We start from the raw sequence: 107,215 nt of genomic DNA on the forward strand, positions 1-107,215 counted from the left end.
TCAAAAAAGATTCAACATTATAGCTTTTTAATGCCACAGATTAAATGATTAAAACGATTCAATAAATCCTAAACAATTCGGTAAAATCTGCATAATCAGCAGCAAAAATCTTAAATCTTAAATCTTAAATCTACAATCTTAACTACTTTTCTTATTCGTCAAAACCGACAACGCTATATAAAAAAGAATCAATAACGGAATTCCCAAAGCTTTAAAAAACACTAAAAGCAATACAGATACCGTCAAAAATATAATCTGAAGTTTGTTTTTGGCAAAACTTGCACTTTTTACTTTTAATGAAAAAAGAGGAATTTCGACATTGAGCATAAAAGCGCTGAAAAGGGAAATGACAAGCAATATCCACGGATTGCTCAAAGCTTGCGAAATAAACCCATATTGGTTATCAAGCAAAATAAGCGGAAGGCTTAAGATAAATAGAGCATTTGCCGGAGTTGGCAAACCTATAAAAGAATCGGTCTGACGGGTATCAATATTAAAATTAGCCAGACGATAACAGGAACCTAACGTAATGATAAAACCCAGATAAGGAAAAAACAGCTGCCATCCTGAAGAAGGAAATCCTAAAGCCTGATTCATCAAATAGTACATAGCAACACCCGGAACTACGCCACTGGTTACCATATCAGCCAAAGAATCGAGTTGCAATCCAAGCGGACTGGAAACTTTAAAAAGCCTTGCAAAAAAGCCATCAAAAAAGTCAAGAAAAATACCAAGACACACAAACAGAAAGGCCAGCTTAAAATCCTGATGGAAAGCAAAGATTAATGCAATGCATCCTGAAAAGAGGTTAAGCAATGTAATAGTATTCGGAACTTGAGCCTTGATTCCCATATCGTGTTATTTTTTTAATTGGCGTGACCGCAAATTTAGCACAATAAGTTTATAGTGCAGCGCGTTTCTTATAACAGATTTTTAACTTGATATTCCTCAGTATTATTTATTGTTATAAGGCAAAGAAGGAAGCTCGATAAAAATTTATATTTTTGGACGATAATTAACAATCAGATTTCGGCTTGTAAAAACAATTTGCTTTGAAAAAACCCCTTATAGCTTCTTTTCTTCTGGTATGCTCTTTTGCTTACAGCCAAGCGGTCAGGAAATATTCCAATGAATTTATGAATATTGGTGTCGATGCGGCCGCATTGGGTATGTCAAATGCCGTGACGGCCAGCACTAACGACGTCAATTCCGGATATTGGAATCCGGCGGGGCTTATTTACCTTGAAGACAAACAGGCGGCTTTAATGCATGCCAGCTATTTTGCCAATATTGCGCAATATGATTATGCGGGTTTTGCCATGCCAATTGATAACGAAAGTGCGTGGGGATTATCTGTAATCCGTTTTGGGGTTGATGACATCTTAAATACAACCGAATTAATTGACAGCGAAGGAAATATCGATTACAACCGAATCAGCCTGTTTTCTACAGCCGATTATGGCGTGACTTTTTCCTATGCCCGAAAATTAAAGATTCCGGGGTTCCAGTACGGAGTCAATGCCAAAGTAATTCGACGTGTTATTGGAGACTTTGCCAATTCCTGGGGATTTGGTTTTGATATTGGAGTACAATTCGAAAGAAATGATTGGAAATTCGGATTGATGGTACGTGATGTCACTACCACCTACAATATCTGGAACATTGACGAAGAGGCTTATAATAAAATCAAAGATGCCATTCCGGGCGAAAACCAGGAACTGCCGGAAGATTCTGAAATCACGCTTCCAAAAGCACAATTAGGAATTGCCAAAAAATTCATCATCCGTTACGACTACAGCATTCTGGCAGCAGCCAACCTGAATATGAGCTTTGCCCGTACCAATGATATTATTTCTACAGATGTAGTGAGCATTGACCCGGCTGTTGGTTTTGAATTCGGATATACTGATTTGGTCTTTTTAAGGGCCGGTGTCGGAAATTTCCAAAACGTAAAACAGCTGGACGGAAGCGAAAAAGTAGGTTTCCAGCCTAACATCGGACTTGGATTCAAATACAAAGGCATTCAGGTAGATTATGCGTTAACAGACATTGGCGACCAGAGTGTGGCTTTGTATTCTAATATCTTTTCGGTAAAAGTTGACCTGGGTATCTTCAGGAGATAATTTTAGCATAGTTCCGGCATGAAAATATTTAGTAGTTTTACGGATATTTGTGCTTTAATTTCATCCTATGTCAAGATTCAGACTCTTACTTCTTTTGTTATTGCTGGCGTTTCCGCTATCTAAAAGCTTTTCACAAAGTGCCATCTTATCCGATTCTTCAAAAGTAAGCATCCTGACCATAGGCACTGCCAACGAATCACACACTCTTTACGGACATACCGGCTTACGTGTTTTAGACGAACAGCGCGGATTGGATGTGGTTTATAATTTTGGCTATTTTGATTTCAATACGCCTTATTTTTTGGCGAAATTTGTAAAAGGCGACTTGCAATATTTTGTTGCTACCAACCAATATCGTGACTTTGAATATAATTACAGAGAAGAAAACCGTTCTATTTATGAGCAGGAACTCAATCTGAGCAAAATCCAGAAACAGAAATTGCTTGATGAGCTGAATAAGAATCTTTATTCTGACGAACGTTTTTATACCTATAAATTCATCGATAAGAACTGTACCACTATGGTTATTGACAAGGTAAATGATGTGCTTGGCGGCAAAATCATTACTACAAAAAAACCGGTGACTGTAACTTACAGGGAAATACTCAATCCTTATTTGAGCAGCAACTTTTTCCAGAAACTAGGTGTTAATATCATTTTTGGACCAAAAACCGATAAAAAAGCCGAAGTTTTGTTTCTTCCACTGGAATTAATGGATGTTTTGAAAACTACTGTTTATAATGGCAAGCCTTTGGTTACAGAAACCAAGACCATTTTTGAAGCCAAGCCTGTAAAGACAGTTTCCTACTGGAATAATATCTACGTTTTTTCAGCTTTGGTACTTTTGGTAATCGTATTAAAAAATAATACCGTTTATCTTACTTATTTTACTATTTTGGGATTATTAGGTTTATTCCTTTCATCAGTAGGTTTTTATTCGCTACACGAAGAAGTCCGTTGGAATTATAATGTGCTTTTGTTTAATCCGTCGTTGCTGTTTTTGGTTTACTTTTTCAAAAAGAAAAACCGCAAGTGGATATCCAATCTTGCCCTGTTCAATTTAGCCTGTATTGCTATTTATCTGATTGTTATTTTCAACAAGGCACAACTGCTGTTATTTATGCCTATATTGATTACTTCTACAGTAATTCTTGCGAAACTTGCCAGAAAAAACAAAAAGACAAAAATTGCTAAAGCTTAGCTATTGCCCACGATAGAACAGAATCGTGCTGATGGTTTTGATGGTAATGTTGATGTCCAGAAAAATACTTCTGTGTTTGATATAATACAGGTCATATTGCAGCTTAATGAGACTGTCCTTGATGGAATCGCCATAGGAATAATTAACCTGCGCCCAACCCGTTAGTCCGGGTTTGATGACGTGGCGGGTTTGATAAAACGGCATTTGGTTGGCTATCTGTTCTACAAAAAACGGACGTTCCGGTCTTGGCCCGATAACTGCCATGTCGCCTTTGAGCACATTGATAAACTGCGGAAATTCATCTATTCTTGACTTCCTTAAAAATTTGCCGAAAAAGGTAATCCTGTTATCATTTTGTGTAGCAAAAACAGCCTTATCTGTCTCTGCATTTTTTACCATTGTCCTGAATTTATAAATCCGGAATATCTTTCCGTTCTTCCCTACTCTTTCCTGAACATAAAACAGCGGACCTTTGTTTCCGATAAAATTAGCGACGTAAATAAACGGCAACAGATACAATCCAATAGCTATTCCAACTAATGAAATCAGGATTTCAATAAGTCGGGCCAGCAATAGGTAAAGTTTGTTATGATTGCTTCGGCTAAACGGAAAATACCTGTAAAAATCCCTGTCTACATATTGAACCGGAATACGCTGTGTAATATTTTCATAAACCTGCGTATATTCACGAATTACAAATCCCTGCTCCAAAAGAGCCAAAAGACGGTTATATAAATCAACCGTTATACCGTCTGTTTTTTGCGAGGCAATAACGATTTCCGACACGCCATTTTTTCTTATAAAACCATTCAGGTCGGCAATTTCTATATTGGCCACGCCAGCGTGGTTCGACACAGTATCACCTTTGGAATCTGTATTGATAAAACCCAGTATTTTATAGTGCGGGTCTACTTTTTCTAACGAGGCTACCAATTCTTCCAACTGGTTTTTGTCGCACACCATAACGACCCGCTTCAAAAAACGATGAGAAGCCAGAAATGCCTGATAAAAAATACGCCATGCAAATAAGGCCAATGTAATTGCCAGGAAAAAATAAATGATTTGTAATCTGTTGGATGGAAGTACCGGCGTAAAAATAGGTGTCAGAAGAAAGAATAATACTGTCGTGGAAGAAGTGAGCAGTATACTTTTGATAATCTGATACTGATTACTGGCTGTCTGCAGATTATACATTTCAAAGACGGTTCCCAGAATATTCAGGTAAATTCCTAAAACAATCGTCCAGTAAAAATTAGCTTTGGAAATACTGAAATAATCAAATTTGAAAAGCAGTCCTACTATGTATAATGCCAAAATAACCGTCAATACATCAAATAACCGCAAAAGCAATTTGCGCTCCGAGATTTCAAAATGTATTTTCTTAAATGAGAACATCTATGGTAGATTTGGGCATTGCAATTTAACATTATTTTAGTAATATCAAATCTATCGCTAACACAAAATTTTATTCCATAGTGACTTCACCTGCTGCCAGTCAAAACTTTCGGCTTTTGCTCTGGCGTTTTGCGCCAAATCTTCTGCAAGGTTCTTATTTTCAGTTATCTTTTTTACTGCTTTAATCATGGCTTCCGTATTTCCGTCATCTACTAAAAGAGCTGTTTTTTTGTCATCCAGCAGAAAAGGAATTCCTCCAACGTTTGTACTCACCACAGGCAAACCTAAAGCCATAGCTTCCATTACACTCACCGGTGTATTGTCAAAATGGGTGGTATTGATAAAAATATTGTAATTCTCAGATAAACGAATCCAGTCGGTTTTGGAAAGTTTCCCTGTGAAATTCACGTCCAGGTTGTATTTCAACGCCAATTCTTTGGTTTTTGCCAGCATTCCATCCTTTTCAGGCCCAACCATGCAGAGCGATGCTTCAGGAAATTGTTTTTTAATTTCAAGGAATACCTCAACAGCCATAAACGGATTATAAATGGCTGCAAATGACCTTACCCATAAAAGTTTGGGCTGTGTTATTTCCCGTTTCAGAAAATTATACTTGCTCATATCGAGCGTATTGGGAATATAGCTCATGTTTTGGATGCCTTTTTTCTGGAAATGTTCCAAAAGATAGCCCGAAGGAGCACTATTTTTATAGGCATGATTAAAAATCATAGCACATAATGCCGGATTTTTGGATAGCCTGCCAGGCAAGTCACCACCCCGCAACATCGGAATATACTTTATCTTTAATAATCGAGCCAACTGACTGACCAAAAAGGCATACCAAAAATTGGAGGTACTGTAGGTATCAATGAGCAGATAGTCAATTTTATTCCTTAACCGTAGTGTGCTCCATACCATATCGAACAGCCGTAATGCCTTATTCTTTTTGGAAGAAGCATAAAAAAGCGTATAGCCCTCACCTTCCAAAAGCGGTCCCAAAGTTTCGATTGAAGTCACCGAAAAACCATGTTGTGATAATTTATTCCCTATGTACAGCAGGTTTTTCAATAGAATATACTTTGAGTAAGGTTAGCGAATAAATAAAAGCAGGAGCCACGAGTCGCATGGCAGCATGGTTAATGGTCAGGAACCAAAACACAAAAAACGACAGCAGGTAGAAATGATGCCTGTTGTCTACATACAAAACCAGTGGCGTAAAAAATAAAATCAGTATTGAAAAAATACCCAATGTGCCATGTTCCGCCAACATACGGGTCAGTTCGTTATGCGATGCTGCACGAATACCTGTAATTTCTTCCCGGTATTCCTTGTTTTTCCCAACCCCGATTCCCAATATCGGATTTTCAAGAAACATCTGCAGTTCGGTTGATGCAATTTGTTCCCTTCCTCCCAATCGGTCTTCCTTTTCACGTCCGGCTGCATCCTGATTGGCATAGCGTTTCTCAATCAATCCGCTCGTCTGTAAGGAACTATAGCCCCAAACCCCGATTCCTGCCAGAACAGTCAGGATAACCACTACATTCAATTTCATTTTGGTCTGCAAATTGGCCATCGTATACAATGCTCCAAAAAGCACAACAATCATGACCAGCCCCGTAATTACTCCTCCTCTGGAAAAAGTAACTATAGCCCTAAAAGTGAGCACAAGTGCAAAAAACAAATTTATTAACAGGTATCTCTTGTTGGAAGAATTGAGGAGCATCCTCGAAAAAAAGATAAAAAATCCAAGTCCGAGAATAGTAGAAACCTGATTAGGTCCAAAACCTCCGGAAGTTTCAAAGTTGGAGGATGTACCGGTCACTACATCCTTAACATCCGGAGAATAAATAAACAGGTAACAGGCCGTAGACAAGATGGGCAAAACCGCAGCCAGCAAAACATTGGAGAGTTCGGCAAACGAAATTTTCCGCCTGTAGGCATAAATTGAACACAAGCCCAGACAAACCGGCCCTACAATATTAAAAGTTATCGCCTTTCTTACATCGGTACTGATATCCAGGGTTACGGTAGAAATTACCACACCGGGAACCAAAAGCAAAAGGTATATCCAATACGGAATAGAATTTTTGGAAAAACTACTGTAAAAAATTCCCATAAGCATAAACAGCATTACGCCATATTTGGAAAATTCATTCAGGAAATTTCCTCCTGTCATTCGCAGTAAAACCTCGCTTCCGGCTATATAAGCCGAAATATATAATACTTCATTGTGCTTATTTGAAGTCTTCATCACAATGCCAACACCAATCAGCAACGTAAGCAAACCGTATACCTTGGATAGTAACGGAAACAAGTATATTGCAAAGCCAATCGCAATATGCAATAAGACAAGCCCGATATAGGTAATCTGTCTACTTTTGTTTTGCATTTAAAATGTTTTGATATTGCAATATTAAGGCATTCGTCACAATTTCTTCAGAATAGCTTTCTCTTATTGTTGTTTTTAAGGCTTCCGACACGGATTTTCTCAACTGTTCGTCTGTCATTCGTTGCAGTTGTGCAGTCAGCATTTCCACATCTGATGGAGTAAAAGAAAGTCCTGTTTTTTCGTTTTGTATGATTTCGCCACAATAACCAACATTGGTAGAAACTACTGCCAAACCTGCCATTCCATATTCCAGTAATGTCACAGGAAAACCTTCAAAGACAGAGGCCAGGACACCTATAGTTCCCTGTTCCAATACATTGCTGATATCCGAACAGCTGCCGTAAATAAAAATACTATCGTCGAGAAGATTGTCGCTTATAAAACGTTTCAAATGTGAGGAATAATCATCATGTGCGTCTTTTCCAATAAGATGCAGGGACCATTCTTTTTTATGGAGTCCGGAATCCCGAAAAGCTTCCAAAAGCAAAGCATGGTTTTTTGGATACCTCAGATTTGACAGGCAGACGATTCTTTTACCGTCAGTTCCTTTTAATGTGGTTTGCTTTTCCTCAACCTTGTCACGCACAGCAAAATTTGGAAGATATATTACTTTAGCCACTGCCAGATTACGATCGGCCCAGGCTTTTAATTCCTGATTCACGACCATTACAGTATCAAAAAAGCGGGAAGCCATTTTCAAAACAGCATTCTTATATCCTTTTTGAGTACTTCTTCCGCCGTGGTGGTCGTGCCATACAATTTTTATTTTCGGATAGGCTATCTTGAGCATTACCGCTATAAAATAGGAAGTGCCATGAGCATGTATGATGTCTATACTATTATCTTTTACAAAGCGTTTTAATCTGGAAACAGCCTTGAAATCAATAGTCCGTTTCCTTTCCAAAAAAGTATACAAAACAGCTTTATCTAACTGTTCTTTCAAAATGCCTTGCTTGCGTGTAACGGCAAGTGCCGAAAATGCTATCCTGTTGGCGAGACCATTGGCATAGTTAACCGCCATGCGTTCGGCTCCACCGGCTTCTAACGAATCGATTAGTTGCAGGACTCTCATTTATTTTTTAAAAAACTTTTAATTTCACTTTCAAAATAATCCAACGTATACCTTCTGGACCAAAGCATCGCTTTTTCGGCTTTGTTTTTATATTCTTCCGGCGCTTTTAGTAAAGCAGCTATATTTTCACTATCCTGTTCCAAATTCATTTCTAACAATACTCCTCTTGTGCCATACTCAAGCATATCCGGAACGCAGGAAACCCGGCTAGAAACCGGAACGCAACCCCAGAACATAGCTTCTGCCACTACTTTTGGCCAGCCTTCACTTTTGGAAGGTAACACTAAAAAATGACTTTCTTCATAGGCCTGTTGTAAACTTTCTTTGGTTTGGTTGCCTTTCAGCAAAACCGGGTTTTGAAGATTATTTTTAATGATATATTCCTGTAATTTATCTCTTTCCGGACCATCTCCAAAAAGTTCCAGTTGTATATCAAATCCTTTATTGATTAAATTTTCTGCCAGTTGTATGGCATAAAGGGGCCTTTTGCCTTGGGCTAATGTTCCGGCAAAAAGTAATTTTATTTTTCCATCTAAAGTCCGTAATGACACGTCTTTTTTATCCTGTTCACTATAAGTAGCCGTAAAAAAAGGTCGGATATTTTTTGTCTGATTGGGCCAGTTTCCATACACCAACACCTGCATGTTTCTGGTCAGAAATGTATTGCTTAAAATCCATCGTTGGAATTTATAGCTAAACGGCTGTTTTGATTCAGGATCCCAATTGCCGGCGTATTTTGCAGTTTTGGGTTTCTTTGGAAAAAGAATCTGTACAAAACAACCCAACAAGCCTACATTGCCCGGACATCTAAGATGGATATGGTCGGCTTCACGCATCACTTTATAAATAACGGCTATCAGTTTGGGCATTTTAAGCAATGCTGAAATTTTTGCCTTCAATCCAATGGCATTAAAACCCGGAATTTCCATAAGCCGGACTTCACGATCGTAGGGCAAGTGAATAGCATTTGGCTGTAAATCTACTATTGGTGCTACCAAAAGCACTTCATCTACATTGTCTATCCACAGATTCATTTCCCGCACATAGGGCGCATAGGCATAAAGCTTGCTATTTTTTTTTATGTGCGGTACGTGGGTGATGATGGCAAACTTCATGACAGTTTCTGTTTAGGTTTGCTAAAAAACAGGCTCCACCAGCCTACCGTTCTTCCCAATGCTTCTGTAAAGGCTTGCTTTTTTTGCGAGGAAGTAAATACGTTGCCATATCGGATCAGGGTTAGCAACAGTGTAATGCTATGCCATTTTAATTTGGCTTTACCAGACGGTTTCGGGTATTTAGACCGCCATACATACCAGCCGTTACGCACTACCATTTTCCCATAAGCATATTTATTTGGCCGTCCTGACGCATCGTGATAATGCGCTAATCTGGCGTTCGTGTTGACATATAGCTTTCCTAAATTGGAAAGCCGCAACGTAAAATCGGCATCTTCGTATAAACCATAACCTTCAAAATAAGTAGAAAACCGAAGCCTGTCAAAAACCTTTTTTCTGAACGATGAAACACCGCCCATTAGTTGCTGTACTTCATAAATCTTTCCTGATGGTGGCAAAAAGCCTATGCTTCTGCCATGAGAATATTCCGGGGCAAAACCGGGCGCTACATTACTGTCAAGCCCTAATTTCTTCCGGGCTACAAAACGGGAGCCGTCTTTGCGCTTCCAGCCATCATACACAAATTCATTAGTGTTCGCTTTATATCCAGCCGGAATTTGTTGCCATGTTGTTTCGTTAGTGATGTAGCCACCCACGCCCAAAGCTTGAGGATGTAGTTTATAAACCGATAGAATTTCTGCGAAATAGGTAGGCTCCAAAACGGTATCATCGTCTAAAAAACAAACGATTTCAGTTTCCTGCATTAGCCTATTAATTCCGAAATTTCGTTGTCGGGTAAGTCCGCGGTCTTCTTCACTGACTTTAAAATAAGAAAGTCCTTTCAAATGTTTTTCTTCTAAAACTGCTTTCGTAAAATCATCCGGACTGCCGTCCACAACCAAAATCTCATCAGGGTACACCGTTTGTAGCTGCACGGATTCCAAAAGAGTCCGCAAAGGAGTGGCTCTTTTATAAGTACAGATAATCAGCGAGAATTTCATAAGATGTGGTTGAGACAGAACAAATATAGAAATTTAGGAGTCATTTATTTCCATTCAAATAATAAACTGATGTAGTCATCTTAAAAACAATCCTAAATTCAGTTGGTTTAAAAATTTTAACAATTTTTACAGATTTCTGTAAAGAAAGATTTTAGAAAACGCCTAGGTTTGTAACAAACATAGTATGTACTGTAATCTGGTATGGAAAAATGGAAAAAATAAAATTTATCTCAATAAGCATAGTAACATTTCTTATTATGCTAACTATCTGGTTTGTTATCTGTTTTATGCTCGGATATGCAAGTAGCTCCAATTATCAAAAAGAAATATGGATTTTTTACCTTGCAACTCTCTTTTTACATTTCTTTATTATGCTGATGATTTTGAATAGGTTATTTGGTTCAAAGCTTAATTTTTTTTATTTACTTTTTAATCTAATAATGTATAGTGGTACTGCTTGGTATTTTTATAATTATTCCTAATGAAATACCATTTTGAGCACAATCACGATAAACATTAAAATCAGATATTTAACAATCAAACTCATGAATAAACTATTTGAAATAATCTATTGGGTAAAAATTTTTCTTTCACCCTTTATCATTTTTCTTTTTATTGCCTTAGCCATTTATTTTTCTAATGAAGAATTACTTTGGATTTCTGTCTTAATCTCTATTATTGGAATTATTCTGGGAATAGTTTATGCAGAAAGAATCAGAAGAAAACACGGAGCAACGCATTATATGGGAAAAATATATAATACGGATGATATATACGATTATGATGAAATTATTGATGAAAAGTAAAATGACAAAAATACTATACATCCTCTTATTATCAATGTCTTTTATTGGGTGTAGCACACCTAAATTCTATACTGAAATTGCTAGGATGCAAAAGGAAATACGAGATGATATAGATAAAGCTGAAGGTAATACGCCGAATGAAGTCCGAATAAAAGGATATGATATAAATAAGCTGGTTTTCAAAAAAATGAGGAATGAACTTAAAAACACTAATCACATCCTATATTATTATTCGCCTGATTCTTCCTTTTCATCAAACAAATTCTGGTTTACAATTTATGATGTTGATAATAAGGTTTATTACTCCTTAGAAAACAATGATTCTTATAAGAAAAAAATTGACCTGATTGAAAAAAAAGATAATCTGAGTGATAAATTTGCGCTTTTTATTTTTAACAATTATATGAACAATAATTGTGAACTATTAAAAAATAAAGGTAATGTCAATATATCTGGAGTACGAACCTATGAAGCAATTTATGAAATCAATTTAACTAACAAAGAAAATAAACATTGTTATTTTAAAAACTTCATTTCAATTAATTAAAAAAACATCTATGTAGGATAATGTCTATTTCAATAAAAAAGTCATGAAAAACCAAATCTCTCCAGACATCCTCAAAAAATGGCTTACTGCCTGGTCGTTATCAAGAGAATTGCCATTGCCAATTGCATTCAAATCTGGTTTTAAAGTTGAAGTCGGCGATACGAAACAAAAAGAAAGGTATGTATTTCCAGAACTGAATGAAGATTTCATCCAACTTTCTAATACAATCAACGAACCCTGGATTTTTCTAAAAACGTTTGCCTCTTCTGAAGAAATAAAGAGTCGTGTTTCTGAAAAGTGGACCTTCCAACCGCAAGGCTATTTTATGGTGTGTTCAGAGCTAATGGTTTTTCCGAATCATCATCTTGATACTGAGTACAAATTCGAATTTGACCACTATAAATCGACCTTTGTAGTAAGAATCCTGACACAAAATAATGAAGAGGTTGCTATTGGACGTGTTGTATTGGTTGATGATATAGCCGTATATGACCGAATCATAACGGAGAGCAACCACAGAAGAAAAGGTCTTGCCACTATAATCATAAAAGAGCTCGAAAAAATAGCACATTCTAAAGGCATTACCAAAAGCATACTGGTAGCTACAGAAGACGGCAAGCAATTATATGAATCGTTAGGCTGGGAAGTACATAGCCTTTATACATCGATTGTTATCGTTGCATAGGAAACAATGCTATTTAATGCCGCATATTAAACAATCGAATACATAACGGTATCATTCCCAACGAAACCGCTACAAAAATAAAAACCCGTATATAATTGAGCGTCTGCCAAAATTTGACCCTGCTGAGCAAACCTTTTGCTCCATTAGATGCAATTGCCATTTTTTGGAAATCGATAATAGCAGGTGCAAAATAAGAAAGCGTCCAAATCCTGACAGCGATGTGGATGGCAAGCAAAACTAAAAGCCAATTCCGTATCGGGTCGATTTTCCAACAGAAATACAACGCCAGCAAAAAAGTAATTTCATGCAGGGAATGGAACACTATCCAGAAAATTTTCAGACTGCTCCCCTGTCCGTCTAATAAGAGTTTAAAATTATCCGGTGGCGAAAATGTCCATTTTGGAACAAAAAGTAATGTTTCAAAAATTTGTGCCCCGTTCATCATAAAATAAACAAGGGTTGTAATACAGAGCCATAGCTCTGCTCTTGACAGGTAGCTTGTCGTAATATTTTCCATTTTAATCGTCTGATTTAGGATTCATCGAATCGGTTACTTCTTTCATTATGATAGTGGCTTCTGAAAAATACCGTTTTATGGCTTCCATCTCTGATGATGAAAAGGAAGCAATCAGTATCGCTGTTTTTTGCTGCAGTTCCACAAAAAGTGGCTGTAATAATTTCATGGCATTTTCTTCATCAGGTACGATGATTACTTTTCTCCTATCGTCTCTGCTAAATTTTCTTTTTAGGAGCTTTTTTTTCTCCAATCGGTCAATTAATCCGGTAACAGCACCGGTAGTCAATCCTGTCAATTTAGAAAGTTCACCTGCCGTCAATTCTTTATGTTGTAGAATAAGTCCCAGGTATTTATGATCAGAGCCAGCCAAGCCTGCTTTTCGGGCAATTGCTTCATGCATAAAAATCGAAGCGTCAGAATATTGTCGGCTCGCCAGTCTGAATTGTTGGAGTAAATCGTTCATATTACTTTATCTTAGAAACTAAATATCTTAGTCGCAAAGATATTATTTTTTTATATAACAAAGACCTATTCTACTCTAAATTATTTCTCTATAACTCTTAGAGATATGTTTAAGGGTCGATTTTCCAGAATAAATCAGGTAAACAACTTAACTGTTTTTAATTTTATTAGCCCAAAAAAGGCTTACTGCCCACTTTGCTTTGAAGTTTTTATAATAGCGAAATGGATTCCGGATAGGCTGATGTTTGTAAAATTTAAAAAAAGAAACCGTTTTATAACCTTGCAGTTGTGTTTTTGATTGATGCAATAATCTGTAAAGCATCACTGTAGGCGATGGTTTTGGCTGTAATTTCTCATGTTTCCAAGCCAATTCAGGTTTGGTACGAAAACCGCCTATCGGAGCTTTTAAGTGTAATATTTGGGGAAAAGGAAAGTACAATACATCATATCCTTTATTTCGAAGTTGCATTCCGAAATCGGCATCTTCACCAAAACCAAATTCAAAACTGAGGTCAAATTGGAGTCCCTTTAGCATTTCGGCTTTTACGATACTGCAACCGGAACCAAATGTTTTCCATTGAAACACAGTATCGAATACGGTTTTCTCATTTAGCTGCAAACAGCTAAGCGTATTGGCTTCATTTCCGTATTTGGTAATCTGACTGAAAGCCGTTTCCAAAAAGTCTTCACCAATACGGATGTCATCATCCGCAAAGAAAACCCATTTACTTTCAATTTGCGTCAGGGCCATATTACGGGCATTGCAGGCTCCTGCCTGATGGGTGAACGTATGCGAAATGGCAAAAGGCCAGGAAGTATTTTTCAAAAAATCCAGATTGCTTTGGCTTCCTTCAGCAGGGTTCTGCTCTACAATAATAACTTTTTGGGGCAATTGGGTTTGAACTGCCAAATCAGATAGAAACGTATGCAGATATTGTTCCCTTCCAATAGTTGGTATCACAACATCAACCGTTGCTTTGTTTATAATTTTTCTGGAAGATTGAACCACAAGAGTATCCAAAGCCTTGCCGTCTGTTTTTCTTTTACTATAAAATAAGCTTTGATAAAATGCTTTTGAATGACCCGCTTTTTGGTACAAGACGTAATTAAGCCGTAAAAGAAACAACCATCGGAACTTGTAATGCTGGCGTACAAATTTGAAAACAGTTTTTGTAGTCGCTTTTGAAGTTTTATAGTCTGTGTTGGAATGCAAAAGCAATCGGGGTTCCGAGTAACACAAAAGCCCGTGTGGCATCCATAGCTTCGCTAAAGAATGCAGGAAATAATCGAAATCCTTATCATGCACAATTTCTTTTTCCAAACGCAAAAGCACTTCACCAGCTATTCCGCCAATGGCAGCACTGGCAAACCAGGTTGCGAACTTTTCATTCTTGTTTGGATTGGCAAAAAGGCTTTCGTCTACATATCCGATAGTATCCGGAAAATAGTTTTCTTTTGCCGGATTGTAAAAAGCCATTATTTTTTTATGATGGAAAACAGCAGCAATACTATCATTATCCTTATTAAAATAATTGCGTTGTGATTCATGACACCAAAACAACAGCGATTCAGGAAACGCATGCGCTACTTCAAACAGTGTATCTGCAATGGAAGCCAGACGAACCGGAACGTCTTCCTTTAAAGTATCGTTCCAGACCTGTGTTACTGCATTATTTTGGTGGTAGAGAATAATCATAACTGCTGCTTATAGAATTCAATATTTTGCAGGACTGTTTTTCGTATGTCAAAAACATGCTCCACACGTGTCCTGGCATTTTTGCCAAGTTGCAACACCTGATTTTTATCGGTAATCAGTTCGTTTATTTTTTCAGCATATACTGTATGGTCTTTTGGATGTACCAAAAAACCGCTTTCTCCATCAATAATCAGTTCTTTTGCCCAGCCGATATTACTATTCACAACAGCCTTTTGCATGGCCATACATTCTATCGTTACCATGCCCAAAGTTTCGGCAAAAGTCGGGAATACGCATACATTGGCCTTTTGGATATGTTCCTGAATCTCATTATAAGGCACTCTTCCCAAATAACTGACTTTTTCTTTTAGCGTTTCATTTAACATGGAATGCAACAATTGCCAGGTTGATGATGATTGCGTTTGCAAATCATACGAATCAGAACCGATTAATAAAAGATGTGCTTCCGGATTTTTTACAACAACTTTTTCCAGAATGGCAGGAAGTTCCAACACGCCTTTTTTCCTGATAATAGTCCCGATATATAAAATCAGACCGGGTTCAAAATCCGCAGGCGTTTCATTTGAAAAGTCTGAAAGCTGGATTCCGTAATGCAAAGTTTGAATAAGTTTGCCCTTAATTTTAAAAATCTCTTTTGTAAGATTGCCCGCAAATTGTGTCGGTGCTATATAAGCTTTTGCCTTTTCCAATCCGAGTTTTTCAAACCAAAAGTTCTTACGTTTCTGCTTTCGGTTTTCCAAATGGCAGAAATAGGCATCGCTGCCATGAAAACGGATGACCAAAGGCGCATTCAGATTCATAAAGGCTGTAATTCCTGTCCAGTCCGGAGCTTCTACCAAATCAATCTTATCTTTTGTAATGTGACGATTAAGATAATTCTGGAGGTGTTTTCTATAAAAATACCAACCAAAAGCTTTATATTTTTTATGTTGTATCAGATGAATTTTTATGCCGTCTTCTTCCAGAATTTCATCTGTTTTTTGGGAATACACAAAAACCGAAACCTTAATTCCCTCCTTATGCAAAGCCAAAACAAGATTTTTGATGCTGGTTCCGATTCCGGCAGCATGTCGAACCTTCTCATGAGGATATTCGGGTGTTAGAAAAGCAATGTGCATTATTGAAAAAATTTATCCAAAAGAAACTGCGTAAAGATAGTAGCTCCTTTTTCATTCATATGTCCGCAGGAAGAAAAATAATCATCGCTGGTTATTACAGCTTCAAAATTATGAACTTCCGGATATAATTTGACAACATCTTCAAAATATGCAGCATTTTTTACATTTTCGCACATGGGTGTTGTAACCGCAATCAATCGTATGTTATTTTCCCTGCAGATTTTTTTAATCTTTTCATACGCCGTATTTCGCTTCGGACTGTATTTTGAAAGGTCATACTTCATGTTTTTTCCTTCGCCTTTTAATGGATAAAAACCATGACGTTGCAAGGATTTTGATGGTCTTTCCGCTATCGTAAAAAACAATTCCCTGCTTCCTATTTTAGCATCATATTTTAGATAGCGGTAAAATGGCAGGTAATACAATTGGTCAAAATCTTCTATATTTTTATAATAGTCTCTAATCTGAACCGACTCTTTCAAATAAGGATAAAAATAAGCCCGGGTACCTTCAGAAAACCCGTTGGAATTGATATTCAGGTCTACCTCAACGACAAGATTTTTAATTTTTGTTCCTTTTGCCAATAAAAGTTCCAGTAACAAAGCACTCTCTTCCAATCGGGAGCCACTCATTCCAAAATTATAAGCCGAATAGCCTTTATCGATAAACAATTGCGGAACAAAATGGTTGTTGGCTCTGGATGAACCTAAGAAAATCACATCGTAGTCCTGAGATTTTCCGGTATAGGCCAATGCTATTTTATTTCTGGGTTTGCTATTTACATATCCAGCCGTGAAAGCATAATCCAACAGATAGATTACGGCTATAAAACCGACAAAAACCTTAAGCAGATAGAGCAGAAATCTTTTCATCAGAATTGGAAATAAATAAAACTTTTATACTCGCTGTAAACTCCAAACAACAATAAAACCGCAATGGCTAAAGCAATTTTCAGATAGCCGTATCGTCCGGAAATTGGTTCGACTTTATAGCGGTTGAACCATTCAAAACCAACAAACAACAAAATCATGAGCAGCAGTTCATAATTATAGCGCTCTATGCTAAAATACTGGCTTTTGAATTTCAAGTTGGTAAACATTCTCTGTATATATCCGAATGCTTCGGTGATTGTTGGTGCTCTAAAAAATATCCATGCAAAACACGTTAATAGAAACGTCAGTCCGATTTGAGGAATCAGTTTGAGTGTTTGAACCGCATTTACATTTTCAATATTTCCGGTATGTATTCTGTTTTTCTTACTTAGGAGCAACGGAAGGAAATACAATGCATTTAAGAATCCCCAAACCAGATAAGTCCAGTTGGCACCATGCCAAAAGCCGCTTACCAAAAAGATGATAAATGTATTCCTGATTTTCATTCCTATTCCGCCTTTACTACCTCCTAATGGAATATAAAGATAATCCCGGAACCAGGATGAAAGCGAAATATGCCACCGCCGCCAGAATTCTGCAATATCCCGTGAAAAATACGGATAGTCGAAATTTTTAAGCAAGTTGATACCAAAAAGTTTAGAGGTTCCCAAAGCAATATCAGAATAGCCCGAAAAGTCACCATAAATCTGAAAGGCAAAATAAACTGCTCCCAGCATAAGCGACAGGCTGTTCATGCTTTCATAATTGTCAAAAACAGCGTTGGCATATTGGGCACAACTATCTGCAATGACTATTTTTTTGACCAATCCCCATAAAATCTGATGCAGTCCTTCCTTCGCCTGCTGATAGTCAAAATTTCGTTTGACTTTTACCTGGGGCAAAAGATGCGTTGCCCTTTCAATTGGTCCGGCTACCAGTAATGGAAAATAGCTTACAAAAAGCGCATAGTCAATAAAATTCCGTTCGGCCCGAATGCGTTCTTTATAGATATCGATGATATACGAAAGCCCGTGAAAAGTATAAAATGAAATTCCAACCGGTAAAACCAATTTGAGAAGTAACGGATTGGCGTTCAAACCAAATCCTTTCAACAATTCTGAAAAGGAAACTGCAAAAAAATCATAGTATTTGAATACGCCAAGAAATCCGAGGTTTACGCCAACGCTAATCCAAAACCAGGTTTTTCTACTCGCTTTAGATTGGCTGTTTTCTATTTTTAATGCCGTAAAATAATCCAGTCCTGTCGAAAAAATTAATAGGAATAAAAATCTCCAGTCCCAACACGAATAAAAATAGTAGCTCGCTATAATCAGCAATGCATTTTGTGCCTTTTTGGATGTTTTGAATACAAACCAATAAAGACAAAAAACTACAGGAAGAAAGACAGCAAACGACAGGGAATTGAAGAACATATTCTAGCGGATTATGTTACGTATGGCTTCCCAAATGCGTACCGAAGCATCCTGAATGGGTTGTTCGTTAATTACTTGAAACCATTCTTTTGCCGCAGCGACATTCGATTCCGGATTTAGTAAGCCAGTTTCAATACGGTCAGCTATTTCCTCAGGAGAATCGAGCCAGATTACGGCATTTTTATGTGGCATGGAACGAAAATGGACGTAGTTATAAATCTTTTTGACTGATGAGTTGCTGTCTGCTGTACATTCTGTATCATAGTTGACAAAACAGCAAGGTTTGTCATAAGATACATAATCAAAAACCATAGAAGAACCCAGATTGACCACCATTTCCGTATGGAAGATGGTATTCTGCTGTAAGGCCACATCTTCTTTGGTAGGTAAAATAGTATTCCAGCCTTCACCAATTTTTTTCCATAAAGGCGGCAAACTGACAATCAAATCTTTATTGGCTCCCAAAACGGCATCATAACGCGAAGAGAAATCGACTGGGCAACGACGGAACAGGATTCCTAAGTTATACCCTTTGGCATTTAATGCACGGACCGCTTTTGCCGTGTCTGCCAGATATTGCTGGTCATCAGGAGAAGTCGTAATATCATCTCCCGAAAAGCAAATGTATTTTTTGGCACTATCCAAGCCATTTGCTTCAAAAAAAGCCTGTTTTGACTGAATAGTCGCTTTGTTGGCATGGGATTCAAATTGCGGTGTGCCCGTTACAAAAACCTGTTCCGGATGTATGTAGTCATAATAATAAAGCAGTTCCTTTTTCATATGGTCACTCCATACAAAATAGTAATCGGTTTCAACAACCATAGTCGCTTTTGGAAGATTGTCCCATGAAAAAATAAAAGAAGCCGTTGGGATTCCTAAATCACGGGCTGCCAGAAGTGGGGCAATAGCCAGAACCGGACGCTGATTCGTACAGAAAACCATGGCCGGTTTTTCCTTTTGTAATGTGGCTAAAGAATCCCGATAAAAATCAGTCTTTCGTTCCTGCTGTTGAATCTTTTCCCGAACTTTTTCCAATCCTTTTCCTGATGATTTGGACGCAATAATTACGCGAGTGGCTATGCTCTTTAGAGAGCTTTTCAGGTTTTTATACGAAAATGGAAAACGATAGGCATCGTAAACCGAATCACCACTTTTTTGGATGTTCAGGTTTAGTTCAATGTGTTTTCGGGCATTTTTATAAATATCAGTCAGCGGATGTGTTTTAGCCCTGTGAATTTTCACTTCTTCATAGCCCAATGTTTTCAAATCAAAAGGTGTATTGTTCCAGAAAACCGGTTCAAATCCTTCTTTTTGTCCTAATTCATGGAAATGAGAATACGCAAAATTGCGTAGGCCAATGCCGTCCGGCAGTAATATGAAGATTTTTTTATTGTACATCAATATCCCTAAATTGCTTCTGATGATTCAGCTGCCAAATATCCTGATTTTTTAATGAATTGAGGAATAATCCGGCACTGTTTCCGGCACCAAAATCTTCCTTTTCCGCATTGACAGTATGGCTGTCGATAGTTTTAAGTGCATCATTTATAGCTTCAACACTATAATCTGCATTGATAATTTCAGAATGTACAGCCCTGTTTTGCTGACGCGTTCCAATATTAATAATCGGAATGCCATAATACGGAGCTTCCCGGATTCCCGCACTACTGTTGCCTATAATGAATTGCGCATTTTTCAGCAAGGTCAGGAAATATTCAAATCGAAGCGAAGGAAATATCCTGAACCTCGGATTGTCTTTTAATTGCTGATAGGAATCTCGTATTGCTTTGCTTCCCAGGTCATTATTTGGATAGATAACCACATAATTATGATTGTCATTGAGCAAGGCCTGTGTGAAATTAGCCGCATATTCCATCATGTATTTTGCTTCCGTTGTTACGGGATGGAACATGGCAATAGCAAAATTGTCAAATTCAATACCATAATATTTTTTTGCCGTTTCCAAATCAGGAAGGTTTTCAGAAAACATAATATCTACATCCGGAGAACCGATGGTAAAGATGGAAGAAGACAACTCTCCCATTTGAATCAGCCTTTTGGCAGCCTGTTCGTTAGACACAAAATGGATATGGCACAGCTTGCTGACGCTATGACGAATCAGCTCATCGACAGTTCCTGAAATTTCTCCGCCTTCAATATGTGCTACCAGAATATTATTGAGCGAACCTACAATGGCTCCAGCCAAAGTCTCTACCCTATCGCCATGAACAATAATCAGGTCTGGTTGGCATTCTTTGACGTAAGCAGACAAACCTTCTATTGTTTTTGCCAGCGTCAAATCCATCGTTGTTTCATGGGTATGATTCGAAAACGTATGGATATTTTTAAAGCCGCAGCGTTCTATTTCAATAAGCGTATAACCGTATTCTTTTTGCAGGTGCATTCCGGTTACGGCAATATAGGGCACAAAATCCTGGTCTTTTTCCAATATCTGGATTAACGATTTTATCTTCCCGAAATCAGCCCGGGTTCCTGTAAGAAAAAGTATTTTTTTCACGGCTTACTGAATATCATTCCAAACTAGCTGTTCATCGTTCCCGATAGCTCTTGTTGCTTTTTTACCCAAAATATCATTAAAGTGTTCTGCGAGTATTTTTCCGGTTCCCGGACGTTTTACCCAGATATTTTCTTTGGTAAAAACTTCTCCTGCTGCAATTGATTTGATAGAACATACTGTCGCAAAAGCAAAATCAATCGTAACCTGTTCCTCTTTTGCGGGTTCTTTGCTTCCACCCCGCATTTGCCAGATTTCATTGCTACCTGTAATCAATTCTTTGCAGGCTGTTTCATCCATACTGCAAACAATATCCGGCCCTGTACGATTCATGTGGTCTGTAAAATGCCGCTCTAAAATAGAAGCTCCCAAAGCCACAGCACCCAGGCAGGCGTTATTATTTAGTGTATGGTCACTCAACCCGAAAACCTTATCCAGAAAAGCCTGATGCAGTTCTGTCATCGCTCCAAAACGCACCAAATGGATGGGTGTTGGATATAGATTAGTGGTATGCAAAAGCGCAACGGGAATGTTGTACCTGTCAAAAATAGCAACGGCTTTTCTGACACTTTCAATCGTGTTCATTCCGGTACTCAATATGACCGGCTTTCCAAAACCGGCAATATGTTCCAGCAATGGATAATTATTACATTCTCCCGAACCTATCTTATAGGCCGGAATATCAAATTTCTTTAAGCGTTCTGCCGCAGCCCGCGAAAAAGGCGTTGAGATAAAAATCATGCCTTTGCTTTCTACATATTCTTTTAACTCCAGTTCTTCGGCTTCATTCAGCGCACAGCGTTCCATGATTTCATAAATAGAAACCGTTGCATTTCCCGGAACAACCTTTTTGGCTGCTCCGCTCATTTCGTCCTCAACAATATGCGTCTGGTGTTTTACAACTTCGGCTCCTGCCCTGTGTGCCGCATCAACCATTTCTTTGGCAACGGCAAGCGAGCCTTCGTGATTGATTCCTATTTCGGCTATCACCAACGGCGGATAATCCAATCCTATTTTTCTTCCTGCGATTTCTATGTAGGGGTTCATTATATCGTATTCTGTTTTATTTATTTTTTTGGTAGATGTATTCGGCATAATCAAAATCATCAGCCGTATCAATATCGACTTGGGCAAAGACATGTTCTACCTGTAGCGGATAGGCGTTTTCGCTGATAATTGTATCTTCTAAAATCAAATCGGATTTGCAGATATAGAGCAGTCCGTTTTCAAAGTAGAGCGGTTCTAAATCCTGGCTTCGTTGTCCCGGTTTATAATTAAACGGTACAAATTTATTGTTATTTATTTTTCCAAGTTTATGGTGACTGCGTGTTACCGTAAAAAGGCTTTCGCATTTCTCATTTTTATAGATTTCAATAGCCTGCTTTAGCAATTTTTCCGGACGTAACGGATTGGTTGGCTGTAGCAGGATTACTGTTTCGGGTCTTTTTTCTAAAGATTCAAGAACATGTTTTAATGCTGTTACTGTAGGTTCATGGTCACCCGCCAAATGTGCCGGTCTGTCAATTACCTCTGCACCGTACTCAAGAGCTGTTTTTTTTATTTGAGGGTCGTCAGTACTTACAAAAACGGCATCAATACTATCCGAATTTGCTTTTGCATATAAAATGCTGTGTGCTATCAACGGAAGCCTGTCGAGTAACATCAGGTTCTTCCCGGGTAGTCTTTTTGAACCGCCTCTGGCTGGAATTATAGCTATCGTTTTCATCTTCCCAAACTTTTTTTAGCTTCTGCAATTCTTTCGTTCATGCCTTTATTCCACGCTGTTTTTGAATAGAGTTCTTCAGGAAGTGAAGGATATTCTTTCTTCTCCAACAAAAATTCGTCTATCGCATCTACCCATTCGGCAACAAAATGGGGGTTTTCAATCAGTCTTCCTAAATCACCATGCTGTAAAACTTCCGGAACACCGCCCAAAGCAGAGGCAATACTATAGCAGCCACAATGGAGTGCTTCAATCAGGCTTAGTCCGAAGCCTTCATGCCATAAGGTTGGAAAAAGATAGGCATCTGCTGCCTGATAATATTGGGGTAATTCATCATTCGGGATTTTCCCTAAAAAAGAAACTCCGGCAAAGGTTTTATTTCGTTTTGCACCTATTACCAACAAAGTACAGTCTGTATGTTTCTCATAAATTCGGTTCCAGACATCTAATATCAGGTCTAATCCTTTTTTAGGTCGGTCTTGTGAACACCAGATAAAAACAGTTTTTGATGTCAGTCCTAATTTTTCACGTAACTTTTGTTTCTGTTCCGTTGAAACCTTGAAAAATTTGTTCTCGTCAATCCCGTTATGCAATACGGAAAAGCGGCAAGGCAATATGGTGTAATAATTTTTGTGTGCTTTATAGCTGTCATGAGTTAAAAGAACCATTTCGTCTATAAACTCATAAAAACTTCTGCTTTCGAAATTGCCATAAAAAGGAGCAAAACCATGATAGAAAAATTGAATATAGCATTGGGTTCTTTTCCCTTTGGATTCCAAAAATTCCTGTAATGGTTTGATTATTCCGAAATTATCGACAATCTGGATGATATACTTTTCTCCTGATACTACTATTTTCTCAAGAGCCTCGATATAACCGATGTAATTATTCTTCTGATATTTTTTCTTGAGCTTGAGCGTAAGCGTCTGACTGACGATACCGTATTCCACATTCTGAAATTGTTCGTCGGGCTGTTCGCAAATGATATAATCAATAGCATGGTCGCCATTCAGGTAATTCTGATACAGAGTAGTCCAGCTTCCTATTTTAGGATAAGGCAATGGGAGTTGTGATATCAAGATTACTTTGGACATACTTATTATTTAAAAGGACATACGTCCATCAACTTATTTTGTAATTCTTTGATTTTTTCGGCTTTCGGAAGTGAATCTGTTTGGCTAAAAAGTAATTCTGTCTGGTTATTGTCCTGAGCTTGCGCCAGAAATTCCGGTGTATAATTTTCAATTCCAACCGATTCGAAATAGTCCTGATATTTGATTCCGTCTCCAAAAACATTTTCGGAAAACTTTACCCAAACTGCCGGAATCTGATAGGCATGGGCTACTATGACTCCGTGTAGCGATGAAGACAATATTTTTCTGCATTTCAAAATTTGGTTGGTCACACTTTCCACATCATTGGTCATCAGGTCTATAATCAGAACATTCTTTTGGTCTTTATATAGTTCTGTAACGATTTGGTAATCGGCATAATGCGGAATTATTCCCAAATCATATCTTATTTCTCTTTCCGGATTATAAAATCGTGGTATTAAAAGTGCCGGATCTCCATAAATTTCCGGAACATCATATCCCTGTGCTATCAGATGCTTGCGTGTTTGCGGTCCTCGAACGGCTAAAAATACGGCTTTTTTTATTTTATATTCTTTTGAAATAATGCCACTTCCCCAAACCACGCATTTTCCACTCACTTGTGTCAGAATACTTCCCGCTGTAAAATACACGGTTTTAAATCGGTCTAAAAATGGACGTTTTTTTGGATGTGTCCAAACAGCTTTCCTACCGGAAATTTTTTCGACTAAATAATGGCCTACTAAATCTCCGTAGTTTTCCTTTTTCTTACCGGCGAGCTGGATTTCGCTCCACCAAAAAAGCCTGATATTTCCGTTTTGGGACATGAACCGGTTTAGGTTTTTATTTTAAAAATGATAGTTTTCAAATCTTCTTTGACCTGATAAATGTAGGGTTTTGTATGGTAAAATGAAACGATATGCAACAGGATTTGGTCATTGATTTCTTTTAGGCTGTAAAATTGCGGAACTTTTTTGCCCATTTTTTTCTTAAGCCTGTATTTGAAATTGTTTTGAACAGGGTTTTCTTTTATCTCTACTGCCAGAATCCCATTCATAGAATTAGGTAATTGCTGATAAAGAAAATAATCAATCCGCTGCTTTTCATTCGACAACAAAGTGACAGGAAATGCCTGCAATTCTTCCCATTGTCCCTTGTCCATTATATGCCCCCAATCTTTTGGATTGACCTGGACTATGTTTCCTTTTTGGTTATGGAACAGATGCTGCTGGTTTATTTCTACAATTCCGGAAAGTTGTAATTCCTTATTGAGCGTTTTGGTTTCCCTTTGACGGTAATTTGGGTGCCATTGGTGCAGCATCAATAGCTTTTTATTATAAAAATTTACTTTGCATCCTGCATTTTTCAGTCGATTGTGAACATCCGTATCTTCGGCTCCCCAAAAATGGAAAAACTCATCAAATCCGTTTATTTTTTTAAGACAGGAAACCGGAAAGAGCGTCATTCCTGTAGCTTCTTCATTGGTTTTGAAGTTAACCTGGTAGGATTCAAAAGCCACATTCTTTTTTGTTTCGCTTTCTGAAAGAAACCCTACCTGAAAATAAGTGGCTGAGGCTGTATCTGAACATTGTTCTAAAACTGAAGTAAATTCAGGATGGAAAATCATATCGACATCGGCAACAAAACAATAGCCTTCCTCCAGTTTTTTTATGGCATAGTTTAAGGCTTTGCATTTATTCCAGGGTTGGTTTTTGGCGTACAGATAAACATAGGAAGCAAAATCATATTTTTCAACCAGAGCTTTTGCTTCTGCTGCAATTACATCTTCAGAACCATAATCTATAAACACTACATTGAAGTTATGTACTTTTTGTTGTGCCAACGAATCCATAGAACGCTGTATGCGCTGTATTTCTCGGTTTCGATATGGATAGAGTAGGGTTATCATGTTGTTATTTTAAAAGCTTCTCGCCTTTTCCAATAATTTTCAGTGAAAAATAAGCTAAAAATATTTTAATCCAACGTTTAAAAATTCCAAAATCAAAAAAAGACAGTTTCCGCAGCAGTTTCATCAAAGCTTTCAGATCCTGTTTGCTTGAAATTACATAGGGCAAATATTTCATCATTGCCTTAAAAAAATGCAGCTTCAGGTCTTTTGACAGCTTTCCTTTTTTTTCCAACAAGGCTACCAATCGGATAACGCTATACAGGTGCGAGATTTTTAGTCTTGCGTTTTTTCGGTTATCAATATGTGATGTTATATTTTGCGGATGTTTCCTATAATAAGTAAGATACTCATCAATAACTTCAAGTTTGGGCTGTTCAATGAGCATACGAGCATAGAAATCGCTGTCCTGTCCGGCAAGAAGCTCTTCATCAAAAAGTTGCTTTCCTTTCAGGAAATTCCTGTTCCACATAATATCCGGCAAATACCAGGAAATCTTTAGTTTTAAAAAATCTTCGAGTGTGGTTTCGGTCAGAAATGTCCTGTTTTCCCTTCCTGTGATATTTTCTATGCTATTTTCAAACATCATTGTTTTAGAAATGATACCATCGAGCCCGCTATTGGTATTTAGGGCAATGCCTTTTTTATGGATAAATTCGGGATGCATAATATCATCGCTGTCAAACCAGTTTATGAATTCTCCTTGCGCCATTTCAAACCCATAATTACGACAGGCATTGGCTCCTTTTAACCTATCTGAAGGTCTTTTATATAATTTAAATCTTGGGTCCTGGCTAATAAATGCTGATACAACCTCAAAGGAATTGTCTGTTGAATGGTCGTCCACCAGAATACATTCCCAATCTGAAAAACTCTGTAAACGGATGCTTTCAAGGGTTTCTGCAATGAGATGTTCCCGATTGTAAACCGGAATCAGTATGGAGACTTGCGGCTTCACGAATTGGATGCTTTTAGAATCAGACCATTCAGTACATCAATATGCCTTTTCATTGAAAAGTTGGAACGTATATTCAATCTCCCTTTTGCTCCCATTTCTTTTGCCAACTGTTTGTCTTTTAAAAGTGATTTCATGTGTTTTGCCATCGTTTCAACATCATGCTCTTCAAACAGTAGTCCGGTTTCACCATCAATAATCACTTCGGGTATTCCGGCATGTTTGGATGCTATAACCGGTAATCCGGCCGCACTCGATTCCAGAACAGCCAATGGAGTTCCTTCCATATCACCATTTTTTGCCGTGATGGAATGCTGTACAAAAGCCAAAGATTCTTTCAGGTAATTTTTAATTTGTTCGGGAGTTACAGCTCCGGCAAACTTTACGGATTTTTCTATCTGATAATAGCGGCAAATGTTTTCGCAGGTTTCTAATAGATTGCCGTCTCCGCATAATACCAAAGTGGCTTCCGGAAATTCTTTGAGCACTTCATTAAAAGCCAGCAAGGTATAATAGGGTGCTTTTTTACCGGTAAATCTGCCAACAGAGAGAAATTGTGATTTTGAAAAAGCAGGTTCCAAATCAAAAAATATGTCGTTTGGACCGTATATGTTTTTTACGATTTTTTCTTTTGGACAGCCTATTTCTAAAAGCTTTTTATGCATGACTTCTGACACCACTATTACATAGGCGGCATAACTGAACATGGCTGCATATTGCTTTTCAAATTCTTTTAGGGTAGCATGGGCAGAAGCATCATAACCGTGAAAATGGATTATCAGGGGCAATCCGGATTCTTTTATGACATCAATAAATTGGGCTGCCGTTGTTCCGTATTCAAAAAATAATACGTCAATCCTGTTTTTTTTCCAGGAATTGAGCAGGGCTTTTTTTTGTGACTGCAGTTTTTTAGAAGAAACGGCATCTATTGCCTTTCCAATTAGTTTTTTGGCACCGCCTAACACCTCACCTTTTCCTTCTAATTTAATATTTGAAGCCGTTCCATAATAATAACTAACGTTTCCGTCAAGCAAATTTTTATGAGCCTGAATGAATGTTTCAGAATAGGCATTCTGTGAAGGCGTTACTATGGCAATATTTGGACTGCTGCTTTTCAATGGTTATTTAATTTTAAAAATACTAAGTACTTTTTTCTTATATGTCTTTATAATTTCTTTGCGATGATGGGCTATAATCTCATTCAAATGGGTCTGATAAACACCAAAATGGGCCTTAAAAAAACGCATTAGCCGTATCCGGTTTTTATGATAGTCTATAATTTTCTGACCAGATGTTACTCCTCTTTCATTTTTTCTGTAAACTGCCATTATCCCATCAATAAGCCTTAGCTTTCCTTTTGCCGAAATAATGGAGAACAGGGCCATATCTCCGCTTTTTACTTTTTCAAACCACGTTGGAAATTCTAAAAAACGCTGTCTGAAAACAAAAGAACAGGTATGGAACAGCGCCAGTCTTGAGAATGTGTCTGGCTGTGTAAAATCATGTTTGTCATATTCCCGCCAGGGTTTTGGCTTAAAGTCCGAAACCATTTCGTTAATGACAAGAACATTGTGGAAACAGCCGGCATATTTTTTATTATTATCTAAAAAAGCAATCTGCTTTTGAAGCTTGTTTTCATCTGTCCAATAATCATCTCCTTCACACAATGCTACATATTCGCCTGAACATTGTTTTAATGCAAATATAAAATTAGGCATCATTCCCAGATTTTGCTCATGAAAAAAATATTTAATGAGCGAGCCTTTTGGATGTGATTGTATAATTTCTTTTATGACAGCATCAGTAGTATCAGTAGAACAGTCATTGGAAATTATAAGTTCCATATCACAATCTATATTTTGCATCAAAACACCTTCTATCGCTTCACGAATATAGTTTTCGTGATTGTATGTTATCATGCAAACGCTAATTTTCATAGTGCTGAATTAGTGATTTGATAGTTACTGCATTTCAAACTGCAATCTTTCTATTTCTTTCCGATATAAAGCACACTCCCTGAAGTGATGCCGTATTTTTTAAATACCGATTCGCCAAAGTAATCCTTATTCAATTCTTCCAGATTGAATCCGACAGATTTAATTCTTTGGATAAAATCGTTTTTACTGTATAGTCTTTCGTGGTCATCCTGTCCGAAGTATTTCCAACGTTCAGAAACGGTATAGTGTTTATCCTTTTCTGCTTCAAAACTTTTTTCGAGTCCCAGGTTTATTGGTGCCATTAGTATTGCAACTCCGCCTTTTTTAAGCACTCTGTAGATTTCGCTCAAAGCCTTGATGTCGTCAGGAACATGTTCCAGAACGTGCGAACATATAACCAAATCCCATGAATCATCCGGATAAATATCCATTGCCTGTATGTCTACATTGTCATCAACATCTTTCATAAATAAATCTGCCGACCTGTAATTTTGTGCCAATACCTTACTGTTAAGGTAATTTTTCAAATGTTCTGTAGGGGCAATATCCAAAACTTTGACCTCTTTAGATTTTGAAAAGAAATCATTCAGATATAAGGCATACAGTCTCGAACGGTCTGAAGCAGCACAATTGGCGCACGAATATTCAAAAAGGTTTAGGGTTTCAAATAAAAAAATGGAATGGATAAATCCTTCTTTGGCAAATGTCCTTAAATATTTCTCGGGTAATGGATTCAGTCTGACGTTATCCTTACCGCAAACGGAACATGAAAAATTGCCTTTGGGAGCTGTTAGTTTTTTTTTAATTTTTCTAAGAATGTTCATCTTATATTTTTTTGAAATCCCAATCAATCAGGTTTTGAGGCCTAATGGCTCCAATCCATTTTCCATACCAGGCAACATCTCTTTTTTCTTCAAGGTAAGAAATGTTCAGTACGTTATATTCGTTGCATAGCGGTTTAGAAGAATCTTCCACAAGCAGAACTCTAACCGAATAGGTATCTGTATTCATCAGGTTTTTTGGAATTATGGTACTGATGACATACTTGCCTTTTTCACAATTATAGGAATCTGAAACCACATTAAAAACAGGAACTTCGGCACTGGAATATACGACCATGCTTATGTTCAGTTTTTTGGGCACTTCACCAAGATTTTCAATTACAAACTCTATTTCCAGGTCGTTACTAATAAATATTGACTTTTCTTCTGTTTTGGCTTTGACGCTGATGAGTTTGCAAACATTATTTCCGGGGGCTTTTTCCAAAGGCCATACTTTTTCTAAAACATTGGAGCTTTTTTCGGCTTTTAAATATTCGTCAATGGTGCTTTCCGGTGAGCCTGAAAAAACAAATCTTCCATTATCTATCAGGACAGCCCTGGTGCATAAACTCTTTACTGCCGCCATATTGTGGCTCACAAAAAGTACTGTTCTGCCCTCACCTCTGGAAATATCCTGCATTTTACCAATTGCCTTTTTCTGAAATTCTGCATCACCAACTGCAAGTACTTCGTCTACGACCAAAATTTCCGGTTCTAAGAATGCTGCTACAGCAAACGCCAAACGCACGGTCATTCCTGAACTGTATCTTTTTACCGGAGTATCGATATAGCGTTGACATCCGCTGAATTCTATAATTTCATCTATTTTCGACCTGATTTCCTTTTTGGTCATTCCCAGAATGGCTCCATTAAGATAAATATTTTCACGACCGGTCATTTCGCTATGAAAGCCCGTTCCTACTTCAAGCAAAGAGGCAATACGTCCTTTTGTTTTTATGACACCTGTGGTAGGAGCAGTAACCCTTGAAAGAATTTTAAGCAGTGTTGATTTTCCGGCTCCGTTTTTGCCTATTATGCCCAAAACTTCGCCTTTCTGAACTTCAAAGCTTATGTCCTGCAAAGCCCATACATACTCTGATGTGCCTTTTGAAGTACGGTCGTTGGTATCACCCACTTTAAGATATGGGTCTTCTTTTCCACGAACATTTGCCCACCAACGGTTAAGATCATGGCTGAGTGTTCCTGTCCCAACTTTACCCAAACGGTATTGTTTTGAGATTCCTTCAGCTTTTAATATTATTTCTTTGTCCATTTTGTGGTAGAGACTTAAAATATTGCGATGTTGATATGCTTGCCAAATATAGGAATAAGTAATTTAATTTGCAGACTACAAGAGTTCCAAAAGCATTTTTACAAAATGATTTTTTCCTGTTATATTCCGTTTTAAAAACAACTAATTATTAAATATATGTTATAAATTTGCAAGCGAATTTTTAAACACACGACTTTGCTTTTCTTTTCTAAAAACAAACCGATTCTTAGGGATCTGATTGAAAATTATACAGATATCCATTCCCATCTGCTACCGGGAATTGATGATGGTTCCAAAAATTTCGAAACCACGCTTTCTCTTATACAGTCATTACAGAAAGTAGGATTTGAACAGTTTGTAACTACTCCACATATTATCAAAAACATTTGGGACAATTCACGAAGCGGTATAGAAACACTGTGTGCTTCTACTACAGAAAAGCTTTCTAAAGAAAATATAAATCTTCCTTTTAAGGCCGCAGCTGAATATATGATGGATGATTCCTTTTCAAAATTGATGGAATCGGAAAAACTGCTTACGCTTAAAGACAATTATTTGTTAGTTGAAATGTCCTATATCAATCCGCCAATGCAATTGTATGATATTATTTTTGACATCAGGATTGCCGGTTATCAGCCTGTTTTGGCGCATCCGGAACGCTATATTTTTTATCACACCAATTTTGAGGAATACAATAAGCTAAAAAAAGCGGGCTGTATGTTTCAAATGAACCTGTTGTCGACAGTAGGATATTATGGTTCAGCGGTAGCTAAAGTAGCTCAAAAGCTTCTTGAGAAAGGAATGATTGATTTTACGGGATCTGACCTGCATCATGAAAATCACTTGAAAAGCTTTGACAAAAAACTTGCCTTTTCTGACACTGCCGCTTTAAAAGAAGCGATAAGACGCAACGATTTTTTCCGGGTATAATTTAAATTCGTTTATGCATAGCGATTCTGTGTCTTTGTATGAAATAGTTGCTCGCAAAGACGCAGAGCCAAGTTTTGAAATGCTGTGTATTTTATGAGCACACTGTTTAATATCACTAATTTTAAAAAGAAAGCCCTTTTTTTAAAAAAGGGCTTCTTTATTTTCATTTCTTAAACAGGGTTTTATACCACGGTTTTACTTCTACATCAGCTCCATAGCCATAACCGTAACCATAGCCATAACCTTTATTCATTACTTCTGTTGCATTTAACACCAAAGACATATTAGGCAGCTTTTTTTGGTTGTAGAACATTTCCGGTATATGCAGGAGTCGTTTGTCAAGATAATTTGCCCTTACTACATAGATAAACGCATCGGCATTCTTAGCAATAAGTAACGTATCCGTAACCACGCTTACCGGAGCCGTATCGACGATTATGTAGTCGTAAGTCTCTTTAAGTTCGGCAAACATCTTGTTTATCTTGTCGTTCATCAAAAGTTCCACAGGGTTTGGAGGTATGACTCCTGAAGACAATACATGGAAATCTTCAAAATTATCCAACCTGGTTATATAGCTGGACAGATCTTTATCCTGTTTTGAAAGATAGTTGGTAACTCCTTCGGATCGGATTGGAATATATTCTGCCAGTTTTGGGTTTCTGATATCCATTCCTACCAGTAATACTTTTTTACCGGACAAAGCAATTGTTCCTGCAAGATTTACGGAAATAAAAGTTTTTCCTTCTCCCGGAATTGTCGAGGTAACAAAAATAACCTTCCCTCTTTCAGTGCTTGTTCCAGTTAGCATAAATTCCAAGTTAGTCCTGACAATACGTATGGCTTCCGCAGAACCAGAGCGGCTGTTGGTATTGATCATTTCTTCGTGCGAATCTGATTTTGGAACATCTCCCAGGAATGGAATTGCCAAACGTTTTTCGATATCCAGTCTGCTTTTGATTTTGGTGTTGAGCAATTCTTGCAAATAGATAATAGCTGCAGGTATAGCCAATCCTATTACCAAAGCAATAAGATAAATCATGCTTTTTTTTGGAGAAACAGGAATTCCTGAAAAATAACTTGAATCTATAACTTTAGCACTTTGCTCGGTTGCCGCTAAAGTTAAAGCTGTTTCTTCTCTTTTCTGAAGTAGGTATAGATATAAAGCCTCTTTTACTTTTTGCTGCCTGTCTATAATCCTGAATTCTCTTTCTAAGCGAGGCACTCTTGCTTTTTTGTTTCCTAAAACCGATCCTTGCTGATCCAAATTCTTTTTGGTAATAGTTAAAGAAGATTGCATTCTGGCCAGGCTTTGACTTATGTTTGACTTCATAGCCTGGATTTTCTTGGCAGCATTAACCACTACCGGGTTTTCAGCTGTGGCACCGGCAGCAATTCGATTATACTCGATTACAAGCCTATTGTACTCCATTATCAGTTCTGATGCTTCAGACTGTGTCGAAAGGAGATTACTAGGAATAAGATCTCCAGGTCCGCTTGAATTTAAAAACTGACGCATTGATGCCACTACATTCAATTGGATTTCTGTTTCTATCTGTTTCTTTTCATACTCAGAAGCATTTTCAAGAAACATGGTAGCTTCCGTAGGAATATCAGTAAGATTGTTTTGTTTTTTAAAACCCTCTACATCCTTTTCTACATCTGTAAGTTCTTCGGTTATAAGTCCGAGACGTGTAGAAATAAATTGCGAAGTCTTTTCTGCAACTAAGTTTTTATCTTCAATAGCATCATCATTATAGATTTCTACTAAAGTATTTAAGAAATCTGCTGCTCTTTGTGAGTTTTGATCTACTACAGACAGTTCGATGACACTTGTGTTTTTTCCAACAGGAGATATCCCTAAAGCTCCTCTGTAATAAGTCGTCATCGTTTCAACAGGATAAATATTACAATCTATTGAAAATGAACTTTTATCTGCAATATCGACTTTGGTAACTGAAAGAGTACCTTCTGGGATTTTGATAAGACTTCCATAACTAAAAGTTCCCAACTCTTTATCTTCCGTTTTAAAAAGCTTAAACTTATTGGCATTTACTGATTCAATCGTAAAGGTATGTACTTCTTTTTTGTACTGCTCATTTGCAGGAGAATAGACAACTACAATAGGCGATGCTTTATACAATTCGGATGATTTAACGCGGCCATGACTCAAATAATGAATATTCAGATGCAGCTTGCTTACGGTTTTTTCCGTTAGCGTTCGTGATTTTAGAATCTCAACTTCGTTATCGACATTACTTTTGGATGTACCTACTCCAAGATCAGACAAAACTGAAAGTTCAGAAGCCAGGCCACCTTTCTTATCATCTTTTACCAAAATAGTAGCTGTAGCTTTATATAAAGGGGTACTATATCTTAAGTACAAAAAAGCCAGACCTAATACTACGATAACTGAAAGCGCAAACCATTTCCAATGAACAAGGTATTTTTCTACCTGTTCTCTTATATTAAAATCTGATTCGTGGTTTTCCTGTGATATTTCTTGTTTATTATTCATCGTTACTATCGTATTGTTAAGGCTATTATCGTTACAAGAATGGAAATTGAGGAAAGAACAATTGCAGTGTTCGGGCCTACTGCAGAAGAATTTACTTTAGTTTTGTTTGGTTCTACATATACTACGTCATTCTGCTTCAGGTAATAAAAAGGAGAATTCAAAAAATCTGCTTTTGTAATATCTACTCTGGTGGCTTGTTTTTTTCCGTCCACTTCACGGATAACTAAAATATTATCTCTTTTACCATAAACAGTCAGATCTCCTGACATGCTCAATGCTTCAGTCAGTGTAATTCGTTCACTTGTAATGTTGTGAATTCCAGGTTGTGTAACTTCACCCTGAACAGTAACCTTATAATTTAATATTCTAAGATTTATAGAAGGTTTTTTGATGTATTTTTCAAGCTCATTGGTTATTTTGGCTATCGCTTGTGTTCTGGTAAGACCACCTATTTGGATAGATCCCAATACCGGGAATTGGATAAATCCTTTAGAATCTATCAAATAACTATTCATCCGCATTTGCTGATTTTCAAGCTCCGTAGTTGATTGCATGATGACAGATGGTAAATTAAAAGGTGCAGCTACTTCGGGATTTTCAGCCATGACAACGATCATTAACAAATCGTCAGGTTGTAGTATCGTTTCGTATGAGGAGGAGCTTTCAAGATTAGGAAGCTGGTCAATATTCTGATAATAAGCTACATTCTTTCTCGAAGCGCATGAGAATATGAAAAGGGATAAAAAGAGTAAGATTACAGGCCTAAAATAATTCAACTTTTTCATATGGTTTTTAATGCAAAGATACTATTTAACAATTAACAGGCTAAAGAAAACTAAATTTGACTTACATGATTATTGTCTAAAGTTTCAAAAATAGAGTTCATACTTTTAAATTCTGGAACAATCAGCTTCATTTTTGCCACAATTTCCTCATTTGAAGTAATTTCTGAAATTTCGATAAGGTCATGAATGGCCATAGTAACCGCTTCATAATCATCAAATATTTCTTCTGCAATCATTATTTTTTCATGATGTGTTGGCAATGTCTTGGCGGTATCGTTTAGCAATTCTTCATAGAGTTTTTCACCCGGACGAAGGCCAACTATTTTTATCTTTATCTGTTTGTCTGGCGCAAATCCTGCCAACTTGATCATTTTTCTTGCTAAATCGATAATCTTAACCGGATCACCCATATCAAAAATATAAATCTCACCTCCATTACCCATTGCTCCTGCCTCAAGAACCAATTGGCATGCTTCTGGAATTGTCATAAAATAACGGATAATATCCGGATGTGTAATTGTAACCGGACCACCTTCTTCTATTTGCTTTTTAAAGAGCGGCACTACCGAACCATTAGACCCCAGAACGTTCCCAAATCGGGTTGTTATAAATTTTGTGCTATTATATTCAGCATCATTCTTATATTTATAATTCAGAGACTGAACATACTTTTCAGCTATCCTTTTACTAGCTCCCATTACGCTACTTGGATTTACGGCTTTATCTGTAGAAACCATAACAAATCGCTCTACTTTATGTTTATGAGACAAATCAGCCAGAATTTTTGTTCCCAAAATATTAGTAAATATGGCTTGGGAAGGATTTTCTTCCATTAACGGCACATGTTTGTATGCTGCAGCATGATATACAACCTGTGGCTGATAAAGCTTAAATACCTGTTTCAATACCTGTTTGTTCCTTACATCCGCCAATATATTATGTATCCTGATATTGGGATTGCAATTGGCAATTTCAAGCGAAAGGTTATGCAAAGGTGTTTCTGCCTGATCGAGAATCACAATAGTTTTTGGTTCAAATCCAATTACCTGCCTTACTATCTCACTTCCTATTGAGCCGGCAGCACCAGTTACCATAATTGTCTTGTCCCGCAATTGCGAAGAAATAGAATGCATATCAAGAACAATAGGCTTTCTTTCCAGCAAATCCTGGATTTCGAAACTCTTGATATTCTTGGAAATTTCTTCCTGATTTTCCCAATCGGTAATCAGAGATATTGTATATACCTTATAGTTATATTCCAGGCACTCATCAACGATAGCCAGTCTTTCTTCTTTTGTCAACGATTTGTCAGCAATAATAAGTGCTTCGGCACCCACAGAGCGCATCACAACCGGCACACGTCTCTTAAGCTGTAAGATTGGCAGATCCAGAATTCTTTTTGAGCTATTCTGGTTGAATTTATCAATAAAACCGAGCAGTTTGAATCGGCTTGGATTTTCTGACCTCAAGGCATTTGCCACTGCTATTGCATTATTATCAAAACCATAAATCAATGCGCGCATCTGCCCTTCTTTTCTTGAAATACTAAGATATTTTTCAAAAGTCTGCTTTACGACTATTCTATAAAAGAACAGAAAACAGAAAGAAAGAACACCATTGATAAAAATTCCTGTATTTAAAAATATTTTGTAATCATGGTCCAACAGGAATACAAAATTGACAAATACGAGCGTGATTAAGGCACAAAACTGCGCAAAGAAGATTTTAACCGCATCTATGTAGGAAGAGTGCCGTATAATTCCGGAATAGGTACGAAAAACCCAAAAGAAAAAAATGTTTACCGAAAAATACAGCATAGCCCCATAAAAGAGGTAACCATCAGGAATATAAGTCAACTTAATTCCTTTTAAGAGAAGATAAGTTATTAGCCCAGCAGCAAAAACAATCCCCAAATCTAACAGCAAAACTACCCATCTGGGAAGGTATCCCAAATTCTTAAAACTAAAATTCAATTTTAGTCCTGACATTGCTGTTAACAAATCAGTTCTAAAAGATTTCTTGTCCAAATTCTTTTCTATTTATTGGTTAAACCTTTTGGGGGGTTTTAATAGTCTGGTCTATTTATTTGGCAAAGTTATGTAAAAAAGAAGTATGTTAAGCAAATACTAAATTTTTAAGTCTTTATTAACTGTTTTTGTTAAACAATTGTTTCATTATAGCCTTATCAGCATAACACAACAATTCTTTTTAAAAATAATGATAATTTTCTATTTATGTTTTTTTATCAAAAAACTGATTTAGAGCGATTGTAATTCTACTTTTTTCCTCTTCCGTCATATTTGACCCTGAAGGCATGCAAAGACCGTCATCAAATAGCTTTTCAGAAACATTTTTACCATAGTATGGATACTTTTCAAAAACAGGTTGCAGGTGCATCGGTTTCCACAATGGGCGGCTTTCTATATTTGCCTGTTCCAGTGCCAGTCTCAAATCTTCACGAGTCTTTCCTTCTGTTTTTGAAGGGTCAATTACGATGGCAGAAAGCCAATGGTTTGAAAAATAGTTATTATCAGGCTCACAAAGCACCGATACTCCATCAATATCCTTGAAATAATCCTTGTAAAACTCGTGCATTTTTCTTCTTAGACCCACATGCTCTTCCAGGACTTCCATTTGCCCTCTTCCTATTCCAGCGCAAATATTGCTCATTCTGTAATTATAACCTACTTCGCTATGCTGGTAATGTGGAGCATTGTCTCTGGCTTGAGTGGAGAGAAATACAACTTTATCTTTTAATTCTTTGCTTTTCGTTACTATAGCACCTCCACCAGAAGTAGTAATAATTTTATTTCCGTTAAATGAAAGAACGCCAATTTCTCCAAAAGTACCGCATTTCTGTTTTTTGTAATGGCTACCTAATGCCTCAGCACTGTCTTCCAAAACGGGGATTTCGTATTTTTTAGCAATCGCATGAATTTCATCTACTTTATAAGGCATCCCATAAAGGTGTACAGCTATAATAGCTTTGGGTTTCTTTCCTTTGGCAATTCTGTCGGTTATTGCTTCTTCTAAAGCAATCGGACAAAGGTTCCATGTTTCTTTTTCGCTATCAATAAAAATTGGAGTTGCTCCCTGATACATTATCGGATTGGCCGAAGCTGAAAATGTCATACTCTGGCAAATAACTTCGTCACCTGCTTTGACGCCTAAAATTACCAGCCCTAAGTGTAAGGCGGCAGTTCCGGAACTCAAAACCCCGACATTAGAATTCTGTCCGATAAATTTTTCTAAATCTTGCTCAAATCCGGTTACATTTGGCCCGAGTGGCGCTACCCAGTTTGATTCAAAAGCTTCATTGACATAATTCTGTTCGGTACCTCCCATATGCGGAGAAGAAAGCCATATTTTTTGATTACTCATTTTATATTTTTTATTTTTCTGTATATTTTATAATTCTGCCCGGGTTTCCCACAACAACAGCATAGTCTTCAACATCTTTTAACACTACTGCTCCGGCTCCGACAATTGCCCATTTGCCAATCGTAACACCCTGTATTACGGATGCTCCAATACCAATATGTGTTCCTTGTCCTACTTTCACATCTCCAGCCAGTGAGGCATTTGGCGAAATATGGGCATAATCGCCAATATTGCAGTCATGGTCTATTACAGCGCCTGTATTAATAATACAATGTTTTCCAATAACTGAGTCCGGGTTTACAATAGCACCAGCCATTACAACCGTCCCTTCTCCAACAGACGAATGTTTGGAAAGTATTGCCGTTGGATGTATTACTTTATGAAATTTGGCACTGATTTTTTCAGATATCATTTTGCGGACCTTATTATCCCCAATGGAAATGGTTAAAAGAGTATTCTTAGTGATTTTAAAATTCTCCGCTTTAACCACAGGAATTTCAAAGACATGCTCTTTCTTGGGATTATCATCCAAAACAGCCTCTACGGTATCTCCCTGCAGGTAAACGGAATCCATAATTACTTTGCAGTGCCCGCTTGCCCCATATAATACAATACTATTCTCCATTAAAAGGTTCTATTGTGGCAGCATCTGCTGCATTTATACCTTCACTTATTATCACTTTTTTTACTGTCAAAAAAAGTATTTTCATATCTAATTTAAAAGAGATATTATCAACATACCAAACATCGAGTTCGAATTTTTTATCCCAGCTGATGGCATTTCTGCCATTTACTTGTGCCCAACCTGTGATTCCTGGTTTTACTTCGTGCCTTCTGTTCTGAAAATCCGAATACAAATGTAAGTAGTGCACAAGTAACGGCCTGGGCCCTATGAGGCTCATATCTCCTTTTATAACGTTTATAAGCTGCGGAATCTCATCAAGTGAAGTCTTACGGACAAAGGCTCCAATTTTGGTCAAACGATCAGCATCAGGAAGCAATTTCCCTTGCTTATCCTTCTTATCGTTCATAGTCTTAAACTTGACTATTTTAAAAATCTCGCCGTTTTTGCCTGGACGCTTCTGTACAAAAAAAGGCTTTCCCTGATTCGCAAAAAACAAAAAAACCGTTATTACCAGAAAAATAGGCAACAGACATATAAATCCTAATAAGGACAAGGCAAAATCGATTACTCTTTTGAAAAGCCTTTTATACATTTTGTTCAAGAAATTTATATTCAGACAAAAGTGATTCCCAAACAAAGTTCTTATCATATCTTTTAACAATTAACTGCCTGCATTTTTTAGATAATTGAGCTCTTAAAATATGATTTGTAAAGATGTCCTCCATAGCAGTTTTAATTACTTCAGAATTTTTGACAGGAATAATTATTCCGTTTTCATTTTCAATGATGATCTCATTACTGCCACTAATATCTGTTACTATTGAAGGTATCCCCATTGCTCCAGCTTGAATAACAACATTTGGAAAACCTTCCCTGTAGCTCGGAAAAACATGAACATCTGCTATTGAAAAAAATTTGCGAACATCCTCTTGAAAACCAACAGAAATAATATTTTCATTTTGGCGAATCTCAGTAATAGTTTCCTCAAATAAAGGATCTAATTGATTTTCAAAATTCCCAACTAAAATTAACTTTATATTCAGCGCAGAAGCATTAAGTTCTTTAAAAGCTTTAATTAACTCATTAATTCCTTTATCCTTTACCAGCCTTCCTACAAAGATATATACAAAATCCTGCGTGTTTATTCCAAGACTGTTTTTTAATTGCTTTTTGTCTTCATCAGCTATTTTATCGGGATCGAAATAATCTATATCAATACCGTTAACATTCCCATTCCCTATAATCTTCAATGGTTTATTTGTTATTTTATAGCTGATAAGATCCTCTTTTACACCATTCCCTTCCGGATAAATATTCGTAGCAAACCGACAAAGCAATCGATCCATGAGTATAAGTATTCGTTGCATTATACCTTTCTTTGAAGGAAAAATCAGCCCTGTAAAAGTATGCATACGAATTGGCACACCTGCGAAATAAGATGCAATCATAGAAAGAAGCCCTGCTTTTGGAGTAATGGAATGTACAATTAGTGGTTTTTCTTTTTTAAACAAAACATATAATTTCCATAGCGAGATTAAATCTTTAACAATGCTAATATTTCTTTGCATTTCAATACCAACAGTTCTGACTTTTTCTCTTTCACAAACATTTTCCAAGTGGTTATCATTCCCTGATACGGCAATAATTTCATAAAAATTTTGCAAATAAGCCAATTGTCCTTGTAACAATAGATCAAGTGACATTGCGACTGTTGAAGTACGAATAATTTTTCTCATACAATTGCATTCTTTGTCATTACCATTTCCATATCACTTTCAAATTTCTTAAGCACCTCATTTTTATTATGTTTTTCTTTCCCAAAATTCCATGCTTTTAAACCATTTTCATTTAAGCTTTCTGTATGGTCAATCAAATCTCTCAATCTATCTAAGACTTCTTCACTAGTGTTTGCAGTAATTCCAATTCCATTATCATGAAGGTATTTAATGGAGGCTGCTTCTTTCCAACCCATTGCAAAGATAGGTTTTCCGGCTTCTAAATAATCTACTATTTTGGTTGAGAATGACAGAGAAGTAGCTAACATCTGCTGTTTTTCAAAAGATTCTACATGTACGAGTATATCGCCATCATTTAAAATTTCTGGAATTTGGGAATAAGGAACTTTACCCATTATCTCAACAGATTCCGAGCTTTTCAATCTCTGTCTTACCTCAGGAGTAATTTCATTTGCAGTATACAAATATAGTTTTGCCTTTATTTCTTCGGAATTAATCACTTTTAAAGCATCTGCAATGGAAAACAGACTATGAATTCTTCCATAAATTATATTCCCCGTATAGATTAGCTTTAAAGGAATATTTGGAGAATGTGTTTGTGGGAAATTTGTAAAATCTCCTGTTTTATATAAGATATCAAAGTCCAGATTATAGATTTTTTTATAAACCCTGGATTGCTCATCAATAATACAATAGTTTTTAGCTGCCAGCCGTATGCTTTTGTCCATGTGTTTCCGAAGGACATATCTGTTGATCCAATACAAAGGCGACCAGGAATATTGTCTGTAAGTAACCAAATCATCACAATGGAAAAATACAACTGGCACATCAGATTCTTTTTGAACAAATTTTAAAATGTCATGCATGTAAAAGGAATCATATGATGGCGAATAGATAACGTCAGGATTAAAATCTTTAATAAAATCCTTTAATTCTTTGCTCTTCCAATTTACCATTTTCCAAAGCAGTTCCCTACCCCATAGAAACACGTGAAACCTGTTTTTCCTGAAGAAATCATAGAGTTTCTTTTCGTTCCGCTCGTCTCTGATTTCAGAAGTAACCGAAGTGGCGTCTTGTTTTTGAACCTTCATGCCTGCAACCGTCACTTTCCTAAGCAGTTTTTTTACAAGCAGGCTTTCGGAAATCTTGAAATAATTTGAACAAATTTTATTGTTTGGAATTTCGTCTCGGCAATATAGATTAGCAATCCTATCTGTTTCCCAATTTTGAAAGAGATTGGACAAAGTGTTACCGCTATTATTCGTGTCATTCCAGGAATCACGACTTATTACCAAAATTTTGGGCTTCATTTACCTAATTATTTTTTTCAACTGACAATTCAGAATATGTCTTTCCACTTGCCAACTGATCTTCATTATTTCCTTTTTAGTCTGTTAGCTAGTTTTAGCAACATTGATTTAAACAATTCTTTTTCATCCGCATGCAATCCAATTAACCATACCGAAATTATGTAAAAAAGAGACAACAGAGCTACTTTGCATGAAAAGTAAAGCAAATCTTTATCAGGCTGCAAGTAATTTAATACAAAACCAAATAAGAGTGTCAATACAAAAGGAATAATCAGACTACTATAACATTCTTTAAAAAATCGAGGAATTTCTAATTTTATCTTTTTCCAGTAAATAAAATTCATACCTATTACATGGCACATCATTGTTGCAGAGAATATACCTATCGCACAACCTAAAGCGCCCAAATGAGGAGCCAAAAGAAAAGAAATGATTACGCTTAAAACAGAAGCTCCAACAAATATAATCGCCCTATATTTTAATTCGTTTATAACAAACAAGTAAGTATAGGCTATTTCCTGGCTTAAAGTTATCAATCCAGGTAAGATTAAAAATAAAATTACATTATAAGACTCGCTAAATCCTAATCCCATCCAAAGGATTATAAATTCCTGTCCAAATACTATAAGTCCGATAAATAACAGCCCCATCAACATAAGTTGAATCCTGCCCACACGAATCATCAAATTAGTGACTTCATGAAGGTTATTCTTTTGCATATCAAGTTGGGCTACTCTTTGCAGAAAGAGACCATTTAATGCGTGTGCCAGAGTCCAGGTATATCCCTCAATGATTATACCTATAGAAAAAATAGCTATTTGTTCTGTTCCTGAAACTATTCCAAGAATAAATGGTGCAATATTTATCAAAAGTCTTTGGGCTATTCCAATAACAGACACCCAAAAAGAAAATTTAATCAGATCTTTTAATAATTCTTTGCTTTTAAATTTAAAATCTATTTTTATATCTGTCCGCTTTGAAAGATATATAAACTTTATGCAGATAATTACTATCCCAATAACTGCATTTATAGCTACTAAAGCATACAATTTATATCCTAATAACAAGGCAACAATCATTAAAATTACTATTCCTACCTTACTGATGATATCACACAATTTCAGAAGAACAAATCTTTCATAGGCAATCAAAACGCCATCCAAAGGCAAAAAAGGGAAAGAAATCAGACTGAAACCGCCAGCAATCAGGTAGACTATTTTAAATTTTTCAATTTCAACCGCGCTAAGCTCTATGAATATGTTCTCAATAAAAAAATAGACAACGATTAACGCAATCAGTATCAAACCATTAATCAGCAGATAAAACTTTGAGGTAAGCCCCAGCATCTGATTTATCTTTTCAGGTTCATTATTTGCCTTGTATTTGGATAAAAAACGAGCAATGGTTTGCCCCAAACCAAAATCCATGACAAAATAAGAAATGAAAGCAGTCACTAATATATACAACCCATAATCTGATTTACCTATTTGTTTAATCATCCATGGGGTATATAAGAAACCCACAATAATGTTGAAGGCTATGGCGCCATAAGACATTAAAGCTCCTAATTTAATTTGTTGCGAACTATTCATTTAAATTAAGATTTATCTAAGTCCTATCAGTGTATTATACATCTTGGTTAATCCTACTTTCTTAGCAATAAATTTTCCTGTAATTATCAACAGAATGCAAATCAGCATATATATTATTGGGTTAATAAATTGTGACCAATAATTTTGAATCAAAAATATGCGAAAGGGAAATACTAAAAAATGAATCAGATAAATTGAAAAAGTAAATTCTGATATTTTAATAAAATTCTCTTTTCTAAAAATTTTTAAACTCGAAATCGAGAAAATAACAGTCATCCCCAATATTTCATTTGGTATTGCCAGCTTTGAAAAATACCCATAATGACCTTCCGCTTTTATTGAAATCCAAATAAAAATAAAATAAAAAAATAAGATATAAGGCGCATTCTTATTTAAAAATGGAATTAGACCTATAACCCTATTTTTCATGATATGACCCAAACTAAAAAAGCCTATCCAATTAAATGGGTTTAAATAATTATTTATTTTATACGGGTCTAAATAACCAAAGAAATCAAAACTGGTAAGAAATAAAGAAATGATTGTTGAAATAATAAAAAAATACGAAGCGCCTTTTTTATTAAAGAAAGAAAACAATAGATAACAGAATATCAGAATAGTCAAATAATATAGATATGTGCCATTTCCTATTATCCAGTTAAGCCATGAATTCAAACTCTTGGGATAGTCACTAAAAACAAATACCAATGTACCCAAAAATAGCCACGGAATAAAGATACTGGTTATCTTTTTTTTAAAAAAACCTAATACCCCATACTTAGAGATATTAAAAAAATAACCTGAAATAAAGAAAAATGTTATGACACCTAAACAACCTAATCTCTCAGCTATAGCACTATAAAAAGAAGAATCGTTAACTCTAGAATGTGCTAAAATTACTGACAAAATAAAAAAAACTTTAGCTACATTAAAAATTTCGCTGGTAGGGTTGTCTAGACTTTTTCCCATTATTTCTTGACTCTTCTCTTAAATCCCCGCACTACACTTTTATGATCTCCAGCTAACAACCTATAGGTTATAGATTCAAAAAAACGGTATATTTTAACTAGCGGATACCCATTTGCCATAACCCTATCGATTCCCTTAGTATAATTTACATCTTCAATAACATATTTAGGATGTTTTAATGGAAATTCAATTTCGTGAGGTTTCATGTAAAATATTTTCTTTATTCCCTTTGGTAAAATATCCATTGATGTTGCCCCATGAGTTGCATTGGAGTCAATCCCAATATTTGAAATAAGATTATATTTAGGAACTATATTTAACCTACTATTTAAAATAGCAGCAGCTCCAAAAATAGACTCATAATGGGCTCTGCCACTATTTTTATGGTTTGTAGCATTTTGCAGAAAATGTTTATATGCTTTTCTGCCTAATACTCCTCTAACATTTTCTAAAGCATATTCATCTTTTAAAAAGTCATAGTGTTCTTCCCATTTTTCAAAAACTCTTCTCCAAGAAGCCCATCCTGTAATAGAACCTGATTTTGAAAATGTATAACTGTAAGGCGTATTTTCATAAACTTCCATCTGATTCATTCCACAAATCATATTGATACGCTCATCATCTTTGTAATATTCCAAAAGTTCTTTACAGTATCTAAAAAAGCTTTGAGAAGGCACATCATCATCTTCGAGAACAATACCATGTTCTTCATTTGTAAAAAGCCATTTTTGAGAAATAAACTCAGACGGATCACATCCGAAGTTTTTTTCCTGATACATATATTTTACCTCACAATCCCAATCTATATCTGCAACAATTTCGCGGCATTGTTTTATATTTTCTATATCATCTTCCCTGTTTGCCCTTGGCCCATCCTGATATAAATATAATTTTGAAGGTCTGGCAATTTTTATCTGTTCAAAAACTTTTTCCAAAGGTCTTGGACGCGCGAAAAAAAGAATCAAAACAGGTATATCAATTAAATATGGTTTTTTATGCATTATCTTAAAATGTTTGTTCTTAATCCTTCTATAAATTCCTTATCTAACATTGTGATGGCTTCCCTGCCATTATATGGCAAATTAACATCAATTTTTTGTATTGCTCTTGCTATTTCTTCCGGAAAATCTTCTTTATAAAAGAAAATCTCATTATGTATTTTTGATTTTTCAACGCAATCTATTTGTCCCGAAACTACCCGTAACCCCATGCCCATATAGGAAAGTATTTTACTTGGGAATGAAGTTTCCAGATATTTGCCTTCCATTTTTTGGGTACTTAGTCCAATATGGCATTTCTGGCAGTACTGAATATAATCATTTCCTGATAACGAACCGTCAAATACTATTTTACATTTAGACGTAGCATTTATTTCCTCAATTCTTCTTTTCAAAATATCAACCTCTCCAAATCCAATGACATGTAAGACATAATTTTCGTTCAAAAATGCAGCGCTTTCTATTGCATTAAAAGCTCCGGCTTTGATTTGATCAATTATACCCGCATAGAGTAGATGAATTTTATTAGTCTTTTCTGGTTCAGCAAGTATTTCACTGACCGAATAACTTCCATATATTACATAATTAGGTTTTGAGTTGCCTATTTTATCCACTAATAAATCTGTAGAAAACAAAAAGGAATCTGCAGCCTTAAATATCTTAATTTCAAGTTTATCAAAATAAGGATGCAAAGAAGAAACATCTGAATAAATCTCTTCAACTTCAAGAACCAAATTAAACTTTTTTATCCTCTTCGCCCACAAAATCGGCAAACACAGCCAAGGTGAGTGATATACAATTATTTTCTCATTTTTTTTAGCATTTCTTAAAAGGAAAAAAAACAACCATAATAAAGAATAAAATATCTTTAAAAATCGTGTCCATTTTCCAGAAAATGAAAAGCCCGAGGAAAATGTTATTTTTTTATTGTGCCCTAAATCAAATGTACTTCTCTTAAAAAAAAACTTGTTTTTTACCTCATCATACAACCAGGAAGGGGAAATTAAATGGAGTTTGAACCCCGCTTTTACAATTGAGTCTCCTATATAGTCTATCTTGCTGATTGCAGCAGGAGAAGATACCCTAAGGTTTCTTCCCTGAATATCGTACAATGCAATATATTTAATTTCTTTATCCATAAACTACAAATACACTTCCTCAAGTCGCATTTCTTCCCAAAAAAACTTATATTCCATATCAAAATTTGATTTCAAGAAAAAGAATAACAATATCGTAATCGTACAGAAATATACTAAAAGCTCTATCTTTCTTCCGGCTGAATTAAAAGACCTTAAAATCAACGGGATAAGCAACATAATAAATATAGAGAAATATTGTACTATACGCATGTATCCATGTATAGCGAAAACCAGCGAAAGAAATACTATCCCAATCATCAAGGCAAAATAATAAAATACAGCCGTAGGATTGAGTTTAATAATCTTTTTATACCTAACCAATGCTGTTACTGATATGAGTAACATCAAACAAACAAAAGTCACAGGCTTCAATTCATCCATATGCTGATATTCTTCATAAGAATTAGTAAGGCTAAATATATATAAGGCAACAGCATTACTGATTAATAGCAGTACAGGAAACAATACAATAACTATCCAAAAATAATAATTGGGTTTCTTAAGATACGTGATAAAATAGAGAGGTATAAATACTAAACTCGTTTTATGTATTGTGGATGCAATCAAAATAATCAGAAGGAAATAGAATAGTTTTCTTTTCTTTAAAAATTCAAAAGCAAAAAGAGTCCCTGCCGTTGCTATAGTCTGCCGATGTCCTGTTATTGAAAAAAAACTATAAAATAACACCGAATAAATCACAAAGGCTACCATGGCATCTCGTAGTCTATCGGTATTTTTATAAATAAACTGTCCTAAAGCAGTAAAAAACAATATCGCTATTGCGAAAAGAAAAAGCTGATATTCTCCTGTAAATAATGAAACTAATTTTTCGAAAACCGTATATCCCGGATCTTTCCCTTGATTGTATTTATAATAATCTATAACGATTTGCCATACTTTGTCCCAAGACATATTTTTTGTATCCTCATAAGACAAAAAATAGGTATAGGTATCCGTTCCAACGGCAACATTTCGCAATCCGGATTGAAGTATCAAAATAAAACATATCGTTTTTATATATCTTTTTCTATTAAGGTCACTATCCTTATTCCTTTTTCTGGAATAATGAAATCCTATTAATAGAATAAGCGCTATAACGATCAGATTAACTATCATAGCCTAAAATATTTTTATATAGAGCAATTGTCTGATTTATATTGGTATAATAATCAAAATTTTCAATTACCCTTTTCCTACAGCTATCTGAAAAATAGCTCCTGCCTTTTTCTTTAACCTTATCAATAGCTCCAGATAATTCTTCAACATTCCTTTTTTCTACAACATAACCGCAATTTTCTCCTAGTACTTCCGGACAGGCGGTCGAATCATAAACTATCGCCGGAGTTCCACAACTTAGAGCTTCCGCTATTACTTTCCCAAATGTATCTTCAGTTGAAAGATGGACATATACATCTGAAAAAGAATAGGCTTTGGCCAATTCTTTTTTTCCATGCACATAAGGAATATGTTTTATGTTTTGTGGCAACAACTTCTTATCCTCTATATTTCCAATCATTACGATTTGCATATCATCAGAAATAATTTTTGACAATTTTAAGGCATCCTGAAATTTTGGATCCTCTGAATGCCAGCTGGCACTAACCAATAAAATTGTAAACTTTCCGGAATCTATATTATATACGGTTGAAAAATTCTGCTCCCCAAAATCCTTAAATGTAGCATGGTCAATCCAGTTGTATATCGGGCTAATGGTATACTTATTCAAAAAAGATTTTTTTACTTCACCAGCCAGCCAATTTGAAACCGGAATAACAGTCATTTGCGATACGTTCGTAAACCATTTCTTTTTGTCATCATACATTTCGCTTGATCTGTCAAAAAATAAGCTCGGCGGGTATTTTTTTATTTGTGGACATGCATAACAATGAGTCTGCCACTTATAACATTGGACATCTGTATAATGGGCACATTTCCCGGTAAAAGCCCAACAATCATGAAGCGTCCACGCCAATGGAGTTCCAGATTCAATCAAATATTCAAACAAAATCTGAAGATTCAGATAATTGCCATGAAGATTATGAAGATGGATAACATCCGGTTTAATTTCCTGAATATAGGAAACCAGCTTGTGGGTGCCATTTTTTGTAAAATAGCCCTGTTTTCCCAAAAGTCTTGAACCCACATTATGCAGATGATTTTCGATAACTGTACCTATTTTATAACTTTTGGCATAATTTGTTGTTAACTGCCCATAAGCAATAAAGCATTCATGTCCTTGATGCTCCAAGACACTTGCTATATCTTCACAGATAGAACCAGTACTTCCGTAACCGGAAACGGTATTAATCATCAGGACTTTCATGCCATTCTTAGTTTTTTTTCCAAACGGTACGATTCACATAATCGGTATAGCTCAGTATAATACGAACCATTTTCTCTGACACATTGGGCATTGAATAGTCTGCAACAGGCCTAAAATTGCGTACATCGCCTGTTTTTTGATACTGAAGCTGTACTAATCCCTGCATTATTCTTTCAGGACTTAGCCCTACCATCATTACTGATGCTTCTTCCATTGCCTCTGGCCTTTCGTGGGCTTCACGGATATTCAGAGCCCTGAAGTTCAAAACAGACGATTCCTCTGAAATGGTTCCGCTATCAGAAAGCACTGCAAACGATTTCATTTGCAAAGCATTATAGTCATTGAATCCTAATGGTTTTAGAAACTGAACATTAGGATGCATTTGTATATTTTTTTTCTCAATCATATTTCGTGTACGTGGATGCGTACTTACAATAATCGGATAGTTGTATTTTTCTGCAATAAGATTCAAACTCTGCATCAAGCCATTGAAGTTCTTTTCGCTGTTGATGTTTTCTTCACGGTGTGAAGACACCACAAAAAACTTTCCTTCCTGCAATCCTAATCTTTCCAAGACATCAGAAGATTTGACTGACGGAAGATAATGGTTTAGGACTTCAAACATTGGTGAACCCGTTTTTATAATCCTGTCTGCTGGCAATCCTTCTCGTAGAAGATATTCACGTGCAATGTCGCTATAAGTCAGATTGATATCTGAAATATGATCTACTATTTTTCTGTTGGTTTCTTCAGGAACTCTCTGGTCAAAGCAACGGTTTCCTGCTTCCATATGAAAGATAGGAATTTGTCTTTTCTTAGCCGGAATAGCACAAAGACAGCTATTTGTATCTCCTAATACCAAAAAAGCATCTGGATTTTCACTTTCTAACAGTGGGTCTATCTTTATCAAAATCTGACCAACTGTTTCAGTAGCCGTAGCTCCAGCTGCATTTAAGAAAAAATCAGGTTTGCGAATGCCCAAATCATCAAAAAAAATCTGATTTAATTCATAATCATAATTTTGTCCTGTATGAACAATAATATGCTCAATTGCTTCTGATTTATCCAAAGCGGCCATAACACGAGAAAGACGGATAATTTCCGGCCTTGTCCCAACCACTGTCATTACTTTTAGTCTTGATTTCATTATAATCTTTCTCTGGTCCAGTTAATTTTTTCTTTTAGTATTTTTGCCGGCGTTCCTGCTATCAATAAATTTTCATCAAAAGTTTTGGCTACTAGTGAACGAATTCCTATTACGCAATTATCCCCAATTGTTGTATTTTTTAGTACAATAACCTCTTGCCCTATCCAGACGTGATTTCCTATATAGATATTTCCTGCCGGGTTTATTCTTATATTTTTCTCAGAATCAATTATGCTATGGGAATCTCCTGTTTTGAATTTAATACCTGAAGAAAGCATACAATCCTTTCCTATATAAACTTTACTGTTATTTTCTGAAACTCCAAAATCAACAGATTCTATTGTTGTTTTGCTATCTATAAATATCTCACAGTTATTATCTTCTATCCAAAAAACTCCGGATTTAATGACACAGTTATCTGCTATCGTAATCTTATTATCATTACCATAAATAAAAATGCTAATATCTCCTAAAAAACTATTTGACTCGAATTTTATTTGATTATTATTCCCTCTTATTTCAACTTTTAAGTTTCTTGGAAAAGATCTTTTAGTAAAGCTATTATTGACTCCGTTTATTTTTTTTCTGAAAACATTATAAACAGGAATTATTAATCTCTTTACATTCGATATTAATCTACTTTGTCTCATACATTTTCAAAATAAGTATCAGGGTCGTTTGGATCATAAAATTCATTAATCCAAAAAATAGTATATAACTCCTCCTCGCCTACATTTTTTATATTATGCGTATACCAGATAGGCATGTCTACATAAGCAGGTTCATTTCCATCTAAATAAAAATCAAGTACTTCATCCGTACCTATTTGCCTTAATTGGATTAATGCTTTTCCTTTAATGACAGCGAAACGTTCAATTTTTCGCGTGTGGAAATGATTTCCCCTTGTTATGCCCGGAACGGTCGTAGAAAACGAAACCTGACCGCCAACATTCAAGCGTATTACTTCAACAAAGGCACCTCTTGGGTCTGTATGTTGTGTGAATTTAACCGGAAAATAATTTGGAATATCAATATAGCAACGAAACGTATTGAAAAGGTTAGTTTCAAACTTGCTGTTTAATTGGGGAATAATTCCCTTGTCCTGATATTCTGATTTATACCTTTCCAACAAAGCCAGCAAATTGGAAACTTTGGATTCTGCTGTATGAGACACGATAAGTGATTCATTACTCTCGCCTTTTTTTATGGTTTTTAAAATTTCATCCACTAACTCGCCTACATAAATCAGTTTTAAATCTCCGTCAACCTCAATAGTTGGAGTTTCATTTCGAGCTATTTTATGAGAAAAAGTAGCGACTACAGAATTGTAATTTGGATGTCCAAAAGGACCAAAAACATTGGGAATAATTATGCCTGTGAATTTTCCACCTGAAGTTTTAGCCCATTGAGCCATTAATTCCCTGCCTTCTTTTTTGGATTTCCCATACAAATTGTCTCTTTCCTCTTGAGTCGAAGAAGAAAAAATAACATGGGCTTTACTGTTTGTTTTGTTTAAAGCATTGACCAGCTTTTGAACCAACCCTAAATTAGTATCATAGATTACCTGAGGGTCATTATGCCTGTTCATAGCAGCCAAATGCACAATCACATCACATTGCGAAACAAAATCATATAGTTTTCCTTCATCTTCAAAGAAATCTTTTTCAAATTCAATTCTTTGAAATTCCTCCTGAAAAAGTCCGATTGTATTATACAAATGTTTCCCTACAAATCCGGCCTGGCCAGTAATTCCTACTCTTAACATCTTTATTTTATATATTTTTTTAATTCCAGTCAAACCAGAGTTTGCTGTCAAATCTAAAATTATCTTTTGAGGATTCCTCTAATGAAAAATCAGAGAAAACAATCATTCTTGAGTTTTTTTTTAAGGCTTTGAATCCATTTGCAAAATTACCCGGAATATGCAAAATCTGATTTTCATCAGCATTCAGAACAAATTCCCTGACTTCAAGTTTTTCAGAAGGATTTTCCCAATCATCCGGCTGGACAACCGCTACTAAAAAGCTTCCTGAAATGACCTGAAACCATTTCTGCTCTCTTTTATGTGCCTGCCACGCTCTGATTACTAAAGTATCGGGGTGTTCTATGATATAATAGCGTTTGACTTCTGAAAGGTCAAATTCATTGGCATAAAACAGTTTCCCTCTTTCATCCTCATGAATATTACCCTGAATTATTTGAGGCTGATTCTTCATCTTAACTTGGCAATTGGGCTACATCTTCGCCAAAAACTTCTTTTCTTACCAAAGGCAATTTGACTAATAATTTCTTCATCCCTTCCACACCAAGCTGTTCTGTATTGTGAGAATGATAATCTTCGATAATTGAAATGTCTTTTTCACCTTCGGAAAAATATTGGGCATAATTCAAATCTCTATTGTCTGCCGGAATTCTATAAAATTCTCCCATATCTTCCGCTTTTGCCATTTCTTCACGGGTACATAATGTCTCGTATAGTTTTTCCCCATGACGTGTTCCTATAACTTTGATTTCATTATCTGCCTTACACAGATCTTTCAAAGCTAGAGCCAGGTCATTAATGGTTCCTGCAGGAGCTTTATTTACAAAAAGATCGCCCTGATTTCCGTGTTCAAAAGCAAAAAGGACTAATTCTACCGCTTCATCAAGAGACATTAAAAAACGTGTCATTTTTGGATCTGTTATTGTAATTTGCTTTCCTGATTTGATCTGATTCAAAAACAATGGAATTACTGATCCTCTTGACGCCATCACATTTCCATATCTTGTCAAACAGACAACTGTTTTATTTTCATGTATGTTTCTGGATGCTGCAATGGCTACTTTTTCCATCAATGCTTTTGAAATTCCCATTGCATTGATAGGATAAGCCGCCTTATCTGTACTCAGGCAAATTATTTTCTGCACACCATTGGCTACAGCGGCGTCAATTGTATTTTGTGTTCCAAAAACATTGGTTTTAGTAGCTTCTATCGGGAAAAATTCGCAGGATGGAACTTGTTTTAAAGCTGCAGCATGAAAAACATAGTCCACACCGTGCATGGCTTTTTCAATACTGCTATAATCACGGACATCTCCAATATAAAATTTCAGCTTATCATTTTTAAGCTGATTTCTCATATCATCCTGTTTTTTCTCATCTCTGGAAAAAATTCTGATTTCTTTAAAATGATCCGTATGCAGAAAACGATGTAATACTGCATTTCCAAATGAACCTGTTCCTCCCGTTATTAAAAGCGTTTTATTTTTCAACATATCTATTTTGACTTTTTTGCTTCTTCTCGTGTTTTTATTTATAATCTTCCGTCTGCGTTATCCAAAACTCCTTTTACATCATAAACTAATCCATTGTCTTTACATAAGGATGCCATATCCAGATTTAAAAATTCTTTATGTGCTACTCCTAAAACTACTGAATCAAACTGCTTATTTGGCAATAATTTTGTAGTGCTCAGGTCGTATTCATGTCTGACTTCTTCTGGATTTGCCCATGGGTCGTATATGGTAATTTTCATAGAGTATTCTTCCAAAGCCTTAATGACGTCAATAATCTTTGTATTGCGTACATCCGGACAGTTTTCTTTAAAAGTAATTCCCAACATTAGCAGTTCCGCACCGTTGACTTTGATTCCTTTTTTAATCATCAGTTTTACGATCTGCGACGCTACATATTCTCCCATACTATCATTAAGTCTTCTACCTGCCAGGATAATCTCCGGGTGATAGCCTACTTCCTGTGCTTTTTGCGCCAAGTAATAGGGGTCGACACCTATGCAGTGACCTCCAACCAATCCTGGTTTAAATGCCAGAAAGTTCCATTTTGTGCCTGCAGCTTTAAGTACATCATGGGTATCAATACCTAACAGATTAAAAATTTTTGCCAGTTCGTTGACAAAAGCAATATTGATATCTCTTTGAGAATTCTCTATTACTTTTGCCGCTTCAGCAACTTTAATTGTAGGTGCCAAATGTGTTCCGGCTGTAATTACGGATTTATATAATTCATTTACTTTTTGTCCAATCTCAGGTGTAGATCCAGCGGTTACTTTAAGTATTTGTTCTACAGTATGCTCCTTATCGCCAGGATTGATTCTTTCAGGAGAATAGCCTGCGTAAAAATCTACATTAAATTTTAATCCCGATATTTTTTCTAAAACCGGCACACATTCTTCTTCAGTAACTCCGGGATAAACAGTCGATTCATAAATAACAATATCTCCTTTTTTCAATACTTTTCCTACTGTCTCGCTTGCTTTATAAAGCGGAGTAAGATCTGGGCGGTTATTTTTGTCAACAGGAGTAGGAACAGTGACTATATAATAATTGCAGTTGGCTATATCCTCTATGTTTGATGAACAAAACAATCCATTTTCGAGTCCATCAAGACTAACTGTCAGGACTTCTTGCAGTTCAATATCAGAAACTTCAAGAGTAGTATCTATACCTGAACGCAGTTCTTTTATCCTATTTTGGTTAATATCAAATCCTACTACCGGATATTTTGTAGAAAATAGCCTTGCAAGTGGCAATCCTACATAACCCAGACCTATTACAGCAATTTTTTTTAAACTCATTGAAGTTTATTTAGTTATTCTGTACATTATTAAATACCTACAGATATTATTTCAAATTTTCCCAATACCAACTAACAGCTTCTTTTAATCCTTCTTTTATCTTATGTGTCGGTTCATATCCTAATAACTTTTGGGCTTTTTCAATACTTGCCAGGGAATGTGGTATATCTCCTTTTCTGTTAGGCCCATGTTTTATTTCTACAGCCTCAATTTTCGGATCTAAAACGGTCAAAAATTGTTTTAAATAATTTACCAATTCATTCAATGTCGTTCGGTCACCAACAGCCGTATTATAAACGGTGTTTAGTGCTTCCTGATTTTCCGTTAACATTGCCTTTTCATTCATCTGAATGACATTGTCAATATACGTAAAATCTCGTGAAAAATCCCCGGTTCCATTAATTACCGGGCTTTCATAATTCATAAATTGCTTTACAAACAAAGGAATTACAGCTGCATAGGCTCCATTAGGATCTTGTCGCCTGCCAAAAACATTAAAATATCTCAGGCCAATTGTTTGTAATCCGTAAGTTCTGCTGAAAACATCAGCATACAACTCGTTAACATATTTAGTAATAGCATAAGGAGATAGTGGTTTCCCTATTTTATCTTCTACTTTTGGTAAGGCTTCTGAATCGCCATAGGTGGATGAACTTGCTGCATATATAAAACGTTTTACATTAGCATCACGAGAAGCAACCAGCATATTTAAAAAGCCGGAAACATTGACTTCATTACTTGTTATCGGATCGTTTATAGAACGTGGAACCGACCCTAAGGCTGCCTGATGCAATACATAATCGATTCCTTGGACTGCTTTCATGCAGGTTTCAAGGTTTCGAATGTCGCCTTCAATCAGCATAAAGTCCGGATTATCGAAAAAAGGCTCAATATTATGCCTATGCCCTGTAGCAAAATTATCCAGACAAACAATCTGGTTCCCTTTTTCCAGGAAATATTCACACAAATTGGACCCTATAAATCCTGCTCCTCCTGTAATAAGTATCTTCGACATTTTTTCTACCACGCTTAGGTTATAGCAATTAGCAATACTAAAGTACTTATTTTCTATTCGCCAATCGCAACAAATACTGTCCGTATTCGTTTTTTTGCAACGGGGTAGCCAACTCAATTAGTTTTTCTTTTGTAATATATCCCATTTCAAAAGCGATTTCTTCGAGGCAGGCTACTTTAAGTCCCTGTCTTTTTTCGATGGTCTGGATAAAGTTTGAAGCTTCCAATAATGATTCGTGAGTTCCGGTATCCAACCATGCATAACCGCGTCCCATCAATTCTACTTTCAAATTTTTCGAATGCAGGTACTCCTGATTCACTGTGGTGATTTCCAATTCTCCCCTATCGCTTGGTTTTATGCTTTTTGCTATTTCAACAACAGAGTTTGGAAAGAAATACAAGCCAACAACGGCATAATTGCTTTTTGGTTCTTTTGGTTTTTCTTCAATTGAAATTACGTTCCCTGTTTTGTCAAATTCGGCAACACCATAACGTTCCGGATCCTGAACATAGTATCCAAAAACCGTAGCCTTTTTATCAACTACTACATTATTTACGGCTGTTTTAAGCAGGTCTGTAAGTCCGTGCCCGTAAAAAATATTGTCACCTAAAATAAGGCAAACGTCGTCCGAGCCAATAAATTTCTCCCCAATTATAAAAGCCTGGGCCAATCCATCCGGACTTGGCTGTTCTGCATATTCAATCTTGATTCCGAAATCATCTCCATTCCCTAAAAGGTTTCTGAAATTGGGCAAATCATGCGGTGTAGATATTACCAAAACCTCATCGATTCCGGCCAACATTAAAACCGATAATGGATAATAGATCATTGGCTTGTCATAAATCGCCATTAATTGTTTCGATATCGAACGGGTTAGCGGATATAATCTTGTTCCCGAACCTCCGGCTAGTATTATCCCTTTCATATGTTTTTGCCTATATTATTTAAACATTTTTCCAGACTTGATTTGTAATCTGAAATCTTGATTTTATAAACTTCTTTAATCTTGGTCTTATCTAATAATGAGTATGCCGGTCTTTTGGCAGGCGTAGGATAGGCTTCAGATGGAATACCTTTTACATCACAACTGCTTCCTGAAATTTCCTTTATGGCCAGGGCAAATTCAAACCAGCTTATTTTTCCTTCATTTGAAAAATTATAGATTCCGGGATACCAATTTTCTGTTTCAATGATTTTTAAAATGGCTTCTGCCAAATCTTTTGCATAGGTCGGGCTTCCAATCTGGTCATTGACTACACTTATCGAATCCCTTTCATTCATCAAACGCAACATGGTCTTGACAAAATTACTTCCAAATTCAGAATATACCCACGCAGTTCTGATAATAATACTGTCGGGATTGTTTTTCTGACAGGCAATCTCGCCCAGCAACTTTGTCCTGCCGTATTCGTTTTGAGGATTAGTCTGATCGTTTTCCTTTAAGGGAATTTCAGAAGTTCCGTCAAAAACATAATCTGTAGAGATATGGATGAGTTTACAATTATTTTCAAAACTCCATTTTGCTAACAGGGCTACAGCTTTATGATTGACCAAATCTGCCAATTCGACTTCTGTTTCAGCCTTGTCAACTGCCGTGTAGGCCGCACAATTAACCAGATAGTCAGGTTTCGTTTTTTCTAAAAAAGACCACGTTTCCGACTCGCTTTCAAGTGAAAATTCAGCTCTGTCAGCAAAAACGAAATCAAAATCGGAAAAAAGCGGGGACAGCACTCTTATTTCACTCCCTAATTGTCCGTTGGCACCGGTTATCAGTATTTTTTTCATAGATTGCGACTACTCTAAATCTTTCAATTCTCCCAGAATCTGGTCTTTTGCAGAAACGATACTTTCCTTATGATTAAGTTTCCAGTCGATGTTTAGTGACGGGTCATCAAAACGGATTCCTCTTTCGCTATCTTTATCATACAGTTGGTCTACTTTATACGAAACCATGGCTGTTGGGCTCAAAACTGAAAATCCATGTGCAAATCCTTGGGGAATCAGCAACTGTTTCTTATTTTCTGCCGACAACAAAATGCTAAAATGTTGCCCATAGGTTTTAGAATTTTTACGGATGTCTACAGCAACATCAAGAATTTCTCCTTGCAAAACACGAACTAATTTTGTCTGAGCAAATGGTGGCACCTGCAAATGTAGTCCGCGAATAACTCCATATTTTGAAAAGGACTGGTTGTCCTGAATAAATTTTATATCAATGCCATTTTCACGAAATAATGCTTCATTATAAGATTCAAAAAAGTAGCCTCTTTCATCTTCAAATACTCTTGGAGTGATGACAAGCAAATCTTCTATCGGCGTGTTTTCAATTTTCATTTCAGTTTTATTTTAACTGGTTTGTTTTTAGACGGCAAATAGTTAATTATATTGTTTTTCATAGTATTTGCTATATTCTCCGCTGGTAACATTTTTAAGCCAAGCTTCATTGGCCAAATACCAGTCAATTGTCCTTTCCAGACCTTGTTCAAAAGTAACGGATGGCTTCCAGCCCAATTCCTTATTAATTTTTGAAGCATCGATAGCATAGCGCAAATCATGACCCGGGCGGTCCTTTACATAAGTAATCAGCTTTTCAGATGTACCTTCTTCCCTTCCCAATTTACTGTCCATGATTTTGCAAAGCAATCGCACCAAATCGATATTCTTCCATTCATTAAAACCACCAATATTATAGGTTTCATGGTTTTTCCCTTCATGGAAAACCAAATCAATTGCTACAGCATGGTCTTCTACAAAAAGCCAGTCGCGGGTATAATTTCCATCACCATAAACCGGCAATGATTTATTATTGATAATATTATTGATGAAAAGTGGAATCAGTTTTTCCGGAAAATGATTCGGCCCATAATTATTGGAACAGTTTGTCAGGACATAAGGCAACCCATAAGTTTCCCCATAAGCCCGCACAAAATGATCTGAACTTGCTTTTGATGCCGAATAGGGCGAATTAGGGTCGTAAGGTGTGGTTTCTGTAAAAAGTCCTTCGGCACCAAGACTACCGTAAACCTCATCCGTACTGATATGATAGAAACGTTTTCCTTCAAAATTTCCTTTCCATTTTTCTTTAAAGGCATTTAACAGGTTCATGGTTCCGATAACGTTAGTTTTAACGAATGCCAACGGATCTGTTATAGAGCGATCTACATGAGATTCTGCTGCCAGATGCAACACACCCTCAAACTGATGTTTTGCAAACAAATCATTTATAAAATCAGCATCAACAATATCGCCTTTTATGAAAGTATAATTAGGTTCATTTTCTATATCGGCAATATTTTCAAGATTTCCGGCATAAGTCAATGCGTCTAAATTGAAAATATGGCAGTCAGGATATTTTTTTACAAATCTCCTTACAACGTGCGACCCTATAAAGCCTGCTCCTCCTGTAATCAATATCTGTTTCATCTTTTTGATTTTATGATCCGATTCCTTTATATACAAATCCGATTTCTGTCAGTTTTTTAGCGTCAAGAATATTCCTTCCGTCAAATACAAAGGCGGGCTTCATCATATTGTCATAGATTTTTTTCCAATCGTAGTCCCTAAATTCATCCCATTCTGTCAAGACTGCAATTGCATGGGCATCTTTACAGGCTTCATACGGATTTTCTGCCACGGTTACCTGCTGTCTGTTTTCTTCCGGAGTTCTCGAATCCAAATAATTCAAATCTGAAAGAATCTGTCCTTCTGCTACTTTCGGGTCAAAGACATGTAATTCTGCCTGTTCATTAATCAGGTCATCAGCTACATAAATGGCGGCCGACTCACGCGTATCGTTTGTATCTTTCTTGAAAGCCCAACCCAGGAACGCTATTTTCTTTCCTGATACGGTATTATAAAGAGTTGTAACAATCTTATGCGAAAACCTTCTTTTTTGATGGTCGTTCATGATAATTACCTGTTCCCAATAATCTGCCACCTCGTTGAGTCCGTAGGCTTTAGCAATATAAACCAGGTTGAGGATGTCTTTCTGGAAGCATGAACCTCCAAAACCAACAGATGCTTTTAGGAATTTTGGTCCTATACGACTATCCATTCCAATAGCCTTCGCCACTTCACTTACATCTGCCCCGGTCTTTTCACAAAGTTCTGAAAGCGCGTTTATCGAAGAAACACGTTGTGCCAAAAATGCATTGGCTGTTAACTTTGACAATTCAGAAGACCAAAGATTTGTGGTCAATATTCGTGCTCTGTCAACCCAATTGGCATAAACATCGACAAGCGCATTTATAGCACGTTGTCCTTCTTCTGTAGTATCGCCTCCAATCAGAATTCTATCCGGATTCAGTAAGTCCTGAACGGCGGTTCCTTCTGCCAGGAATTCCGGATTGGATAGAATCTGGAAACGTACGCCATTTCCTGTGTTATCTAAAATATTTTTGATTGCTTCTGCTGTTCGTACCGGAAGTGTGGATTTTTCAACAACAATCTTATTGGATTTGGAAACGCGTGCAATCTGTCTTGCGCATAATTCTATATATTTCAAATCGGCCGCCATACCTTTTCCTGAACCATAGGTTTTTGTAGGAGTATTAACCGAAATGAAAATCATTTCTGCCTCATCGATTGCTTTTTCAACCTCGGTAGAAAAAAACAGGTTTCTTCCTCTTGCCTCTGCAACTACATCAGACAGTCCGGGTTCATATATCGGAATATTGTCTGTATCCTCATCATTCCAGGCTGCAATTCTAGCCTCATTCAGGTCGACAACGGTAACTTTAATATCCGGACATTTTTGTGCGATAACAGCCATTGTCGGACCTCCGACATATCCTGCACCGATACAACATATTTTGGTTATTTTCATTTTATTTTTTTCGGACTAATTTAATAGTGATTCGTAAAATTATTGACTACGAAACAAATTTTGGCAAAAGTAAGGCTTTTAACATTATAACTCATTATTGTGCCCTCCATTTTCTAAATTATAAAAATAAAATTCTCACAACAAAAAACAATACGCCATAAAACTCTTTTTATTAGTTTTTTGTGATTTAATCCTTAAATTAGAAACAATTTACCCTGCATGTTTTAATGATATTGGAATTAATTATAATTTTACCGGCCCTATTTAATTTACACACGAATATTTTTTACTACCACATTCTATGATGAAAAAAGTAATTTTTCTTCTCATCCCCATGGGAATTTTTGCACAAAACAAACCCTTTGACGCTGTCAAGACACAGGAACGGATTACACAGTATATCTTTTCAAAACCCGACAGTGCCAGAATCTATCTTGATATAATGCTAAAAAACAACCATCTGCTTCACGACACGGTTGTTGCTAAAAACTACAATAATTTTGGTGTGTATTACAGCCTGACCGCCAAACATGATTCGGCTAAAATCTTTTTTAATAAAGCTGTATCAAAATACGCCAAATACCCGAAAAACAAAGCCGGAAGTTTTATTAATCTTTCTATTGCCCATAGAAACACCGGCGATTATAAAACTTCATTGGAGTATCTGGACGATGCCCTGAAAATTTATGAATCTTTAGATAATGAAAGAGGAAAAGCAATCGTATATGGCGAAATGGCTTCCAATTATGCTTACATGATTGACAATAAAAGTGCGACCCGGTATTTATTAAAAGGTATTGAAATCCTAAGCAAGTCGGATGATAAAACAGACAGAAAAAACCTGGTCGTGCAAAAGCAGAAGTTAGCCAATATTTATTTTAAATTAGAGAACTTCAAGTTTGCTATTGACTTATATGAAGAGTGCCTTCCGGCCATGAAAGAAGTCAGGGATTTAAAAAACTACTATCTGACGCTTATCAATTATGGTGATTGTCTGACCTATGTCAAAGACAATACCAAAGCAAAAAAAGCACTTATGGAAGCTGCCAAAGGTCTTGAAGATTTTCACAATGCAGAATTTATCAGCCTTGCCTACAGCAAACTAGGAAAGATAGCATTGCATGAAAAAAAATACGACCTCTCAGGCTTTTACTATAAAAAAGCCTTTGATGGAATAAAAAATACAGACTCTTTCCGGTTTATGCTTATTGGAGCAGAATACATACAGCTTCTGAATCAGATTGGTGATTTTGAAAAAGCGTTGGGTATTATCAAACTGGTTGAAAATTCCCCTAACCGAAAAACCTTCAATGCAGAAGACCAGATGTTCTTTTATGAGGTATCTGCTGTTACTTTTAAGAATACAAATATCAAGGACAAAGGAATTGAGGCTCTTGAAAAAGCTATTATTATTAAAGACTCTCTGGCCAAAGCCCACAAAGAATCTACTACAGAAGAACTTCAGGCCAAATTCCAAACACAAACCCAACAGGAAAAAAATCTTTTCCTAAAACAAAAAAATGAACTGCTGAGCCAAAAGGTAAGTGCCCAAAGGCGAAATTACATACTTATTGGTTCCGGAATAGTCGTGATCTGTGCTTTGGGATTCGCTGTCTCAAGAGCATACTGGCTTAAACACAAACTAGAAAAAGCCAAACTACGAGAAGCTGAAATTGAAAAAATGAATCTTCTTGAAAGGAATGCCTATAAGAAAAGAATAACCGAAGATCAGCAACAAATTATACAACTAAGAGAACAAGAATTAACTTCAATAACCTTGCAGCTTGCCAATTTGCAGGACCAGATTTCTTCGATCATTGAAAATGAGTCCTCGGGTACCGATTCCAAATCAAACTCTGTCAAATCATCATTGCAACAGATTATCAAGCAAAAAGATTACTGGAAAGAGTTTTCGATTAAATTTGGACAGATACATCCGAACTTCAATGATAAGTTACAGGAACGGTTTCCTATACTAACCAAAAACGATATCAATTTCTGTTCGCTATTAAAACTAAATCTTTCAAATAAGGAAATAGCCACTTTACTCCAGATTTCACACGAAAGTGTAATTACGAAAAAGTATCGCATCAAGAAAAAAATAAACATACAGGACGATAATGAATTTCAGAAAATAATTTCAGAAATCTAATCCAAAATCTTACGAAAAAGACCTGCTTTATGCGGGTCTTTTTTTTGCTTTCTTTTTACATTAATCAGCCTTTAATTTTTCACGTCAAAAACAAAAAATCGACCAACCGACATATTTATTCGATGAAGTACATAAAAATCATAAAAAACAAACTTCAAAATGCAAATTTTGGCTGTTTAAAAGCTTAAAAATTGCCTTGTCGATTTCCGTACTTCATAGACAAAATATAGATAATTAATTAATTTGTTGATTTACAGTGTTTTAAAACATAAAATATAATACTCCAAACCTACATTTGTCTATACTTTATCTATACCATTTTCTACTTTTTCAGCTCATTAATGGGCTTAATTTGTAATAACATTAACAAATACCACGCCCCAAATCTAATTTTATTATTACGCCCCAACTTATTCGGGTCATACTTCCCTATGTTAAGGAAGATGATTTGTCGAGGGCAAAAACTAAAAAAATAATTCTAACGTATGATTATCTATGCTAAAAAAATCCCCTTTCGACTTCGCGTCATGCTATGCTTTTTTGTGGGTCTGATTCTGTTTACAGTAATCAGATTACTGCTCTCATAAAATCTTTATGATTTAAATAAACAAATGGTCATTAAGAATGGCCTTTTGTTTCAGCCCTAAACTTCAATAATCGTTAACCAATTAATTTAGATATGAGAAAATTATCACTAATTCTCTTCATGGTCATCTTGTGTATTAACTATACGTATGCACAATCCCCCGATGACCAAATTAAGGTGCTACAAAAATGCATCGACCTTAAAGAGCTCCAGGATTATCTGCCTGGAAAATCTACCCAGCCCCTATATGTCATGCAACATGGCGTTTCTTTTGACAAAGACATAAAGGTCTCAAAAAATGGAAAACCTTTGGTCTTTTTATCCAAGCAGGAAATCAAATCGCAACAGCCGCAGGCATACCTGCTGTTTTGGACATTTGAAATAAATGAAAAAACAGCACGTGTGTCATTTGTTTACAATTATGACCAGAATCAAAGCCCAAAAGCAGTTCGGGCAGACCTGGAACTTAACAAACAAGGCACTGAATGGACTGTTAAAACTGTAGCAATCAATAAAGTTTAATCAATGGGAAATAAAAATTACTTTCAAAAATTATCCCAGGCAATTTTATTGATTGTTCCTGTACTCATGTTACTGATACCTTCTTTTACAGAAGCTCAGACGAGAGTCATCAATAACAACAAATTGCGTGTTGGTAATGGGTCAGAAAATTCCATTAACAATTCGGGAAATATGCAGCAGCCTTTTTATTACAATTCAATTGCTGCGCAATGGAGAAAATTAACCTACAGCAATTATGCTCTTGACAATGCCTATGCTGTTGGAGGAGATGGAACCAATGAATGGAACACATACGGAACAATCGTTCAAAACCCTGCATTGACTAATCAAACTATAGATTATTCGGGTTTCACCTTTACTACCGCTCCAAACGGATATGGCAAGGTGGTTTCAAAAGGAAACATCAATGTTGGCGGTTCGCTTCTTGAAGTCGAAAACACCTTTACTCTTTTACAAAATGCCGGTTATATCGAGGTAAAAGTAAAAGTTAAGAATGTCAGCGCTGCACCTATCAGCAATGTCAGAATTTGGGTAGGAACCCGGGATGACTTTGTCGGTTTGACAGACAGTAACATCAAACAAAAAGGAAATCTTGTAAACGGAGCCTTTGTATTAAACACTGTAGCTTCTCAGCCTTCTGCCGCATTAAAAATTTATAATAATGATGAGGCTATTCTTTTTTATTCCAATTCTCCAAGAGGTAATACAATAGTAAACTCTTGTTGTGACTGGAACAATGTCATTAACCAAAACCCGGCAACTTCTGTAGTGAACTCCGGAACTACGGATGGTTCGTATGGTTTTTATGTACGTTTCAACAACCTGGCTGTAAACGCCAGTGATGATTTTACATGGTATTATGCTGCAGGAACAATTGCAGATATTGACGATATTATTGAAGATGTAGCTCAGGCAAGTGGTGCTGTAAACAATATCACTTACACATCGGCTGTTTTTAATTCTACTTCACAAAATGCTGTAAACGGTTATTATGTTGTCGTTCCTCAAGGTTCGCCAGCACCAACCGAAGCCCAAATCCAGGCAGGTACCACTTATGGTTCTGTTACGCCTGTGGCACATGGCTCATCTGCTATGCCTGCCAATGTTGAAGTGCCTTTCCCTATTTCGGGACTGACGCCAAATACAACTTATGAATTGTATTTTGTAACGCGCGACGCCGTTCCTGCTTATTCAACGATTTACCACACCTCATTCACAACATTAGCTTATACTGTTCCGAATGTCACTACCACGACAACTGCCAGTGCCATTACGGCAAACTCGGCTTCTTCCGGAGGAACTGTAGGTTCAGATGGCGGTCAGGCCGTTACTGAAAGAGGTATTTGCTGGAGTACGACTGCAAATCCAACTATTGCCAACAGCAGAACTACAGACGGTTCTGGTTTGGGCACATTCACGAGTGCGATGGCAGGATTGAATGCAGGTACTACGTACTATGTCAGGGCTTATGCTACCAACTCTGTAGGTACAGGTTATGGACCACAGGTTACATTTACTACTGTGGCTAATAATAACCCTACCATTTCAACTGTTGCCAATCAGTCTGTTTGTGCCAATGCAGCAACTACTGCACTTGCCTTTACGGTGGCTGATGTGGAAACTCCGGCAGCAAGTTTAACCGTTACAAGAAGCTCTTCCAACACTACTTTGGTTCCAAATGCAAACATAGTAGTGGCGGGTACAGGTGCTAACAGAACAGTTACTGTTACTCCGGCAGCCAACCAGCACGGAACAGCTACGATAACACTTACAGTTACAGACCAATTAGGTGCTACGGCTACTACAACTTTCACAGTAACCGTTAACCAGTTCCCTGTAATATCGTATGCATCGGCTACCTATAATTTATACCAAAGCCAGACTATTACACCTATTGCGGCTATCAACACTGGCGGAGCAAGTACAAACTGGAGCATTACTCCGGCACTACCGGCAGGATTGACATTTAATACTGCCAATGGAACCATTACCGGAACTCCAACCGGTTCACAGTCTACGGCAAGCTATACAGTTACAGCAAACAACAATGGCTGTACAGCAACAACAAGCTTCTCAATTTACATTACTCCTTGTAATACCTTTAACGCATCAGACGTTATTACAAACGGAAACGCGTTATTGACCGGAAATGAAGTACGCCTTACAGAAAGCCTTGGCAACCTTTACGGTACCGTTTGGGGTAAAGCGAGACTTGACCTGAATGAAAACTTCAAAATCAGTACGCAGCTTTATTTTGGTGCATCCGATTCAGGTGCCGATGGATTGGCTTTCGTTCTGCAGCCTTTATCTTCTAACCAGGGAGTTTCAGGAGGCGGACTTGGCTATCAAGGAATTAGCCCTTCTCTTGCAGTAGAATTTGACACCTATTATAATCCGGGTGCAGACCCTATTTCGAATGACCATATTGCGATCGTAAAAAATGGATTGGCAGCGAGTATTTCTGCACATTCAGAATTTGCTCCTTATTACAATGCAGGTCAAATTGAGGATGGCAACTGGCACGATGCCGTTTTTGAATGGATTGCTTCTTCAAAAACGCTTAAGGTGACTTATGAAGGTACGGTAATCTTCAATACCGTAATCGATATTCCAAATGCGGTTTTAGGAAACCAATATGCATATTGGGGCTTTACGGCTGCCACAGGTGGTTCAGTAAACGAACACAGAGTACGTTTTAACGGATATTGCTTAACCTCAATTGTAAGTACACCTCCTACTATTTCTGCGGTAGCTAACCAGAGCTATTGCTACAATACTGCAGGTTCTGTGAATGTTACCGTAGCAGATAGCGAATCTCCTGTAGCAAACATTTCGCTTCAGGCAACAGGTTCTACCAACACGGCGTTGCTTCCTTTAGCTAACATCACAGTTACAGGTACGGGAGCAACCAGAACCGTAAACTTCACTCCGGTTTCCGGACAATTCGGAACCTCAACCGTAACTTTAAGAGCTACAGACGGTGACGGTACAACATCAACACGAACATTCACCGTTACTTTTGACGATACAGTGAATCCAACTGCTGTTGCACAAAATCTTACTGTTTATTTAGGAACAAACGGTCAGGCTACTACTACCGCTGCCGCTATCAACAACGGTTCGTCTGATAATTGTGGTATTGCAAGTATTACTGCTTCTCCATTAACTTTCAATGGCACTAATCTTGGCACAAACACCGTAACTCTTACAGTTACAGACGTGAAAGGGAATGTTGGCACGGCAACTTCAACTGTTACAGTTATTGATAATATTGCTCCAACAGTAATTACGCAAAACACTACGGTATCTATTGCTGCTAACGGACAAGTATCGATAACTCCGGCGCAAGTGAATAATGGTTCTTTCGACAACGTTGGAATCACCTCCTTAACCGTAAGCCCGAATACATTCAATTGTTCGAATTTAGGGCCAAATACTGTAACATTAACGGCTGTAGATGCCAGCGGAAATACTTCTTCTTCAACTGCAGTGGTAACGGTTCAGGATACTACTAACCCAACAATCATTACCAGAAACATCACTGTAAACGTGAATGCGGCCGGAATTTACAATCTGGTTCCTTCAGAAGTTGACAATGGTTCTTATGATAATTGTGGTATTTCCAATCTTGGAATCACCAGGGCTTTGTTTACCTGCGCTGATGTAGGTCAAAGCTTTACGATTACGCTTTTTGGAAATGACCCTTCGGGTAACCTGGGTGCTGCTACGGCTGTAGTTACTGTGGCAGATGTTATGGCACCTAACGTAATTACGCAAAACATTACCGTACAGCTAAACGCAAGCGGACAGGCAACAATAACACCTGCTCAAATCAATAACGGTTCGACAGACAATTGCGGTATTGCTTCTTATGCTTTAAGCAAGACTACTTTTAACTGTTCTGAAACCGGAGCCAATACGGTAACACTTTCTGTAACCGATATTCACGGAAACGTAGGAACTGCAACGGCAGTTGTAACCGTTCAGGATACTACAAACCCAACTATCCTTACTCAAAACATTACTGTACAACTGGATGCTAACGGACAGGCTACAATTGTTCCGGCCCAAATCAACAATGGTTCTTTTGATAATTGTGCTATCACAGCATTGGCGCTGGATATTACTTCTTTTGACTGTACAAACATTGGTGCCAATACGGTAACTTTAACCGGAACTGATGCCAGCGGAAACTCGGCTTCAAATACGGCTATTGTAACCGTACAGGATTTGATTGCTCCGATTGTTCTTACACAGAATATCACAGTTCAGTTGGATGCTAACGGACAGGCGACTATCACTCCTGCTCAAATCAACAATGCATCGACAGACAACTGTGCAATTGCTACTTATGCACTTGACGTAACATCTTTCGATTGTACAAATGTGGGTGCAAATACAGTAACGCTTACTGTAACCGATGTTAACGGTAATTCGGCTTCAAATACGGCTGTTGTAACCGTAGAAGATGTTATTGCTCCAACAGTACTTACACAGAACATCACTGTACAATTGGATGCTAACGGACAGGCGACAATCACTCCTGCCCAAATCAACAATGCGTCGACAGACAACTGTACAATTGCTACTTACACACTTGATATTACAGCTTTTGACTGTACAAATGTGGGTGCAAACACGGTAACGCTTACTGTAACGGACGTGAACGGAAATTCCGCTTCGAATACGGCTGTAGTAACAGTCGAAGACAATATTGCTCCTATTGTACTTACACAGAACATCACTGTACAATTGGATGCTAACGGACAGGCTACAATCACTCCTGCCCAAATCAACAATGCTTCTACAGACAACTGTGCAATAGCTACGTATGTTCTCGACATCACAGCTTTCGACTGTACAAATATGGGTGCAAACACGGTAACGCTTACTGTAACCGATGTGAACGGAAATTCCGCTTCAAATACGGCAGTAGTAACAGTTGAAGACAATATTGCCCCTATTGTACTTACACAGAACATCACGGTTGAATTAGACGCTAACGGACAGGCGACAATTACTCCTGCCCAAATCAACAATGCTTCAACAGACAACTGTGCAATTGCTACGTATGTTCTTGACATTACAGCTTTCGACTGTACAAACGTAGGAACCAACACGGTAACGCTTACTGTAACCGATGTAAACGGAAATTCCGCTTCAAATACGGCAGTAGTAACTGTTGAAGACGTACTTGCTCCTATTGTTCTAACACAAAACATTACGGTTGAATTAGACGCTAACGGGCAGACTACAATTACGCCGGCTCAGATTAACAATGTATCTACAGACAATTGTGCGATTGCTACCTATACTTTAGACATTACCAGCTTTGACTGTGCTAATGTAGGTCCGAATACCGTAGTACTGACTGTAACCGATATCCATGGAAATTCGGCTTCAAATACAGCTGTAGTAACAGTGGAAGACAACATCAACCCAACTGTTCTTACACAGAACATCACAGTTCAGTTAGATGCAAACGGACAGGCGTCAATTACACCGGCTCAAATCAACAATGGTTCATTTGATAACTGTACGATTGCTACTTATGTTCTTGACACTACAACTTTCGACTGTACAAATGTTGGAACAAATACAGTCACATTAACTGTAACTGATGTGAACGGAAATTCAGCTTCTAACTCAGCTGTGGTAACTGTTGAAGACAACATCCTTCCAACGATGATTGCTCAAAACGTAACCGTTCACCTAAACATCAATGGTGAATATACGTTGACAACGGCTGATGTGGATAATGGTTCATTTGACAACTGTGCTATCGAAACAATGGGTATTTCCCGCACTTTCTTTAACTGTTCAGACATAGGAACGACCAATACGATTACGTTATTTGGTGTTGATGTTAATGGAAATTATGCTTCTACCACCGCGATAATAACTGTTGCCGATATGATGGCTCCAACTGTAAGAACACAAAACATTACAGTGGAATTGGATGCTAACGGACAGGCTACAATCACTCCTGCACAAATCAACAATGGTTCGACAGACAATTGTGGAATTGCAACGTATGCACTGGACATTACAAGCTTCAATTGTACAAATGTTGGTGCCAACACTGTAACTCTGACTGTAACTGACAATTATGGAAATGCGGCTTCAAATACCGCTACTGTAACCGTAATTGATACGGTTAATCCAATTGTAAACACGCAGAACATCACAGTTCAGCTGGATGCTAACGGACAGGTTACTATTACGCCTGCTCAAATCAATAATGCATCAACAGACAATTGCGGCATTGCAACGTATACTCTTGATATCACAGATTTCAATTGTACAAATACAGGTGCTAATACAGTAACATTGACAGTAACTGATGTAAATGGAAACTCGGCTTCTAATACAGCTATTGTAACTGTAGAAGATGTTATAGCCCCGACTGTTCTAACGCAGAATATTACAGTACAGTTAGAGGCTAACGGACAGGTTACAATTACCCCTGCTCAAATCAACAATGGTTCGACAGACAATTGTACTATTGCAACTTATACGTTAGACATTACAGAATTTAACTGTACTAACATAGGTGCCAATACGGTAACGCTTACAGCTACTGACGCCAGCGGAAATACTTCTTCAGCAACAGCTGTAGTAACAGTAGAAGACACTATTGCTCCAACAGTAATCACGCAGAATATTACGGTTCAGCTGGATGCTAACGGACAGGCTTCAATTACAGCAGCTCAGATTGACAATGGTTCAGCAGACAGCTGTGGAATCGCAACCTATGTTCTTGACATTACAGATTTCACTTGTGCAAACGTAGGCGCCAACACAGTAACCTTAACTGTGACTGATGTTAACGGAAACACGGCTTCCAATACCGCTGTCGTGACAGTTGTTGATTCAGTTGCTCCAACAGTAATTACACAGAACATTACGGTTCAATTGGATATCAACGGACAGGCTACTATCACACCTGCTCAAATCAATAATGGTTCGACAGACAATTGCGGTATCTCGGGCTACACACTTGACAAGACTAACTTCTCTTGCTCAAATGTGGGTAACAACACGGTAATCTTAAGTGTAACCGATGTTAACGGAAATATTGCTACTCAAACAGCAACAGTAACGGTTCAGGATGCAATGGCTCCATTCGCAATCACACAAGATGTGACTATTTCTCTTGATGCTGACGGAATGGCCTATATCACGGTTGCAGACATTAACAACGGTTCTTCAGACAATTGTGGCATTGCTTCAATTACGCTAAGCCAGACAGCATTCAATTGTGGTGAAACAGGAACTAATTTCGTGACAATGACAGTTACGGATATTCATGGAAATGTTTCATCGGCAGAGGCTGCAGTAACGGTTATCAATACTTTCGGTGATAATGACGGCGACGGTATTCCTGACAATTGTGATTCTGATGATGATAATGATGGTATAGAAGACTCTGTTGACAACTGTCCGTTTACTTACAACCCAGACCAGACCGATACTGACAATGACGGTATAGGCGATGCTTGTGACGACGATTATGATAACGATGGTGTTCCGAACGATATCGATAACTGTCCTTACACCTACAACCCGGGTCAGGAAGATATTGACAAAGACGGAATCGGAGACGTTTGCGACTTGACAGAAATCAACATTTCTCAAGCATTTACACCAAACAATGACGGAATCAACGATACATGGCAGATTATCAACATCACCAACTATCCAAATTCTGTAATAAAAGTGTTTAACCGATGGGGTTCTGAAGTATTCAGCGCCAAAGGATACAAAAATGATTGGAATGGTCATTATAAAGGTTCCAGCAACCCGCTGCCTGAATCCTCATACTATTACCAAATTGATTTAGGAAACGGAAGTCCTGTTTATGAAGGATGGATTTACTTAACCCGATAATCAGGAACAAATAAAAATGACAATCATTATGAAAACACTCAATAAATTAAGCACTGTACTGTTATTTTTCTTTGCCGCTTATGCATACGGGCAACAGGAAACCAGCTTTACATTTTACAGAAACAATATGAACATCATCAACCCTGCTTATGCAGGGGCTGATGGTGAAACCATAGTCTCAAGCAGCTTTAAGACACAATGGGCAGGAGTAAAAGATGCTCCGGAAACCCAGGCTGTGTCTTTTGGAACGCCAACAGGAAAAAAATTAGGAATCGGACTTTCGATTATTAACGATAAGACATTCGTTGAAAAACAGACTTCTGTTTTTGCTGATTTCTCATATCTGGTTCCTTTGAATGAAACCCTTGACCTGTACCTGGGAGTAAAAGCGGGCGGAAATTTTTATGATGTAAACGTGAACGGATTACAGACCTATAATGTAGAATCTGACCCGTCATTGGTAAACATCAACCGATTCAATCCTAATTTCGGTATTGGAGCTTATTTAAAGCACAAGAAATTTTATGTCTCGCTTTCTACTCCAAAAATGTTGAGCACCCAGCGTGCTAAAAATGAAGACGGAGTGGCAACAGTTGCTTCCGACAGACCTCATATTTACCTAAGTGGTGGTTATGACATCATCCTGAATGAGAACTTTATGTTACAGCCTTCTACCTTGCTTCGTTATGTAAACGGCGCTCCGGTTTCAATGGACCTTACTGGTGTTGTTACTTACAAACAGCTGTTTGGACTTGGAGTTGCCTACAGAACAGACAAAGCCATCAACGGATTGGCAACCATAAAGGTTAACAACTGGTTTGATTTTGGGTATGCTTATGAACATTCCTTACGAGATGAAATTGCAAGCGCAACAAGCGGAACGCATGAATTTTACTTGAGATTCAACCTGTCGCCAAAAGCGAATTAAGGGTTGGGTTAGTTACAACTAAAAAGCGGGGACTATGTCCCCGCTTTTTTATTTACTAAATATCTTTTTTTCTCGGTAAAATGATTTATGGATAATAAAAAAAAATTGAAGGTTTATGCCATATCAGATATTTTTTCCAATACCTCTTCTACTTGATATTCTGTTAATCCTATAGAACCACTTGTTTGCAAAAGATTAGCTTTAACAAAACCTGGTAGGGCATTTAGCGATTTATCATCATCAATAATGATGTAATGACTATGTACTTTTTGGATATCTATCCATTTCATTATTTCTTCTCTTCTGTTTAATCCTAAAGTATTTTCAGGCAAAACATCAATACTTTGAACATCAATTCCTCTTAATAGAAATATTTCTCTCCATTTATCAATAGAGTATTTTGATTTATGAGAAGTGGTCAATAGAATATTTGCACTTGTTTCAGAAATAAGTTTCTGAAGTGCTTTAGTTGCTCCATTACTAAAAACAGGGAAACCATCATCTAAAAATTCAGGTTTTCTCCAAGAGTTAGCAGGAACCATTACTCCATCTATATCCAACAGTATTAGCATCTTACAAAGGTAGATGTTTTTTCTTTACCCATAAACTTCGTTCAACAAATTATTTTATTCCTGGTCAAATTCTTTAACATAATTATCTATTTCATCTTGGGTATCATAGTCTATTGAGTGAAGCTCCATGGTTTCCCATCTATATTCTACATCTGTATGATTTTTAGCACCAGGAACAATATCTATTTTAACTCCTAATAATTTAGAACATATAAATCTATGATGTCCATCCATTATTTTGCCATCAGCAACTTTTATAGAACTTAAATCCTTGCCCTGACTCAATCTAGTGCATATTCTCTGTAATTTGGGAAAACTTACTGCTCCTTGATTAGGAACATATTCAAAGTTATTCTCGCTTAAAAATTTCTCTACTTCTTCTTTGGTTATATCTCTCACTATTATTTGGCTAATATCACAATAGCACCAAATAAACAATAAAAAATTCACTTTTCTTAGGAAATTTTGATTTTTAGAAGGAGGCAATGAAAGGAAAGTTTTTTAATACAAATTGATATTATAAATTCCTCTTAGTGTAAAAAACAGAATGACCTCGCCTTAAACCGTATCAATAAAATTCTTTTCCGTTCTATTAAAAACGATAAGGCCTAATAAAAAGATAACGATTGAAAATACCACCGAATAAACAAGACCGAATGTTGTAAACTCCCCTTTGCCCAGATAAGAATATTTGAAAAACTCAAAAATACTGGTCAGCGGATTCAGATACACCAGGTTTTCATAACCATAAGGCTTTAATTTTTTTACTACTAACGAAGTAGGATAAACTACAGGAGTAAGATACATATAAAGCTGTACACCAAAACCAATCAAGAAAGTCAGGTCCCTGTATTTTGTTGTCATGGAAGAAATAATCATCCCAAATCCAAGCGAAATTAAGGCCATCAAAATCAAGAGAATGGGTGTAAATACGATTTCCCAATTCGGCATGACTGCTTTGCCCTGCATTATGAAATAAGCCATCATACAGATAAAAAACAGAAACTGTATACCAAACTTTAAAAGATTAGATATGGTTATGGATATGGGCATAATAACCCTTGGAAAATAAACCTTCCCGAAAATATTCTGATTGGTTTTGAAAGTATCTGAAGTCGATTTAAAACAATCCGAAAAATAGAACCAAAGCGTATTCCCAGCCAAAGCAAACAGGAAATAATTGATTCCATCTGATTCAATCTGGGCTATTTTATTAAAAATCACAAACTGGATAACAGAAGTCAGTAATGGCTGGATTAAAAACCATAACGGTCCCAGAACAGTCTGTTTGTAATAGGTCACGATATCGCGTTTTACAAACAGCATCAGCAAATCACGATACCTCCAGATTTCATCAAAATTAAAGGAAATCAGTTTCCTTTTGGGAGTTATTTCATAAAGCCATTGCTGGTTATTGAAGTCGTTTTCCTGTCTTGCTATTTTTTCAGCCATTTGTTTAAAAGTCTTTTAAAACGATTTTCCGGTTCGCCTTCATCGTGATAACCATTACTGTAATCGCCATAACCATATCCATAACCGTAACCATATCTGGCTTTGCTTTCATAACCATTAAAGACAATGCTTATATTGGTCAGCTCTCCTCGTTTGTGCTTGTCATTGACCAAAGCCAGCATTCCTTTTTTGGTAACATTCTGGCGAACGACATACAACGTAGCATCGCAAAACTGGGCCAATTCCAAAGCATCAGAAACCAGTCCAACCGGTGGCGTGTCTAAAATAATATAATCGTATTTTCTTTTCAAATCATCCAAAAGATCTTTCATGCTTTCGCCGAGAATAAGCTCTGCCGGATTGGGCGGAATAGGTCCTGAAGTAATGACATCTAAATACGATATCCTTGTTTTCTGGATGATTTCATCTGCTGTTTTCTGTCCAATCAAATAATTGACCACTCCAAAACTATTGTCAAGGTCAAAATCGCCAAATATTTTAGGCTTTCTTAAATCCAGACCTACAATGACGGTTTTCTTTTCACTTAACGCAAAAACAGTGGCAATGTTTATGGAACAGAAGGTTTTCCCTTCCCCACTGATGGAAGAAGTCAGCATCAATGTTTTTGCTCCTGAAAGATTTTGTTTTTTATACAGGAATTGTAACGATGACCTGACGGCACGGAAAGATTCTGCCAATGCCGATTTTGGTTTTTCAAAAACAGCCAGATTGCTCGGCATTTTCTTTTTGCCAATAACACCCAACAATGGTATTTTGGTCAGTTTGGCGATGTCTTCAACAGTATGGATACTATTATCCATAAACGTAATGATAAACACAACAACCAAAGGAATCATCAATCCCAGAAACAGGGCTAGCACATAATTAACGCTGGTTTTCGGGCCAATTAATCCGCCGCCGGTGTCTTTTGCCGAATCAATAAAATGAATATCAGACAGGTTGGCTGCCTTGACAATGTTTGCCTCATTTCTTTTGGCCAGGAAAGTATTGAATATACTTTCTGCCAAATCATATTTTCTTGTAATTTTCAATAAATCCTGCTGGTCATCCGGCAATCTTTTTATGGTGCTTTCTGCCTGACCCATTTTAGCATTGACCAATGCCAGATCATTCTGGATAACCGTTTTTGCCGCTGCAATGTTTTCCAAAAGAACTTTTTTGACCGATTCCATTTCATTATCAAAGTCCCTGAAAAACCTGTCATTCTTTACGGCATATGCTTTTTCAGAACGCTGTATGGAAAGCGCTATTAATCGGGAAACATTACCCACAATGTTGGGGTCATCAATTCCTGCAACGGCCGGAGCCGGCAATTTTGAATAGTCAACACTGTTATTCAGATACGAACGTAATGTATTATAATAGGCTATTTTACGGTTAATGGCATCTTTTTCTATATCGAGCCCTGCCAGTTTCTCGGAAATTTTTTCACCTCCGTCTTCCAGTTCAAGAACGTTTTTGCCCCTGCGGAAATCCTTCAATTGTCCTTCGGTTCCTTTGAGCTGGTCCTCCATTTTGATTAGCGTACTATCAATAAAGGCAATCGTATTAATCGCAAACTGGTTTTTGCTGTCCAACTGATTTTTCCGCAATACCTCAACCGTAGTATTCAGATAATCGACCATTCTGGCCTTATTCGTTCCCTGCATGGCAAGTTTTAGTATAGAACTGCCTTTGGTATCGCTATCTACGCTAATGCCCTGATACTGGCTAACGACACTATTGAAATTGTCAAATCTCACAAAATATTCTTTCCCGGCATACGAACTCGCATCGGGTTTTAATTCCAGTTTCCAGTTCAAATAAGGCAATTTGACCTGTTCTCCTACTTTAAACCTTTTGCTGTAGTCTCCTATCGCAACGGCAATCTGACTTTGACTGTCGTTATAATAGTTGATAATATTGACGCTTTCATTTTCAAAAGCAATCGAAAGTTCATATTCTGAAGCATTCAGGAATTTTATCTTAATCGGAATTCCTGACAACTGTCCTTTAGATTTGTCAATTACCACCTTAAACGGGGCTTCTCCATAGGCATCAATCAGGTTGTATTTTCCCTGTTTAAAATACTTAATGTAGTATTCAAGCTTGGCTACGACAATTTCATTATGAGAACGTGATTTTAGCGTCGTTATAATAGTCTGCACCTTATCTGAAGTACCTCCCCAGTTAAAAACCAAACTCGTATTTGAGGTAAAAAAAGGATTGCTTTCTTCGCGGATGGCGATAAGGCTCTCCATTCCGTAAATTTTTTCTTTACGGATATTCACCTGATAGGCTATAACAAAACACACAATAAGGCTCGCCAAAAACCATTTCCAGTAACTCAATATTTTTATCAAGAAACCTTTGAAATCGAAATTGTTTTGATTTTCAAAAAATGAAAAGTCCTTTGGGTCAAGCATGGTATTGATTATCTATTAATGAGCACTATTGCTGTGGTAACCAGAGAAATCAGGGTAATAACGGTTGCCAGCGATTGGATTCCCGTTGTTCCGGTTCCCCAGGATTTTTGTTTTAAAGGCTTAACATAAATATAATCATTGGGCTGTATATAGTAATAAGGGGACTTCATGACATTGGCATCTGTCAGGTCCAGTGTGTGCATTTCTGTTCCGTGCGGATATTGGCGGATTATGGTTACTTCTTTCCTGTTTCCCACCATCGTTATATCTCCAGAATTTGCAATCGCTTCCATTACGTTGACTTTTTCCTGAAACAATACCTTTGTTCCCGGCGATGCAATTTCTCCGTTTACGGTATAACGAAGACCGGTCAGTTTTACATTTACAAAAATGTTCGCTTCTTTGTGGAAATATTCATCCAATAGTTGTTTTTCAATCTTAATCCGGATTTCTTCCAATGTAAGCCCAACAACTTTCACCTCGCCAAGAACCGGAATCCTGATGTTTCCGTGGTCGTCAACAGAATATCCGTTAAAATATAAATTTTGTTCGTTCAGGTTATTTACATTTCCATCTGTGGCATTGAACATTTCTACCAAAGCGGCATCCAATGCTTTAATTTTAATACTCAGGATATCGTTTGTTTGTACTCTATAGGGTTTTGCAACAACTGGATTGACTGAAGAAGCCGTTTCAGAATTGTTCTTGTTCTGAAGGTATATCAAATCCTGGCTGGGCACACATGAGGTAAATATAATAGCTATTACTATTGCTATTGAAAGAAACGGGAGTGATTTCTTCATTATCAATTTTTTAGTAAACAAATATAGAGTTCTTCAATTAGAAAATGACAACAATCTACGTATTTTTAAATGAATTTTCAAAGGGAACACGGTGCAGGATACTCCTCCCGAGCGTGACTTCATCAGCATATTCGAGTTCATCGCCTACAGAAATTCCCCGTGCAATTGTAGAAGTTATTACATCATAATCTTTAATCTGCTTGTAGATATAAAAATTAGTGGTATCGCCTTCCATAGTGGAACTTAGGGCAAAAATCAGTTCCCGGATGTTTCCCGATTTGACTTTTTCGACCAAGGTAGGAATGTTCAGCTGACTTGGGCCAACGCCATCAATAGGAGATATTTTTCCTCCCAATACGTGATAAATCCCTCTGAATTGGCCGGTATTTTCAATAGCCATTACATCGCGGATATCTTCAACAACGCAAATCAACTGATGGTCGCGATTGGAATTGGAACAGATTTCACACACCGCAACATCAGAAATATTGTGGCAGCTCTGGCAAAACTTGATTTCTTCCCGCATCGTCAAAAGTGCCTGCGACAGCAAACCCGTCTGTTCTTTTGGCTGCTTTAGCAAATGCAATACCAAACGCAATGCAGTTCGCTTGCCAATTCCCGGCAATTGAGACATCTCATAAACTGCCTTTTCTAAAAGTTTCGAAGAAAATTCCATAGAGTGCAAATATACTAAACGGAGTCCTGATTTTTAGCAGAGACAAAACTGTTTTAAACAAAAAAGCTTCCTGAAGAACCGGAAGCTTTTGTTTGTTTTATAAAGGGTTATTTTACGGCCTTTGCAGACAATGCCGCTTTTTTTATCTCATCCTTAAATGTTTCCTTGGCTCTTAAATCATATCCACCAGAAACCATAATCGTGTTCTGCTTATCGACTCTTACGACATAAATTTCCATAACAAGGTCTTGCCCATCGTCATTCTTGATTAAGGCAGTCTGATACAGGATATCTTTCCCTTTTTCTTTCAGTTCTCCTTTTTTTACATCGGTTAAATCTTTGTCCTCCGAAATAGCCTGCATTTCTGCTTTTGCATCTTCATAAGTTTGCGCCATCATATTTGCCATAATAAAGGCAACAGGTTCTGCTGACATGTACATATTTCCTTCTGCCATTGGGAAAAGCGATTTATTGAAATTCATGTCAATCTTGACATCAGAAACGGCATCTTCTTGTGCAAATCCTGCATATGAAACTAAAAACAGGGCAATTGCAGTAATGATTTTTCTCATCTAATTTTCTTTTTGATTTATTTCAAATTTAGGATAAAACTGGGATTAATTGCTATTTTTGGGTAAATTTTATTTGCTTTGCAATAAACTCAAATTTAGATGAAACCACTTACCATTCTCCTGATAATCATTATTTATTTTGGCATATTGATATTGATTTCAAATATCGTCAGTAAAAAGGATTCAGGAAACGATGCCTTTTTTAAGGCTAACAAGAATTCGAAATGGTATTTGGTGGCTTTCGGGATGATTGGAACGGCACTATCCGGCGTGACCTTTATTTCTGTTCCCGGACAGGTTGGCTCACCCGATATACAGTTCAAATACTTTCAGTTTGTTTTAGGAAATGCTATTGGTTTTATACTCATTGCCAAAGTACTACTTCCGCTGTATTACCGAATGAATCTGACTTCAATTTACAGTTATATCGAACAGCGCTTAGGTCATGTTGCCTATAAGACGGCAGCTACTATATTTTTAATAAGCCGTACAATTGGCTCTGCAGCAAGGCTCTATCTTGTGGTTATCGTATTGCAACGCTATGTTTTTAACGCCTTTGGCGTCCCTTTTTGGGTAACGGTACTGATTTCTTTAGGATTGATTTTTGCTTATACGTATCGCGGTGGACTGAAAACGATTATTATTACCGATACGCTACAGACCTTATTCCTGGTTTCTTCTGTTATTTTTACTATCTATTTTATTTGCAGCAGCCTGGATTATAACCTACCAGAGGCTTTTGAAGCCGTAAAAGAGAGCAGTTATTCAAAGATATTTTTCTTTGAAGACTGGCTGAAAAGCAATTATTTCTGGAAACAGATTTTGGGAGGTATATTTGTGACACTGGCTATGGTTGGACTTGACCAGGACCTAATGCAGAAAAACCTGAGCTGTAAAAACATAGGCGAGGCCCAAAAGAACATGTTTACTTTTACAGGGATTTTTGTAGTTATCAATATCTTTTTCCTGAGTGTGGGTGCTTTGCTGTATATGTATGCAGAGAAAAATGGAATCAGTGTTCCTTTGGATGCTGTCACCGGAAAGCCCAGAACCGACCTTCTTTTCCCTGAAATCGCCTTCAATTACCTGACATTGGTTCCCGCAATCGTATTCTTATTGGGTTTGACAGCAGCAACATTTGCAACCACCGATTCTGCATTGACAGCACTGACCACTTCATTTTGTGTTGACTTTTTAGGAATGGATAAAGCAGAAAATGCTTCAAACCCGAATATGGTCCGTACCCGCCATCTTGTCCACATCGGGTTTTCATTACTGATGTTTTTGGTCATTCTTGTCATTTATCTTTTAAACAGTGATGCTGTCGTCGGATTAATTTTCAAAGTTGCCGCCTATACTTATGGGCCATTGTTAGGCTTGTATTCTTTTGGATTATTTATGAAAACCAAAACTGTCAATGACCGATTTGTTCCGATTATATGTATACTGGCACCAGGCATTACTTTCTTAATCAGTTCTTATTCTACAGAATTGTTTGGAAATTATCAATTCGCCGAAGAATTGATTATCCTGAATGGAGGACTAACCTTTTTAGGATTATTGCTGATTAGTAAAAAAGCAACTACGCAAACACGATTTTAATCAAACTATTGATCCTTTGCGGTTCTGCACCTTTGCGAGCAATTATTTTCACGCAAAGACGCGAAGACGCGAAAGTTGGTACGGAAAGAATTCATTAAAAAAAGAAAGGCCTGGAAATTCCAGGCCTTTCTTTTTAAAACTGATTTGTTGAAAGCAGCACTAACGTACAGGCCACTTCCACCTGAATATTGTTTAATTTGAGTAATTGGTAGAACTCAGGATTTTCCGTTCCCGGATTAAAAATCACCCTTTTTGGAGATAAGGAAACGACATAATTATAATAATCCCTCTGTCTTTGAGGATTCAGATATAGCGTTACCGTATCGACATTGGTAAAAGGAATTTGCTTGGTTTGGATTTTCACTCCTAATACTTCTTCTTCCTTAAGCCCTATCGCTACTACGGAATGCCCTTTTGCCGTCAGATTTCGGATGGCCATATACGAATAGCGCGCCGGATTAGAAGAAGCGCCCAATACTAATGTTTTTTTATTTTTCATGAATATGTCTATAGACTATAAATTTACTTGAATTTTTGGGCAAAGAAACGATTTTTATCAAAACAATAACATCAATATTTTCCTTTGACAGATTGATAATAATCAATTGGAAGCATGTCTCCTACTTTTAAAGAGCTCATGTAACCTCCTACCATCACTCCATATACCGGACTGTAGTTTCCATTTTCGTCTACAAAAATAACCTTCTCAGTAAAATCGGCTAAGGATTGATGTTTGTTGTCAAACAGAACATTAAACGGCACCTCAACCTCATTATAACCTGTAATTTCAGGTTTTGAACCAATGGTTATGGTCTTTCCTTTCCTTGCTGTTTCAGGAAATTCTTTTTTATATATCGGAACCTGCTGCATCGGCTCTTTAAGAACTTTAATTTTCTTAACACCTAAAGTATCACTTACCTCGAAATATTTTTTCGGGTCAACCTTAAATCCGTCTACAAAAAGAGCCAGTTTTTCTTTATCCCAGCTTTCATTAGCTATTGTATTGACAAAATGGGAAGTGGAACCCAGATAAGAAGCCAGTCTTCTCTTGTCCGTTTTTTTAGATTGGGACAATTCTTTGTAAAATGTAGTTCCTGAAAAATAGCTTTTATCAATCGAAAAACTCGAAAGGCTTCTTCTTCGGTATACCACATTAAAGTCTGCCAGTTCAAAAAAGACTTCATAACCAAGATAGGAATTTTTTATCTTGATTGGTTTGTGTGAAGTGGCGTTTAGTGTATTTGTAGCAATATCATAATATAGATTGATGTCATCTTCGTTCAGTATCTTACAGGAGCTTCCTGCATTTGTATTTCCCAAAAACTGCTCCTTGAACGCCTTCATCATTTCTTTTCGAGTAAAAGGCCCTTTTTGAAGCACTATTTCCGGCATTGTGATGGCATCTTCTTCCATCAAAACCTTTATTTTCTTATGTTGGAAAGGATTTTCAAGCCGTATGGTTTTATATCCCATATAACTGACTATTAAAGTAGCCCGGCTATTGGCATTACCATTAATCTTAAAATAACCTTCTGCATCTGTCGTCGTCGCTACGGTTGAACCATCCAAATAGACGGTTGCTGCCTGCAGGGCATTATTTTGCATATCATATACATGGCCTTCCAAAACCTGGGAATAAGCTCCTTGAAAGCTAATCAAAAGTACTATTATAGTAAAAAAGTTCTTAAAAAAATTCATTTGCAAAAGTTAAGGGTGAAATACAAATATAATGAATCTAAAACTTGCTTGAAATATCCGACAAAATATAACCCGGTGTTTGATAATAATAATTTATTTATAACTTTACTATATCCCGCATTTCCAATTCTAATTTTACAACAAAAACTATGGAAATTTTCATTTATGTATTTGCAGCGCTATTTTCAGTTATCAATCCGCTCGGTGCCATACCTATTTTTGTCGGGCTTACCCAGCAAGACACCAAAGAAGAACGCTCGAGAATTTCACTCTGGACAGCCATCAACGTTTTTATAATCCTCATCATTTCTTTTTTTGTGGGCCAATATGTTTTGAATTTCTTCGGAATCAGCATTGATGCCTTACGAATTGCGGGAGGGCTTATTATCTTAAATTCAGGATTTGCATTGCTTTCGGGTAGATTCAACAAAACACGAGGGGTCAATAAAAAAGTAGAAAACGACGCCCAAAACAGGAATGATATTGCGCTGACACCCTTGGCCATTCCAATGCTGGCCGGACCAGGCTCTATCTCCTTATTGATTGCGCTTTATCAGGACTACCAGCATCTGAATGAACAAATTATCGTATGCCTTTCTATAGCAGCTGTTGCTATCGTTATCTTTTTGGTAATGCGAAGTGCCCATTATTTATCCCGAATTCTGGGAGCTTCCGGAATTGTCGCCATTTCGAGAATCATTGGTTTTATTGTTATTGCCATAGGTGTACAATACATTAGCAGTTCGGTTGTAAACATCCTGAAAACAATCTAGTTTTAAACAAATTGGGTTATATTCAAAAATGGCCTGCCAAAAATATCCTTATTTAAAAAAGGATTATGACAAACCTATCTTATATACACTATATGCGTTATTTATTGTTGCCTATATTATTTTTTTTTAGCAGTTGTTCTGTAAAACAACATGTTCCAAACAATAATCTCCTTGATAAAAAACTAGTTATAGCTTATATAAATGATGGTGAATATAAATTGGTAATTGACAAAACAGAGTTTATCAAACAGATAAATGAAAAGCTTTACAAGGGTGAATCAATCATCGATAATCTTGAAATCAAAAAAGATTTTACAGTGGGAGATAAAAAAATTGAGTACCACTATATAAATCTTTCATCCAGATCCAGACATTTAAATATTGTTAGGTTTTTGTTTAACGACAACGGGAAACTTTATATGGATAAATCCTACAACGGGGAAACTTTTACCTATGTTGATTTCTATATTGCCTGTGAGGGCTATGAAGGTTGCCTCCCAAAATTGTTTATTTACGACTCTGTATTTAGCTGGAGCTGTAGAGATTTTGTTGGCTGTGTAACATATGAAACGGCTGAAACTTATAAATGTAAACAATCTACGATAGTATTCTAAAGCACTCTAAAAAAAGAAAAGCCAATTGTAAAAATGGCTTTCTGTAAAAAATCGTTCATCTCATGGTTTTTGTAAAGTAAATTCTTCGTCCATTAATGCTATAGCTGTGACTGTTTTAGTGCAATCTCCAACCTTAAAACCACAACCCGTACAAGATTTCTTATCAGGTTTCGGAACACATTCGGTACTACTATTCGAGCATATATTAGACGTACATGAAATGCCTTCCCCTATCCCAACTTTTTCATTGATTCGCAACAAAATAGTAGATGTCCACTCCTTTCCAATAGCTTGAATATAATAGTTGTCATACTCTCTAAAAACTCTTATGTCTGTTAAATTTGCATCGATTTTCTCAAGTAGCTTCAAATTATGATTCCAATTACTAAGCAGAATACTTTTTTTTATTAAAAATTTCACATCGCCATTATCTCCAACTTCTATAACATTTTTGGGCGCTATAGTTTTATAACCTATAGTAATATTATTAACTGTATCCTTAATGATAATTGTGTCACTATCACTGTCACAAGAATTAAAACTTAATAGAATAGTAAAAATGTAACATAAAGCCAAGTAATTAATAATTTTTCTCATAATACAATTTATTTAAATATGAATATATTCAAATATAACAACTAACTAATAAAAGCAAAACATTTCTTACATAAAAATTAGTTACAAATAATGTGAATTATTGTTTTTCACAACGTAACATATACTATTTTCTAATAAAAAAAGATTATTCATATTAGATAGCTGAGATAAAAAAAAACACAAAAGCCTCGAAAATTCGAGGCTTTTGTGTTTTTTTTTCAATTATAACCTATTCTTTTGGCAGAAATACCTCAGCCATCATACATCTTGCACTTCCACCGCCGCAAGCTTCAATGGTATCAAGGCTGGAGCTGATGATTTCGCAATGGTATTCCAGCTTTTCAATCTGTACCGGTTTCAGGCTTTTGTATGCCGCAGCACTCATCACCAGATAACGCTTGTCATCCTTGCCTCTTACTTCCAGCATATTTCCTGCAAAATTATTAACCTGGTCTTCTGTAATCAGTATTACTTCTTTTCCATCAGCCTTCAGGTTATCCAATACCATTTTTCGTTCCTGCTTGTCATCAATACTATCTGCACAGATAACAGCAAAAGTTTCTCCCAGACACATCATAACATTCGTATGGTAAATCAATTTACGCTCGCCATTTACCGTCTGAAAGGCTTCAAAAATAACCGGGGCATAATCAAAATCTTCACAAAATTCAATCAGGAGCTCTTCATCTGCTCTTGGCGAAAGGGCACAATAGGCTTTTCCATTGGCACGGTCCAGCAACAGGCTTCCCGTTCCTTCCAAAAAGATATTATCTTCTTCCGCAGAGGTATAGTCAACGATGTTATCAATTCTGTAACCCTGGTCTTCCAGTAAATCTAAAATATCTTCGCGGCGCTCTTCACGACGGTTTTCTGCAAACATCGGATAAAGCGCTACGTCTCCGTTTTCATGGAATGAAATCCAGTTGTTTGGAAAAATAGAATCGGGAGTATCCGGATTTTTGGTATCTTCTACCACAATCACATTGATTCCTGCCGCTCTTAATTTCTCTACAAAAGCATCAAATTCCTGCTGTGCTTTAGCGTTCACAGTTTCCGGATGCAGTCCATCCAATACCTTCTGGTAATAATTATTTACCGCCGTCTGTTCATTCATCCGGAAAGCTACCGGACGAATCATCAAAATGGAATTTGTTGTTTGTTTCATATATTTTGGTATAACGTTTTGGGGGTTATTCTGTTTCAATAAGAAACGCTTTCCAAAACAAATTAATCTCTAATCAATGGCAAGGTTGAGCATCGCAACAAGCCTTCCTGTTTTGCAATTTCAGCATAAGGAATCTCTTCCACAGTAAATCCCTGGCTTCTAAGCCAATTGTTCAGTCTTGTAAAATTCCTTTCGGACACCACTACATTTTCAGCAATAGAAAATACGTTTGAATTCATATGGTACATTTCGTCCCTGTCAATATGGAAAAGGTTGTCTTTACCGAAAAGGTTTACCAAAAAGATATAATCCGATTCCTGACGGAAACCGCTCTTGTAGATAATCCCTTTGTCTTTTCCTACCGGCTGGAAACAGCAATCCAAATGCAGGGCATTGTCTCTGGCTTCCAGTTTTGACTTGACAAGGTCAAACTCCCTTACTTTTTTGTGCGGGAACAATTCTTTGATATACTTCACACCTTCCATATTGGTACGTGCTGTAATATAGTCTTTATAATCCGATCCTTTGTAAGTTCCGATAAAAATATAATCATTCCAAAGCATTACATCGCCTCCTTCAATATGCACCTCATCCGGCGGCCGAACCACTTTTTTCGGGTCAATCTGGTCTATAACATATTGAATAGCGTCCAGTTCTCTTTCTCTGTCCGGAAGGATATTGGCTTTCACAAAAACATCATCAATAACAAACCCGATATCTCTTGTAAAAATCTGATTGTAATTTTCAATCATTTCCGGGCGGTATACTTTTACATCATATTTCTGGAAAACTTTATTAAAGGCTTCCATTTCTTCTACCATATCTTTTTCTACCGGATAGGTTCCTGCTAGAATATGTTCTAATGATTTTGGGTCATAGGCTTCGTCTGCAGTTGGCGTTGGTCCGTTATTTACAGCAGAACCCAGCACTACCGCTCTTAATCTTGAAGTTTCGTTTTTTACATTTAATTGCAACATAGCTTTTGGCTTTAGACAAAGATAAAAAAGGCTTTTTTATTATTTGTTAAGTTTATTTTTCTTCGTGATATTCCTGTTCGGTATTGATGGCCCAAATGTTTTCTTTGCCGGAAATACCGTTTTTTATATTCTGTACTGCCTGTATGGCCGTAAGCATGGAATGGTCCTGATTATTGTATTTGTGCATTCCGTTTCTGCCAATCAGGTACAGGTTTTCAAACCGGGCAGTATAATCAATAATTGCATTGAACTTTTCATAGGTTCCGAAATAGGCGGGATATGTTTTTGGCATTTTGATGACAACACTGTCCAGAACATCTTCCCTATTAATCATTCCTATCTCGACCATTTCCTTTATTGCCAGCTCTTTCATTTCGGCTTCGGATTTGTTCCAGAGCGCATCGCCTTCATAACAAAAATATTCCAGACCAACCCAGGTCGTATTCGGGTCCTGAACCATAAACGGACTCCAGTTATTGAAAATCTGCAACCTTCCTACTTTAACATAAGGTTCCTGAATGTAAATCCAGTTGTCTGTAATCTCGTCTTTTGTCATTTTCCTTAGCAAAAGTCCTACGGTTATAAAATCGCGGTAAACCAGTCCCTTTGCAATATCATTAATTTTTTCCGGCACTTCCACTTCCAGAGAAGCAATAAGTTCCTGAACCGGCATAGTCGAAATAAAATAGTCGCCTTCAAAGACTATTTCTTCTTTGGTCAACAGGTTTTGCGCTGTTACCGCCGTGATTCTATCATTTTCTGCCTGAATTTTTATCACTTTCAAATTCTGATGCAGCTCCCCTTTATTGTCAGTAACTTTTCGGGCTACTTCTTCCCACATCTGGCCGGGACCAAACTTTGGATACAGGAAATATTCAATCAACGAAGTTTCCGTATCTTTTTGGCTGATATTCTTATCCGTTTTTTTTGAGAACTTTTTTTTAAGAAAATGCGCAACCGATTTTCTGATTGACAGTCCCTTGATTCTTTGTGCCCCCCATTCCGAACTTATTTCGGTGCATTTTATGCCCCAGACTTTTTCTGTATAATCCTTAAAAAATGTCTTGTAGAGCTTTTTTCCAAACCTGTTGATAAAGAAGTCTTCCAGATTCTTTTCGTTACGGATCGGAAAGGCAACACTTTTAAGATAACTCATCCCTATCAGGAACGTATTGAACAGACCCAGTTTCCATACTGTTTCCGGCGTGAGTGCTATTGGATAATCAAAAAACTGTTTCTGATAATATATTCTTGATTTCCTGCTACGGACCAGCATGACATTGTCAAGGTTTTTGACATCCGACGGAAATTCAACAGTATTCAACTCCTTCGATTTATTCTGATAGGAAATCCTGATTGCTTTTTCTTCTGAGAGGATGGGCAGGATTTTACACCACCAGTCCATAATGACGTCTGATTTTGAGAAGAAACGGTGTCCGCCAATGTCAATGCGGTTTCCTTTATAATTTACGGTTCTGGAGATTCCGCCCCAAAATTCGCTCTGCTCTAAAACAACAGGCTGGATATCGGTGTTCTGAATAAATTCATAAGCAGCAGTCAAGCCAGCCGGACCGCCTCCGATAATAATTGCCTTTTTAGTTTTCATCTTAATCCTATGGTTGACAAATCTACATTTCCTAAAATTAGTTTCCAATATTTTGAGTAAGTTTGTTTGCCTGAAAACTCTTAAAAAAGCACAATTGACAACTTTTTTCAACAACCTTAACGATTCTGAATTCCGAAAGCATTTTTTGTTTCTCAGTTTTTTTATGTTGTTTTTTCTGGCTCTCCGAATTATTCAGGGTGATTTCCGGTTAGCGGATTCGGAAGATTATTTTGCAACTGCCGAACTTTTGAAAAGCGGGGAATATTTTTCTTCATCAACTGATTTTGGCATGGCGACGCTGTTAACCAAAAGACCCTTTCTATATCCCATATTAATTCTTTTTCCTGGTTTTTCGAACGATTTGGTAATTGTCCTGCTCCAAACTTTGTTAGGCTTTTTGAATATCTATCTAACCTTAGAATTATTTAAAAAACTGGGAGGAAAATCCTTCCGATTGGTAACGGCATTAGTCCTGCTGACTCCTTCCATTTTTATTTATACGCATTTGGTCATGACCGAGGCGCTTGTTATGACCCTGTCTCTTTTAATGGCATTGCAATTAACCGGAAAACTCGATTCAAAAAAGACATTCCGTATACAACTCATTGGTATTGCATTGGTATTTTTAAAACCGGCTTTCTATCTTTTCCCTATTGTTAGTCTTTTATTTTTTCTATTCTATTTTGTAAGGACAAAGACTCTCCATTTTTCTGTGTTTCTGCCGTTACTGTTCACAATTGGCTATATGGGTTTTAACAAGGAAAGGACAGGTTATTTTCATTTTTCATCCATGCAGAATATCAACCTGATTGACTACAATCTTTATCTTTTCAAAGCCCAGAAAGAAGGTGCAGAAGTCGCCAATCAATGGAGGGATTCCGTTTACCTTCAAGTTGAAAAATTACCTACATTTGAAAAACAGAGCGAGTTTTTGGCAACAGAAGGGAAAAAGGCAATACAGGAAAACCTTATTCCTTATTCTGTCTTTCATCTTTATGGTGCCGTGCGTGGCTCCATAGACCCGGGTCGGTTTGATTTGATGACGCTGGTTGAAAAGTATGATCCAAATCAGGGTTTTCTGAATATGTTAAGTACGGCCGGCCTGAAAAAAACTATTTCTAATTTTTTCGAATATAAATACTTCTGGATTATCCTGATACTGATTCCCATATTCTTTGCTACCCTGTTCAAATGGGCGCTACTTTTCAGGTATCTCTGGCAAAGAAAAAAGCGAATTGATTTTGCCGGGACTTTTCTGGTGATTTTCATAGCCTATGCCATTTTGATAACCGGCCCGGTCAATGCTTCCCGCTATATGATGCCTTTGCAGGGAATTTTGATAGCTTATGCGGTAATCAGCTGGGAAAGTTATAGAGCAAAAAAAAGCTCCACCAAACAGTGAAGCTTTTTTAAAACTATTTTTTGAAAATTATCTCTTTTCGAAAGGAACGAAGTCTCTTAACGGCGAACCTACATATACCTGTCTTGGACGACCAATTGGCTCTTTGTTCACACGCATTTCTTTCCATTGAGCAATCCATCCCGGTAAACGGCCAATTGCAAAAAGAACCGTAAACATGTCTGTAGGAATTCCTAAGGCACGGTAGATGATTCCTGAATAGAAATCTACGTTTGGATAAAGGTTTCTTGATTTGAAGTATTCATCTTCCAATGCAGCTTCTTCTAATTTTTTAGCAATATTAAGGATTGGATCGTTAACTCCTAAAGTTGCCAATACTTCATCTGCCGCTTTTTTGATGATTTTTGCTCTTGGGTCAAAGTTTTTATAAACTCTATGCCCGAAGCCCATCAAACGGAAAGGATCATTTTTGTCTTTTGCTTTTGCCAGATATTTGTCCGCATCGCCACCATTCTTTTGTATTTCTTCAAGCATTTCCAATACCGCCTGGTTTGCACCTCCGTGAAGCGGACCCCAAAGAGCAGAAACTCCTGCAGAAATAGAAGCAAACAAACCTGCATGTGAAGAACCTACCATTCTTACTGTTGAAGTTGAACAGTTTTGCTCGTGGTCAGCATGTAGGATAAACAATTTGTCTAAAGCAGCCACAATTGTTGGGTCTGCAGTATAAGGTCCTGTTGGCAATTCAAACATCAAACGCATGAAGTTTTCAACATATCCTTTGGTATTGTCATAATAGTTTAATGGATAGCCCATGCTTTTTCTGTAGGTCCATGTAGCAATAACAAGGAATTTACCCATTGTTTTGCAAACTGCCTCATACATATCTTTTTCGCTCTCAACATTTACTGATTTTGGGTTAAATGCAGTAAGTGCACTTGTCAGGCAAGACAAAACGCCCATTGGGTGAGCATTCTTTGGAAAACCGTCAATGATATTTTTCATTTCCTCATTTACCAAAGTATATTTTCTAATATCGGTTTCGAATTGCTCTAATTGCTTTGCAGTTGGCAATTCACCAAAAATCAAAAGGTAAGAAACTTCAAGAAAATCAGCCTTTTCTGCCAATTCTTCAATTGAATATCCTCTGTAACGCAAAATTCCCTCTTCTCCATCAAGGAAAGTAATTTCACTTTTACAAGATCCTGAATTTTTATAACCCGGATCAAGAGTTATTGCACCGGTTGCACTGCGTAGTTTGTCGATATCAATCGCAACTTCGTTTTCCGTTCCAACGAGTACTGGAAATTCGTGTCTGTTGCCATCAATTTCTAATATTGCTGTTTTTGACATAATATTATTGGAGATTATTTAAAATTGAAAAATATAATTTAACAAAAATAGGGAATTCGGTAATAACTAAAAAGCAATACGGTAACGTTTTCGTTAATATTTCTTTAAATTTTGCAAATCAGGCACAAACAAATCCATTTAGAAAAAAAAGCCTGCTGATAAATCAGCAGGCTTTAAAAGTCAGTTATTCCATAACAAAAACTAAATCTTTATTGTTTTTTGATTAGGCTTTCTGGTTATTTTCTCTTTTTATGAATCTGTCTTCTAGTTTTTTCTATTGATTATTTTTTCGGTTTTGGCTCCTTCATCGGTTATAATTTTCACAAAATAAACTCCGGCTGCATAATTGGAAAGATCAAAACTCACCTCATTTTTCCCTAGAAGTTGCGTCATTAGTATTCTTCCCTGTGCATCATACAGGTATACTGTGCGAATCAGGCCGGCAGCTTTAATGTTAAGCATTTTGTTTACCGGATTCGGATAGATTTTAATTGTTTGATCCAAATCTTTTTCACCAACAGACAACATCTTGAAAACGGTTGTGACTCTATTTGTCAATACCGGAGTATTGTAGTCAAAGTATATTCCCACTCTGCTTGACACTGTACTTTCAGCAACAAGATTTTCTGTCGATTTTAGTTTTAATAAAATATTTCCATGACCACCAGAATCCAGATAAACATTCTGAAAAATGAATTCGGCTCTATTTCCTTTTACTCTTGCTCTTAGTTTATGGGAGCTGTCCAATATCTGAAGCGATGATACATCATACTCTTCCTCATCAATTTCATTTCGGATCACTATATTTTGAGCAGGTGCATTTCCAGTATTTTCAAAGCGAACCAGATAATGGAGATATTCTCCTATTTCTGTAGGAGGAACAATATCTCCTTCCAGACAGCTAATGTCATTAGGATCAAAAGAACCCACAACTTTCTGACGCAGTGTAAACGTATTGTCATTCGTATTCTCATCACCCGGTGCTGTAATGGAAGCGTTAAAGCTCAATATGTCATTGATATTAACCGGATGCCCATCCGTTGGTCTGTTGATATTCATTGTTACAGTAAAACTGCGGGATTCGAAAGGATGCAAGTCTGTATAACCCCAGGTTATCCTACCCGGAGTTTGCGAACCGGCAGCCGGAGTCGATGACACAAAACTCATCAGGTCCTGATTATAGCGAAGCGTGATTCCAGCGTTTTGGGACACTGTCTGGTTTCCGTTATTTTTATAGACTACTTTGTATACTGCATCAAAACCCGGTCTTGCAGGAACCACCGGCGCAATAGCTATTTCTATATCTGAATGCACTCCGTTTGGAGTAATACAGAAATTTTGTGTCTGCGTATTATTGTTATTATTTGGAAAGTTAACTACTGTACTGGCCGGGCTAAAAGAAAAGAAAGAGGTATTTTCTGTTGCAGGAGTCAGTGTAAATGCACCGGACTGTGTATAAAAAGCATATCCTGTTTCAAGATCTGTAAATACAGATGATTCTTCTATTCCGTCATTTATTTTTACCTTGATAAAAGGCTGTGTTCTATCATTAGTGTCGCAACCATTGCCATTTTCATCCAACCTTAACATACCGGCTATGGTATTGTAATCACCTCCGGGTGTAAAAGTACAGTATGGAGTAACGGAAATGTTCATACCCTGCCCCGTGAAAAAGCTTTGAAACAAAGCCACTTCATCTTCATCTGCGCAAACATATTCCAGGTTTGGCGTGTTGGCAAAATCAAAACCGTCAAAAATTTGCGGAAGTGAAAAACCATTTTTCAAATTTACCGAGATAAGTTGCGGATTGTCTGCGCAGGAAACTACAGAAACATAAGGAGAATGGCTAAGGTCTAATTTTGTTAAGGAATTATTATTGCAAAAAACCGACATTAAACCATTAAGTCCTGCCGTTTCAATTATAACGATGTTATTATTCCTGCAATCCAAATGTGATAAATTTTCCAATCCTGATAAATTTAAGACAGAAAACTGATTATAACTGCACATCAGCGTAGTTAGTGAGGGCAAGCCGGCTACGTTTAAAGCCGTAAGCTGATTGGCACTACATTCTATTCTTTCGAGATGGCTGTTTGCAGAAAAATCGAGGTTTGTCAGCGTGTTACTATGGCAGCTCAGGCTGACCAATTCCGGGAATGGTGAAAGATTTAAAGAGGTTAATCCCATTGCATTGCATGACAACTCTTTAAGTGAAGTCAGAGAAGAAATATTCAACGATGCAAGACCGGGATTATACGAATAATCCAGTCTTTCCAGATTACCCAAAGATGCCAGATTCAATGTAGAAAGCTGGCTCAAGCTACAATCCAATGATTTTAAATTCACCAATCCGTTAAGATTCAAACTCGTAAGCCCCGTAACACTACAATCCAGCTCAATCAGGTTTGTAGCCGGCGATAAATCCAGTGTTGTCAGGCTATTTCTTCCACATCTTAGCACTTTTAATGCAGTCAATCCGGTTAAATTGAGCGAAGTCAAATTACCACTCCCCATTACCCTGCAATCCAGATGTTTCAGGTTGACCAGTCCGTTCAGGTTTAATGAAGAAATCTGGTTTTCAGAACAATCAACATATTCAAGATAAGGGTTATTTGAAAGATTGAGCTCATTTATTGAATTGTGATAACATTCAAGGATTTTCAGGTTGGAAAAATGATTAATTCCCTGAAGAGAAGAAATATCTGAAGCGGAAACATTCAGTTCTACGACTCTAACGGCTTCACTAAGTTGAATTTCGCCATCATTATTCAGGTCAATACGTATAGGAGTTCCGTTGCCGTCTTTTGCTATCCGATTGGAAACATCAGCAGCCAACAATTTGCTTTTAAAAGATGGGTCTAAGATATCTACGTTCTGCGCATAGCTGAACCCGTATAAGAACAACAGCCCATAAAGTAATAATCTTTTCATATAACCATCATTTTTTTCATAATAATAACCTCCAAATATAATAAAGTAGGAGCCACAAAAAGAAATTATTTAGAATTTTAGCATTTCGGGCTAGAATTCGCTAAATCATTTTCAGCAATTCATGCAATCTTTCTTTTTTCCTTTGTGATATCGGAAGTTTGCTATTATCGGCCATAATGACATAACCTCCGTCTTTTTTGATGTAGGATTTGAGGCAGGAAAGATTGATCAGATGGGACTGATGGATTCTTTCGAAGCCATGCTCTGCCAATAATTCCTCGTATTCTTTTAGTGTTTTTGAAATCAAAATCGGCTTGCCGTTCTTAATATAAAACTTGGTATAATTGTCTTCAGACTCACAGCGAATAATATCGCTGACTTCCAACAGGTGAATTCCGTCGGAAGTAGAAAGCGCTATTCTTTTAAAATTATCGACTTTCTTTCTTATATTTTCCAAAAGCAGGTCGATGTGCGCGTAATTATCATTCTTTTCTAAAGTGCTTTTTATTTTTTCTATAACTTTTTCCAATTCTTCCGGGTCTACAGGCTTTAAAAGGAAATCCAAAGCACTGAATCGGAATGCCTTGATAGCATATTCTTCATGGGCTGTGATAAAGACAATATGCGAAGAAGACTTGCCATTTTTTTGCGCCAGATTTTCGAGAATGTCAAAACCTGTACCATCTGTAAGCTGTATGTCGAGAAAAACCACCTGAGGTTTAAGGCTGTCCATAACCTTGATACCTGTTTTCACGCTGTCAGCTTCTCCTAAAATTTTAATTTCAGGCGCATAGCGACTCAACAGGCTTTTCATTCCTTTTCTCAGGTTGCTGTCATCATCTATCAATACTGCTGTAATCATACTTATTTAATATATTGTATAGGCAGGTGAAGGACTACTTCCGTACCAACCGGATTTCCATTTTCGTCTTTCAGTTCCTTTATTTCTACTTTTGATGTTTTTGAGGTAACCGCCTCCATCATTTCAAGCCGTTTCCGGGTTATATCCAAAGCCATCGATTTATGAATTGAAACCGAAGCTGCTTTTAACTCCTGCGACTTTTCAAAACCTATCCCGTTATCGACAATTGTACATATCAGGCTTTCTTCTTTTAGCGAGAAATCAATATCGATTTTTCCGACTTCTTTTTTAGGAATCAAACCGTGGATAATTGCATTTTCCACAAAAGGCTGCAATAATAGCGGTGGCAGTGCCATATCGTCTTCTATCAGGTCACTTTTGGTGATGCTGAAATTAAACATTTTATCGGAACGTAGCTGCTCCAGCTCCAAATAATTTTGCAGGCTTTCAATTTCCTTATCAATCGGGATAAGCGATTCTTTAGAATACTCCAATGTAAGCCGCATCAATTTTGAAAATTTGGAGAGGTATTTTATAGCTGAATCCGTACCGTTTTGTACAATAAAGCTTGAAATAGAACCCAGGCAATTAAATACAAAATGCGGATTCATCTGAAGGTGCAGTGCTTTTTGCTCGTATTCTGCCAATTCCTTCTGCAAGGTTAGTGTTTTTTTGAGCTGCATCCTGTTATAAATCAGAAAAATAATTCCAAAAACCAGGATTACGAATAAAGCTCCAAAAATGGCCTGCAGTTGGTATCTTTTATTTTGTTCCTTAAAAAGCAATTCTCTTTTTTCATGAGCCTCTTGCTGCATGGTTTGCTTTTTTTCAAAATCAAAATTCATTTCAGCCTGGACGCTTTTCCTGATATTTTCATGGCTAACCAGACTGTCTCTTGCAATATTATAATATTTATAATGCTCTAACGCCAGGTCCGGTTTGTTTTGCTTTTCATAAATCGAACTGATGAGTTTTTCGGAATTCATGACCTGTTCCAATACATCCAGTTCTTTAGCAAGTTTTAAAGCACTGACTGCATTAGCCATTGCTTCATTATATTGTTTCTGGCTATAATAAAAATTGCCCAAGTGCGAATAGGTATCTGAAATACCAAATTTATCGTCTATAGATTTGAACTGAGCAACGGCTTTTTCCCAGCTTTCTGTCGCTTTAGGCAAGTTGCCTGTTTGCCAATAATAGGAACCCAGATTGTTGTATAATTCTCCCAGTCCTCTGGCATCGCTGCTTTTATCGAAGGTATTTTTTGATTTGGTATAATACTCAAAAGCTTTGGAATAATTTTTCTGTCTTAGATAGATATTACCAATATTGGTGGTAGTGATACCTACGGTCATATCTCCCGCTTTTTCCTGAAGTTTCTGGGCTCTGGTAAAATAATCCAATGCCTTGAAATCTTCTTTCAGGGCCTGATATACTATACCAATATTATTGTAGATACGGGCCGTTCTTGCCCCGTCTTTCATTTCTTCATAAATCCTGACCGCTTTCAGGTGGTATTGCAAAGCTTTGGCATAGTTACTTTGTTCCGAAAAGACTATCCCTATACTTCCATAAGCGCGGGCAAGTCCGTTTTTTATCTTGGAACTATTTTTAAGGTCGGTTACCAGATCGGCTTCAAATATTTCCTGTGCATTTGAAAAATTATCCAATGCCAATGAATAGTTTCCGAGAATTACATTTACATTTCCTAAATTCAGACAGGCATTTCCTTCTTCAATCCGATACTTTATTTTTTTGGAGAGTTCCAGTGCTTTATTTGCATACTCACGCATCTGTTTTGGGTCACTGGACATGTATTCTGATGCGATTGCATTGAGCAGTTCGGCCTTATCAATATCGTTTTTTGTATGGTTTAAAACGTTTTTCAGGCTGTCTATCGTCTTTTCCTGCGAATAGGAAAGAACGCAAAACAGCATAAAAAAGCAGATCACAAAGGATTTCATATTCATTCCAAAAACGTTTTATCTTTAAGATTCCGGCACATCAATTGGCATGATGCGCAATTAACAAAAATAACATTCTATTTCCCGAATATAGTCAAAACTTAGAATTTGACGGTTTTAATTTAGAATTTGATTTTATAAAAAAACCCTTTCGGAATATACATCCAAAAGGGTTTTAATTATTTAAAGATAGCTAAATTATTTAATCTTGAAAGCTTTTTCACCAGGGAAATAGGCCGTACTTCCTAATTCTTCCTCAATACGAAGTAATTGGTTGTATTTTGCCATACGGTCAGAACGCGATGCTGAACCTGTTTTTATTTGTCCACAGTTCAAAGCTACCGCCAAATCTGCAATCGTATTGTCTTCTGTTTCTCCGGAACGGTGCGACATTACTGATGTGTATCCGGCATTGTGTGCCATATTTACTGCAGCAATGGTTTCAGTTAACGTACCAATCTGGTTTACTTTTACTAAAATTGAATTTGCAATTCCCTTGTCGATTCCTTTTTTAAGACGCTCAACATTGGTTACAAACAAATCATCTCCTACAAGCTGTACTTTATCCCCTATTAATTCTGTAAGATATTTCCAACCGTCCCAATCATTTTCCTGCATACCGTCTTCAATCGAAATAATTGGATATTTTGATGCCAGTTCAGCCAAATATTCCGCCTGTTCTTTTGAAGAACGGACTTTCCCTGTTTCACCTTCAAACTTCTTGTAATCGTAATTTCCGTTTACATAAAATTCTGAGGCAGCACAGTCTAAAGCAATCTTAATATCTTCACCAAAAACATAACCTGCGTTTTCAACCGCCTTTTTAATTGAATCCAATGCGTCTTCTGTTCCACCAGCCAAATTTGGAGCAAAACCACCTTCATCGCCTACCGCAGTACTCAATCCTCTATCGTGCAATACTTTTTTCAGATGGTGAAAAACCTCTGTCCCCATTTGCATTGCTTGTGTAAACGTTTTTGCTTTTACCGGCATAATCATAAATTCCTGAAAAGCGATTGGAGCATCCGAGTGCGAACCTCCGTTGATGATATTCATCATAGGAACCGGAAGCGTATTACCTGAAACACCTCCAACATAACGATACAACGGCAAGCCCAATTCATTTGCAGCCGCTTTGGCAACCGCCAAAGAAACCCCAAGAATAGCATTAGCACCCAGGTTTGACTTATTAGGAGTGCCATCCAATTCAATCATTCTCTGATCGATCAGGTTTTGCTCGAAAACAGAATTCCCTAATAATTCTTCGGCAATTTTAATATTTACATTTTCCACCGCTTTCATAACTCCTTTACCCATAAATGCTTTACCTCCATCACGAAGCTCTACGGCCTCATGTTCTCCGGTTGAAGCTCCTGACGGTACGGCAGCCCTACCCAAAATTCCATGTTCTGTTACTACATCAACTTCAATAGTTGGATTTCCTCTGGAATCAAGGATTTGCCTTGCGTGGATTTTAATAATTCTGCTCATTATTAATTGTTTATTTGTTATTATTTGGTTGTTTTTCTGAATAGAACACAAATTTAAGGATTTTAAAATCCGAAATCTTTTATTTTTTAAAAACTTATAAACGCAAACGTTTTAGCATTTGTTATTTATTTTCTCACAACTCTTTCCTTCACATAACAGTATTTTTCGCCCTACTATTTCATCCTGTAATTCTGGCATAGAAAAAATTAAGAATCTGCATAAGATTTTTTCTTGTCAGATTTGTTAATACAACTCTAGAACACTTTTTCAAATTCTAATTCAAAACCGCTAAATTCTAATTAGTTTTTGTTTTTTTGCGCAAATACGCCGAAATTCAGGCGCTATTAATCAAACAACTAACTAATGAAAAAAAATCTATTTTTTTGGGCATTACTTGCCTTTTATTGTCATGCCTATGCACAGGCTCCCAGCAATGATGACTGTGCCAATGCCACTTCTCTAACCGTTAATACCAACTTGTCCTGCACATCGAAAACTGCCGGAACATTAGCAGGCGCTACAGACTCCGGAATCGAAGCAGATACCGGTACTGCCGATGATGATGTGTGGTATAGCTTCGTTGCAACAGCAACAACACACAAAATCAGCCTATTAAATGTAGAAGGTGATGACACCGATTTAGCCCATGAGGTCATGAGCGGAACTTGCGGAACATTAAACATCCTGAGTTCCAGGGATCCTAACACAAGTGTTGTTTCCGGATTGACAATTGGAACTACGTATTATGTAAGGGTTTACAGTTATTACGATGACGCTGTCACAACAACATTTGATATTTGTGTAGGCACTTTACCAGCGTTAACAAATGATGAATGTACAAATGCCGTAGTTTTAACACCTAATTCAGGCCTGACCTGCGCTTCTGTCGTTACAGGAGTTTTGGCTGGCGCTACCGATTCTGGCGTTAGCACGGAAACGGGAACTGCAGACGACGATGTATGGTATCGCTTTGTAGCTACAGCAACATCTCACAAAATTTCACTTTTAAACATTGATGGCAACGCAACCGATTTGGTACACGAAGTAATGGATGGCACTTGTAGCTCCTTGAACATATTGAGTTCCAGCGATCCTGAATCTAGTCTTGTTAGCGGTTTAACCGTTGGCAGTACTTATTATGTGAGAGTGTTTTCATACGGATCGAGTCCGGCATTGACTACTTTCGACATCTGTATAACTACTGTACCGGAATTAACCAATGACGAATGTACAACTGCAATTTCTTTGACTGTAAATCCGGCCAATACACCATGTGCTTCTGTAACACCAGGAACACTTATTGGCGCTACAGATTCTGGAATTTCAACCAGTACAGGAACTGCAGATGATGACGTATGGTATAGTTTTGTAGCTACTGCTACTTCTCACAGAATAAAATTAATTGACAGCAGTGGAGACAATACGGATTTGGTTCACGAAGTAATGGACGGCGTTTGCGGTTCATTGGTTGTACTAAACTCAAGCGATCCTGATTCAAGCCTTGTTAGCGGCCTTACCGTAGGCACTACTTATTACGTAAGAGTATTCAGTTACGGAAGTAGTCCTTCGGAATCGACAACCTTTAACATCTGCGTAAGCGTTCCACCGGCCGCACCTGCTAACGACGATTGTGCTAATGCAATAGCCGTTCAAGTAAACACAAACGATTCATGTACTTTAAAAACCGCAGGAACACTGGTTAGCGCTACTAATTCAAATGAAAGCGAATCAAGTGTTGGTAATTCAAATGATGACGTTTGGTACACCTTTGTAGCCACCTCGACTGCACACAGAATTAAGCTGTTAAATATAAACGGCGATATTACTGACCTTGTACACGAAGTATTTCAGGGAACTTGTGGTGGCCAGCTTATAAGCTTACACGCAAGCGATCCTGAATCAAGTCTTGTTACCGGACTAACAGTTGGAACTACTTATTACCTTAGAGTATTCACTTACAGTTCTGCCGCCGCCGAATCAACTACTTTTAACCTTTGTATCAGCGTTCCGCCAGCAGCACCAGCTAACGACGAATGTGCCGGAGCCGTTGCTCTGACAGTAAACCCTGATTTCAACTGTACATCTACAACTGCGGGTACATTGGCAAGCGCTACAAATTCTGGTATCGAAGCCGATACAGGAACAGCAGATGATGATGTGTGGTATAGCTTCGTAGCTACAGCTGCTACCCACAAAATAACACTTACAAACGTTGAGGGCGACCAGACCGATTTGGTACATGAAGTATTAGACGGCACATGTGCAGGATTAAACATTTTAAACTCAAGCGATAATGATGAAAGTACAGTTTCCGGATTAACTGTTGGCACGACTTATTATGTAAGGGTGTTTACTTACGGAAGTACTGCTTCAGAATCAACAACTTTTGATATTTGTATAGGAACATTTCCACCGGCTCCCGCGAATGATGAATGTGCCGGCGCTATTGCTTTAACTGTCAACTCTGATCTTAACTGTACAACTGTAACTTCAGGAACATTGGTAAGCGCTACGGATTCCGGAATTGAAACGGATACAGGAGAGGCAGATGATGACGTATGGTACAGTTTTATAGCTACTGCAACATCTCACAAAATAAATCTTATAAATGTAGAAGGAGACGAAACAGATTTAGTACACGAAGTGTTTGAAGGCACTTGCGGTACATTGTCTTTATTATACTCGAGTGATAGCGATTCAAGTTTCGCTACAGACCTGACTGTTGGCACTACTTATTATGTTAGAGTATACAGTTATTACTCTGATACACCGGAATCAACAACTTTTGACATTTGCATTGGTTCTCAGCCTGCTCCACCGGCAAATGATGACTGTACTAATGCAATCGCTCTTACTGTAAATGCAGACGCATCCTGTGCTTCTACAACGGCAGGTACAATTGCCGGTGCTACGGATTCGGGAGAATCGGAAAGCAGTGTTGGAACAGCAGACGATGATGTTTGGTATACTTTTGTAGCGACGGCAACTTCACATAGAGTGACACTTCTGAACGTAGAAGGAGATCCATCAGACCTTGTTCATGAAGTTTTTGAAGGAACATGTGGAGGACAATTGATAAGCATATCTATCAGCGATCCTGATACAAGTGTGGTTAGCGGATTAACCGTTGGTACTACTTACTATTTAAGAGTATTCAGTTATAGTAGTGATGAAATTGGATCTACCAATTTTGATATTTGTGTTGGTACTACACCTCCACCACCTGCAAATGATGATTGTGCAAATGCCATCACTTTGACTGCTGCCACAACATATGCCGGCGGAGCTGTGAATTCAACTGTAGCAGGCGCTACAGATTCTTCTCTTTCAGCCACTATTCCGGATCCGGAATGTGCCAGTTATGAAGGCGGTGATGTTTGGTATAAAGTAGTTATTCCTGCAGACGGAAAATTAACCATTGAAACCGGCAATCCAGTAGGGTCAAGCGTTACCGGCTTTGATTCCGGGTTGGCAATTTATTCAGGCACTTGCGATGCTTTAGAATTAATCGAATGTAATGACGATGGTGGCAGTGCAAATTATTCAAAAATCAACCTGACCGGAAGAACAGCAGGAGAAACAGTTTATATCAGAGTGTGGGAATACGGTAACGATGAAGAAGAAGCATTCTCAATCTCTGCCTGGAGCCCAACATTAAGTGTACCGGGATTCAACAACGCTAATTTCAAAGCTTATCCGAACCCTGTTAGCAATATTTTGAACCTATCTTACGACCAAAACATTTCAGACGTAAGCATCTTTAACTTATTAGGTCAAAATGTGGTTTCAAAAACAATCAATGACACTAATGGTACAATCGACATGTCTAACTTGCCGGCTGGTTCTTATTTAGTAAAAGTAACTGCTGAAGGACAAACTAAAACCATTAAGGTGATTAAGCAATAATCTGGAAACAGATTTCAAAATAAAAGAGCCACTGTAAAGTGGCTCTTTTTTATTTATATCGTTTTTGTGCGTGGTATTGCTAGTATAAAATTTAGTCATTATATCCACAACGAAAATCTTCAAGCGTCTTTTTTTATTAACTCTTGCATTCCATAAAAGTTAATAGCCTTTTGCTTTAAGGAATTAGTACTCCATTCTTCCCAAATATTTGTATAAGGATTGTAACCACATTTTAAAGGTTTTGAATACATATTATCCGGATCTTCTATATAGGCGCGACAATCTGTGCATATATGACGAAATTCACAATCTTTACATACTTCTATTTGATCTTTTGTAATGTTCCAATATTTTTTAAATTCAGTATGGTCTAAAGTTACCATAAGACTATTCTCTTTTACATTTCCGAAATTTTGCTTTATTGCTGGGCAATTTTTAATATTTCCATCTTTATCAATTGCTATTTTTTTATGGAGACACGAATTATAATTTAAAGATTCTAAAACCTTTGGCTTATTCACATTTTCAAAATCTTTTTTATTAACTGTTCCACAATGCATAAAATTATAAATCGGATAATTAACCCATTCAACATTATATGAAAACTCATCAGTTACTGGCCGAATATTTTTTTTACTATCGTGAAATATGATTTTTGAAATTATTTGGCTATTTTTTTCTTCCCTTTCAATAAAATCAAATATTTCTCTTGAAAATTTCAAAACTAACTCTAAGCCCTTTAACCTTAATTCGCTGGCAAAAGCTAATATTTTTTTTAAGCTCTTTACATCAATATAATCATATGAAATAAACTGGAAATTTTTGCAAAACAACTTTTCAATGCTTTTAAAAACTATTTCTATATTATTAATATTGTATTCTGAAATCTCAATAATAGCATTACTAATAAAATTTGGCATCTCAAAATTCAAATCCATGTCTATAAAAAGATCAAATTCTTCATAACTAGTGATTATCCCCAAATCATTCTGAAGCATATAATCTATATACTGATTTATAACCCTCCTATTCTGTTCTCCATACAATACAACAACTTCTTCAATAGATAATTTGCTATTTAAACAACTAAATATTTCTTCTAACTCATTTGGAATAACTATATAATTTTCTCTTTGTATGTCAACAATTATGCTTCTATTCATACCTTTGACAATAATACAATTAGTAAAAGTTTTAAAATATTTATCCTCCCCCATTTCTTAAAACCTGCTTATTTTTTTATAAAACTCTAAATTTTCAAAAAGCATTTCAGTACGCCTTTCTTCAGCATGTTTTTTTCCAGGCTTATTTTTCCTAACAATTATCAAATCATTATATGACAATGGAAGTTTATCTTTATTTTCAATGATATAATCTTCAATTTTTTCGATATTCATACACTAAATAATTGGCTATTTTTTTTTCTAAATTATAATTACACGGAAAGGATGTCATTCCAAACTGACCTACTGGATTTACTTCTAAAAACACATATTCATTTTTTTTTGTTACTATCATGTCTATAGAGCCGCAGTTTAAATCTACTCTTTTCATTAAAGCATTTAGTTTTACTTCTATAACTTTGGGTAATCGAAAAGGTACTTTTCTATTCGGTTTTTTTTTATTATAATTTCTAAAATCTAAAGAAGTTTGTTCATCCTTCTGAGAAAGAATTGCCATTGGGTAAAACTCACCATCTAAATAAAAAATTCTTAATTCAAATTTTTTTTCTATTTTAACTTGGACTAACGATGGGAAAAAGAAGTCATTATTAATTTCATCCATTTTCAGCAATGTAGTATAATTATATATAGTAAAATCTTCGAACACCTGCATTGCACTTCCACTTATAGTTTTTGTAATATATTGAATATCTTTTGATAGCTTATTTTTAAGTGCTGGCAAGGAAGAAAAAACATATTCCTCTGGAGTCTTTATATCTAATATATTAGCAATTTTGTTGACGATTAACTTATTAACATTTGCTTTATTTATTGAGTTTAGGTGTGTTTTTTGTTGCAATACATAATAAATATAATCCACACAATCTGTAAATTCTGTCAGTAAAAACTCATTCAATTCTAAAATTGATGTTGGAATGAATTTAACATTCAAATAACCTCTCCTAAACCAAAAACTTTTAATATCACTTATATTAAAATTATAACTTTTAGATTTAAAATTAATGTCATCACCAATAAAATTCAATTTGAATTCATCTTCTTTTGTTATTTTTACCCATCTAACACCATAAAACTCTAACCATTCAATAACTTCAATTGTGGATAAATCATTATCCTCCGATAAAATTAAAACCATAGCATGAATAATAAAACAAAAGGTTGCTTAGAGCAACCTTTATTTTTAAGTACAGCATTCCGTATAGATATTCTCTATAGGAGACACCTTCCAACGATCCCAAACAATGCTACCGTCAGTCATTACACGACCTGTTCTGGCAACCCTATTTCTATCCGGCTTATCATTTTCGCATGTATTTTCATAATAAGATTGCTCTACGCCGCCTTTAATTACGGACAATCCATTTTTATCAAGACCAAATCCCTGTCTTTCAAACTCTTCTAATGTTTTTAACTTCTTCATATATACTATTATTTATTAATAATTTTATCAAAACGCCATTGCTGATACCCTAATTTTGGGAGCCCTATTGTTCTCCTTAACGAATCTGCTTTTTTATGATCAAATTTTGCTTTAGTTGGAAATGAATAATAATACTGTTCTTCCTTTCCATTTTCTGCCTTTGATTTCGAAATCATATTTTTATCATATATGCTTGAGTAATCAGTTGGGGCACACTTTCCTTCTATAACCATTTTTTTTAATAATGGGAGATATTTTTCTTTGACTTCGCTATCTTGATGTAAAAGAAGTACATTAACATCAATAGGTCTATCATCATACCAATTAATTGAACCTATCACAATATAATTAGGGTAGCCATAAGTAGCAATAATATCTTCAAGCTCTGCCTTATGTTTTTTTTGCAAAAAATCTATTTTATCTCTGTCATAGTTATCCCTGGCCTCTTAATCTTCATAATACATAATCTTTAATCTTTCTCTCAATTGTGTATTTATTGACTCTCCGTATTTATTTTTAAAAAGCTTAATCTCATCAATTTTAAATCCTGAAATTTGCTGAACCCTTTCCGTTATTTCATACGAATTGGGATGAGAACTCCGAATATCTCCAAAATTTTCATAAGAATACTTCACTTTCTCTTTCAAATTTTTAATATTCCCGCTCATCACTGCTGCCCCCAAGTAATTTCCATATTCAGAATAATTTTCCATATTTAAAGGCTTAAATTTTTTAAATAGGCTATCCAAAATCTCATAGCTTCTTTGATAATTATCTGTCAAATACAAACTGTCTGCTTCATAGACCTTTAAATAATAAGGGATATAATTTAATTCCTGTTTTGGATTTGTAATTAAATCCCTTTTTTGTACACAAGAAAAAACGATTATACATGTAAATACTAAAATATTTTGAAAATTTAATTTCATAATTCATTTAAAGTTTAACACAATATTAAAAGATATTATCAAAAATCCTTATTCCTATGAGGAATAGTTAAAAAAAAATTGTATAATTGTGTACTCCCAATAAATTTTTTGTCTTGAAAAAATAAGAATAAAAAAATGAATTTAGGGATACTAGTATATAATAATATTCACAAAGCACGTCTAAAGAAGAGATTTACTCAGGAATATATGGCGGATCAGCTTTCTATTTCACAGGCACATTATAGCAAAATTGAAAAAGGTTTGAAAAAACTAACACTCGATCGGATAATTCAAATTGCTCATATCCTAGAGATAGACCCAAAAACTCTTTTTGATCCAATCTAAAACACTTTTTATCACAAGAAGCTTTCATTCTGAAAACAGAATTCTATGTAAGAAAAAGAGCCACTAAATAGTGGCTCTTTTTTTATTCTGATTTATTTTTATTTTGTTACACAGCTTTTGATATTCTCAATAAACTGGTCGAACAAATAAGATGAATCATGTGGTCCCGGGCTTGCTTCCGGGTGATACTGTACTGAAAAGCAATTTTTATTTTTCATTCGCATACCGGCAACGGTTCCGTCATTAATATGAAGATGGGTTATTTCCAAATCCGGATGTTTTTCCAACGCTTCACGATTTACCGCAAATCCGTGGTTCTGCGAAGTTATTTCTCCTTTTCCCGTAATAACATTCATTACCGGATGGTTTATCCCTCTGTGGCCGTTAAACATCTTATAGGTTGGGATTCCGTTAGCTAGAGCCAAAACCTGATGTCCAAGACAGATTCCAAAAACAGGATCATCATTGGATAAAATTTTCTTTGCTATTTCTATAGCTCCAAAAAGAGGATCGGGATCACCAGGACCATTGGAAAGGAAAAATCCATCAGGATTAAAAGCTTTCATCTCTTCATAGGTCGCATCAAAAGGGAAAACTTTTATATAACAATCTCTTTTGGCAAGATTTCGCAATATATTTTTCTTGATTCCCAAATCCAATGCTGCAATTTTATAAGTAGCCTTTTCTTCTCCAACAAAGTAAGGTGCTTTGGTAGAAACTTTGGAAGCCAATTCCAATCCTTCCATATTTGGCACTTTTGCCAGCAATTCTTTTAATTCATCGATAGATTTTCCATCTGTAGAAATTACGGCATTCATGGCACCATTGTCACGAATATAACTTACCAGAGCTCTTGTATCTACATCAGAAATGCAAATTAAATTCTGCTTCTTAAAATAATCTTCAAGACTACCGGAAGAATTGGCACGCGAATAATTAAAAGAAAAGTTTTTGCAGACTAATCCTGAAATCATGATCTGATCGGATTCTACATCTTCTTCATTCACTCCATAATTACCAATATGGGCATTTGTTGCCACCATAATTTGGCCAAAATAGGACGGGTCTGTAAAAATTTCCTGATAGCCTGTCATTCCTGTATTAAAGCAGACTTCGCCAAAAGTAGTTCCTTCTATACCTATAGATTTCCCGTAAAAGATGGTTCCGTCACTAAGAAGGAGAATTGCTTTTTGTCGTGTTGTGTATTTCATTTTTTATTGTTGTGTTGTGTAGTTATGGAATGCGGTTGCAAATTTAATTCAATTTTAGAGTTTCTAAAAATTTATTTCTCGATAGACCTTTTTCAAAACGGCAAAAAAAA

General features: G+C 36.7%; 92 protein-coding genes. 16 read left to right on the forward strand and 76 right to left on the reverse strand.

Going from position 1 to position 107,215, the window contains the following annotated elements:
- Nucleotides 1-138: 138 nt before the first annotated feature.
- Entirely contained in the window at nucleotides 139-852 is a 714-nt protein-coding gene (locus tag ASG38_RS07195; RefSeq protein WP_056068631.1) for a phosphatidylcholine/phosphatidylserine synthase, read from the reverse strand.
- 284 nt (nucleotides 853-1,136) lie between these two features.
- Here ASG38_RS07195 and ASG38_RS07200 point away from each other — a divergent pair, with 284 nt between their 5' ends.
- Nucleotides 1,137-2,123, forward strand: coding sequence for a PorV/PorQ family protein (locus ASG38_RS07200; protein WP_056069078.1), 987 nt, complete (start codon nucleotides 1,137-1,139; stop codon nucleotides 2,121-2,123).
- A gap of 67 nt (nucleotides 2,124-2,190) precedes the next feature.
- Nucleotides 2,191-3,324 carry a DUF4105 domain-containing protein gene (locus ASG38_RS07205; protein ID WP_056068632.1) on the forward strand — a complete coding sequence of 378 codons (1,134 nt, stop codon included), beginning with the start codon at nucleotides 2,191-2,193 and terminating at the stop codon, nucleotides 3,322-3,324.
- Here the strand turns inward: ASG38_RS07205 and ASG38_RS07210 are convergent, their stop codons facing one another.
- From ASG38_RS07210 to ASG38_RS07235, 6 genes are read right to left on the reverse strand one after another with little or no spacing between them, the layout of a single operon-like run.
- Entirely contained in the window at nucleotides 3,325-4,719 is a 1,395-nt protein-coding gene (locus tag ASG38_RS07210) for a sugar transferase (RefSeq protein ID WP_056068633.1), read from the reverse strand.
- Nucleotides 4,720-4,776: 57 nt separating this feature from the next.
- Nucleotides 4,777-5,787 (reverse strand): glycosyltransferase family 4 protein, encoded by a 1,011-nt coding sequence (locus ASG38_RS07215; protein WP_056068635.1) that lies wholly within the window; start codon nucleotides 5,785-5,787, stop codon nucleotides 4,777-4,779.
- Entirely contained in the window at nucleotides 5,759-7,108 is a 1,350-nt protein-coding gene (locus ASG38_RS07220; RefSeq protein WP_056068638.1) for an O-antigen ligase, read from the reverse strand. The genes ASG38_RS07215 and ASG38_RS07220 overlap by 29 nt, the downstream gene beginning before the upstream one ends.
- Nucleotides 7,092-8,180 carry a glycosyltransferase gene (locus tag ASG38_RS07225; protein WP_056068640.1) on the reverse strand — a complete coding sequence of 363 codons (1,089 nt, stop codon included), beginning with the start codon at nucleotides 8,178-8,180 and terminating at the stop codon, nucleotides 7,092-7,094. Before ASG38_RS07225 ends, ASG38_RS07220 begins: the two co-directional genes overlap by 17 nt.
- Complete coding sequence (locus ASG38_RS07230; protein ID WP_056068641.1) at nucleotides 8,177-9,295, reverse strand: glycosyltransferase family 4 protein; 1,119 nt, start codon at nucleotides 9,293-9,295, stop codon at nucleotides 8,177-8,179. The genes ASG38_RS07225 and ASG38_RS07230 overlap by 4 nt, the downstream gene beginning before the upstream one ends.
- A complete protein-coding gene (locus ASG38_RS07235; protein WP_056068642.1) occupies nucleotides 9,292-10,296 on the reverse strand; it encodes a glycosyltransferase family 2 protein in 1,005 nt (334 codons plus the stop codon). Before ASG38_RS07235 ends, ASG38_RS07230 begins: the two co-directional genes overlap by 4 nt.
- A gap of 545 nt (nucleotides 10,297-10,841) precedes the next feature.
- On the opposite strand from ASG38_RS07235, the gene ASG38_RS07240 reads away from it, so the two are divergent.
- From ASG38_RS07240 to ASG38_RS07250, 3 genes are read left to right on the forward strand one after another with little or no spacing between them, the layout of a single operon-like run.
- Nucleotides 10,842-11,102, forward strand: coding sequence for a hypothetical protein (locus ASG38_RS07240; RefSeq protein WP_157486088.1), 261 nt, complete (start codon nucleotides 10,842-10,844; stop codon nucleotides 11,100-11,102).
- Between the two features lies 1 nt (nucleotide 11,103).
- Entirely contained in the window at nucleotides 11,104-11,649 is a 546-nt protein-coding gene (locus ASG38_RS07245) for a hypothetical protein (RefSeq protein ID WP_162239671.1), read from the forward strand.
- 43 nt (nucleotides 11,650-11,692) lie between these two features.
- The gene (locus ASG38_RS07250) at nucleotides 11,693-12,334 is read left to right on the forward strand and encodes a GNAT family N-acetyltransferase (RefSeq protein ID WP_056068648.1); all 642 of its coding nucleotides are present in this window, start codon (nucleotides 11,693-11,695) and stop codon (nucleotides 12,332-12,334) included.
- A gap of 13 nt (nucleotides 12,335-12,347) precedes the next feature.
- On the opposite strand, the gene ASG38_RS07255 is transcribed toward ASG38_RS07250, so the two are convergent.
- The 18 genes from ASG38_RS07255 to ASG38_RS07340 form a co-directional block, all read right to left on the reverse strand.
- A complete protein-coding gene (locus ASG38_RS07255; protein ID WP_056068650.1) occupies nucleotides 12,348-12,851 on the reverse strand; it encodes a hypothetical protein in 504 nt (167 codons plus the stop codon).
- 1 nt (nucleotide 12,852) lies between these two features.
- A complete protein-coding gene (locus tag ASG38_RS07260; protein ID WP_056068652.1) occupies nucleotides 12,853-13,314 on the reverse strand; it encodes a MarR family transcriptional regulator in 462 nt (153 codons plus the stop codon).
- A gap of 147 nt (nucleotides 13,315-13,461) precedes the next feature.
- On the reverse strand, nucleotides 13,462-15,009 hold the full coding sequence (locus ASG38_RS07265) for a glycosyltransferase family 2 protein (protein ID WP_056068654.1): 1,548 nt from the start codon (nucleotides 15,007-15,009) through the stop codon (nucleotides 13,462-13,464).
- A complete protein-coding gene (locus tag ASG38_RS07270) occupies nucleotides 15,006-16,148 on the reverse strand; it encodes a glycosyltransferase family 4 protein (RefSeq protein WP_056068657.1) in 1,143 nt (380 codons plus the stop codon). The genes ASG38_RS07265 and ASG38_RS07270 overlap by 4 nt, the downstream gene beginning before the upstream one ends.
- On the reverse strand, nucleotides 16,148-17,020 hold the full coding sequence (locus tag ASG38_RS07275; protein ID WP_056068659.1) for a hypothetical protein: 873 nt from the start codon (nucleotides 17,018-17,020) through the stop codon (nucleotides 16,148-16,150). Before ASG38_RS07275 ends, ASG38_RS07270 begins: the two co-directional genes overlap by 1 nt.
- Nucleotides 17,020-18,453 (reverse strand): MBOAT family protein, encoded by a 1,434-nt coding sequence (locus tag ASG38_RS07280; RefSeq protein ID WP_056068661.1) that lies wholly within the window; start codon nucleotides 18,451-18,453, stop codon nucleotides 17,020-17,022. The genes ASG38_RS07275 and ASG38_RS07280 overlap by 1 nt, the downstream gene beginning before the upstream one ends.
- Nucleotides 18,454-18,456: 3 nt before the next feature.
- Nucleotides 18,457-19,851 (reverse strand): hypothetical protein, encoded by a 1,395-nt coding sequence (locus ASG38_RS07285; RefSeq protein WP_056068663.1) that lies wholly within the window; start codon nucleotides 19,849-19,851, stop codon nucleotides 18,457-18,459.
- A complete protein-coding gene (neuC, locus tag ASG38_RS07290; RefSeq protein WP_056068665.1) occupies nucleotides 19,841-20,971 on the reverse strand; it encodes a UDP-N-acetylglucosamine 2-epimerase in 1,131 nt (376 codons plus the stop codon). Before neuC ends, ASG38_RS07285 begins: the two co-directional genes overlap by 11 nt.
- 3 nt (nucleotides 20,972-20,974) lie before the next feature.
- The gene (locus ASG38_RS07295) at nucleotides 20,975-22,015 is read right to left on the reverse strand and encodes an N-acetylneuraminate synthase family protein (protein ID WP_056069081.1); all 1,041 of its coding nucleotides are present in this window, start codon (nucleotides 22,013-22,015) and stop codon (nucleotides 20,975-20,977) included.
- Nucleotides 22,016-22,031: 16 nt separating this feature from the next.
- The gene (locus ASG38_RS07300) at nucleotides 22,032-22,694 is read right to left on the reverse strand and encodes a cytidylyltransferase domain-containing protein (RefSeq protein WP_056068667.1); all 663 of its coding nucleotides are present in this window, start codon (nucleotides 22,692-22,694) and stop codon (nucleotides 22,032-22,034) included.
- Complete coding sequence (locus ASG38_RS07305; protein WP_056068669.1) at nucleotides 22,691-23,785, reverse strand: glycosyltransferase family 4 protein; 1,095 nt, start codon at nucleotides 23,783-23,785, stop codon at nucleotides 22,691-22,693. The genes ASG38_RS07300 and ASG38_RS07305 overlap by 4 nt, the downstream gene beginning before the upstream one ends.
- Nucleotides 23,786-23,790: 5 nt before the next feature.
- On the reverse strand, nucleotides 23,791-24,609 hold the full coding sequence (locus tag ASG38_RS07310; RefSeq protein ID WP_056068671.1) for a polysaccharide pyruvyl transferase family protein: 819 nt from the start codon (nucleotides 24,607-24,609) through the stop codon (nucleotides 23,791-23,793).
- 8 nt (nucleotides 24,610-24,617) lie between these two features.
- Nucleotides 24,618-25,691 (reverse strand): glycosyltransferase family 2 protein, encoded by a 1,074-nt coding sequence (locus ASG38_RS07315; protein ID WP_056068673.1) that lies wholly within the window; start codon nucleotides 25,689-25,691, stop codon nucleotides 24,618-24,620.
- Nucleotides 25,692-25,695: 4 nt separating this feature from the next.
- Nucleotides 25,696-26,646, reverse strand: coding sequence for a glycosyltransferase family A protein (locus tag ASG38_RS07320; protein WP_056068675.1), 951 nt, complete (start codon nucleotides 26,644-26,646; stop codon nucleotides 25,696-25,698).
- The gene (locus ASG38_RS07325; RefSeq protein WP_056068677.1) at nucleotides 26,643-27,761 is read right to left on the reverse strand and encodes a glycosyltransferase family 4 protein; all 1,119 of its coding nucleotides are present in this window, start codon (nucleotides 27,759-27,761) and stop codon (nucleotides 26,643-26,645) included. Before ASG38_RS07325 ends, ASG38_RS07320 begins: the two co-directional genes overlap by 4 nt.
- 3 nt (nucleotides 27,762-27,764) lie before the next feature.
- Nucleotides 27,765-28,562 carry a glycosyltransferase gene (locus ASG38_RS07330; RefSeq protein ID WP_162239672.1) on the reverse strand — a complete coding sequence of 266 codons (798 nt, stop codon included), beginning with the start codon at nucleotides 28,560-28,562 and terminating at the stop codon, nucleotides 27,765-27,767.
- A 68-nt stretch (nucleotides 28,563-28,630) separates the two neighbouring features.
- Nucleotides 28,631-29,404 (reverse strand): class I SAM-dependent methyltransferase, encoded by a 774-nt coding sequence (locus tag ASG38_RS07335; protein WP_082482189.1) that lies wholly within the window; start codon nucleotides 29,402-29,404, stop codon nucleotides 28,631-28,633.
- A 1-nt stretch (nucleotide 29,405) separates the two neighbouring features.
- Nucleotides 29,406-30,674, reverse strand: a complete 1,269-nt coding sequence (locus tag ASG38_RS07340) for an ABC transporter ATP-binding protein (RefSeq protein WP_056068681.1) — start codon at nucleotides 30,672-30,674, stop codon at nucleotides 29,406-29,408.
- A gap of 195 nt (nucleotides 30,675-30,869) precedes the next feature.
- Between ASG38_RS07340 and ASG38_RS07345 the strand changes: the two genes are divergently transcribed.
- Nucleotides 30,870-31,604: a tyrosine-protein phosphatase gene (locus tag ASG38_RS07345; protein ID WP_056068683.1), complete on the forward strand. Its 735-nt coding sequence runs from the start codon at nucleotides 30,870-30,872 to the stop codon at nucleotides 31,602-31,604.
- A 163-nt stretch (nucleotides 31,605-31,767) separates the two neighbouring features.
- On the opposite strand, the gene ASG38_RS07350 is transcribed toward ASG38_RS07345, so the two are convergent.
- The 26 genes from ASG38_RS07350 to ASG38_RS07475 all read right to left on the reverse strand — a co-directional run bounded on the left by ASG38_RS07350 (nucleotide 31,768) and on the right by ASG38_RS07475 (nucleotide 60,538).
- Complete coding sequence (locus tag ASG38_RS07350) at nucleotides 31,768-34,119, reverse strand: tyrosine-protein kinase (RefSeq protein ID WP_056068685.1); 2,352 nt, start codon at nucleotides 34,117-34,119, stop codon at nucleotides 31,768-31,770.
- A gap of 5 nt (nucleotides 34,120-34,124) precedes the next feature.
- Entirely contained in the window at nucleotides 34,125-34,904 is a 780-nt protein-coding gene (locus ASG38_RS07355) for a polysaccharide biosynthesis/export family protein (protein WP_056068687.1), read from the reverse strand.
- 50 nt (nucleotides 34,905-34,954) lie between these two features.
- Nucleotides 34,955-36,892, reverse strand: coding sequence for a nucleoside-diphosphate sugar epimerase/dehydratase (locus ASG38_RS07360; RefSeq protein ID WP_056068688.1), 1,938 nt, complete (start codon nucleotides 36,890-36,892; stop codon nucleotides 34,955-34,957).
- 244 nt (nucleotides 36,893-37,136) lie between these two features.
- Nucleotides 37,137-38,285 (reverse strand): DegT/DnrJ/EryC1/StrS aminotransferase family protein, encoded by a 1,149-nt coding sequence (locus tag ASG38_RS07365; protein WP_056068691.1) that lies wholly within the window; start codon nucleotides 38,283-38,285, stop codon nucleotides 37,137-37,139.
- Between the two features lie 10 nt (nucleotides 38,286-38,295).
- Nucleotides 38,296-38,898, reverse strand: a complete 603-nt coding sequence (locus ASG38_RS07370; RefSeq protein WP_056069087.1) for an acetyltransferase — start codon at nucleotides 38,896-38,898, stop codon at nucleotides 38,296-38,298.
- A gap of 1 nt (nucleotide 38,899) precedes the next feature.
- Entirely contained in the window at nucleotides 38,900-39,502 is a 603-nt protein-coding gene (locus ASG38_RS07375; protein ID WP_056068693.1) for a sugar transferase, read from the reverse strand.
- Nucleotides 39,495-40,646 (reverse strand): glycosyltransferase family 4 protein, encoded by a 1,152-nt coding sequence (locus ASG38_RS07380; protein ID WP_056068695.1) that lies wholly within the window; start codon nucleotides 40,644-40,646, stop codon nucleotides 39,495-39,497. Before ASG38_RS07380 ends, ASG38_RS07375 begins: the two co-directional genes overlap by 8 nt.
- Nucleotides 40,643-41,956: a glycosyltransferase gene (locus ASG38_RS07385; protein ID WP_056068698.1), complete on the reverse strand. Its 1,314-nt coding sequence runs from the start codon at nucleotides 41,954-41,956 to the stop codon at nucleotides 40,643-40,645. Before ASG38_RS07385 ends, ASG38_RS07380 begins: the two co-directional genes overlap by 4 nt.
- 65 nt (nucleotides 41,957-42,021) lie before the next feature.
- Nucleotides 42,022-43,548: a lipopolysaccharide biosynthesis protein gene (locus ASG38_RS07390; protein WP_056068700.1), complete on the reverse strand. Its 1,527-nt coding sequence runs from the start codon at nucleotides 43,546-43,548 to the stop codon at nucleotides 42,022-42,024.
- A 12-nt stretch (nucleotides 43,549-43,560) separates the two neighbouring features.
- Complete coding sequence (locus tag ASG38_RS07395) at nucleotides 43,561-44,517, reverse strand: acyltransferase (RefSeq protein ID WP_056068702.1); 957 nt, start codon at nucleotides 44,515-44,517, stop codon at nucleotides 43,561-43,563.
- Complete coding sequence (locus tag ASG38_RS07400; RefSeq protein WP_056068704.1) at nucleotides 44,517-45,518, reverse strand: hypothetical protein; 1,002 nt, start codon at nucleotides 45,516-45,518, stop codon at nucleotides 44,517-44,519. The genes ASG38_RS07395 and ASG38_RS07400 overlap by 1 nt, the downstream gene beginning before the upstream one ends.
- Nucleotides 45,518-46,654 (reverse strand): glycosyltransferase, encoded by a 1,137-nt coding sequence (locus ASG38_RS07405; protein WP_056068706.1) that lies wholly within the window; start codon nucleotides 46,652-46,654, stop codon nucleotides 45,518-45,520. The genes ASG38_RS07400 and ASG38_RS07405 overlap by 1 nt, the downstream gene beginning before the upstream one ends.
- Nucleotides 46,655-46,657: 3 nt before the next feature.
- Entirely contained in the window at nucleotides 46,658-47,770 is a 1,113-nt protein-coding gene (locus ASG38_RS07410) for an EpsG family protein (RefSeq protein WP_056068707.1), read from the reverse strand.
- On the reverse strand, nucleotides 47,760-48,977 hold the full coding sequence (locus ASG38_RS07415) for a glycosyltransferase (RefSeq protein ID WP_056068709.1): 1,218 nt from the start codon (nucleotides 48,975-48,977) through the stop codon (nucleotides 47,760-47,762). Before ASG38_RS07415 ends, ASG38_RS07410 begins: the two co-directional genes overlap by 11 nt.
- Before the next feature lie 7 nt (nucleotides 48,978-48,984).
- The gene (wecB, locus tag ASG38_RS07420) at nucleotides 48,985-50,124 is read right to left on the reverse strand and encodes a non-hydrolyzing UDP-N-acetylglucosamine 2-epimerase (RefSeq protein WP_056068711.1); all 1,140 of its coding nucleotides are present in this window, start codon (nucleotides 50,122-50,124) and stop codon (nucleotides 48,985-48,987) included.
- Complete coding sequence (locus ASG38_RS07425; RefSeq protein WP_056068713.1) at nucleotides 50,124-50,774, reverse strand: acyltransferase; 651 nt, start codon at nucleotides 50,772-50,774, stop codon at nucleotides 50,124-50,126. The genes wecB and ASG38_RS07425 overlap by 1 nt, the downstream gene beginning before the upstream one ends.
- A complete protein-coding gene (locus ASG38_RS07430) occupies nucleotides 50,771-51,889 on the reverse strand; it encodes an NAD-dependent epimerase/dehydratase family protein (RefSeq protein WP_056068715.1) in 1,119 nt (372 codons plus the stop codon). The genes ASG38_RS07425 and ASG38_RS07430 overlap by 4 nt, the downstream gene beginning before the upstream one ends.
- 19 nt (nucleotides 51,890-51,908) lie before the next feature.
- Nucleotides 51,909-52,340, reverse strand: a complete 432-nt coding sequence (locus ASG38_RS07435; RefSeq protein WP_056068717.1) for a dTDP-4-dehydrorhamnose 3,5-epimerase family protein — start codon at nucleotides 52,338-52,340, stop codon at nucleotides 51,909-51,911.
- Nucleotide 52,341: 1 nt separating this feature from the next.
- A complete protein-coding gene (locus ASG38_RS07440) occupies nucleotides 52,342-53,379 on the reverse strand; it encodes a polysaccharide biosynthesis protein (protein ID WP_056068719.1) in 1,038 nt (345 codons plus the stop codon).
- 38 nt (nucleotides 53,380-53,417) lie between these two features.
- Nucleotides 53,418-54,698 carry a nucleotide sugar dehydrogenase gene (locus ASG38_RS07445; RefSeq protein ID WP_056068721.1) on the reverse strand — a complete coding sequence of 427 codons (1,281 nt, stop codon included), beginning with the start codon at nucleotides 54,696-54,698 and terminating at the stop codon, nucleotides 53,418-53,420.
- Between the two features lie 46 nt (nucleotides 54,699-54,744).
- Nucleotides 54,745-55,713, reverse strand: a complete 969-nt coding sequence (locus ASG38_RS07450; protein WP_056068723.1) for an SDR family oxidoreductase — start codon at nucleotides 55,711-55,713, stop codon at nucleotides 54,745-54,747.
- 46 nt (nucleotides 55,714-55,759) lie between these two features.
- Nucleotides 55,760-56,638, reverse strand: coding sequence for a glucose-1-phosphate thymidylyltransferase RfbA (rfbA, locus tag ASG38_RS07455; protein WP_056068725.1), 879 nt, complete (start codon nucleotides 56,636-56,638; stop codon nucleotides 55,760-55,762).
- Nucleotides 56,635-57,498, reverse strand: a complete 864-nt coding sequence (rfbD, locus tag ASG38_RS07460) for a dTDP-4-dehydrorhamnose reductase (protein ID WP_056068727.1) — start codon at nucleotides 57,496-57,498, stop codon at nucleotides 56,635-56,637. Before rfbD ends, rfbA begins: the two co-directional genes overlap by 4 nt.
- 9 nt (nucleotides 57,499-57,507) lie before the next feature.
- On the reverse strand, nucleotides 57,508-58,047 hold the full coding sequence (rfbC, locus tag ASG38_RS07465) for a dTDP-4-dehydrorhamnose 3,5-epimerase (protein ID WP_056068728.1): 540 nt from the start codon (nucleotides 58,045-58,047) through the stop codon (nucleotides 57,508-57,510).
- A 42-nt stretch (nucleotides 58,048-58,089) separates the two neighbouring features.
- Nucleotides 58,090-59,136: a dTDP-glucose 4,6-dehydratase gene (rfbB, locus tag ASG38_RS07470; protein ID WP_056068730.1), complete on the reverse strand. Its 1,047-nt coding sequence runs from the start codon at nucleotides 59,134-59,136 to the stop codon at nucleotides 58,090-58,092.
- Between the two features lie 10 nt (nucleotides 59,137-59,146).
- Nucleotides 59,147-60,538: a UDP-glucose 6-dehydrogenase gene (locus ASG38_RS07475; RefSeq protein WP_056068732.1), complete on the reverse strand. Its 1,392-nt coding sequence runs from the start codon at nucleotides 60,536-60,538 to the stop codon at nucleotides 59,147-59,149.
- Nucleotides 60,539-60,839: 301 nt separating this feature from the next.
- Here ASG38_RS07475 and ASG38_RS07480 point away from each other — a divergent pair, with 301 nt between their 5' ends.
- From ASG38_RS07480 to ASG38_RS07495, 4 genes are all read left to right on the forward strand, one after another.
- Complete coding sequence (locus tag ASG38_RS07480) at nucleotides 60,840-62,690, forward strand: tetratricopeptide repeat protein (RefSeq protein ID WP_082482179.1); 1,851 nt, start codon at nucleotides 60,840-60,842, stop codon at nucleotides 62,688-62,690.
- A 679-nt stretch (nucleotides 62,691-63,369) separates the two neighbouring features.
- A complete protein-coding gene (locus ASG38_RS07485) occupies nucleotides 63,370-63,798 on the forward strand; it encodes a hypothetical protein (RefSeq protein ID WP_157486092.1) in 429 nt (142 codons plus the stop codon).
- Between the two features lie 3 nt (nucleotides 63,799-63,801).
- Entirely contained in the window at nucleotides 63,802-71,688 is a 7,887-nt protein-coding gene (locus ASG38_RS07490) for a gliding motility-associated C-terminal domain-containing protein (protein WP_056068738.1), read from the forward strand.
- 28 nt (nucleotides 71,689-71,716) lie between these two features.
- Entirely contained in the window at nucleotides 71,717-72,616 is a 900-nt protein-coding gene (locus ASG38_RS07495) for a type IX secretion system membrane protein PorP/SprF (protein WP_162239673.1), read from the forward strand.
- 113 nt (nucleotides 72,617-72,729) lie between these two features.
- On the opposite strand, the gene ASG38_RS07500 is transcribed toward ASG38_RS07495, so the two are convergent.
- The 7 genes from ASG38_RS07500 to ASG38_RS07530 all read right to left on the reverse strand — a co-directional run bounded on the left by ASG38_RS07500 (nucleotide 72,730) and on the right by ASG38_RS07530 (nucleotide 79,117).
- Nucleotides 72,730-73,188: an HAD domain-containing protein gene (locus tag ASG38_RS07500; RefSeq protein ID WP_056068741.1), complete on the reverse strand. Its 459-nt coding sequence runs from the start codon at nucleotides 73,186-73,188 to the stop codon at nucleotides 72,730-72,732.
- Between the two features lie 54 nt (nucleotides 73,189-73,242).
- The gene (locus tag ASG38_RS07505) at nucleotides 73,243-73,587 is read right to left on the reverse strand and encodes a hypothetical protein (RefSeq protein WP_157486094.1); all 345 of its coding nucleotides are present in this window, start codon (nucleotides 73,585-73,587) and stop codon (nucleotides 73,243-73,245) included.
- Between the two features lie 159 nt (nucleotides 73,588-73,746).
- Entirely contained in the window at nucleotides 73,747-74,640 is an 894-nt protein-coding gene (locus ASG38_RS07510) for an ABC transporter permease (RefSeq protein WP_056068745.1), read from the reverse strand.
- Nucleotides 74,625-77,066 (reverse strand): tyrosine-protein kinase family protein, encoded by a 2,442-nt coding sequence (locus ASG38_RS07515; RefSeq protein WP_056068747.1) that lies wholly within the window; start codon nucleotides 77,064-77,066, stop codon nucleotides 74,625-74,627. The genes ASG38_RS07510 and ASG38_RS07515 overlap by 16 nt, the downstream gene beginning before the upstream one ends.
- Nucleotides 77,067-77,074: 8 nt before the next feature.
- Nucleotides 77,075-77,869 (reverse strand): polysaccharide biosynthesis/export family protein, encoded by a 795-nt coding sequence (locus ASG38_RS07520; protein WP_056068749.1) that lies wholly within the window; start codon nucleotides 77,867-77,869, stop codon nucleotides 77,075-77,077.
- A gap of 55 nt (nucleotides 77,870-77,924) precedes the next feature.
- Nucleotides 77,925-78,545 carry a recombination mediator RecR gene (gene recR, locus ASG38_RS07525; RefSeq protein ID WP_056068752.1) on the reverse strand — a complete coding sequence of 207 codons (621 nt, stop codon included), beginning with the start codon at nucleotides 78,543-78,545 and terminating at the stop codon, nucleotides 77,925-77,927.
- 107 nt (nucleotides 78,546-78,652) lie between these two features.
- On the reverse strand, nucleotides 78,653-79,117 hold the full coding sequence (locus tag ASG38_RS07530) for a hypothetical protein (protein WP_056068754.1): 465 nt from the start codon (nucleotides 79,115-79,117) through the stop codon (nucleotides 78,653-78,655).
- 99 nt (nucleotides 79,118-79,216) lie between these two features.
- On the opposite strand from ASG38_RS07530, the gene ASG38_RS07535 reads away from it, so the two are divergent.
- Nucleotides 79,217-80,719, forward strand: a complete 1,503-nt coding sequence (locus ASG38_RS07535; RefSeq protein ID WP_056068755.1) for a sodium:solute symporter — start codon at nucleotides 79,217-79,219, stop codon at nucleotides 80,717-80,719.
- 133 nt (nucleotides 80,720-80,852) lie between these two features.
- Here ASG38_RS07535 and ASG38_RS07540 read toward each other — a convergent pair whose 3' ends face one another.
- Nucleotides 80,853-81,218 carry a CoA-binding protein gene (locus ASG38_RS07540; RefSeq protein ID WP_056068758.1) on the reverse strand — a complete coding sequence of 122 codons (366 nt, stop codon included), beginning with the start codon at nucleotides 81,216-81,218 and terminating at the stop codon, nucleotides 80,853-80,855.
- 71 nt (nucleotides 81,219-81,289) lie between these two features.
- On the reverse strand, nucleotides 81,290-82,417 hold the full coding sequence (locus tag ASG38_RS07545) for a carboxypeptidase-like regulatory domain-containing protein (protein ID WP_056068760.1): 1,128 nt from the start codon (nucleotides 82,415-82,417) through the stop codon (nucleotides 81,290-81,292).
- A gap of 149 nt (nucleotides 82,418-82,566) precedes the next feature.
- On the opposite strand from ASG38_RS07545, the gene ASG38_RS07550 reads away from it, so the two are divergent.
- Both ASG38_RS07550 and ASG38_RS07555 read left to right on the forward strand, forming a co-directional pair.
- Nucleotides 82,567-83,190, forward strand: a complete 624-nt coding sequence (locus tag ASG38_RS07550; protein WP_056068761.1) for a MarC family NAAT transporter — start codon at nucleotides 82,567-82,569, stop codon at nucleotides 83,188-83,190.
- Between the two features lie 65 nt (nucleotides 83,191-83,255).
- On the forward strand, nucleotides 83,256-83,804 hold the full coding sequence (locus tag ASG38_RS07555) for a hypothetical protein (RefSeq protein WP_157486096.1): 549 nt from the start codon (nucleotides 83,256-83,258) through the stop codon (nucleotides 83,802-83,804).
- A 60-nt stretch (nucleotides 83,805-83,864) separates the two neighbouring features.
- On the opposite strand, the gene ASG38_RS07560 is transcribed toward ASG38_RS07555, so the two are convergent.
- From ASG38_RS07560 to ASG38_RS07575, 4 genes are all read right to left on the reverse strand, one after another.
- Entirely contained in the window at nucleotides 83,865-84,401 is a 537-nt protein-coding gene (locus ASG38_RS07560) for a hypothetical protein (RefSeq protein WP_056068765.1), read from the reverse strand.
- A 229-nt stretch (nucleotides 84,402-84,630) separates the two neighbouring features.
- The gene (ctlX, locus tag ASG38_RS07565; RefSeq protein ID WP_056068767.1) at nucleotides 84,631-85,566 is read right to left on the reverse strand and encodes a citrulline utilization hydrolase CtlX; all 936 of its coding nucleotides are present in this window, start codon (nucleotides 85,564-85,566) and stop codon (nucleotides 84,631-84,633) included.
- 62 nt (nucleotides 85,567-85,628) lie between these two features.
- Nucleotides 85,629-86,543, reverse strand: coding sequence for a dimethylarginine dimethylaminohydrolase family protein (locus tag ASG38_RS07570; protein WP_056068769.1), 915 nt, complete (start codon nucleotides 86,541-86,543; stop codon nucleotides 85,629-85,631).
- 52 nt (nucleotides 86,544-86,595) lie between these two features.
- Nucleotides 86,596-88,149, reverse strand: coding sequence for an NAD(P)/FAD-dependent oxidoreductase (locus ASG38_RS07575; protein WP_056068771.1), 1,554 nt, complete (start codon nucleotides 88,147-88,149; stop codon nucleotides 86,596-86,598).
- 52 nt (nucleotides 88,150-88,201) lie between these two features.
- On the opposite strand from ASG38_RS07575, the gene ASG38_RS07580 reads away from it, so the two are divergent.
- Nucleotides 88,202-89,551, forward strand: a complete 1,350-nt coding sequence (locus tag ASG38_RS07580) for a hypothetical protein (RefSeq protein WP_235498575.1) — start codon at nucleotides 88,202-88,204, stop codon at nucleotides 89,549-89,551.
- A 27-nt stretch (nucleotides 89,552-89,578) separates the two neighbouring features.
- On the opposite strand, the gene ASG38_RS07585 is transcribed toward ASG38_RS07580, so the two are convergent.
- The 5 genes from ASG38_RS07585 to eno all read right to left on the reverse strand — a co-directional run bounded on the left by ASG38_RS07585 (nucleotide 89,579) and on the right by eno (nucleotide 98,110).
- Nucleotides 89,579-90,862: a citrate synthase gene (locus ASG38_RS07585; protein WP_056068774.1), complete on the reverse strand. Its 1,284-nt coding sequence runs from the start codon at nucleotides 90,860-90,862 to the stop codon at nucleotides 89,579-89,581.
- 264 nt (nucleotides 90,863-91,126) lie between these two features.
- Nucleotides 91,127-93,793 (reverse strand): T9SS type A sorting domain-containing protein, encoded by a 2,667-nt coding sequence (locus ASG38_RS07590; protein WP_056068776.1) that lies wholly within the window; start codon nucleotides 93,791-93,793, stop codon nucleotides 91,127-91,129.
- Between the two features lie 100 nt (nucleotides 93,794-93,893).
- The gene (locus ASG38_RS07595; protein ID WP_056068778.1) at nucleotides 93,894-94,655 is read right to left on the reverse strand and encodes a LytTR family DNA-binding domain-containing protein; all 762 of its coding nucleotides are present in this window, start codon (nucleotides 94,653-94,655) and stop codon (nucleotides 93,894-93,896) included.
- 2 nt (nucleotides 94,656-94,657) lie between these two features.
- On the reverse strand, nucleotides 94,658-96,625 hold the full coding sequence (locus ASG38_RS07600; RefSeq protein ID WP_082482180.1) for a tetratricopeptide repeat protein: 1,968 nt from the start codon (nucleotides 96,623-96,625) through the stop codon (nucleotides 94,658-94,660).
- A gap of 192 nt (nucleotides 96,626-96,817) precedes the next feature.
- The gene (gene eno / locus ASG38_RS07605) at nucleotides 96,818-98,110 is read right to left on the reverse strand and encodes a phosphopyruvate hydratase (protein ID WP_056069090.1); all 1,293 of its coding nucleotides are present in this window, start codon (nucleotides 98,108-98,110) and stop codon (nucleotides 96,818-96,820) included.
- Nucleotides 98,111-98,473: 363 nt separating this feature from the next.
- Between eno and ASG38_RS07610 the strand changes: the two genes are divergently transcribed.
- Entirely contained in the window at nucleotides 98,474-102,016 is a 3,543-nt protein-coding gene (locus ASG38_RS07610; protein WP_056068783.1) for a T9SS type A sorting domain-containing protein, read from the forward strand.
- A gap of 119 nt (nucleotides 102,017-102,135) precedes the next feature.
- On the opposite strand, the gene gwsS is transcribed toward ASG38_RS07610, so the two are convergent.
- From gwsS to ASG38_RS07635, 6 genes are read right to left on the reverse strand one after another with little or no spacing between them, the layout of a single operon-like run.
- Nucleotides 102,136-103,233, reverse strand: coding sequence for a grasp-with-spasm system SPASM domain peptide maturase (gwsS, locus tag ASG38_RS07615; protein WP_056068785.1), 1,098 nt, complete (start codon nucleotides 103,231-103,233; stop codon nucleotides 102,136-102,138).
- A 3-nt stretch (nucleotides 103,234-103,236) separates the two neighbouring features.
- On the reverse strand, nucleotides 103,237-103,413 hold the full coding sequence (locus tag ASG38_RS17655; protein ID WP_157486099.1) for a hypothetical protein: 177 nt from the start codon (nucleotides 103,411-103,413) through the stop codon (nucleotides 103,237-103,239).
- Nucleotides 103,394-104,335, reverse strand: coding sequence for a grasp-with-spasm system ATP-grasp peptide maturase (gene gwsG / locus ASG38_RS07620; RefSeq protein WP_056068786.1), 942 nt, complete (start codon nucleotides 104,333-104,335; stop codon nucleotides 103,394-103,396). The genes ASG38_RS17655 and gwsG overlap by 20 nt, the downstream gene beginning before the upstream one ends.
- A gap of 45 nt (nucleotides 104,336-104,380) precedes the next feature.
- The gene (locus ASG38_RS07625; protein WP_056068788.1) at nucleotides 104,381-104,620 is read right to left on the reverse strand and encodes a hypothetical protein; all 240 of its coding nucleotides are present in this window, start codon (nucleotides 104,618-104,620) and stop codon (nucleotides 104,381-104,383) included.
- Nucleotides 104,621-104,628: 8 nt separating this feature from the next.
- Entirely contained in the window at nucleotides 104,629-105,027 is a 399-nt protein-coding gene (locus tag ASG38_RS07630) for a hypothetical protein (protein ID WP_056068791.1), read from the reverse strand.
- A gap of 39 nt (nucleotides 105,028-105,066) precedes the next feature.
- Nucleotides 105,067-105,549, reverse strand: a complete 483-nt coding sequence (locus ASG38_RS07635) for a hypothetical protein (RefSeq protein ID WP_056068793.1) — start codon at nucleotides 105,547-105,549, stop codon at nucleotides 105,067-105,069.
- 135 nt (nucleotides 105,550-105,684) lie between these two features.
- On the opposite strand from ASG38_RS07635, the gene ASG38_RS07640 reads away from it, so the two are divergent.
- A complete protein-coding gene (locus tag ASG38_RS07640) occupies nucleotides 105,685-105,894 on the forward strand; it encodes a helix-turn-helix domain-containing protein (protein ID WP_056068795.1) in 210 nt (69 codons plus the stop codon).
- 98 nt (nucleotides 105,895-105,992) lie between these two features.
- Here the strand turns inward: ASG38_RS07640 and carA are convergent, their stop codons facing one another.
- On the reverse strand, nucleotides 105,993-107,105 hold the full coding sequence (gene carA, locus ASG38_RS07645) for a glutamine-hydrolyzing carbamoyl-phosphate synthase small subunit (RefSeq protein WP_056068797.1): 1,113 nt from the start codon (nucleotides 107,103-107,105) through the stop codon (nucleotides 105,993-105,995).
- Between the last annotated feature and the right edge of the window lie 110 nt (nucleotides 107,106-107,215).

This window comes from Flavobacterium sp. Leaf359 (genome assembly GCF_001423985.1).
GTDB lineage: Bacteria > Bacteroidota > Bacteroidia > Flavobacteriales > Flavobacteriaceae > Flavobacterium > Flavobacterium lindanitolerans.

Coding starts and splice junctions, on each gene's coding strand:
- ASG38_RS07195 (WP_056068631.1), bottom strand. CDS start 852: ATGGGAATCAAGGCTCAAGTTCCGAATACTATTACATTGCTTAACCTC.
- ASG38_RS07200 (WP_056069078.1), top strand. CDS start 1,137: ATGAATATTGGTGTCGATGCGGCCGCATTGGGTATGTCAAATGCCGTG.
- ASG38_RS07205 (WP_056068632.1), top strand. CDS start 2,191: ATGTCAAGATTCAGACTCTTACTTCTTTTGTTATTGCTGGCGTTTCCG.
- ASG38_RS07210 (WP_056068633.1), bottom strand. CDS start 4,719: ATGTTCTCATTTAAGAAAATACATTTTGAAATCTCGGAGCGCAAATTG.
- ASG38_RS07220 (WP_056068638.1), bottom strand. CDS start 7,108: ATGCAAAACAAAAGTAGACAGATTACCTATATCGGGCTTGTCTTATTG.
- ASG38_RS07225 (WP_056068640.1), bottom strand. CDS start 8,180: ATGAGAGTCCTGCAACTAATCGATTCGTTAGAAGCCGGTGGAGCCGAA.
- ASG38_RS07230 (WP_056068641.1), bottom strand. CDS start 9,295: ATGAAGTTTGCCATCATCACCCACGTACCGCACATAAAAAAAAATAGC.
- ASG38_RS07235 (WP_056068642.1), bottom strand. CDS start 10,296: ATGAAATTCTCGCTGATTATCTGTACTTATAAAAGAGCCACTCCTTTG.
- ASG38_RS07240 (WP_157486088.1), top strand. CDS start 10,842: ATGAATAAACTATTTGAAATAATCTATTGGGTAAAAATTTTTCTTTCA.
- ASG38_RS07245 (WP_162239671.1), top strand. CDS start 11,104: ATGACAAAAATACTATACATCCTCTTATTATCAATGTCTTTTATTGGG.
- ASG38_RS07250 (WP_056068648.1), top strand. CDS start 11,693: ATGAAAAACCAAATCTCTCCAGACATCCTCAAAAAATGGCTTACTGCC.
- ASG38_RS07255 (WP_056068650.1), bottom strand. CDS start 12,851: ATGGAAAATATTACGACAAGCTACCTGTCAAGAGCAGAGCTATGGCTC.
- ASG38_RS07260 (WP_056068652.1), bottom strand. CDS start 13,314: ATGAACGATTTACTCCAACAATTCAGACTGGCGAGCCGACAATATTCT.
- ASG38_RS07265 (WP_056068654.1), bottom strand. CDS start 15,009: ATGATTATTCTCTACCACCAAAATAATGCAGTAACACAGGTCTGGAAC.
- ASG38_RS07270 (WP_056068657.1), bottom strand. CDS start 16,148: ATGCACATTGCTTTTCTAACACCCGAATATCCTCATGAGAAGGTTCGA.
- ASG38_RS07275 (WP_056068659.1), bottom strand. CDS start 17,020: ATGAAAAGATTTCTGCTCTATCTGCTTAAGGTTTTTGTCGGTTTTATA.
- ASG38_RS07280 (WP_056068661.1), bottom strand. CDS start 18,453: ATGTTCTTCAATTCCCTGTCGTTTGCTGTCTTTCTTCCTGTAGTTTTT.
- ASG38_RS07285 (WP_056068663.1), bottom strand. CDS start 19,851: ATGTACAATAAAAAAATCTTCATATTACTGCCGGACGGCATTGGCCTA.
- ASG38_RS07295 (WP_056069081.1), bottom strand. CDS start 22,015: ATGAACCCCTACATAGAAATCGCAGGAAGAAAAATAGGATTGGATTAT.
- ASG38_RS07300 (WP_056068667.1), bottom strand. CDS start 22,694: ATGAAAACGATAGCTATAATTCCAGCCAGAGGCGGTTCAAAAAGACTA.
- ASG38_RS07305 (WP_056068669.1), bottom strand. CDS start 23,785: ATGTCCAAAGTAATCTTGATATCACAACTCCCATTGCCTTATCCTAAA.
- ASG38_RS07310 (WP_056068671.1), bottom strand. CDS start 24,609: ATGTCCCAAAACGGAAATATCAGGCTTTTTTGGTGGAGCGAAATCCAG.
- ASG38_RS07315 (WP_056068673.1), bottom strand. CDS start 25,691: ATGATAACCCTACTCTATCCATATCGAAACCGAGAAATACAGCGCATA.
- ASG38_RS07330 (WP_162239672.1), bottom strand. CDS start 28,562: ATGATAACATACAATCACGAAAACTATATTCGTGAAGCGATAGAAGGT.
- ASG38_RS07335 (WP_082482189.1), bottom strand. CDS start 29,404: ATGAACATTCTTAGAAAAATTAAAAAAAAACTAACAGCTCCCAAAGGC.
- ASG38_RS07340 (WP_056068681.1), bottom strand. CDS start 30,674: ATGGACAAAGAAATAATATTAAAAGCTGAAGGAATCTCAAAACAATAC.
- ASG38_RS07350 (WP_056068685.1), bottom strand. CDS start 34,119: ATGAATAATAAACAAGAAATATCACAGGAAAACCACGAATCAGATTTT.
- ASG38_RS07355 (WP_056068687.1), bottom strand. CDS start 34,904: ATGAAAAAGTTGAATTATTTTAGGCCTGTAATCTTACTCTTTTTATCC.
- ASG38_RS07360 (WP_056068688.1), bottom strand. CDS start 36,892: ATGTCAGGACTAAAATTGAATTTTAGTTTTAAGAATTTGGGATACCTT.
- ASG38_RS07365 (WP_056068691.1), bottom strand. CDS start 38,285: ATGAGTAATCAAAAAATATGGCTTTCTTCTCCGCATATGGGAGGTACC.
- ASG38_RS07375 (WP_056068693.1), bottom strand. CDS start 39,502: ATGTATAAAAGGCTTTTCAAAAGAGTAATCGATTTTGCCTTGTCCTTA.
- ASG38_RS07380 (WP_056068695.1), bottom strand. CDS start 40,646: ATGAGAAAAATTATTCGTACTTCAACAGTCGCAATGTCACTTGATCTA.
- ASG38_RS07385 (WP_056068698.1), bottom strand. CDS start 41,956: ATGAAGCCCAAAATTTTGGTAATAAGTCGTGATTCCTGGAATGACACG.
- ASG38_RS07390 (WP_056068700.1), bottom strand. CDS start 43,548: ATGAATAGTTCGCAACAAATTAAATTAGGAGCTTTAATGTCTTATGGC.
- ASG38_RS07395 (WP_056068702.1), bottom strand. CDS start 44,517: ATGGGAAAAAGTCTAGACAACCCTACCAGCGAAATTTTTAATGTAGCT.
- ASG38_RS07400 (WP_056068704.1), bottom strand. CDS start 45,518: ATGCATAAAAAACCATATTTAATTGATATACCTGTTTTGATTCTTTTT.
- ASG38_RS07405 (WP_056068706.1), bottom strand. CDS start 46,654: ATGGATAAAGAAATTAAATATATTGCATTGTACGATATTCAGGGAAGA.
- ASG38_RS07410 (WP_056068707.1), bottom strand. CDS start 47,770: ATGATAGTTAATCTGATCGTTATAGCGCTTATTCTATTAATAGGATTT.
- ASG38_RS07415 (WP_056068709.1), bottom strand. CDS start 48,977: ATGAAAGTCCTGATGATTAATACCGTTTCCGGTTACGGAAGTACTGGT.
- wecB (WP_056068711.1), bottom strand. CDS start 50,124: ATGAAATCAAGACTAAAAGTAATGACAGTGGTTGGGACAAGGCCGGAA.
- ASG38_RS07425 (WP_056068713.1), bottom strand. CDS start 50,774: ATGAGACAAAGTAGATTAATATCGAATGTAAAGAGATTAATAATTCCT.
- ASG38_RS07430 (WP_056068715.1), bottom strand. CDS start 51,889: ATGTTAAGAGTAGGAATTACTGGCCAGGCCGGATTTGTAGGGAAACAT.
- ASG38_RS07435 (WP_056068717.1), bottom strand. CDS start 52,340: ATGAAGAATCAGCCTCAAATAATTCAGGGTAATATTCATGAGGATGAA.
- ASG38_RS07440 (WP_056068719.1), bottom strand. CDS start 53,379: ATGTTGAAAAATAAAACGCTTTTAATAACGGGAGGAACAGGTTCATTT.
- ASG38_RS07445 (WP_056068721.1), bottom strand. CDS start 54,698: ATGAGTTTAAAAAAAATTGCTGTAATAGGTCTGGGTTATGTAGGATTG.
- ASG38_RS07450 (WP_056068723.1), bottom strand. CDS start 55,713: ATGTCGAAGATACTTATTACAGGAGGAGCAGGATTTATAGGGTCCAAT.
- rfbA (WP_056068725.1), bottom strand. CDS start 56,638: ATGAAAGGGATAATACTAGCCGGAGGTTCGGGAACAAGATTATATCCG.
- rfbD (WP_056068727.1), bottom strand. CDS start 57,498: ATGAAAAAAATACTGATAACCGGTGCCAACGGACAATTAGGGAGTGAA.
- rfbC (WP_056068728.1), bottom strand. CDS start 58,047: ATGAAAATTGAAAACACGCCGATAGAAGATTTGCTTGTCATCACTCCA.
- rfbB (WP_056068730.1), bottom strand. CDS start 59,136: ATGAAACAGATATTGATTACAGGAGGAGCAGGCTTTATAGGGTCGCAC.
- ASG38_RS07475 (WP_056068732.1), bottom strand. CDS start 60,538: ATGAAAATAACCAAAATATGTTGTATCGGTGCAGGATATGTCGGAGGT.
- ASG38_RS07480 (WP_082482179.1), top strand. CDS start 60,840: ATGATGAAAAAAGTAATTTTTCTTCTCATCCCCATGGGAATTTTTGCA.
- ASG38_RS07485 (WP_157486092.1), top strand. CDS start 63,370: ATGAGAAAATTATCACTAATTCTCTTCATGGTCATCTTGTGTATTAAC.
- ASG38_RS07490 (WP_056068738.1), top strand. CDS start 63,802: ATGGGAAATAAAAATTACTTTCAAAAATTATCCCAGGCAATTTTATTG.
- ASG38_RS07495 (WP_162239673.1), top strand. CDS start 71,717: ATGAAAACACTCAATAAATTAAGCACTGTACTGTTATTTTTCTTTGCC.
- ASG38_RS07500 (WP_056068741.1), bottom strand. CDS start 73,188: ATGCTAATACTGTTGGATATAGATGGAGTAATGGTTCCTGCTAACTCT.
- ASG38_RS07510 (WP_056068745.1), bottom strand. CDS start 74,640: ATGGCTGAAAAAATAGCAAGACAGGAAAACGACTTCAATAACCAGCAA.
- ASG38_RS07515 (WP_056068747.1), bottom strand. CDS start 77,066: ATGCTTGACCCAAAGGACTTTTCATTTTTTGAAAATCAAAACAATTTC.
- ASG38_RS07520 (WP_056068749.1), bottom strand. CDS start 77,869: ATGAAGAAATCACTCCCGTTTCTTTCAATAGCAATAGTAATAGCTATT.
- recR (WP_056068752.1), bottom strand. CDS start 78,545: ATGGAATTTTCTTCGAAACTTTTAGAAAAGGCAGTTTATGAGATGTCT.
- ASG38_RS07530 (WP_056068754.1), bottom strand. CDS start 79,117: ATGAGAAAAATCATTACTGCAATTGCCCTGTTTTTAGTTTCATATGCA.
- ASG38_RS07535 (WP_056068755.1), top strand. CDS start 79,217: ATGAAACCACTTACCATTCTCCTGATAATCATTATTTATTTTGGCATA.
- ASG38_RS07540 (WP_056068758.1), bottom strand. CDS start 81,218: ATGAAAAATAAAAAAACATTAGTATTGGGCGCTTCTTCTAATCCGGCG.
- ASG38_RS07545 (WP_056068760.1), bottom strand. CDS start 82,417: ATGAATTTTTTTAAGAACTTTTTTACTATAATAGTACTTTTGATTAGC.
- ASG38_RS07550 (WP_056068761.1), top strand. CDS start 82,567: ATGGAAATTTTCATTTATGTATTTGCAGCGCTATTTTCAGTTATCAAT.
- ASG38_RS07555 (WP_157486096.1), top strand. CDS start 83,256: ATGACAAACCTATCTTATATACACTATATGCGTTATTTATTGTTGCCT.
- ASG38_RS07560 (WP_056068765.1), bottom strand. CDS start 84,401: ATGAGAAAAATTATTAATTACTTGGCTTTATGTTACATTTTTACTATT.
- ctlX (WP_056068767.1), bottom strand. CDS start 85,566: ATGAAACAAACAACAAATTCCATTTTGATGATTCGTCCGGTAGCTTTC.
- ASG38_RS07570 (WP_056068769.1), bottom strand. CDS start 86,543: ATGTTGCAATTAAATGTAAAAAACGAAACTTCAAGATTAAGAGCGGTA.
- ASG38_RS07575 (WP_056068771.1), bottom strand. CDS start 88,149: ATGAAAACTAAAAAGGCAATTATTATCGGAGGCGGTCCGGCTGGCTTG.
- ASG38_RS07585 (WP_056068774.1), bottom strand. CDS start 90,862: ATGTCAAAAACAGCAATATTAGAAATTGATGGCAACAGACACGAATTT.
- ASG38_RS07590 (WP_056068776.1), bottom strand. CDS start 93,793: ATGAAAAGATTATTACTTTATGGGCTGTTGTTCTTATACGGGTTCAGC.
- ASG38_RS07595 (WP_056068778.1), bottom strand. CDS start 94,655: ATGATTACAGCAGTATTGATAGATGATGACAGCAACCTGAGAAAAGGA.
- ASG38_RS07600 (WP_082482180.1), bottom strand. CDS start 96,625: ATGAATATGAAATCCTTTGTGATCTGCTTTTTTATGCTGTTTTGCGTT.
- eno (WP_056069090.1), bottom strand. CDS start 98,110: ATGAGCAGAATTATTAAAATCCACGCAAGGCAAATCCTTGATTCCAGA.
- ASG38_RS07610 (WP_056068783.1), top strand. CDS start 98,474: ATGAAAAAAAATCTATTTTTTTGGGCATTACTTGCCTTTTATTGTCAT.
- gwsS (WP_056068785.1), bottom strand. CDS start 103,233: ATGGGGGAGGATAAATATTTTAAAACTTTTACTAATTGTATTATTGTC.
- ASG38_RS17655 (WP_157486099.1), bottom strand. CDS start 103,413: ATGAATATCGAAAAAATTGAAGATTATATCATTGAAAATAAAGATAAA.
- gwsG (WP_056068786.1), bottom strand. CDS start 104,335: ATGGTTTTAATTTTATCGGAGGATAATGATTTATCCACAATTGAAGTT.
- ASG38_RS07625 (WP_056068788.1), bottom strand. CDS start 104,620: ATGAAGAAGTTAAAAACATTAGAAGAGTTTGAAAGACAGGGATTTGGT.
- ASG38_RS07635 (WP_056068793.1), bottom strand. CDS start 105,549: ATGAAATTAAATTTTCAAAATATTTTAGTATTTACATGTATAATCGTT.
- ASG38_RS07640 (WP_056068795.1), top strand. CDS start 105,685: ATGAATTTAGGGATACTAGTATATAATAATATTCACAAAGCACGTCTA.
- carA (WP_056068797.1), bottom strand. CDS start 107,105: ATGAAATACACAACACGACAAAAAGCAATTCTCCTTCTTAGTGACGGA.